The organism is Botryobacter ruber, from assembly GCF_003347595.2.
Classification (GTDB): domain Bacteria; phylum Bacteroidota; class Bacteroidia; order Cytophagales; family Hymenobacteraceae; genus Pontibacter; species Pontibacter ruber_A.
The window spans coordinates 1-98,821 of sequence record NZ_QCZK02000040.1; the positions used below are offsets into that span (position 1 = coordinate 1).

At 50.4% G+C, this 98,821-nt stretch carries 76 protein-coding genes; 36 read left to right on the plus strand and 40 right to left on the minus strand.

What is annotated here, in order from left to right; all coding sequences use genetic code 11:
• Positions 1–222: 222 nt before the first annotated feature.
• Complete coding sequence (locus tag DCW36_RS12490) at positions 223–828, minus strand: porin family protein (protein WP_114782686.1); 606 nt, start codon at positions 826–828, stop codon at positions 223–225.
• 173 nt (positions 829–1,001) lie between these two features.
• On the opposite strand from DCW36_RS12490, the gene DCW36_RS12495 reads away from it, so the two are divergent.
• On the plus strand, positions 1,002–1,985 hold the full coding sequence (locus DCW36_RS12495; protein ID WP_114782687.1) for a radical SAM protein: 984 nt from the start codon (positions 1,002–1,004) through the stop codon (positions 1,983–1,985).
• 76 nt (positions 1,986–2,061) lie between these two features.
• Here DCW36_RS12495 and DCW36_RS12500 read toward each other — a convergent pair whose 3' ends face one another.
• The 5 genes from DCW36_RS12500 to DCW36_RS12520 form a co-directional block, all read right to left on the minus strand.
• Positions 2,062–3,678, minus strand: a complete 1,617-nt coding sequence (locus DCW36_RS12500; protein WP_240676160.1) for a family 43 glycosylhydrolase — start codon at positions 3,676–3,678, stop codon at positions 2,062–2,064.
• A gap of 23 nt (positions 3,679–3,701) precedes the next feature.
• Positions 3,702–5,558 (minus strand): glycoside hydrolase family 2 protein, encoded by a 1,857-nt coding sequence (locus DCW36_RS12505; RefSeq protein ID WP_114782688.1) that lies wholly within the window; start codon positions 5,556–5,558, stop codon positions 3,702–3,704.
• 202 nt (positions 5,559–5,760) lie between these two features.
• Entirely contained in the window at positions 5,761–6,822 is a 1,062-nt protein-coding gene (locus DCW36_RS12510) for a glycoside hydrolase family 43 protein (RefSeq protein ID WP_114782689.1), read from the minus strand.
• 178 nt (positions 6,823–7,000) lie between these two features.
• On the minus strand, positions 7,001–8,530 hold the full coding sequence (locus DCW36_RS12515) for a RagB/SusD family nutrient uptake outer membrane protein (RefSeq protein WP_170312515.1): 1,530 nt from the start codon (positions 8,528–8,530) through the stop codon (positions 7,001–7,003).
• 24 nt (positions 8,531–8,554) lie between these two features.
• Positions 8,555–11,725: a SusC/RagA family TonB-linked outer membrane protein gene (locus DCW36_RS12520; RefSeq protein ID WP_114782691.1), complete on the minus strand. Its 3,171-nt coding sequence runs from the start codon at positions 11,723–11,725 to the stop codon at positions 8,555–8,557.
• A gap of 681 nt (positions 11,726–12,406) precedes the next feature.
• Here DCW36_RS12520 and DCW36_RS12525 point away from each other — a divergent pair.
• The 6 genes from DCW36_RS12525 to DCW36_RS12550 all read left to right on the plus strand — a co-directional run bounded on the left by DCW36_RS12525 (position 12,407) and on the right by DCW36_RS12550 (position 19,280).
• On the plus strand, positions 12,407–13,915 hold the full coding sequence (locus DCW36_RS12525; RefSeq protein ID WP_114782692.1) for an arabinan endo-1,5-alpha-L-arabinosidase: 1,509 nt from the start codon (positions 12,407–12,409) through the stop codon (positions 13,913–13,915).
• Positions 13,916–13,992: 77 nt separating this feature from the next.
• Positions 13,993–15,981, plus strand: coding sequence for an alpha-L-arabinofuranosidase C-terminal domain-containing protein (locus tag DCW36_RS12530; protein WP_114782693.1), 1,989 nt, complete (start codon positions 13,993–13,995; stop codon positions 15,979–15,981).
• A 109-nt stretch (positions 15,982–16,090) separates the two neighbouring features.
• The gene (locus DCW36_RS12535; RefSeq protein ID WP_125185417.1) at positions 16,091–16,603 is read left to right on the plus strand and encodes a hypothetical protein; all 513 of its coding nucleotides are present in this window, start codon (positions 16,091–16,093) and stop codon (positions 16,601–16,603) included.
• Between the two features lie 162 nt (positions 16,604–16,765).
• Positions 16,766–17,794 (plus strand): arabinan endo-1,5-alpha-L-arabinosidase, encoded by a 1,029-nt coding sequence (locus DCW36_RS12540; protein WP_240676161.1) that lies wholly within the window; start codon positions 16,766–16,768, stop codon positions 17,792–17,794.
• A 331-nt stretch (positions 17,795–18,125) separates the two neighbouring features.
• Entirely contained in the window at positions 18,126–18,674 is a 549-nt protein-coding gene (locus tag DCW36_RS12545) for a Uma2 family endonuclease (RefSeq protein WP_205702927.1), read from the plus strand.
• 90 nt (positions 18,675–18,764) lie between these two features.
• Positions 18,765–19,280: a gamma carbonic anhydrase family protein gene (locus tag DCW36_RS12550; protein WP_114782694.1), complete on the plus strand. Its 516-nt coding sequence runs from the start codon at positions 18,765–18,767 to the stop codon at positions 19,278–19,280.
• 25 nt (positions 19,281–19,305) lie between these two features.
• Here DCW36_RS12550 and DCW36_RS12555 read toward each other — a convergent pair whose 3' ends face one another.
• Entirely contained in the window at positions 19,306–20,619 is a 1,314-nt protein-coding gene (locus tag DCW36_RS12555) for a hemolysin family protein (protein ID WP_114782695.1), read from the minus strand.
• 362 nt (positions 20,620–20,981) lie between these two features.
• Here DCW36_RS12555 and DCW36_RS12560 point away from each other — a divergent pair, with 362 nt between their 5' ends.
• Complete coding sequence (locus tag DCW36_RS12560; RefSeq protein WP_114782697.1) at positions 20,982–23,198, plus strand: protein-disulfide reductase DsbD family protein; 2,217 nt, start codon at positions 20,982–20,984, stop codon at positions 23,196–23,198.
• A 419-nt stretch (positions 23,199–23,617) separates the two neighbouring features.
• Here the strand turns inward: DCW36_RS12560 and DCW36_RS12565 are convergent, their stop codons facing one another.
• The 7 genes from DCW36_RS12565 to DCW36_RS12595 all read right to left on the minus strand — a co-directional run bounded on the left by DCW36_RS12565 (position 23,618) and on the right by DCW36_RS12595 (position 31,738).
• Positions 23,618–24,901, minus strand: coding sequence for a DUF3999 family protein (locus DCW36_RS12565; protein WP_114782698.1), 1,284 nt, complete (start codon positions 24,899–24,901; stop codon positions 23,618–23,620).
• The gene (locus DCW36_RS12570) at positions 24,849–27,323 is read right to left on the minus strand and encodes a DUF2339 domain-containing protein (RefSeq protein WP_114782699.1); all 2,475 of its coding nucleotides are present in this window, start codon (positions 27,321–27,323) and stop codon (positions 24,849–24,851) included. The genes DCW36_RS12565 and DCW36_RS12570 overlap by 53 nt, the downstream gene beginning before the upstream one ends.
• A gap of 83 nt (positions 27,324–27,406) precedes the next feature.
• Positions 27,407–28,381, minus strand: a complete 975-nt coding sequence (locus DCW36_RS12575) for a hypothetical protein (protein ID WP_125185418.1) — start codon at positions 28,379–28,381, stop codon at positions 27,407–27,409.
• On the minus strand, positions 28,356–29,837 hold the full coding sequence (locus DCW36_RS12580) for an MBOAT family O-acyltransferase (RefSeq protein WP_114782701.1): 1,482 nt from the start codon (positions 29,835–29,837) through the stop codon (positions 28,356–28,358). The genes DCW36_RS12575 and DCW36_RS12580 overlap by 26 nt, the downstream gene beginning before the upstream one ends.
• Positions 29,838–29,952: 115 nt before the next feature.
• The gene (locus DCW36_RS12585; RefSeq protein ID WP_114782702.1) at positions 29,953–30,561 is read right to left on the minus strand and encodes a superoxide dismutase; all 609 of its coding nucleotides are present in this window, start codon (positions 30,559–30,561) and stop codon (positions 29,953–29,955) included.
• Positions 30,562–30,648: 87 nt separating this feature from the next.
• Positions 30,649–31,101 (minus strand): nucleoside deaminase, encoded by a 453-nt coding sequence (locus DCW36_RS12590; protein ID WP_164891119.1) that lies wholly within the window; start codon positions 31,099–31,101, stop codon positions 30,649–30,651.
• Between the two features lie 82 nt (positions 31,102–31,183).
• The gene (locus tag DCW36_RS12595) at positions 31,184–31,738 is read right to left on the minus strand and encodes a hypothetical protein (RefSeq protein ID WP_114782703.1); all 555 of its coding nucleotides are present in this window, start codon (positions 31,736–31,738) and stop codon (positions 31,184–31,186) included.
• A 196-nt stretch (positions 31,739–31,934) separates the two neighbouring features.
• Here DCW36_RS12595 and DCW36_RS12600 point away from each other — a divergent pair, with 196 nt between their 5' ends.
• The 3 genes from DCW36_RS12600 to aspS all read left to right on the plus strand — a co-directional run bounded on the left by DCW36_RS12600 (position 31,935) and on the right by aspS (position 35,000).
• Complete coding sequence (locus tag DCW36_RS12600; protein ID WP_114782704.1) at positions 31,935–32,378, plus strand: hypothetical protein; 444 nt, start codon at positions 31,935–31,937, stop codon at positions 32,376–32,378.
• 287 nt (positions 32,379–32,665) lie between these two features.
• Entirely contained in the window at positions 32,666–33,058 is a 393-nt protein-coding gene (locus tag DCW36_RS12605) for a GtrA family protein (protein WP_114782705.1), read from the plus strand.
• A 178-nt stretch (positions 33,059–33,236) separates the two neighbouring features.
• The gene (gene aspS, locus DCW36_RS12610) at positions 33,237–35,000 is read left to right on the plus strand and encodes an aspartate--tRNA ligase (protein ID WP_114782706.1); all 1,764 of its coding nucleotides are present in this window, start codon (positions 33,237–33,239) and stop codon (positions 34,998–35,000) included.
• 425 nt (positions 35,001–35,425) lie between these two features.
• On the opposite strand, the gene DCW36_RS12615 is transcribed toward aspS, so the two are convergent.
• The gene (locus DCW36_RS12615; protein WP_114782707.1) at positions 35,426–36,133 is read right to left on the minus strand and encodes an endonuclease III domain-containing protein; all 708 of its coding nucleotides are present in this window, start codon (positions 36,131–36,133) and stop codon (positions 35,426–35,428) included.
• Between the two features lie 211 nt (positions 36,134–36,344).
• On the opposite strand from DCW36_RS12615, the gene DCW36_RS12620 reads away from it, so the two are divergent.
• Positions 36,345–37,034 (plus strand): MBL fold metallo-hydrolase, encoded by a 690-nt coding sequence (locus tag DCW36_RS12620; RefSeq protein WP_114782708.1) that lies wholly within the window; start codon positions 36,345–36,347, stop codon positions 37,032–37,034.
• A 195-nt stretch (positions 37,035–37,229) separates the two neighbouring features.
• On the opposite strand, the gene DCW36_RS12625 is transcribed toward DCW36_RS12620, so the two are convergent.
• From DCW36_RS12625 to DCW36_RS12640, 4 genes are all read right to left on the minus strand, one after another.
• The gene (locus DCW36_RS12625) at positions 37,230–37,946 is read right to left on the minus strand and encodes an OmpA family protein (RefSeq protein WP_240676162.1); all 717 of its coding nucleotides are present in this window, start codon (positions 37,944–37,946) and stop codon (positions 37,230–37,232) included.
• 307 nt (positions 37,947–38,253) lie between these two features.
• On the minus strand, positions 38,254–39,012 hold the full coding sequence (locus DCW36_RS12630; RefSeq protein ID WP_240676163.1) for an OmpA family protein: 759 nt from the start codon (positions 39,010–39,012) through the stop codon (positions 38,254–38,256).
• Between the two features lie 216 nt (positions 39,013–39,228).
• On the minus strand, positions 39,229–40,134 hold the full coding sequence (gene accD, locus DCW36_RS12635) for an acetyl-CoA carboxylase, carboxyltransferase subunit beta (RefSeq protein WP_114782710.1): 906 nt from the start codon (positions 40,132–40,134) through the stop codon (positions 39,229–39,231).
• Positions 40,135–40,298: 164 nt separating this feature from the next.
• Entirely contained in the window at positions 40,299–41,354 is a 1,056-nt protein-coding gene (locus DCW36_RS12640; RefSeq protein ID WP_114782711.1) for a class I fructose-bisphosphate aldolase, read from the minus strand.
• Between the two features lie 265 nt (positions 41,355–41,619).
• Here DCW36_RS12640 and DCW36_RS12645 point away from each other — a divergent pair, with 265 nt between their 5' ends.
• Positions 41,620–42,270, plus strand: coding sequence for a DUF4136 domain-containing protein (locus DCW36_RS12645; protein ID WP_114782712.1), 651 nt, complete (start codon positions 41,620–41,622; stop codon positions 42,268–42,270).
• A gap of 140 nt (positions 42,271–42,410) precedes the next feature.
• Here DCW36_RS12645 and DCW36_RS12650 read toward each other — a convergent pair whose 3' ends face one another.
• From DCW36_RS12650 to DCW36_RS22955, 4 genes are all read right to left on the minus strand, one after another.
• Positions 42,411–43,421, minus strand: coding sequence for a M28 family peptidase (locus DCW36_RS12650; protein WP_164891120.1), 1,011 nt, complete (start codon positions 43,419–43,421; stop codon positions 42,411–42,413).
• Positions 43,411–44,901: a cysteine--tRNA ligase gene (gene cysS, locus DCW36_RS12655; RefSeq protein ID WP_114782714.1), complete on the minus strand. Its 1,491-nt coding sequence runs from the start codon at positions 44,899–44,901 to the stop codon at positions 43,411–43,413. Before cysS ends, DCW36_RS12650 begins: the two co-directional genes overlap by 11 nt.
• Positions 44,902–45,267: 366 nt before the next feature.
• A complete protein-coding gene (locus DCW36_RS12660; protein WP_240676164.1) occupies positions 45,268–46,347 on the minus strand; it encodes an endonuclease/exonuclease/phosphatase family protein in 1,080 nt (359 codons plus the stop codon).
• 53 nt (positions 46,348–46,400) lie between these two features.
• Positions 46,401–46,532, minus strand: a complete 132-nt coding sequence (locus DCW36_RS22955) for a hypothetical protein (protein ID WP_262708147.1) — start codon at positions 46,530–46,532, stop codon at positions 46,401–46,403.
• A 157-nt stretch (positions 46,533–46,689) separates the two neighbouring features.
• Here DCW36_RS22955 and DCW36_RS12670 point away from each other — a divergent pair, with 157 nt between their 5' ends.
• The 3 genes from DCW36_RS12670 to infB all read left to right on the plus strand — a co-directional run bounded on the left by DCW36_RS12670 (position 46,690) and on the right by infB (position 51,655).
• Positions 46,690–47,163: a ribosome maturation factor RimP gene (locus DCW36_RS12670; RefSeq protein WP_240676165.1), complete on the plus strand. Its 474-nt coding sequence runs from the start codon at positions 46,690–46,692 to the stop codon at positions 47,161–47,163.
• 7 nt (positions 47,164–47,170) lie between these two features.
• Positions 47,171–48,424: a transcription termination factor NusA gene (gene nusA / locus DCW36_RS12675; protein ID WP_114782717.1), complete on the plus strand. Its 1,254-nt coding sequence runs from the start codon at positions 47,171–47,173 to the stop codon at positions 48,422–48,424.
• Between the two features lie 120 nt (positions 48,425–48,544).
• Positions 48,545–51,655, plus strand: a complete 3,111-nt coding sequence (infB, locus tag DCW36_RS12680; protein WP_114782718.1) for a translation initiation factor IF-2 — start codon at positions 48,545–48,547, stop codon at positions 51,653–51,655.
• Positions 51,656–51,790: 135 nt separating this feature from the next.
• On the opposite strand, the gene DCW36_RS22595 is transcribed toward infB, so the two are convergent.
• The 4 genes from DCW36_RS22595 to mscL all read right to left on the minus strand — a co-directional run bounded on the left by DCW36_RS22595 (position 51,791) and on the right by mscL (position 53,959).
• On the minus strand, positions 51,791–51,940 hold the full coding sequence (locus tag DCW36_RS22595; protein WP_164891121.1) for a hypothetical protein: 150 nt from the start codon (positions 51,938–51,940) through the stop codon (positions 51,791–51,793).
• A 22-nt stretch (positions 51,941–51,962) separates the two neighbouring features.
• Positions 51,963–52,307, minus strand: coding sequence for a hypothetical protein (locus DCW36_RS12685; protein WP_125185419.1), 345 nt, complete (start codon positions 52,305–52,307; stop codon positions 51,963–51,965).
• A 230-nt stretch (positions 52,308–52,537) separates the two neighbouring features.
• Positions 52,538–53,491, minus strand: coding sequence for a DUF3078 domain-containing protein (locus DCW36_RS12690; RefSeq protein ID WP_114782720.1), 954 nt, complete (start codon positions 53,489–53,491; stop codon positions 52,538–52,540).
• Between the two features lie 15 nt (positions 53,492–53,506).
• Positions 53,507–53,959, minus strand: coding sequence for a large-conductance mechanosensitive channel protein MscL (mscL, locus tag DCW36_RS12695; protein ID WP_114782721.1), 453 nt, complete (start codon positions 53,957–53,959; stop codon positions 53,507–53,509).
• A gap of 188 nt (positions 53,960–54,147) precedes the next feature.
• Here mscL and DCW36_RS12700 point away from each other — a divergent pair, with 188 nt between their 5' ends.
• The 11 genes from DCW36_RS12700 to DCW36_RS12750 all read left to right on the plus strand — a co-directional run bounded on the left by DCW36_RS12700 (position 54,148) and on the right by DCW36_RS12750 (position 66,018).
• Positions 54,148–54,930, plus strand: coding sequence for an enoyl-CoA hydratase/isomerase family protein (locus tag DCW36_RS12700; RefSeq protein WP_114782722.1), 783 nt, complete (start codon positions 54,148–54,150; stop codon positions 54,928–54,930).
• Between the two features lie 30 nt (positions 54,931–54,960).
• Positions 54,961–56,454 carry a lipopolysaccharide biosynthesis protein gene (locus tag DCW36_RS12705; protein WP_114782723.1) on the plus strand — a complete coding sequence of 498 codons (1,494 nt, stop codon included), beginning with the start codon at positions 54,961–54,963 and terminating at the stop codon, positions 56,452–56,454.
• 19 nt (positions 56,455–56,473) lie between these two features.
• A complete protein-coding gene (dut, locus tag DCW36_RS12710; protein ID WP_114782724.1) occupies positions 56,474–56,923 on the plus strand; it encodes a dUTP diphosphatase in 450 nt (149 codons plus the stop codon).
• A 104-nt stretch (positions 56,924–57,027) separates the two neighbouring features.
• Positions 57,028–58,035, plus strand: coding sequence for a sugar phosphate nucleotidyltransferase (locus DCW36_RS12715; protein ID WP_114782725.1), 1,008 nt, complete (start codon positions 57,028–57,030; stop codon positions 58,033–58,035).
• A 6-nt stretch (positions 58,036–58,041) separates the two neighbouring features.
• Positions 58,042–59,805: a tetratricopeptide repeat protein gene (locus DCW36_RS12720; protein WP_240676166.1), complete on the plus strand. Its 1,764-nt coding sequence runs from the start codon at positions 58,042–58,044 to the stop codon at positions 59,803–59,805.
• Entirely contained in the window at positions 59,798–60,538 is a 741-nt protein-coding gene (locus DCW36_RS12725) for a DUF4292 domain-containing protein (RefSeq protein ID WP_114782726.1), read from the plus strand. The genes DCW36_RS12720 and DCW36_RS12725 overlap by 8 nt, the downstream gene beginning before the upstream one ends.
• 205 nt (positions 60,539–60,743) lie before the next feature.
• The gene (locus tag DCW36_RS12730; RefSeq protein WP_114782727.1) at positions 60,744–61,985 is read left to right on the plus strand and encodes a murein hydrolase activator EnvC family protein; all 1,242 of its coding nucleotides are present in this window, start codon (positions 60,744–60,746) and stop codon (positions 61,983–61,985) included.
• Between the two features lie 654 nt (positions 61,986–62,639).
• Entirely contained in the window at positions 62,640–62,852 is a 213-nt protein-coding gene (gene tatA / locus DCW36_RS12735; protein WP_114782728.1) for a twin-arginine translocase TatA/TatE family subunit, read from the plus strand.
• Positions 62,853–62,882: 30 nt separating this feature from the next.
• Positions 62,883–63,092, plus strand: coding sequence for a Sec-independent protein translocase subunit TatA/TatB (locus DCW36_RS12740; protein ID WP_114782729.1), 210 nt, complete (start codon positions 62,883–62,885; stop codon positions 63,090–63,092).
• Between the two features lie 4 nt (positions 63,093–63,096).
• A complete protein-coding gene (gene gatA, locus DCW36_RS12745) occupies positions 63,097–64,533 on the plus strand; it encodes an Asp-tRNA(Asn)/Glu-tRNA(Gln) amidotransferase subunit GatA (protein WP_114782730.1) in 1,437 nt (478 codons plus the stop codon).
• A 9-nt stretch (positions 64,534–64,542) separates the two neighbouring features.
• The gene (locus DCW36_RS12750) at positions 64,543–66,018 is read left to right on the plus strand and encodes a lytic transglycosylase domain-containing protein (RefSeq protein WP_114782731.1); all 1,476 of its coding nucleotides are present in this window, start codon (positions 64,543–64,545) and stop codon (positions 66,016–66,018) included.
• 404 nt (positions 66,019–66,422) lie between these two features.
• Here the strand turns inward: DCW36_RS12750 and DCW36_RS12755 are convergent, their stop codons facing one another.
• The 6 genes from DCW36_RS12755 to DCW36_RS12780 are packed head-to-tail and all read right to left on the minus strand — an operon-like array spanning position 66,423 to position 78,617.
• Entirely contained in the window at positions 66,423–67,700 is a 1,278-nt protein-coding gene (locus DCW36_RS12755; RefSeq protein WP_114782732.1) for a M28 family metallopeptidase, read from the minus strand.
• 15 nt (positions 67,701–67,715) lie between these two features.
• Positions 67,716–68,060 (minus strand): VanZ family protein, encoded by a 345-nt coding sequence (locus DCW36_RS12760; RefSeq protein ID WP_240676167.1) that lies wholly within the window; start codon positions 68,058–68,060, stop codon positions 67,716–67,718.
• A gap of 52 nt (positions 68,061–68,112) precedes the next feature.
• On the minus strand, positions 68,113–68,493 hold the full coding sequence (gene gcvH / locus DCW36_RS12765; RefSeq protein ID WP_114782733.1) for a glycine cleavage system protein GcvH: 381 nt from the start codon (positions 68,491–68,493) through the stop codon (positions 68,113–68,115).
• 59 nt (positions 68,494–68,552) lie between these two features.
• Positions 68,553–75,737, minus strand: a complete 7,185-nt coding sequence (sov, locus tag DCW36_RS12770) for a T9SS outer membrane translocon Sov/SprA (protein WP_240676168.1) — start codon at positions 75,735–75,737, stop codon at positions 68,553–68,555.
• 13 nt (positions 75,738–75,750) lie between these two features.
• Positions 75,751–76,341 (minus strand): Holliday junction branch migration protein RuvA, encoded by a 591-nt coding sequence (gene ruvA, locus DCW36_RS12775; RefSeq protein ID WP_114782735.1) that lies wholly within the window; start codon positions 76,339–76,341, stop codon positions 75,751–75,753.
• A gap of 5 nt (positions 76,342–76,346) precedes the next feature.
• Positions 76,347–78,617: an NADP-dependent malic enzyme gene (locus DCW36_RS12780; protein ID WP_170312516.1), complete on the minus strand. Its 2,271-nt coding sequence runs from the start codon at positions 78,615–78,617 to the stop codon at positions 76,347–76,349.
• A gap of 431 nt (positions 78,618–79,048) precedes the next feature.
• On the opposite strand from DCW36_RS12780, the gene DCW36_RS12785 reads away from it, so the two are divergent.
• Both DCW36_RS12785 and DCW36_RS22600 read left to right on the plus strand, forming a co-directional pair.
• Positions 79,049–79,360 carry a hypothetical protein gene (locus tag DCW36_RS12785; protein WP_128396973.1) on the plus strand — a complete coding sequence of 104 codons (312 nt, stop codon included), beginning with the start codon at positions 79,049–79,051 and terminating at the stop codon, positions 79,358–79,360.
• Positions 79,361–79,612: 252 nt separating this feature from the next.
• Positions 79,613–79,789, plus strand: coding sequence for a hypothetical protein (locus DCW36_RS22600; RefSeq protein ID WP_164891122.1), 177 nt, complete (start codon positions 79,613–79,615; stop codon positions 79,787–79,789).
• 207 nt (positions 79,790–79,996) lie between these two features.
• On the opposite strand, the gene DCW36_RS12790 is transcribed toward DCW36_RS22600, so the two are convergent.
• Complete coding sequence (locus DCW36_RS12790; protein WP_114782736.1) at positions 79,997–80,878, minus strand: YicC/YloC family endoribonuclease; 882 nt, start codon at positions 80,876–80,878, stop codon at positions 79,997–79,999.
• A 431-nt stretch (positions 80,879–81,309) separates the two neighbouring features.
• Between DCW36_RS12790 and DCW36_RS12795 the strand changes: the two genes are divergently transcribed.
• Complete coding sequence (locus DCW36_RS12795; RefSeq protein ID WP_114782737.1) at positions 81,310–82,851, plus strand: SulP family inorganic anion transporter; 1,542 nt, start codon at positions 81,310–81,312, stop codon at positions 82,849–82,851.
• 215 nt (positions 82,852–83,066) lie between these two features.
• Here DCW36_RS12795 and DCW36_RS12800 read toward each other — a convergent pair whose 3' ends face one another.
• The 6 genes from DCW36_RS12800 to DCW36_RS12825 all read right to left on the minus strand — a co-directional run bounded on the left by DCW36_RS12800 (position 83,067) and on the right by DCW36_RS12825 (position 90,446).
• Entirely contained in the window at positions 83,067–83,564 is a 498-nt protein-coding gene (locus DCW36_RS12800; protein WP_114782738.1) for a hypothetical protein, read from the minus strand.
• Positions 83,565–83,675: 111 nt separating this feature from the next.
• The gene (locus tag DCW36_RS12805; RefSeq protein ID WP_128396974.1) at positions 83,676–84,197 is read right to left on the minus strand and encodes a hypothetical protein; all 522 of its coding nucleotides are present in this window, start codon (positions 84,195–84,197) and stop codon (positions 83,676–83,678) included.
• Positions 84,198–84,335: 138 nt separating this feature from the next.
• On the minus strand, positions 84,336–84,521 hold the full coding sequence (locus DCW36_RS12810; protein ID WP_125185422.1) for a hypothetical protein: 186 nt from the start codon (positions 84,519–84,521) through the stop codon (positions 84,336–84,338).
• A gap of 485 nt (positions 84,522–85,006) precedes the next feature.
• The gene (locus tag DCW36_RS12815) at positions 85,007–86,158 is read right to left on the minus strand and encodes a serine hydrolase domain-containing protein (protein ID WP_114782739.1); all 1,152 of its coding nucleotides are present in this window, start codon (positions 86,156–86,158) and stop codon (positions 85,007–85,009) included.
• Between the two features lie 9 nt (positions 86,159–86,167).
• Positions 86,168–89,353, minus strand: a complete 3,186-nt coding sequence (locus tag DCW36_RS12820) for a hypothetical protein (RefSeq protein ID WP_114782740.1) — start codon at positions 89,351–89,353, stop codon at positions 86,168–86,170.
• A gap of 4 nt (positions 89,354–89,357) precedes the next feature.
• Positions 89,358–90,446, minus strand: a complete 1,089-nt coding sequence (locus tag DCW36_RS12825) for an NAD(P)/FAD-dependent oxidoreductase (protein ID WP_114782741.1) — start codon at positions 90,444–90,446, stop codon at positions 89,358–89,360.
• An 86-nt stretch (positions 90,447–90,532) separates the two neighbouring features.
• Here DCW36_RS12825 and DCW36_RS12830 point away from each other — a divergent pair, with 86 nt between their 5' ends.
• From DCW36_RS12830 to DCW36_RS12850, 6 genes are all read left to right on the plus strand, one after another.
• Positions 90,533–91,168: an MBL fold metallo-hydrolase gene (locus tag DCW36_RS12830; RefSeq protein ID WP_114782742.1), complete on the plus strand. Its 636-nt coding sequence runs from the start codon at positions 90,533–90,535 to the stop codon at positions 91,166–91,168.
• Between the two features lie 21 nt (positions 91,169–91,189).
• Entirely contained in the window at positions 91,190–91,894 is a 705-nt protein-coding gene (gene pssA / locus DCW36_RS12835) for a CDP-diacylglycerol--serine O-phosphatidyltransferase (RefSeq protein WP_114782743.1), read from the plus strand.
• Positions 91,891–92,004 (plus strand): phosphoribosylformylglycinamidine synthase subunit PurS, encoded by a 114-nt coding sequence (locus tag DCW36_RS22880; protein WP_164891123.1) that lies wholly within the window; start codon positions 91,891–91,893, stop codon positions 92,002–92,004. Before pssA ends, DCW36_RS22880 begins: the two co-directional genes overlap by 4 nt.
• 117 nt (positions 92,005–92,121) lie before the next feature.
• Positions 92,122–95,997: a type IX secretion system sortase PorU gene (gene porU / locus DCW36_RS12840; RefSeq protein ID WP_240676169.1), complete on the plus strand. Its 3,876-nt coding sequence runs from the start codon at positions 92,122–92,124 to the stop codon at positions 95,995–95,997.
• 49 nt (positions 95,998–96,046) lie between these two features.
• Complete coding sequence (porV, locus tag DCW36_RS12845; protein WP_114782745.1) at positions 96,047–97,165, plus strand: type IX secretion system outer membrane channel protein PorV; 1,119 nt, start codon at positions 96,047–96,049, stop codon at positions 97,163–97,165.
• Positions 97,166–97,184: 19 nt separating this feature from the next.
• A complete protein-coding gene (locus DCW36_RS12850; RefSeq protein ID WP_114782746.1) occupies positions 97,185–98,477 on the plus strand; it encodes a M16 family metallopeptidase in 1,293 nt (430 codons plus the stop codon).
• The last annotated feature ends 344 nt before the right edge of the window (positions 98,478–98,821 follow it).

Genomic DNA, 98,821 nt, shown 5'->3' on the forward strand with positions numbered 1-98,821 from the left:
ATCGCTTCTTAAAAGTTTGGTCGCTTCTAAGATACGCTACAACTCTACTTTTTAATCAAGCTATATCCCCTTCTTATATCCGTTGCAACAAAGTCGTTTCAGACTATGAAGCAGGAGCAAAGGGAGTGGTGGCAGCTGCAGCAAATAAAAAAAACCGGACAGAAACGGCATCACATGCGTGCCGACCTCTGCCCGGTCTTGTTCTGTTCAGCTGCCTGTCTGTTACTCAATCAGTTTATAGCCCAGGCTGAAAATTACCTGCTGGTTGTTCAGTTTCAGGCTGGTGTTGGCAGAACCGGAAGTGTGGTCGTAGTCGCGGATGATGCGCTCATAGCGGGCATCGAGGGTAAACCTGGCAATATCCAGCCCAATACCCGCCTGCAGCCCCCAATCCGATTTATTTAAGGCGTCTTTTACATCATCTCCTTCCTGGCGGGCATTTAGTACCATCGAAGCGACAGGCCCCGCATTCACCCGCACCACCTCCAGGAAATTATAGCCAAGCATAATAGGTACATCCAGTCGCGTGAGCCGGAATTTTTCTTCTAAGGTGCTGCCACCCGAATCGTATGTAAATTTGCCACCCGAAGAAACAAGCAATGCCTCCGGCTGCAACATGATGCCCATAAACTGGAGCCTGGTAAAAAGACCGGCATGATACCCGTTTATATTCTCCGGATCCCGGTACATCATCGGGTTACTTCTTGCCTCCTTTATATCTAATTTGGCAGAGCTCATCCCTCCCTTTACGCCCACGGTAAAAGATTGCGCCTGTGCCGCCACAGCAACAGCAAGCACTGCAAGAACTGATAAAATTGCTTTTTTCATTCGTATGATTAGAGTTAGATTTGATGTTTTGCCACAAGAGCAGAAACAAAGTTAAACATAGCCCCTGATAATTTTCAAAATTCAGGAACAGGTTTATGTCATAACGTTGATATATTGAAAAGTATCATACTTCAGCCTGGCTTTTTCTGCGTCCATACCCGTATCTTTGTTTTATGCGCCTTCGTTCGAAACCTGTACTCTGCAACTACTACGTTACCTACCGCTGTAATGCCAGGTGCTCGTTCTGCGATATCTGGGAGAAGCCTTCGCCTTATATCAAAGTAGAAGATGTGAAGCAGAACCTGCTGGACCTGAAACGGCTGGGGGTGGAGGTAATCGATTTTACCGGAGGCGAACCGCTGCTGCACCGCGAGATAGACGTGTTCCTGCGCATGGCGCACGAGATGGGCTTCATCACCACCCTCACCACCAACGGCCTGCTCTACCCCAAACTGGCCGGGCGCCTGAAAGGGCACGTGGATATGCTGCACTTCTCCCTCGACTCCTCCTCCAGAGAAGAACACGACACGGGACGCGGCGTGGCCTGCTTCGATTTTGTGATGGAGTCGATACAGGTGGCGAAGAAATTAGGCGAGCGGCCCGATATCCTGTTCACGGTGTTCAAGCACAACCTGCACCAGCTGGAGGAGGTGTACCGGCAGATTTGCCTGCCCAACAAGCTCATGCTCATCATTAATCCGGCGTTTGAGTACAACGATGTGGCTACCGGCGAGCAGCTGTCGGCGGAGGAACTGCAGTATTTGTCCGATTTTGCAAAGCAGAAGCTGGTGTACCTGAACGAGGGGTTCGTGCAGCTGCGCCTGGATGGCGGCAACCACACAGCAGCACCTGTGTGTAAAGCCGCCAGCACCACGCTGGTTATCTCTCCTGAAAACAAGCTGGTGCTCCCCTGCTACCACTTGGGCACCGACAGCTTCCTGATAGAAGGCAACCTGTACGAACTCTACACCTCCAAAGCAGTAGAGGCCCTGAAGCAACAGGAAGGCCGGCTGCCCGGCTGCGAGGGCTGCACCATCAACTGCTACATGCAGCCCAGTTTTGCCGTGGAGGTGAACAAATACTTCTGGAAGGCATTGCCCAGCACGCTCAAGTACAACCTGCACAAAGGCACCTGGAAACGGCTGGTGAAGCTGTAGCGGCTATGGTGACAGCAGCAGAAAACTATTTCTCCCCGGTTTAACTGGCAAAGGAGGGAAAAAACAGCACCTGCCGCTACTCATGCTTCAACCTGAACCAATCGAAAACAGCTGTTGCTGCGGCAGGGCCTTTTGCGGTAAGCCCTACGCGCACGCCCCGGTCCCACGGGGGCAGGTAAGCAGCATCTACGGCATTGCCTCCATTCAGCTCGTTCCATTGCGTGCCGTCGGTGCTCCAGGCAAAGCGCATTTTGTCGCCATCGTTTGCGGTCAGCCGTAGCTGAATGGTTCCTGCTTCAGGAGCAGGAGTTTGGTCGATTGTGCTCATGGTGCCGCCTTTTACCTGCCACACCACCACTTCCTTGTCGCGTATGGCTACTCCTACTGCATTATCGGGATCGCCAATGGCTGCCAGTCCGGCTGTGGTGCCTTTCGGCAGCGAAGCTACGTCGATGGCAGTGGTGGCAGCATAATCTCCAGTTTTGGTACGCCGGGCAATGGCTGTTCCTATTTTTTCAGGCGAAGCGGTAAGCGCCAGCTGCCCGTTTTGCCCGGTACGGATAGTGTATTCTGGTTTCTGCTCCACCGACCATTGCCACTCCTGCCCCAACGTGCCCGAGGTAAATTCCTCGTCTGTATCCAGGTTTGCTCCGGCACTTGTACCCGGTGCTCTACCGGTGGTGCCGGGCGACCTGTTCTCGAAGTATGGCCAGTTGGTACTGCTGTCCCATTTTACTTCATCGAGCAGGCCCTGCCGCCCTACGTACACAAAGTCGTCGTTGTGATAGGCATGGTAGAGGAAGTAGTCGCGGCCCTGCTCATCTGTTACCAGAGTGCCGTGGCCCGGGCATCGCCAGGTGTCGTTCTTCTGCATGATCGGGTTATCGGGGTGCTTTTCCCAGGGGCCTCTGAGGCTTTTGGCCCGTGCTACGCCCACGCCATACGTACAGCCGCGGCCGCAGCAGGCATCGCCGGCATAAAAGGTGTAGAAGTAGTTGCCGCGACGAACAAGGGCAGGTCCTTCTACCAGGCCACCCTCCCAGGTGTTGGGGTTGTTGCGGAAGAGTTCGAACTTCTCGCCTGTAAGTGCAGTCCGGGCCTCGTTCATGCGCTGCGCCCAGAGGGGGGTTGGCAGTTGCCGGCTGTTTCCGTCTTCCTTCCAGACCAGGTATAAGTCGCCTTTTTCATCCCGTATCTCGAACCCGTCAATAGAGCCTACCTCCTGGCACACCAGCGGACCGTGGTCGGTATAGGGGCCGGTAGCGCTTGTGGCACTAGCCACTCCCACACACAGGTTACCTCCTTTTTTCTTGGCCGTGTAGTAGATGTAGTATTTGCCTTTCTCATAGGCTATCTCCGGCGCCCAGAAATGCGCCTCGGCCCAGGCAGGCAGGTTCTCCGGGAACACATGGCCTACGGTTTCCCAGTTCACCAGGTCGGTGGAGTGCAGGATCGGGAACAGGGGCGCCCACTCCGACGAGGTGGCGGTGGCCCAGTAGTCGCTGCCAACGCGCACGACCGAAGGGTCGGCGTAATCGCCGGGCAGAACAGGATTACCGGTGTAGGCCTGTTCCTGTGTGGTTTCCTCATTTTCCAACTGCTGCGCCTGTTCCTTTTCCGATGAAGAGGTGCAGCCTGTCCAGAAGAGAACGGCAAGCATAAAAAGCGTGTGTAGATTTTTGTAGTACCTCATAGCGGTTTGATTTTAGAATACCATTACTTCATCTTTACCAGTTCCGGATTGTACAGCTTGTCATGTACCTGCCTAAGCTTCTGCGGTGGAATTTTGATTACTTTCCGGTCGTAGGTAATAAGGCCGTTGGTTTCTATTTCCACGTCGGTTGTTTGGGTGTAAACGGCTGCCGATAATCCGCGCCGGATAAGGTTTTCCAGCCTATCGATAAAGGATGTATACTTCTGAAACAGCTCATCTGCCGTTTTAAAGCTCTGGTAGCCCCAGTTGTCTTTCTGCTGCCAGGTATGGCCTTCTACCGGTAAGCCCAGGCCGCCAAACTCGCCCAGCACCAGTACCTGTTTCGCACCAAAAAGATCGGCCCGCGGCATGGCCGGGTCCGGGTAATTATGCAGGTCGATGATGTGGCCTACCAGATGAAAGTTGCCGCCGCTGGCGCTGTTCACCAGCCGCGAGGTGTCGCGCTGCATGGTCAGGTTGGTCATCTCAACGGTTTTAAACTGCCCCCAGGCTTCGTTGAACGGCACCCACACCACAATGCTCGGGAAGTTGTGCAGGGCATCCATGATGGCAGCCCATTCGGTTTTGTATATTTTTTCGGATGCGGGTGTGCGTTCCATATCGCCTCCCCGGCCCTCTATGCCCGGGTTGTTTTCCCAAAACTGGCCCCAGTCGCCGTTGGGCATGTCCTGCCAGACCAGCATGCCCATCTTATCGCAGTGGTAGTACCAGCGGGCAGGCTCCACTTTTACGTGTTTGCGAATCATGTTAAAGCCCATCTCCTTTGTTTTTTCGATATCGAACTTCAGCGCTTCTTCGGTTGGCGCAGTGTACAGGCCATCGGGCCACCAGCCCTGGTCCAGGGGGCCGTACTGGAAGAGGAATTTATTGTTGAGCAGCATACGCTGCACACCGGAGGCATCTGGTTCCATACTGATCTTGCGCATGGCAAAATAGCTTTTCACTTCGTCCACCACCTTCCCGTTCCGCACCACGGATACCCGCAGGTCATACAGATGCGGGTTGTCCGGCGACCATAGCTTTGGGTTGTTTACCGGCAGCACAGCTGCTGTTCCTCCTTTTACCTCCTGCTCGGCCAGCTTCTTCTTCCCTTCCCAGGCCGACACCCGCAGCAGGTCGCCTGGCCGCAGGTTCTCTACCTGGGCTGCTACAGTTACTGTCTGCGCATCTACAGAAGGTGTCTGGCGGGTGGTGGCAATGTAGGTATCGGGCACAGGCTCCAGCCACACCGTTTGCCAGATGCCGGTAACAGGCGTGTACCAGATGGCTTCCGGCTTTTTTACCTGCTTGCCCCTTGGCTGCGGGCCTTCGTCTGTCGGGTCCCATACCCGCACGGTTATTTCCTGCTTCGCACCGGAACGTAGCAGCGGCGTGATATCAAAAAAGAAGGGGTCGTAGCCACCCTCATGGGTGCCGGCGCTTTTGCCGTTTACAAATACCTCGCACTGCCAGTCTACTGCGCCAAAATGCAACAGCAGCTTTTGCTTCCGCAGCTTTGCCGGCACGTCTGCCTGGCGCTTATACCACAGCACCTTTTCTGCTCCCACCATTTTTCCTACACCCGACAACGCCGACTCCACCGGGTAAGGCACCAGGATTTTTCCCTGGAAAGAAGCTGGCTGGGTCTGCTGCTGTGCCTTTGGCTGTATGGCGTACTCCCACAAGCCGTTCAGGTTCTGCCAGTTTTCGCGCACCAGCTGCGGTCGGGGGTACTCCGGCAAAGGGTTGGCAGGATTTACTTTCGCAGCCCAGGGTGTTGTTATTTTACCTGTTACGATACCCCAGTCAGAGGACTGCGCACCGGCATGCTGAAACTGCACCAGCCACAGGAACAGGATGGGGAGTAGGGTTTTCTTCATCGTGTATTTGCTTTGATTCTATCATTTTTCCGGTTAAAATCGGCTATAAACTTTGCTGCAGCAGCCACCACAGTCTCTGCTGCTGTAACCTTGAAGCAGGGGCACCCGTGCAGGCATCTTTTTGCTTCCGGTTGGGGTTAGCCGGTTATGGAAGTTACGTACCTTGTTTCAGAATGCCTGGCTTCCTGAGATAAAACAAATGCTATTTCACCTCCCCGGAGGGGCGTGCCATAACTGTGGCTGTCGATACTGGCTCCCCGAAGTTGGGCGTGCCATCTGCATTCCAGGTAAATTTCTGAATCCGTGGACTTCTCATATCGCTGCACCCCCTTCCGGAAAGCGAATTTGCATGGTAAATAATCCAGTCTTCGGTGCCATCCGGCGATTTAAAGAAACTGTTATGGCCCGGGCCATACACCCTGTTGGCCTCACTTTTAGAGAAAACAGGTGTTTCGTGTTTCGTCCAGTCTGCCGGGTTTAACGGATTGCCTCCTTCTTTTAAAGTAAGCATGCCCAGGGCATAGTCATCGGTCCAGCAGCCGCTGGCGGAGTAGACAAGAAAAACCCGCCCATCGCTGTTTTTTAATAGCTGAGGTCCCTCATTCACCAACCCGTTTCGCTCCCAGCTATAAACCGGTTCCGACAGCATCACGCGTTCGCCCTCCAGTGTCCAGGGGTTGAGCATCTTAGCAATATAAATCTGCTGAATGCCCGGATCATTATTACCACGCCACCCGGACCAGACAAAATAATATTGCCCGTTATACTCCAGCACAGAACCATCTATTGCCCATTTATCGGTTGTATCGGCAATTTTGCCTTTAAATGTCCACTCACCGGTGGTAGGATCTGCCGCTGGGTTCTCGAGCACATACATGCGGTGGTTTACATCGTTTCCGTTATCGGCAGCAAAATAGATGTACCATTTCCCGTTAATAAAGTGAAGCTCCGGCGCCCACAGGTTCCGGGAGTAGGGTTGTGCGGGAGGGGGTGTCCAGACTGTGATAAGCGGATGATTTCTTAGCTGAGATACGGCTTTTGTTTTGGCAAGCCCGATGCGGTTGCCCAAGGTATGGGTGTAATAATAGAAGCTGTCTTTCTGCACCACCCAGGGATCAGGCCCACTGGGGAGCAGGGGATTGGTAAAGGTGTTTTCGTCTGCCTTCGGCGGTTGGCTTTGGTCCGTTTCATTATCTTTTTTACAGCCTGCACTGCTAAGCAGCAGCCAGATAAAAGCATAAACTACAGTTGAGTATATGTTCATAAGCCATCATTGCACTATATATTAGTTACTGCACCTGCCACCACAGCCTCTGCTCCACCTACTTTTACAATTTACCTTGCAGGAAGAGCACAAGCCGGAGAAAAAAATACTTCCATAAAATAGCAGGGTTCTGACATGCCTGTTGCAGACTTGTCAGAACCCTGTACAGCAGAAGCCGCTAATAGTTAGGGTTCTGGTCTAAATTCGGATTAATATCAACATCTACCTGCGGAAGTGGCAGCAACCTGTGGCGGCCCAGCACAAAGGTGCTGAATGCCGGATCGCGTTGTATCAGTTCGTTCAGCTTCGCCTGGCTTTCGAAGTAGCCCCAACGGTCCAGATCGTTCCAGCGATGCCCTTCGCCTGCCAGTTCGGTTACCCGCTCATGCTCGATCTGCGCCTGGAACTGCTCCTTGGTTAATGTTGGCAAAAGGGGCGCCAGCCCTGCACGCTGCCTTACCCGGTTTACGTACTGATATGCTTCGGCGGTCCTGTTCAGGTTATTCAGCACCTCTGCATACATCAGCAGCACATCAGAATAGCGAATGAAGCGGTAATTGTTGGGCGAACGGAAACCCTCGGCGTTACGACCGTCGGCATCGTTCGAGAACTTTCTGAACCAGGCTCTCTGGTTGTTCGCGCCATACCGGTCGGCAAAACTTCGGCCATAGATGATCGAAAATTCGGCGCCCCGTTCATCCATTTCGTTGAAGAAGATAGAAGCGGCAAGGCGTGGATCTCTTTGGCCTGTAACGGTCCTTTCTTCCAAAAACTCGTTAATAACCCACCGGTGTACTTCGGCATCAGAAAAGCCCACGTTGGCCGGTCCGATAAACTGCGGAAGCGGCGAACCATAATTCTGGTTTGGCGTCTGCACGTCGTTATCTGTAAACTCTGATGGGTTTTCGGCAAACTGCCATTCAAAAACAGACTCCCTGTTATTTTCAGTGGTGCTTAAAAAGTTATCCCGGTAATTAGGCATTAGGTCATAGATGTTTTTGCCCTCTCCCTCAACAAGCCATTGCAACGGGTCGAGCGCTGCCTGCCAGTTTCGCTGCTGCATATATACTTTTGCCAGGAGGGCATTGGCGGCGCCTTTTGTTGCACGGCCAATGTTATTACCTGTGTAGCTAGTTGGCAAAACTTCGGCAGCTTCGCTAAGATCCTTGGCTGCCTGAGCCCATATCTGCTCCCGGGTTGCATTCGAAGGCAAATCAGTTGTTTTTGAGGGCTCCAGGATAAGCGGCACATTGCCATAGAGGCTGGCCAGGTTATAATAGAAGAACCCTCTCAGAAACTTAGCTTCGCCAATCAGGCGGGCCTTTAAATTCTCATCCATCTCTATGCCAGGCACGTTTGCCAGCACCTGGTTAGCCCGGAAAATACCAATGTAATTATCGCCATATATCCAGTTTGTTTCACCAAAGTTGTAGTTGGTGATCAGGAACTTATCCATGTTGTTCTGGATATCCAGCCTGGGACTGGTGCTAAAGGCTTCGTCGGAGCGCACTACATAGTAAAACCACATCCAGAGCACGAGCGGCCCCCGGTGCAGGGTACTGTAAATAGCATTCACGCCTAGCTGGGCATCATTTGCATTCTGCCAGAAAAGGTCGGTGGTTGGTGCATTTGGATTAGGAACATCCAGGTCCTGGCAACTGCTGACAAAGAAGCTGGCTGCCATAAATAAACATATAATCTTTTTCATAATGGAGTTCTTCTTTTAACAAAATTAAAACCCGAAATTCAAACCTACAGAATACACCCGGCTGGCTGGCCAGTTACCGGCATCCATACCTCTTTCCAGTATACCAGCGCCGGTTACATCCGGATCAAGGCCACTGTATCCGCTAAAAGTCAGCAGGTTCTGACCGCTGACAAAAATGCGGGCGTTGTTTGTGTGCAGGCGGCTCAGGAAAGACTCGGGCAGGTTATACCCCAGCTCAATGTTACGAAACCGTACATACGAGGCGCTTTCCAGCCAGCGGTCGCTGGCGAACTGGTTGTTAAAAATAACGCCCAGCTCCGTGTTACGGGCTAACCGCGGATCATCGGTGTTGGTGTTATCCGGGGTCCAGGGGCTGATGTCGCTGCGGAAGTTGGTGTTTACATAAGAATCCAGAATTCTTCGCACATCATTAAAAACAGTCTGCCCGAATACGCCTACCAGCTGCAGGTTCAGGTTAAAGCCTCCATATGCAGCATTAAACTGCAGGCCGCTTTGTAGCTTAGGCCATGGCGAGCCTTTAAACACTCTGTCTTCGTCATTGATCTGTCCGTCATTATTGTGGTCCACGAAACGGATGTCGCCGGGCTTAGAGAAAGGCTGTATGACTACCCCGTCCGGATTGGTGTGGTTGAGCACTTCCTGCTCGCTCTGAAAGATTCCATCCGTTTCCAGCACAAACCACTCGCCTATGCCACGGCCAATCTGCGACCTGGTGGCTCCTACCTGCAGATAATCGATGCCTTCACCCAGGTTACCTAGTGCTTCAACTTTATTCTTGATGGTGGTGAAGTTACCTGATATGTCCCATTTGAAATCATTTTCCTGGCTTCGGTAAGTAGCCGAGAATTCTACCCCACGGTTACTGATAGAAGCAGCATTCACGAATGGGTTTCCTAATAAGTTACCCGAATAGAAAGGCAGTGGCAGTTGCACCAGTACATCTTCGGATAGAGAGTGGTAGTATTCTGCCGTAACCAGAACCTTGTTATTCAAGAATGATCCGTCCAGGCCGATATTTTTGGATGTTCTGGTTTCCCATTTGATATCAGGGTTTACCAGTCTTGCCTGGTAAGCTCCAACAAAAATATTCTGGTCGGCTCCGAAAACAACTCTCGGGTTGTTGTTGATCACGCCTAAATAATCCCAGGAGCCGACAGTAGCAATGCCTAACTGGCCATAAGAAGCCCGCAGCTTCAGGTCCGACACCCACTCAGCATTAAAAAAGCCTTCTTCACTAATTCTCCAGCCAAGTGCTATCGAAGGGAAAAAGCCATTACGGTTGTCAGCCCCAAACCTGGAATCCTGGTCGTAACGCCCGGTAAGCGTAATCAGATACTTGTCGTTATAGGTATAGTTCAAACGGCCAAGCGTACCGTTTAGCCGGTAGTTTTCTATCTCCCCTCCTTCAGAGGTCTGATCACCGATAGCAGAACCAATAGTGGTAAGGTACTGTCCGCCAAACTGCTGCAATTCGTTACGTCGCCCCTCTAAAATATCTCTGCTGGTGCGTTGCTGGGTATAACCAACCACACCATTGATGTTGTGGTTACCAAAGGTTTTATCAAAGTTTAATGTATGCTCAAACAGCAGACTTTTGAACATTTGCCTGTTCTGGTAAATATGGCTTGGCTCAAAGGCCTGTGCCAGCACCCAATTGCCTAGTGTGCGCACGTTCTGGTGCTGGTCAAAGCTTGCATCCAAACCCGCATTAAATCGGTACTTCAGCCAGTCAAACAGCTCTACATCAACAAAAGCATTTCCAACCACCCGGGAGTATTTGTGGGTTGTATTAAACAACTTGGTCATGGCCAGGTAGTTCCATGAGAAGTTTGGCGCTGTTATCGGGTCGCCAAGCCCCCAGCCCCCCGGGTTGTTAGCAGCAGGATCTACCAAACTCGGGTGCTGCACAGGAATAACAGGCAGCAACTGCGGCATATCGTAAAACGGATTAACCAGCAGCGGCCTTTCTTCCCATGAATGCGACAGCACCATGTTTTCGCCAAAGGTAACTCTGCCTTTCTTACCCTGCGTGTTTACACGCAAACTGGCTCTATCCCAGGTGTTTCCCACCACAACGCCATCGTTTGTAAAGTAAGAGCCTGAGATAAGGTAATTGCCACTCTCCGAACCTCCGGACAGCGACACGTTGTAATCAGACAATGTCCCGATCTGCGTCATCTCATCCTGCCAGTCGGTATCGGTAACGGTCCAGTGCCTTACGCTGTTTGGGCCTGTTGCAGGTGGAGGTGTAAGCGACACGCTGGCGGGTGGCGTAGCGCCGGAGTTTTCGTACTGGCGCCGCTGCGTAGCTGCGAATTCTTCAGAGTTCATCACATCCCAGAGCTTGGGAATCTGCTGGAAACCATATTTTACAGAGACATCTACTTTGGCAGGTCCTTCTTTTCCGCGCTTGGTGGTAATAATGATAACACCATTACCAGCCCTCGAACCGTAGATAGCCGCGGCAGAGGCATCCTTCAAAATCTGGATAGATTCGATGTTATCTGTCGGAATGGTGGTGTTTGCATCTGCAATCATCCCATCGATCACATACAGGGGATTGGTGCTCGAAAAACTGGCAACCCCCCGTATGTCTACAGCAGGGTTCGCTCCCGGACGGCCTGTATTCCGCACCGTTACACCCGGCGCCAACCCCTGGATAGATTCAGCAACCGAGTTGGCTGTTACCCTGTCTGCCTGTTCAGGACTAACAACAGAAGCTGCTCCGGTCAAGTCCTCTTTCCGGATGGTCTGGTAACCGATAACCACCACTTCGCCAAGCGCTTTTGCATCTGTTGCCATCTGCACATTAATAACAGACCTGTTATTAACCGGCACTTCCTGTGTCTGATAACCGACATAAGAAAAAACCAATGTTGGGTTTGTTGTACCATCAGGAATATTTAACGAAAAATTGCCGTCAATATCTGTAACTGTCCCGACACTGGTTCCTTTTACAGTTACAGTTACACCTGGTAATCCCGTCTGGTTCTCACCTGTCACCCTTCCCGAAACAGGAACAGGAGCTTTCACATCCTTCCGAAGCACCTCTTCTATCCGCGGAAGTTTATCCTCTGCAGCTGTTGCAGCCGAGAAGCATAGCAGGTGCACCATAAGCAAAGGAACAATCCTTCTTACTACACCTGACAAGAAGCTTGGTAAATTGTTTTTCATAGATTTTAATTTGTGTTGAAATGTGAAGGTTAAAAGCCTTGGTAAACCTTGGTAAACATTGTATCTGTCCTGACACCCACAATACCAGGAACACCAGTACAACCTGGCAGGATATTTTTTTCTACTCTTCCATAAGCTTATCCTATTTTAGATTTTGTATAAAAACAGCTACCCCATTTTTCAAAAAACAGCAATCAGCAGGAGCTTCCATTAACTTCTGATAAAAGCTACAGCCCCAACACAAGCAGATGTTAGCAATATTAAAAGCTCAAACTGCTTTTAAATAGACGTACCATTTACACTTAATAAATCATTCGCAACTATGTGCTTTCAAGAATCAAATTATTCCAATTCAGCATAGTCGATCAACACCAAGCTTCGTTTAACTTACACTATCCTGGCAGCACCAATTTTTAGTAAAAAGAAAAGAATATTTAAAATTTTAACTTCCCCGTTAAGCTAACCGAAAAGCTAGCTATCTTAACGTGTAATACAATAACAGGTTTATATTTAGCCACAAAACAGGAACCATCCGGGCACAATACGAGTTGAACAAATGTTAATTCAACATTTTTAATCAAAAAGCTTGCAAAACAGGGAAAAGACATTTAATTTCATTTTAAACGTAAAAGCAACACTTAAATAGCAAATCCGCAAGAAATAACCTTAAGCAGTAAATCAATGAGCTTTAAACAAAGTATTGTTCATACCAAACGCAGGTTTGCATCGCTGTTCTTTCTCGCAGTAGCAGCCATAGGAATAATGTCCTGTGAAAAAGAGAGCGAAACAGATACCGGCACCAATACCCCTCCTGCAACAGAGAAGCCTTATAACCTTGATCTGTTAACAGATACTTACCCAAGCCTTGCCCCCATCAGTAATATTTCCCGGTGGGGCCCTTATAATACACACGATCCGTCCATCATAAAGGCAGGCGACTATTTCTACAGCTACAGTACCGATGCGGCTTACGGCACAGCAGTACAACCAGGTATCCAGGTCAGAAGATCGAACGATCTGATCGAATGGAAATTTGTTGGCTTTGCTTTAAACGGATTACCTGCAATGGGTTCCAATTATATCAAAGGACAGGGGGCCACTCCCAACAATTCTCTGTGGGCACCTTATGTCCTGAAAGTCGGGAACGAATACAGGCTCTATTATTCACTCGCCTCCAGCGGTTTTCGGGTAAGCGCAATAGGGTTGTTAACCGCTGCCTCGCCAGAGGGCCCCTGGACAGAGCGGGGATTAGCCGTTACAAGCGTAACCAGTGGCCCGGGCACAAATGCCATAGACCCGTCGGTAGTCGTAACGCCTTCCGGAGAGCATTGGATGCATTATGGCTCTGCATGGGATGGTTTGTTTGTGGTTCAGCTTGACCCTGCCACCGGTCTGGCCAAAACACCTGGCGATAAAGGCAAACGGATTGTGAGAAGAGGCAGCACAGGTGGCATGTACAATGGCAACCTGGAAGGACCGGAAATCATCTACAATAGCGAAAGAGGCATGTATTACCTGTTTGTGTCCTATGATTGGCTGGAAACAAAATATAACGTCCGGGTATACCGCTCCACCAGCCCCGATGGTCCCTTCCTGGACTGGAACGGTGTGAATGCAGATAACGCCGCCGATAACGGCCCTATGATCTTATCGCCTTACAACTTTATCGGGCATGGTGGCTGGCAGGGCGTTTCGCACCCTTCTGTTTTTAAAGACAAAGACCAGTATTATATCGCACACCAGGGCCGACCCGGCGTTGACAAATACTTTATGGTAATGCATGTGCGCAAAATTTTCTGGACCCCGGACGGCTGGCCAATGGTTTCTCCGGAGCGCTATGCCGATGTAGAGCAGACTCCTGTTGCAACGGCAGACCTTGCAGGCGAATACGAACAGATTGTGCACGGTTATGTAACGGTACCAGGCTATGCGAATGAACAGACCAACCCTAATTTTAACAGCGCCTTTACGACCACGCTTAATGCCAACGGCACAATTAATAACGATCCCAACAACACCTGGACTTATAATGCCCCCTGGCTGGAATTACGGTGGGGAGGCGGCACATTCGTAGATAAACTCCATGTATCCAGAGGACGGGACTGGGAAAATAAAATTCAATCTACTATTGTGATGACAGGCTTCAATGGAGGAGGCACTGCTATCTGGCTTAAAAAGAAAACAAAATAACAGGACACACTTCCGGTTTACGTCAAGCTATCGAAACACCTGAGTTTTATACATAACTTAAAGAACGACAAAGCAATATGAAGCATAAAACGCTTTCGCTTACTGCGCTGGCAGTAAGCTTTCTTTTCGCAATAAGTGCTGATGCCCAATCCTCTAAAACCTTTACCGTAAACACCAACGAGGTAAAAGCAGAAGTACAGCCCACCATGTGGGGCATCTTTTTCGAAGACATTAACTTTGGCGCCGACGGCGGCCTGTATGCCGAGCTGGTAAAAAACCGCTCCTTCGAGTTCGACACGCCCATGATGGGCTGGAAAGTGCAGAAGGCAGCGGGCGCCGAAGGCACTGCGCTCGTGCACAACCGCAGCCAAGTGAACCCTGCCAACCCGCGTTACCTCCGCCTGCAGGCCAAAAACGAAGCCGGCCAGTTTGGCCTCACCAACGAAGGCTTCCGCGGCATGGGCATCAAAAAAGGAAACCAGTACGACTTCTCGGTACTCGCCCGCCAAAATGAAGGCAACACTTCGCTGGTAGTTGAACTGGTGAGCTCTACCGGAGAGAAGCTTGGCTCCGCCACCGTTACCCCCTCCGGCAAGGAGTGGAAAAAGTATACAGCCACTCTCACCGCTTCCGCTACAGAGCCTAAAGCACAGCTGAATATCTGGGCCAAAGGCAAAGGTTCGGTAGACATGGACATGATTTCCCTCTTCCCGAAAGACACCTGGAAAAACCGCCCAGGCGGCCTGCGTGCCGACATGGTGCAGCTGCTGGCCGACCTGGAGCCGGGCTTCCTCCGCTTCCCCGGTGGCTGTATTGTGGAAGGACGTACCCTGGACGAGCGCTTTCAGTGGAAAAAAACGGTCGGCAAGCCGGAAGAACGCGAGCTGATTGTTAACCGCTGGAATACCGAATTCAAGCACCGTCCTACCCCGGACTATTACCAGTCGTTTGGGCTGGGTTTTTACGAGTACTTTCAACTGGCCGAAGACATCGGTGCAGAACCGCTACCTATCCTCAACAGCGGCATGGCCTGCCAGTTCAACACCGGCGAACTGGTGCCCCTCGACCAGCTGGACCCGTACATACAGGATGCCCTGGACCTGATAGAATTTGCCAACGGCGCCCCCACTACCAAATGGGGCAAAGTGCGCGCCGACATGGGACACCCGGCTCCGTTTAACATGAAATACCTGGGAGTGGGCAACGAGCAGTGGGGCGAGCAGTACATCGAGCGCTACAAGCTTTTCGAAAAAGCTCTTACCGCCAAGCACCCCGAGATAAAGCTTATCACGACCACCGGTCCTTTCCCTGAGGGAGAAGAGTTCGACTACCTCAACAACACGCTGCGCGCCATGAAAGACAACCGCGTAGACATTATCGACGAGCACTACTACCGCGCGCCCGAATGGTTCCTGCAAAATGCCACCCGCTACGACAGCTACGACCGCAAAGGGCCTAAAATTTTTGCCGGTGAATATGCCGCTCAGACCAAAGCCATCGCCAGCCCCGACAACAAGAACACCTGGAAGGCAGCCCTCTCCGAAGCCGCTTTTATGACCGGCCTGGAACGTAACGCCGATGTGGTAGTCATGACTTCGTATGCCCCCCTGTTCGCACACGCCGAAGGCTGGCAGTGGACCCCTGACATGATTTGGGTAGACAACCTGCGGGCCTATGGCACGCCGAACTACTACGTGCAGAAGCTTTTCTCTACAAACAAAGGCACACACGTAGTGCCGGTGCAGCACGAGGGCAAACCGGTAACCGGGCAGGATGGCTACTACGCCTCCGCCACCATCGACAAAAAGACAAATGAGCTGATTCTGAAAGTGGTGAATGCATCGGACAAACCGCAGGAAGGTGAGTTTGTGGTGGAAGGTGTGAAAAAGCTGCAGTCCAAAGGCACGGTAACCGAACTTACCAGCCAGCAGCCAGATCAGGTCAACTCGTTCGAGAATCCCAAAGCTGTCAGCCCGGTGCAGCGCCAGTTGCAGGTGAAGGGTAAGAAAGTGAAACTGCAGATGAAGCCGCAGTCGGTGAACATCGTCCGAGTGAAAATGTCCTGATTCGCAGAACGCTAAAAACCGGAAGGTCGGGTAACAGAACAGTTACCCGGCCTTTCTCAAATTTTATACCTTTAAAGTGAGCCTGTACCTGTTGGTTAGCAACAATAGAATGAAAAACACAATCTATCTGCTCATAGTTCTGATAGTTACTTTCGGTTGTAGTCCAGATAAGATTGAGCCTGCGTATGATTCAATTGAGCTTGCGTATAGTAGTGGCGGGACAGGTGCTTTCAGCCTAACCATTGACTCAAGTAATGTTGTTAGGAAATGTGAATATAAAATAATCAGTGAAATAGAATCTACTGAATGTTATTATGGCACTTTAAGTCAAAACTCAATAGATTCATTAAATTATTTTGTAAATAAACTGAAGGAAGCCAAACCTGATACTTTGTATGATAGCATGTGTCAGGACTGTAGTTGGTATATTATAAAAGTGAGTGAAGGAGGAACAACTATGAAGTCCGAAGTAGTAGGAGACAATCACAAGAACTTAATAGATAGTTTAGCTAATTTTATCATCAAACGCTCAAGAAGTATGCAAAACAGAGTTGATTCGACTTATACATTTAAATTAACTTCAAGGCTTGTTCCTAAGCTTCCTCCGCGTATTGAGAAATAAAAACTACTATTGCAAACCCAGCACATAAACCAGGCTCAGCTATGTTTCGCTTGCTTTATGTACCAGTCCGAAATACATCAGCGGGAGTGGTGGCAGGTGCAGAAGACTAAAACTGACACATCTGGCTTTCAGCCGCGTTTTAAACTTAAAAATAATCTGAACATGCATTTAAAGTTAAGAAATCTGATGCTGCTCTGTTTGCTTTTCCTGGCAGGAATAGCGGTGCAGGCGCAGGAAACCAGGCAAAACATCATGGTACACGACCCGGTGATGACCAAACAGGGCGATACCTATTACCTCTTCAGCACCGGGCACGGCATCAGCGTTTGGTCGTCTAAAGACATGAAGAACTGGAAGCCGGAAAAACCGGTGTTCGAAACAGCGCCTGCCTGGGCCGTGGAGGCGGTACCCACTTTTAGAAACCACATCTGGGCGCCCGACATCAGCTACCACGACGGCAAGTACTACCTCTACTATTCCGTTTCGGCTTTCGGGAAAAACACCTCGGCCATTGGCGTTGCCACCAACCCTACGCTCGACCCGTCGGACCCGAACTTTAAATGGACCGACCATGGCAAAGTGGTGCAGTCGTACCCCGGCAAGACGAACTGGAACGCCATTGACCCCAATATCATCACCGACAAAAAGGGAAATGCTTACATGACTTTCGGTTCCTTCTGGGGAGGTTTGCAACTGGCGAAGCTTTCCAAAGACAGGTTAAGCCTTGCCCAGAGCCCGGAAGAATTCATCACCATTGCCAGCCAGAAAAAAGACCCGAACGCGCCCAATCCACCTTCCATCGACAACAACCCGGTAGATGCCGGCGGCAATGCCATCGAGGCGCCCTTCATCTTTAAGAAAGGAAACTACTACTACCTCTTCGCCTCCACCGACTACTGCTGCAAAGGCGTGAACAGTTCCTATAAAATGATTGTAGGCCGCGCCAAAGACCTGACAGGCCCCTACCTCGACAAAGAAGGCGCACGCCTGGACCGCGCAGGCGGCACACTGCTGCTGGAGGGCAATGAAGACTGGCATGGCGTCGGTCATAATGCCGTCTACACCTTCGATGGCAAAGACTACATCATCTTCCATGGCTACGACGCGAATGCCGACGGAAAACCAAAGCTGCGCATCGAGGAGCTGAAATGGACTGACAAAGGCTGGCCAGAGATAATGGTAAAAGAATAAAACCTCTCCTGCCGCCACCGCAACAGGAGAGGCTGTGGTGGCTAGTGCAGACAATCCAAAAACAAGGTCCAAGGCCGCTCTTGCTGATAAAAACGCAGCATGGGCGGCTTTTTTATATGTGAAGCTGTTTTGCTGCCCCCGCCTCCATTGCCTTTGCTCGTTAGGCATGTCAAAAAGTTCTGCTGCACCTGCCTCCACAGCCTCTGCTGCCAACCTAAAGCAGAAGCATGGTAGTCAGCTACCACCCTCCTGCACCTGATAAATTTCCGGCAGCACATCAAGCTGAATTTTTCGTTATATTTGGAATAGATAACAACGCTACTGTTCAACGATGGGACTGCCAAAACACGAACACCTGCCGCACTACACCTACGACGACTACAAAGTATGGGAAGGCCACTGGGAACTGATCAACGGTATCCCCTATGCCATGACGCCTGCACCCTCTGTTTATCACCAGGAGATTAATGGCAACCTGTATGCTGAACTCCGACAAGCGCTGCATCCCTGCAGGCATTGTAAAGTGTTGTTGCCCGTCGACTGGAGAATTACGGAAGATACGATTGTGCAGCCGGATCTCTCTGTACTATGCAACAGTACAGACACAGGCGCCTTTATCACACAAGTGCCCGCTGTTGTGTTTGAAATTCTTTCACCCGCTACTGCCAATAAAGACAGAACTATTAAATTTGAGCTGTACGAAAGCCAGGGCGTTGAGTATTATGTCATCATCAATCCGCAGCAGAAAACGGCAGAGGTTTTCCGGCTTTTCGAAGGCCGCTACAAAAAGGTGAAAGAAACCACAACCGACGCAGTAGCTTTCAGCCTGACAGAAGCAGCTGGTTGTAACTTTACGGTAGACTTTAGCCAAATCTGGTAAGGAAGAACTAAAATAAGCTGCCTGTATTTCCGTTACAACACATACACGTACTCCATCGTACCTTAAACTCTTAAACCAACACAAACACGTATGCCCGTAATTCGTCCTGTAAGAGGCAAAAAGCCCCAGATGGGCCACAACTGCTTTATCGCTGAAAATGCCACCTTAGTCGGAGACATCATCCTGGGAGATGAATGCTCTGTCTGGTTCAACGCCGTAATCCGTGGCGACGTGAACAGCATCCGGGTGGGGCACAAAACCAATATTCAGGATGCCGTTGTGATCCACTGTACCTACGAACGCGCTGCTACCACTATCGGCAACAACGTAACCATCGGGCATAAGGCAATTGTGCATGGCTGCACTTTGGAAGACAATGTGCTGATCGGGATGGGCGCCATTGTGATGGACAATGCTGTCGTTCAGAAAAACTGCATCGTAGCGGCAGGCGCCATCGTGCTGGAAAATACAGTATGCGAGTCGGGTTATATTTACGCCGGTATTCCGGCCCGGAAGGTAAAGCAGCTGAGCGAGGCACAGATCGCCAACATCGACAGGCTGGCCAATAACTATGTGATGTACAGCAGCTGGTTCCCGACCCTGTAAGGCTTTATGTGGCGCTTCGCAGGTGTTATGATATCGCTTCGCGTTCTTCCTCACGCACCTTAAACAGCACCGACTCTACCTTCCGTTCCGATTTTTCCAGCACCTTGACTTCATATTGGTTAAAGGTAGCCATATCGTTTATGTCTTCGGGAATCTGGCCATAGATCATGTTTATCAGGCCGCCCACGGTTTCGTAATCTTCCCCTTCGGGCAGCGGGTAAGGCAGGTAGTCGTTGGCATCCAGGATAGAGGCTGAAGCATTTACTTTGTATTCAAAGTCGTTGATGCGCTCCACGATAGGCACTTCCTCATCGTACTCGTCCTGTATCTCGCCCACCAGCTCTTCGATAATATCTTCCAGGGTCACAATACCCGACACGCCGCCAAACTCGTCGGTAGCAATGGCCATGTGCAGGTGGCGCTTCTGGAACTGCTTGAGCAGGCGGTTTATCTTTTTCGTTTCAGGTACAAAGTAAGCCGGGCGTATCAGCTTTTCCAGCACGATCGGTTCCCCCAGCCTTATCAGGCTCAGGATGTCTTTCACATTCAGCACGCCCACGATGTTGTCGATAGAACCTTTGTACACCGGCAACCGGGAGTAGCCTTCGTTAAAGATCACCTCCATCAGCTCGTCCTCCGGCACGTTGATATCTACAGCCACCATCTTGGTCCGGGGCACCAGGATCTGCTTCACCATGCGCTCGTTAAACTGAAACACATTCTCGATCAGCTCGTGCTGCGAATCCTGTATCACACCACCCTCGGCACTCTGCTCGAACAGCAGGCGCAGTTCCTCTGCCGTGTGCACCTCGGCCCCGTGCAGCGGCCTGATGCCAATCGAGCGCAGAATAAAATTGGAGAGGCCATTCAGCAGCCAGATAAACGGGCTGAAGATGATGTAGAAAAAGCGCAACGGAGCTGCCACGGCCAGGGTAGTAGACTCGGAACGCTGTATGGCCAGCGACTTAGGGGCCAGTTCGCCAAATACAATGTGGAGCACCGTAATCAGGGCAAAGGCAAAAGGCAAGGCAATTTTATGAGCCAATTCCTCGCTTCCCTGAAACCCGAAAGCTTCCATGATGTTAATGATAATCTGTGAAACCACGCTCTCTCCTATCCAACCCAAACCAAGCGAAGCCAAGGTAATACCCAGCTGCGTGGCAGAAAGATATGCATCCAGGTGCCCAATCATGTTATGCGCCAGTTTCGCCATAGTATGACCTGCCTGTGCCTTTAATTCTATCTGGGAAGAGCGAACCTTTACAAAGGCAAATTCAGCGGCAACAAAAAAACCGTTCAGGGCAACCAGGAAGATTGTTATGAATATATCGAGGATCATAGATGTGGTTCAACTGTACAGGGCACCGGTAAAGCTGTAAAATTAAATAAAATACGTGCTTTTGCTAAAAGTGAATGCATTGATACGGCCAAAATGTTATCAGAAGGCCCCTGGCGTGGCATACAAACAAGTTTTATTTTCTAAATGAAGATGTTTTTGAGGCTAAACGAAATAAAAAAGGCGCCCACATTTCAGAACTACCATCATCCGGTAACATCGCTTCAACAGGCGAAGCGTGTGTCTTTGCCTCAATTTTCGTACTTTTGCGTCAAGCCGGAAGACAGCATGAAAACCCGCTGTCTTCATCTGAAGTTGCAAACGCTGCTCCACACCAGCAGCACAATTGACTAAGATTCCCATTCATGAACAGATCCGACATATTGAGCCGATTGCTGGCTCCCCTCTTACTGCTGCTGGTAACCTTTGCGGCACAGGCCCAGATTCTGAAACCCGCCACCTGGAGCTACGACGTCTCCAAAAAACAAGTAGCAGTGGGCGAGGAAGTGGAGCTGATCTTTAACGCCCGCATTATCAAAGACTGGTACCTCTACTCCTCCGACTTCGACCCGGACCTGGGGCCAATCGTGACCGAGTTTAAATTCGCGAAGCACCCTTCCTACGAACTGGTGGGCAAGCTCAGGCCTGTAAACCCGAAGAAAAAGTACGACGACCTGTGGGGCGGCGAATACACCTACTTTACCGGCACGGGCCAGTTCCGGCAGAAGATAAAAGTGCTGCAACCCGACCTGCTAGTGAAAGGCACTTACGAGTACCAGGTCTGCAGCGACATCGACGGCAAGTGCATCAACTTCGACGATGAGTTTACCTTCACCAACAAGCAGATACAGGTTACGGCAGCGGCTCCGGCAAAAAAAAATGACACTGCACCTGCCACCACACCCACTGCTCCAGCTACAGGCCCTGCAAAAGCAGCCACCGGAACAGAGAAGGCCACAGAACCAGCTGCACCTGCCACCACTCCTGCTGAACCTAGAACAGCACCACAAGACACCACAGCCGCGGCCTCTCTGGATTCCGTTACGCAGACTGCCGTAGCACCTACCGTTGAAACACCGGCAACTCCTGTTCCAGCGGTTAACCAGCTGCAAGAGGAGCGTTCGGAAGGACTCTGGGCGTTTTTTTTTGTAGCCTTTATCTTCGGCCTGGGTGCGCTGCTGACGCCTTGCGTTTTCCCGATGATCCCTATGACGGTGAGCTTTTTTACAGGCAGCAGCAGTAACCGGGGACAGGCTATCTTTAAAGCACTGTTGTATGGAGTTTCTATTATTGCCATTTACACGCTTGTAGGTACCGTGGTTGCCAAATTGTTTGGAGCTGAGGGTGCTAATTTTATCAGTACCCACTGGCTGCCGAACCTGCTCTTCTTTGCCGTGTTCATCATTTTCGCCATTTCCTTTTTCGGGCTGTTCGAGATTACGCTGCCCAGTTCGTTCCTGACCAAAGTAGACGCACAGGCCGACAGAGGAGGCTTGATTGGGGTATTCTTCATGGCGTTTACGCTGGTACTGGTTTCGTTTTCCTGCACGGGTCCCATTGTTGGCAGCATCCTCGTAGCCTCGGCCGGAGGCGAAACCCTGCGCCCGATTGTGGGGATGTTTGGTTTTTCGCTGGCTTTTGCCCTGCCATTTACCATGTTTGCCATTTTCCCGTCGTGGCTGAGCAGCCTGCCCAGGTCCGGTGGCTGGCTGAATTCCGTGAAGGTGGTGCTGGGTTTTATTGAACTGGCCTTGGCGCTCAAGTTCCTGAGCATCGCCGACCAGGTATACCACTGGGGCATACTGGACCGCGAAATCTACCTGGCACTCTGGATCGTGATTTTTACGTTGATGGGTTTTTACCTGCTGGGCAAGCTCCGCTTCTCCCACGACTCCGATTTGCCGTACATCAGCGTGCCCCGGTTGTTCTTAGCCATTGCCACCTTTGCTTTTGTGGTGTATTTGATTCCTGGATTATTTGGAGCGCCGCTCAAAGCGCTGGCCGGCTACCTGCCCCCGCAGACTACCCACGATTTCGATTTAACCACCATCATCCGCCAGAACAGAGGCAGCAGTACACCAACGGCAGCAGCCAACGAGCTGTGCGAGCAGCCGAAGTATGACGATTTCCTGTCGTTGCCCCACGGGCTGCAGGGTTATTTCGACCTGGAGCAAGCCAAGAAATGTGCCGCAGCACAAGGTAAACCTATCTTCATCGACTTTACAGGCCACGGCTGCGTGAACTGCCGCGAAATGGAAGCCCGCGTATGGTCAGACCCGGAGGTACTGCGCCGCCTGCAGGAAAACTATGTGATTGCAGCCCTGTACGTAGACGATAAAACCGAACTGCCGCAGGAGGAATGGTACACCAGCAGCTACGACAACAAAGAGAAGAAAACGCTCGGAAAAAAATACGCAGACTACCAAATCTCCAAATTCAACGTAAACGCGCAGCCCTACTACGTACTGATGGACGAGAACGAGAACGTGCTGGTAAAGCCTATCGCCTACGACCTGGACCCACAGCACTTCGTTGACTTCCTGGATGCAGGAGTAGCGGCGTATAAGGCACGACAGCAGTAATTTATCTGAATTTGGATTCATCAGATTCAGGGATTAACAGGATTATTTTGTCTGAATCAGGATTAAGCAGATTTATGGATTAACAGGATTTTGTATTAGTAATGTACTGCCGCAAGTTTAGCATCAGCGTAACTTGTGGTAGTGTGTATATGGCAAGCTTTCAGCTTGCGAAAGTCAACAGGAGAAGGTACACAAGCTGAAAGCTTGTCTGATGAAAAAAGCCACAAGGTACGCTGACGCTAAACTTGCGGCAGTATCATAATCCTAAAACCCCTGAATCTGACGAATCCAGATTCAGACAAATTTAAAATCACAAAAATCATTCAATCCTACCATCAACGGTTCAGATAGTTTACTGCACCTGTCACCATTCCCGCTCCACAACCATGAGCACATTAGCACATTAAAAAATCAGCACATTAACCCCGTTTCATTTCATTCAGCAGCCGCACCGTCATAAACGCCAGCCCGGCGACAACTAGGGCAATGGCAGCCCAGATGATAATTTTTGACGTTGGTGTTTTCCGGTCTGTGGTGGCGGAAACATTTTCGATGTTACCGGTTTGGAGTACAGGCAGGTTTTCCGGTATCTCCTCTTTGAAATAACTTAGCTCATAATCCGGTGTCTTGGCTTTTGCATTGCCGAAACGCAGCACATAGCTTTCTCCAGCTTCCAGGTCAGCGACCAGGTAACGGTTGAGCTGGTAAACTTTTACGGCGGCAATGGTTAACGGCGGATTATCAGCATTTTCAATTTCTATCGTCAGTTCCTCTACCTGCCTGCGCGGGAGCGTAACAGTAGCCGGTTCGTTCGAGTGCAGCACAAACGAAACAGCCGGCGCGACAGCTTCTCTGCGGCGGCGCTTCCGGAAGAGGCCGCGCCTTCGGGGTTGTTCAGCTTTGGTTAGAACTCTTGCCTGCCGGTAGTACAAGGCAGGTGCCGTGATGTCGAACTCCAGCCGCTCGGGGTACACCGGCAGTGGAAATAGCAGGTGCAGGTAAGTTTTTTTGGTAGCGGCGCTGTCGGTGCGGGAAATCTTTTGATGCGGCACCAGTGTGTACTTGCCACTTTCGGTAAAGGTGTCGTAGTAGCCGGCTTTCAGGATGTTGAGCGGTGCGCTGGTGGAATCGTTGAGCTGCAGGCGGAAGAATTTGTAATCGCTCAGCGGGAAATCGAGCAGCTTTACTTCGGCGGTGCCTTCGGTATTTTCAATCGCATACAGCACATCCTGCGCCTTCAGTACATACCAGTCCTGTTGATTATCGCTGCCGCTGAGCGCTACCTTTTTCTGTACGTCGGCATTGCGGATAAGCAGGCTGATGTTGTTGATCTTGCGTTGTTCCGGGTTGGCGATGATGAGTTCGGAACAGCAGCCGGTTTGGTGGGTGTAGGAGAGAATATTATAGGGTCGGAAAAGCCTCCGGTACTGCACCGGTTCCTCCGTCCGCAACAGGTACGGCACCTCCTCCCCTGCCGTATTGTACAGGCGAAGGTCTGCAAAACCTGCCTCAGCATACCCGGTTACCTCCGGCGACAACAGGATACGGTGATAGCCACTTTCCGCAACCGGGGCAACAGGCGCCTGCCAGTTGAACTTCTGGGCAGCAGCACCAAAGCAGCTCACCAGGAACAACAGTAGCAGCAGTAGCTTAAAGCGGCTGTTCATGGGCATGAGTATCATCGGAAGAAGCAGCTTTATCATCCTCTAAAATTAACACTTTCAGCTTCTGGTACATAAACGACACCACCAGTAAAATCAGGCCCAGGCAAATAAACGCTGCAATCTTACCGCCTTCGGATATGCCCCGGATGTCGAACAGGAACAGCTTGAGCAGCGTGAGGGCAAAGAGCGATAGGGCAATGATGCGGAGCGTCTTGAGTTTGCGCGTCATGCCCAGGTACATGAGCACAAACGAACTGAGGCCCCAGACAAGGGCAAAACCAATCTTCCGCACCTGCGACAACAGCTCATATATCGACGTTCCGGGCTCATAAGCCACCAGCAGAACGAGGTGTTCCATCTCGGCACTCGCCAGGAAAACCGCTACAAAACTCACAAACCACAACGTCACTTTTCCCCACCTCGACTCATAGCCGGACTGTGCCCGCACCGTCCGCAGCACAAACCACATAAAGAACAGCACCAGCCCCAACGACAGGTAATGCAGCACAAAAGAACTTCCGCCGATGTCCCCTCTCAGATAGGTATCGCGGGCACTTATAGCGGCAGGCTGCAGCAGCACCAAATAACTAACGATTGCCGCCACCGCCAGCCAGGCTGCTCCTTTCCGGTATTCCGGTTCAGCCAGGCGCAGGCTGTACAGCAGCAGTCCCGCAACGAAGAGATAGTTGTAGAAGCCTATAACAAAGGTCTTTGAACTGTAACTGATCCCGAAGCGGTCGAGCTGGTAGTACAGCTCGAGCTCCAGCACCAGGTACAGGAACAGGCAAAACGCTGTCCCGACAACCAACCGGTAAAGTTCAGCTGACAAAACTTTTCCAAGCATATAGTCCCCCTCCCGCCGCAACAGGAAAAAGGTTGCTGCCAGTGCCACCACAGCCACTGCACCTGTAATAAAGGCTTTGTTCAGGATAATGGCCAGCGGCTCCGGTTGCGGCACAAAATACAGTTCCCAGTCCATCAGCAAACTGACCGCCATCAGCGCCAGCACCACCACCGAGGCCGCCCGGATCAGGCTGATACCCGACCGCTGCGACAGCCACAGCAGCAGCACCGCCTCCAGCGCCCAGAACAGCGTGATGTAGTTCCCCTCCAGTTGCACCGGCGCCACCAAGCTCAGGAAGGTCAGCACCAGCCCGATGAGCAGGTACACCAGGTTACGGTCGGCTTTCCGGTTGCGGTACAGCAGGTACGCGAACAGGAAATTGAACCCGGCAATGGCTGCTGTGAATAATCCTTTGTAGGCGGCGCCTCCCGCCATATACTGCAGCACATACATCCCCGCCGCATAGTACAGGAAGGTGTTGCTGAGCAGCATCATGATTTCCGGGGCCGTAAACTGCCGCCGCTCTTTAATGTTGTTGATGATGTTCATCAGGAAGAACACCAGGTAAAAGATAGTGGCAAAAAACAAGGCCCCTGCATAAGGCGGGTCCGGTGTATCGATAACGCGGGTGGTGAGCCAGCCGCTGTACAGGATGATGGTAAAAACGTAAGCGATGATGTGCAGCAGGTTCCACTTCTTGAAGTAAGCCAGCACCAGGATGCCCAGGTTCAGGATGAGTACAAACGTAAACAGCACCACATAATTACCTTCGCCGGTGCTCACCATAAACGGGCTCCCGAAACCGCCCACCAGCGCCAGCACCGCCAGCTCTATCCGGTCGTAGGCTACCGAGAGGAAAATCGTAAAGCCCGTGATGCCCACCATCAGCAGGAATGCCGCCGTTTGCCCGAAGAGCTGGTACTCATGAAACGCAATGGCAATCGTAAAATACAGCACCGCCATACCGCCGCCCACCAACACCGAACTGAAAGCTTTAAAGTCGCGGCGCAGCCGGTGCGCCACCCCCAGCAGCGCGCCGCCCGCCAGTATCCCGATCGCCACACGCCCCACTTCGTTTATCCAGTCCTGGTCGATGGCATATTTCACAAAAAAGCCGATGCCCAGTACCAGGATCGCAATCCCGATTTTATTGATCAGGTTCTCGCCGACAAACTTCTCCCAATCCGGATTCCGCTCAAAGAAAGATGGCTTGGGAGGTGCGGGAGGCGGCACGACACGTGGTGGGGGCACAGGAGCAGCTGCCGGTGGCGTAGCCGAAAAAGCAGCCGCAGGTTCAGCCATAGCAGGTACGGCAGGTTCTTTCAGCGGCAGCTCTTTTCCCAGAGCGACTGGAGCCGGTCGCGGTGCCGCAGGGGGCGGTGTTGGCACAACCGGTGGTGTTGCCGGCCTGGCAGGTGCAGCCTGTTCCCGGGCAGCCGGAATGGTCGCAGCGGCAGTACCGGTTGTTGCGGATGCTTCCCCCAGCTGCTCCCGCAGGCTTCGTACTTCGTTCCGCAGCTGCGTTACTTCTTCATTCCGGTCATCAAGCCTTTGCAGAATCCGGTTTCCGAACCACCACAACAAAATCAGAAGTATAAGCAGCAGAAAAATTTCCATGATACGGGCCTGTGTTCAGTAGCCTATATTACAGATTTTCTTTGTGATATTAAAATGAAGCGTAACCTCCGTTGCGGCTGAACCTATAGCACCACAGCGTTCAACTGTCGGGCAAATTCTTCCGAGAACAAAGCTGCGCCTTTGTAATTAAGATGCGTGTTGTTGTAGAACAGTTCCGGATTCTGGCAGATGGTGCTCCTGGTGAAATCAAAAAAATAGTTCTCCTCTCCTGCCAGCTGCCGGTATATTACCCGTAGTTTTGGGAGAAAAGCCATTCTATGCTGTCCTTCCACAAAGATGGGGGTTAACACCAGTACGGCCTTTTTTCCTTTTGCATTTATCTCCCTTATTTTTTGGGCATAAAGTGCAATGCTGGCCGTATCAATTTCTTCTGGTATCCTTCCTTGTTGCAAGCGTGCCTGCGCTTTCCAGGTTCTATGTTCCGGAGAGAAACCCTTCTGTTCTTCTACAGTTTGTGCTTTACCCAGCAATCCCTGCAGGGCAGCCTGGTAATACGCTTTGTTGTAGATACTGAAGCTATAGAAAGGAGCATATTTCAGTCGCCAGGTTAAAGCAGGATCAAGCGCATACAAGCTGTTATAGATCAACTCATTGTCTAAATGATGTCGGAATTTATAAACTTCATACAGCTGGTTCCTTGCAGCCAACTCGCTTGCAGTACCTGCCAGTACGATAATATCAGCTTTCGCATAGCTCAGGTACTCGCTCAGCACCCCGTGATATTGCGGTAAGGTTGTTCCGTTTAAACCAAAATTATAGCACTCCAGGCCGGTAATGTTACTGATTATAGCAGGATCGAAATGTACCAGGGCTACAGAAGAACCAAAAACGGCAACGTCAGCATCCAGCTCATGACTGATGATACCATTAACCTTCCCGACTTCTCCTTTCCTGTTTTGTTTTATGCCATGCTGCATTGTTACCTCCAGCAACAGCAGGAAACAAAAGAGCAGCACGAAGAAGAGCAACATGCTGCCCAATTTCCGGTACTCAGCGGTGCGGCTAGCAACCTTAGAACTGGAAGTAGATGAACTCATTTGTCTCAAAGGCTCCTAAAAATAAAATCACCAGAATAAGCAGGTAGCTCAGCGACCACCGGACAACAAGCGGCTTCTCCCGCAGATAAGCCCTGATGCTGATAACAGACTGTATCTTTTCCACCGTCAGCAGCAAACCGATCATCAACAGCATGTAGAAAAACTTCAGGTAACTGTCGAACAGGATAACTTTTTGAATAGCGATGGACTGGCGCATCAGTCCTGCCAGTTCCTGCGGTGCATTTACCACCATTTTATTCAGGATATACCAGGCATCGGTTACAGTATTCGCTCTGAAAAACAGGAAAGCCAGGCTTACCAGGGCAAACGTAGTTCCTATTTGTAGAATGGTGTACAACTTCGGCTGCTTGTCCACTTTTAGTAAGTATACCAGCTTGTTTCGCTGCGGTTCTGTCTGGATGGCGAACAGCAGGTAAAAACCATGCAAGGCGCCCCAGATCAGGAAGGTCCAGTTCGCACCGTGCCAGAGCCCGCTGATCACAAACGTGAGAAAGAGGTTGTAATACCAGCGCCACTTAACTACCCGGTTGCCACCCAAGGGGATGTAGACATAGTCCCGGAACCAGGTAGAGAGGGAAATGTGCCAGCGGCTCCAGAACTCGCGGACAGACCTGGCGAAAAAAGGCCTCCTGAAATTTTGCATCAGGTTAATTCCCATTACCTGCGCCGCGCCAATAGCGATGTCGGAATAGCCGGAAAAGTCGCAGTAAATCTGGAAGGAGAAGAAAATAGTTGCCACGGCCAGCCCCAGGCCACTGTACTCAGCCGGTTCGTTATATGCCTGGTTCACCACCACCGCCAGCCGGTCGGCAATGACCAGTTTTTTAAAGAAACCCCAGGCCATCAGCTTCAGCCCGTCCGATAGCTGCTGATAGTTAAACTCGTGGCGCTCCCGGAGCTGGGACAGCAGGTTGCCGGCACGTTCTATAGGGCCAGCCACCAGTTGTGGGAAAAACGTAACAAAGAGCGCAAACCGGCCCAGGTGCTTTTCGGGTTGTATCCGGCCATAGTACACATCGATGGAGTAGCTCATGGTCTGGAAGGTGTAAAAGGAGATGCCCATGGGCAGCAGCAGTTCAAGGGCAGGTACGGCGTAATCTATACCAAACAGCACAGCCAGATCGTTTGCCGCCATACCAAAAAAGCCGAAGTACTTAAAGGAAAACAGGATACCCAGGTTAGACACCAGACTCAGCCAGAGCCACGGCTTCCGTTTATGCTGATCGTTGTTGCTATAGCGCCCCATCATGCGGCTGCACCCGTAATCCACCAGCGTGGAAATGATGAGCAGCAGGATGTATTCGGCACGCCAGAACATGTAGAAAACATAGCTGGCCACCAGCAACAGCAGCCACCGGAAACGGTGCGGCAACAGGAAGTAGAGAAAAACTACTGTCGGGAAAAAGACAAGAAACTCGAAGGAGTTAAAAAGCACTTGAATACACGGTTAAGTAAGCGCTAAGTTGTACAAACTTTTTCAGGAATAAAACCTGCCTGCACAAAAAAGCCCTGCCATCGCTGGCAGGGCTTTTCCTGAAAATGAGATCGGATTACTTTGCAGCTTTGTAGCGACGTGCTACTTCGTCCCAGTTTACTACATTCCAGAACGCGCTGATGTAGTCCGGGCGACGGTTCTGGTAGTGCAGGTAGTACGCGTGTTCCCACACATCCAGGCCCAGGATTGGCTGACCGCCGCATCCTTCTGCAAACGGCATCAGGGTGTTGTCCTGGTTCGGTGTAGAGCAAACTTCCAGCTTGCCGCCTTTTACGCAAAGCCATGCCCAGCCGGAACCGAAACGGGTAGCAGCAGCAGCATTGAATTTCTCTTTAAACTGGTCGAAAGAACCAAAAGCGGAGTTGATAGCTTCTGCCAGTTCGCCGGATGGCTGGCCGCCACCGTTTGGAGAAAGAATTTCCCAGAACAGGTTGTGGTTGTAGTAGCCACCGCCGTTGTTGCGTACCACTTTGTTGTCGGCAGGAATGCTGGTTAAAATTTCTTCGATAGACTTACCTTCCAGGTCAGTGCCTTGAATTGCGTTGTTCAGGTTGGTCGTATACGCCTGGTGGTGCTTGGTATGGTGAATCTCCATGGTGCGGGCATCGATGTGCGGCTCCAGGGCGTCGTAAGCATAAGGTAATTTTGGAAGTTCAAAAGCCATAGTTTTATATATTTTTATAAGTGGAAAATCGTATCCGTGCAGATTTACAGTGTACGTATACATTCAAAAACTTAGTTTCAAATATAGCTAATTTCTTTTACTTGAAAAGAATGTCGTCATAAGATCGGCACATTCCTGGGCCATCACACCGCTTACCATTTCGGTGCGGGGGTGCAGCAGGTTGGCTCCCACACGCCGGTAGCCCCGCTTGGGTTCGGAGGCTCCAAACACCACCCGCTTCAGCTGCGCCCAGTAACTGGCTCCGGCACACATCACACAGGGCTCCACGGTTACATAAAGGGTGCAGTCGTGCAGGTATTTGTTGCCCAGGTATTCGGCAGCGGCTGTAAAGGCAATCATCTCGGCGTGGGCCGTTACATCGTTCAGCTTTTCGGTCTGGTTGTAGGCTTTGGCAATGATGCGGTTATTGGCTACGATCACGGCCCCGATCGGAATCTCACCTTCTTCCAGGGCATACTGCGCCTGCCGGTACGCCTCCTGCATAAAGTATTCGTCACTGTAGAGCGATAAAAATTCCATAGTTTTTGAAAATGCGACACCCGAAGGTATAAAAAAAGGCCCTCCTGCAAAAGGAGCGCCCCTTAAATTAAACAAACAGCTATTACTTTATTTTAATCGAATTCATGATGTCGCGTGCCGTTGGCTGCCACTCTTTTTTCAGTATAAAGGGCGTGTGCAGTGTAAAAATAAGCAACTGGTTGCCCTGGATGGTGTACTGGATGGTGCTGTACTTCTGCACAGGCGCCAGCGTGCTTCCCGCCCGCTGATCGGCCAAAGTCGACACAAATTCAAACACAATAAAATCCTGGCCCTTTATCTTCACTACTTCGTCGCGGATAAAATCGACTTTGGTAAAGGTCTCGAGCAGCGACGCTTTGTAAAACTCGCGCAGCATGTTCAGGTCGCTGGGTTTAAACTGCGAGCGCTTTTGGGTTACGCTGAAGTCAATCTGCCCGTTAGGACTGGTGTAAACGGCTAAGGGTTTGGTGGGGGCAGGGTACTTCCGGGCAATGCCGTCGTCGGGCAGGGGCGTAAAATCCTGCGGCAGCATCACGCTGATTTCTTTGGTGATCTGTACCTTTTTCAGCTTGGTGTCGGCAAGGGCTGCGCCTGTCAGCAGAATAATGGCTAATAAGGCAATAAATCGAATATTCATAGGGTTGGTATGCGGTGCTGTCAAATCAGTTTGTTTCAGAGCTACAGTGCTCTATTAAGCAATTACTTTGCCAAAGCAGTAACGGCAGGAACATATATAGTATTGTGCCTATAACCTTTTTTACGGCAACTGTCGTTTATAAAGGCTGGCAGCCGGAAAAGCTGCTGTATGTAACACAGGAACAAACATTTTTATTATGCTGGAAGACATCATTAACCAGGTAAAAGGGCAGCTAACCGGAGAGCTGCAAAACAAGTATCAACTGGCCCCTGACAAAGCTAACCGGTCGGTGGAGCTGGCCAAAGACAACCTGACAAACGGGCTGAAGCAGGAAGCTACCAAAGGCGACTTCAGCGGTATTATGAACCTGCTCAAAGGCAAAACCGCCCCCACAGAACATCCGGCCGTTAACGGGATCATCCAAAACTACATCAACGACCTGACCACAAAACTCGGCATACCGGAGCAGGTGGCCAGGCAGGTGGGGCCGTATGTGGTGACTTTCCTTATGCAGAAGTTTGCCGGTAAAGTTACCAGCGAAGGCATGGGCCAGTCGGACATTATGGGCATGCTGGGCGGTGGCTTAACCGATAAAATAACCAAAGGCCTGGGCGACAAACTGGGCGGCTTGTTTAAGTAATCTAACCTGAGCTCCTTGCCCTGGAAAGGCAAAGGCTGAAACATAAATTCAGAAAGCTGAAGTTATTCCGGTAAACAGGAGTGGCTTCAGCTTTTTTTATTCGCCATTTGCGCTCTCCTTCTTCTCCTGAAGAGCAGCAGAGGCTGTGGTGGCTGGTGCAGCAGAACGAAAACAGCCGTAATTTGCATGACGCGCCAGAAGTATTTACTTTTGCGGCGCTATACATCTGCAAGCACTGTCTTTACCTTCTGCTTCGGATACCAAGCCTGTTTATACATTACCATCCTATGTCTGAAAGTATAGAAGCGCTCCTTCTGAAGTTCCTGAAATTTGGCCTGGTGGGCGTGTCAGGAACCGTAATAGACTTCGGGATAACCTATCTTGCCAAAGAGAAGCTGCGGTGGAACAAATACATAGCCAACAGCTGTGGCTTTGTAGTGGCAGTCACCAACAACTACATCCTCAACCGCATCTGGACCTTCCATAACACCGACCCGGAAATTGGCTGGCAGTTCAGTAAGTTTGCGGTGGTGGCTCTAGGCGGCCTGTTTCTCAACAACCTGATCCTGTATTTACTTACCGAACGGGCACGGCTCAACTTTTATGTTGCCAAACTGGGCGCTACGCTGCTCGTGGTGCTCTGGAACTTCGGATTAAATTACCTGTACACGTTCCGGTAGCACCTGAAATCTGGGGTACTTTGCAGCTTTTTATCAACTAACTGCGCCACAGCATCCCTTTTCTGGCAGTATTACTACAGGTTTCGCTACATATTCCCTTCTGTAAGACAGCTTTAAACTTACAAATTATTACATTTGTGCAAAATTATACCTGGCACTAACAAACTTTAAAGAATATATGCTCCGAACACATACTTGCGGTGAATTGCGAATAGCCAATGCTGGTGACGAAGTTACACTGGCCGGCTGGGTACAGCGCCTTCGTGATAAGGGCGGTATGCTCTGGATTGACCTCCGCGACCGCTACGGCATTACGCAACTTAGCTTTGAGGAAGGCGTTACCGACCCTCAGTTATTTGAGCAGGCACGTGCCCTGGGCCGCGAATTTGTGATACAGGCAACCGGCAAGGTGGTGGAACGTTTCTCGAAGAACGATAAAATTCCTACTGGCGAAATCGAGGTGAAGGTAACAAAGCTGGAGGTGCTGAACCCGGCCAAGCTGCCGCCTTTCCTGATCGAAGACGAAACCGACGGCGGCGACGACCTGCGCATGAAGTACCGCTACCTGGACCTGCGCCGCGCACCTGTGCGCCGCAACCTGGAGCTGCGCCACCGCATGATGCGCGAAACCCGCAACTACCTCGACAGCCTCAACTTTATCGAGGTGGAAACGCCGGTGCTGATCAAGTCCACGCCGGAAGGCGCCCGCGACTTTGTGGTGCCGAGCCGCATGAACCCGGGCGAATTTTATGCACTGCCGCAGTCACCACAGACGTTCAAGCAGCTCCTCATGGTGTCTGGCTTCGACAAGTATTTCCAGATTGTAAAATGCTTCCGCGACGAAGACCTGCGCGCCGACCGCCAGCCGGAGTTTACCCAAATAGACTGCGAGCTGTCGTTTGTGACACAGGAGGACATCCTGAATACCTTCGAAGGCCTGGCAGTACACCTGTTTGACAAGGTGCGTGGCGTTAAGATAGAAAAACTGCCCCGCATGACCTATGCCGACGCCATGAAGTACTACGGCTCCGACAAGCCCGACACCCGCTTCGGGATGCGCTTTGTGGAGCTGAACGAGGTGGTAAAAAACAAAGGCTTTAAGGTGTTTGACGATGCAGAACTGGTAGTAGGTATCAACGCCAAAGGAGCAGCAACGTATACCCGCAAGCAACTCGACGAGCTGACCAACTTCGTGAAGCGTCCGCAGATAGGCGCTACCGGCCTGGTGTATGCCCGTGTAGGTGAAGACGGCAGCGTGAAATCGTCAGTAGATAAATTTTACTCCCCTGAAGACCTGCAAGCCTGGGCTGCTGCTTTCGAGGCAGAACCAGGTGATTTGCTGCTGGTATTAGCAGGACCGGAAGCAAAAACCCGCAAGGCTCTGAACGAGCTTCGCCTGGAGGTAGGTGAGCAGCTTGGCCTCCGCGACAAAAATGTATTCTCGCCGCTGTGGGTAGTAGACTTCCCGCTGCTGGAGTGGGACGAGGAGACGCAGCGTTACCACGCCATGCACCACCCGTTCACGTCGCCAAAGCCAGAGGACATGCACCTGATCGAAACCGATCCGGGCGCCATACGGGCAAATGCCTACGACATGGTAATAAATGGTGTGGAAGTAGGCGGCGGATCTATCCGTATCCACGACCGTGGGGTGCAGGCGCAGATGTTCAAGTTGCTGGGCTTTACAAAAGAAGAAGCCGAAGCCCAGTTCGGCTTCCTGCTGAGCGCTTTTGAATACGGCGCACCGCCACACGGTGGACTGGCTTTTGGTTTCGACAGGCTTTGCTCCCTGTTCGGCGGCTCCGACTCCATCCGCGACTACATCGCCTTCCCGAAAAACAACTCCGGCCGCGATGTAATGATAGACGCACCTTCGCCTGTTTCCGAAGCGCAGCTCGACGAACTGAACATCCGCCTGAAGGAGCTGGAAACGAAGAAGTAAGAAAAGTAAAATTCAGCTGATAAGAGGCCTGTTGTACCCAGTGTGCAGCAGGCCTTTTTTTGACCGTTGATGGTAGGATGAAATGATTTTTGTGATTTTATTTTAGTCTGAACCTTTGATTTACGGTGATTAAAATGATTTTTGTGATTTTTTGTTTGTCTGAATCAGGATTTACGGATTTTAAGAATTTTCAGGATTAGGTTTGTCTGAACAAGATTAAGAAGATTTAAGGAGTAACAGGATTGAAATTGTTTGTGGCCCGTGCAGGAGTAGACGCGGGCACCGCGTCTCTACAGATCATAATACCCAGCCTCTCTACCTTTCTGTTACAGGGTTGAAAATCTTCAACCCCTACAAAATTTCTACCTCTCTACTTCTCTACCTCCTAAACTCTCTAACTCCTAAACTCCTAAACTCCCAAACTCCTAAGCTGCCTGGTCTATTCCTTTTTCCCGCACGTCCTGGTAATAGTTGCAGATGCCGTTAAGCACGCAGGCTTCGCATTTGGGTTTGTGCCAGGTGCAGATGCGCTGCCCGTGCCAGAGCAGGTGGATGTGGAAGTTGTACAGCACCACCGGGTCCGGGGGAAGCATGTGTAGCAGGAGCGTGTGTGCTTTGTTGGCTGTTACTTTGGCCCCGATCAGCCCGACGCGCTGGCTTACCCGGAACACGTGCGTGTCTACGGGCAGCACCGGTTTTTTGTAGTTAAAGAGCAACAGCAAGCTTGCCGTTTTCAGGCCCACGCCGGGCAGTTTCGTGAGCCAGGCCAGCGCCTCTTCTGCCGGCATATCCTGCAGGAAATCAATGTTTATCTCACCACGTTCTTCTTTTATGAGGCGCAGCGTTTCCTGTATGCGCGGGGCTTTCTGCTCCGGGTAACGCGAGGTGGCAATGGCTTTGGCCAGTTCATCTGCAGGTGCATTCATCACCCCTTCCCAGTCGCCGAACTGCTCCAGCATGCGGTAGTAAGCTTTTTCTTCGTCGGCGTGGGTGGTGCGGTGCGAGAGCATCGTCGAGATGAGTTCGTGCATGGGCGTACGGCGGCTTTCGAGCTTCAGCACCTTGTAGGCATCGTTCAGGAGCTCGTGTGTTTGCAGCGTCTTTTCTTTTGGGAGTAGTTCGTGCGCGTCCATCAGCAGGCAAGTTTAGTCCTGTTTTGTACGTGCACCTGCTTCTATCTGTTGAAGCATCCTTTCTGCAGTTCCTGCCACTATACCCATACCTGCTCCTTAAAATTTAGATTTATTTCTAAAGTCCCTTATAAAAACTGTATTTTTTACACAACTATTTGCAATGTAAAACGCTATAACATTCGGAATAAAGGGCGAACATTTTACTTTTTTTATGCAGATTAAATTTTTAGGGACCGGCGGAGCCTTTGATGTAGATTATCTTAACTCCGCTGCCTTATTAGAATTCAAAGACAAAACCATCTTACTCGACTGTGGTTTTACGGTTTATCCTACGCTTGTACAGAAAAACCTTGTCAGCAAAATAGATTACATCCTGCTCACGCACCTGCACAACGACCACACCGGCTCGCTGGCAAGCCTGCTGCTTCACAGGCATATTATCGAAAAGCGGGATCGGCTCTCCCTGCTCTATTCTTCGGAACAGTTCAGGATGCAGATTCAGGAGTTGCTGGAGATTCAGCTAAAAGATTCGGAGAAGTATGTAGAATTTGTACCGCTGGATCAGTTTGAAGGGATAAGGGTAATAGATACCTATGGGCAACATTCCGAAGGTATGCAATCGTATGCCTATATTTTCGACGACAACACCCGTATTGCCTATTCCGGCGACCTGGCCAGGCCCGACGTGCTTTTTGAGCGGCTGGAGAAACTGCCCCAGTTGCCAACCTGTGTTTTTCATGACATCACCTTCGATGCCGAAAACACGGGCCACGCCTACTATAAAAAGCTATTACCTTACCTCAATGGCTACAAAACCTATGGTTACCATTGCGACCCTACCAAGAACCCTCCGGACAACCCCATCCGGCTGGTCTTTTATGAAAAAAGCCTGATGGCCTGATAGCACTGCAGCTGCCACCACAACCACTGCTTCACTTCAATTATTAGCATGGGCGTTGAAGATGAAGTTGCCTGCTCAGGTTGTTTATAACCTTCCTGCAAGGAACAGCAGTGGTTGTGGTGGCAGCTGCAGCAGCACAAAAAAAACCGGCCATGCCCGAAGGCATGGCCGGTTAAGAATCTCAAACGCTTTATATTACTTCAGCTCGCCTCTTTCAGCAGCTTTCTTCATTTCTTCGCTTGCAAAAATCGCGATTTCAACGCGCCTGTTCTGCTGACGACCGGAAGCTGTGCTGTTGTCAGCTACTGGCTGGTCGAAGGCATAGCCTTTGGTCTGGATGCGGCTGCGCTCTACTCCCAACGAGGTAGCATAGTTGGCAACCGCCTGGGCACGACGCTCCGAAAGGCCCTGGTTATATTCCCGGGTACCGGTATTGTCGGTATGGCCTTCTACCAGGATATTTGTTCCCGGATACTTCTTCAGGGTTTCGGCCAGCTTGGCAATTTCGGTACGCGCGCTAGGCTGTAACTCCGTAGAGTTGGTTGCAAACAGGATACCGGAATCAAACGTTACCTGGATACCCTCGCCTACACGCTCTACTTTGGCATTTTCCAGCTCACGCTCCAGTTCCTCAGCCTGCTTATCCATCCGGCGTCCGATTACAGCACCCGTGGCACCACCCACCGCAGCACCAATAATGGCACCCGCAGCAGTATTACCGGCTCTGTTACCGATTACACCACCAATAACTGCGCCTGTGCCAGCTCCGATTATACCTCCTTTGGTTGTTTTACTCATACCCTTGTCTTCTCCACCGGTGCTGGCAGTGGTACCAGACTGACTGGAACTGCAGGAAGTGGATAACATGCCCAGGATGGCGAAAACTGACAAATAGATTTTTAATTTTTTCATACTTTTCATTTTTGATCTTATTAGTTCGAACTATATCGGTTCAATGCGTAATACTTAAGTTTTAGCAAAATGTTCGGTCCGGGGCAGCTGCCCTTCGATTATTTTTCTGGCTGTTCACCGCTGTAATTCCAGTTACTTACTGGCTTTCAAACGCTTATAACCATTATTAAAAGCTTTAACGGCTGAAACAAAGTTTAGGTTTATGCGTGGTGATGCAGACGATTGTGCCTGGCTACACCATTCAGCTAAAAAAAGCGCCTGCTACCGAACGATAGCAGGCGCCCCCTGTATTGTTAATATAGGATGCTTATTTTAGTTCGCCTCTCTCAGCAGCCTGCTTCAGCTCCTCGTTGGCAACGATAATGATTTCGACGCGGCGGTTTTGCTGGCGGCCTTCTGCCGTGGTGTTCTCTGCGATAGGCTGATCAAAGGCATATCCTTTGGCTTGCATACGCGACGCATCTACACCGCGCATTTTGGCATAGTTTGCTACTGCCTGGGCACGACGCTCCGAAAGGCCCTGGTTCAGTTCGCGGGTACCGGTGTTGTCGGTGTGGCCCTCTATAATAATGTTGGTGCCGTCATATTTCTGAAGCGTTTCGGCCAGTCGGTCTATATCGCGTTTGGCGCCTGCACTTAGCTCGGCTGAGTTTACGGCAAAGAGGATACCCGAATCGAAGTTAACACGAATTGCCTCGCCCACACGCTCTACCTTTGCACCTTCCATGCTTTTCTCCAGTTCTTCGGCCTGCTTATCCATCCGACGACCGATTACGGCGCCGGTGGCACCACCCACGGCAGCTCCAATAATGGCTCCTGCGGCAGTATTGCCCATCCTGTTACCGATCACGCCTCCCAGCACAGCACCGGTACCGGCGCCAATCACGCCACCTTTTGTTGTTTTAGACATGCCCGGCTTGTTGCTGCCGGTAGTGGCTGTTTCGGTTGTTGAACCGGTGGTAGTCGATCTGTTTTCGGAAGAAGCGACAGGTCGCGACGACTGGCAGGATGTGAACAGCATGGTAGCTGCCAGAAAAGAGGTCAAGGATAATTTTACAATTTTCATGTGTTTGGTTTTTATTATTGTTTGTTTTGGTTTTGTTGTTTGAGCAGCGATAAACCGGTGCCTGAATAGCTCTTTGCAATACTGGTGCCAAACTTACGCCTGCAACGGCTAAACCCGCCTTAGTAATTAAATACCGGAATAATACATTTTTTGATCAAATAAAAAGCCCGACAGTATAACTGCCAGGCTTGCAAAATATTGTGTACAATCTATATATCAGGATGCTTTTGCTACAGTTTTTTGTGGTTTAGGAGCAGCCGGCTGGTCTGCCTGGGCAGGTAAAACCATCTTTAACAGGTCGCTGAGCTTTTGTTTCAGTTCTTTGCGGTCTACAATAAAATCCAGGAAGCCATGTTCGAGCACAAACTCCGAACTCTGGAAATCTTTTGGCAGGTCTTTGCCTATGGTTTCTTTTATAACGCGAGGGCCTGCAAAACCAATAAGTGCGCCCGGCTCGGCAATATTAAAGTCGCCCAGCATGGCATACGAAGCTGTTACACCACCAGTCGTAGGGTCTGTCAGCAACGAGATGTACGGCAGTTTTTCTTCGGCCAGTAAAGCCAGTTTGGCAGAGGTTTTGGCCATCTGCATCAGCGAATAGCCGGCTTCCATCATACGGGCACCACCCGATTTGGAAATCATCAGGAAAGGCAGACGGTTCTTACGGGCATAGTCTATGGCACGGGCAATTTTCTCACCTACTACCGATCCCATGGAACCGCCTATGTAAGCGAAGTCCATACAGGCTATTACCAGTTCCTGACCGTTTATTTTGCCATGCGCGGTACGAACGGCATCTTTCAGACCGGTTTTCTGCTGCGTGGTTTTGGTGCGGTTGGGGTAAGGTTTTGTATCCACAAAATGAAGCGGATCTGCCGACGACATGCCGGCATCCAGTTCTGCAAACTGGTTCCCGTCGAACAGGATGGCGAAATATTCTTCAGACCCAATGCGGTCGTGGTAGTTGCATTTAACGCAAGTATTCAGATTCTTGCGGTGCTCTGCCATGCTGGTTACTGTTTTGCAATCGGGGCACTTATACCACAAGCCGTCCGGAGTTTCCTTCTTCTCTTCGGTTGGGGTGATAATTCCTTTTTCTACTCGTTTAAACCAAGGTATCATATAGTGATAGCGTGCTTACAACACATTTAGGATTTCTGATATAAACTCTGCCAATTTGCTGGAATACAGAAAGTATAACAAGCAACACACCTGCTCCCGAAACTTATTGAGCCTCTGAAAAGCGGGTCGTAAATTTAGTTAATATTCCGGAGTTCTGCTACAGGTTATGCAATTGTAATTTCTTTTGCCAGATAAACGTCCTGAACAGCGTTTAACAGCGCTACGCCATCCGAAAAATCTTTCTGAAATGCTTTCCGGCCCAGTATCAGTCCCATACCCCCGGCCCGCTTGTTGATGACAGCTGTACGAACCGAGTCCTGCAGATCTGATCCTCCGGACTCGCCTCCGGAATTTATCAGGCCGGCGCGCCCCATGTAGCAGTTGGCCACCTGGTAGCGGGTAAGGTCGATGGGGTTGTTGCTGGACAACTCGCTGTACATGCGTTTGTCGGACTTGGAGAAGCCGATGGCGGTAAAGCCGCCGTTATTGGTCGGCAGTTTCTGCTTGATGATATCGGCCTGGATGGTAACGCCCAGGTGGTTGGCCTGCCCAGTAATGTCGGCAGCAGTATGGTAGTCGATGTCTCCTTTTTTAAAGGCGCTGTTGCGGGTGTAGCACCACAAAATGGTGGCCATGCCCAATGCGTGTGCCTGCTCAAACGCCTCCGACACCTCCATGATCTGCCGCGACGATTCTTCCGACCCAAAATAAATGGTAGCACCTACGGCAGCGGCACCCAGGTTCCAGGCATCTTCCACCGAACCAAACATGATCTGGTTGTACTTGGTAGGATAAGTAAGCAACTCGTTGTGGTTGATCTTTACCACAAACGGAATTTTGTGGGCATACTTCCGCGACAGCATAGCCAGGTTGCCAAAGGTAGTGGCTACGGCATTACAACCGCCTTCCATGGCCAGCTTTAAGATATTTTCCGGGTCGAAATAAATCGGGTTAGGAGCAAACGAGGCTCCCGCTGTATGTTCTATGCCCTGGTCTATCGGCAGGATAGAGAGATAGCCCGTGCCGGCCAGGCGACCATGATCGAACAACTGCTGCAGGTTGCGCAACACCTGCGGGCTCCGGTTAGACTGGGCAAAGATGCGGTCTACAAAGTCGGGGCCGGGCAGGTGCAACTGCTCTTTTGCGAAGGTTTTGCTTTCATGCTCCAGCAGCGTACCGGCATCAGCGCCCAGCAAAGAAACTATGTTATCGTATGCCATAGGTTTACTCCTTTTAATGAGAATGAGAAAGATAAATAACAGGTTAACAGCCAGTGCTTCCGCAACTACATTTGTTACAATTTCCTGACTACCTTTTATATACCTTAACCTCACCAAAATGTTAAGTTAAATTACGGCACTACACCCCTTACTGCTATTTCCGCCGCGAAACAAGCATCCGAAACAGCCAGTGCAGGCGCAACAGGTATCTAAAATGGGGCGAACAGCGTTGATGCAAATAGAACCTAAAACGCAACTGATAACTATGAAAAAATTAGCAAGAACGATCGCGGCCTATTGTATACTGGCATTAGTGTTTGTTGCTTCCTGCTCGCCAACTACGCAGATTACAGGCACCTGGAAAAACCCGAAAGCAACCGGACAACAATACAACCGGGTTCTGGTAGCAGCCCTTACCGACAACGTAAAGGCAAGGCAAGTTGTAGAAGGCGACCTGCAGGCACAACTGCAGCAACGGGGCGTGCATGTTACCAAAAGCATCGACCTTTTTCCGCCTACGGTTATGCGGGAGAGCAATGCAGCCGATGTAATACTGGATAAGGTAAAAGGAGCTGACTTTGATGCCATACTGACTGCAGCCGTTGTAGAAGAAGAAACGGAAACCCGTTATGTGCCGGGCTCTATGTATGGCCCTTATGCGCCCGTTTCACGTTTTGGCTGGTACGGTACCTTCAGAGGCTATTACTCCTACTGGTATCCTACCTTTTACGACCCGGGCTATTACCGCGAAGACAAAATTTATTTCCTGGAAACCAACCTCTACGATGCCGATACCGAAAACCTGCTTTGGTCGGCCCAGTCCAGGAGCTACAACCCCTCGGTCAACAGGGAGTTTTCCGAAGACTTTGCCCGGCTTACCGTAACCAGAATGCGGCAGGATGGCCTGATCCCGTAGGCTGTAAATAGCAGCAGAGGCTGTGGTGGCTGGTGCAGCAGAACTTTCTGCAGCAAAAAACATATTCTCCACCAAAAACTCCTCTCAAAGGAGGAGCTAAGGCTGTGGTGGCTGCTGCAGCAAACCCAAAAATGCAGCCGCTACTCGTTATACAACACATGCAGCACCGTTTGCCCCACGGCTTTCAGCGTTTTTTTGCTGATGATGTCCATGGTGTCGGTGTGGCGGTGGTGGTAGGGGCCGAAGTAATCGCCGTCGGTGGCGCCCATGTTGTACTCGATGATGTCGATGGTCGGGATTTTGGCCCAGGCATTGATGTAGGTGTGGTCGTCGGTGATGCCGGGGGCATCTACATACTTAAAGTAGTCGGAGTAGCCTAAGCGGTTTCCGGCACGCCACACTTTAGCCACTACGTTTTTGGCATAGCGCATGGAGGTTCCTTCGCGGGCGAACTTGGCATTTTCAGCGCCCACCATGTCCAGCAGGATACCGTACTTGGCTCTGTAGTTGGCTGTGTGCATGTTGCGGCTCCAGTACTGGGCGCCCAGGCACCAGGTATCGTCTTTATACGGGAGGCCGCTATCCTCAGGCTGACCATAGTCCTCGCCGTCGAACAGGATAATATCCACCCCCACATCCGGCTTTTGCGCTGCAGAACCTAACACGCGGGCAATTTCCAGCAAAATACCTACGCCACTGGCGCCGTCGTTGGCCCCCTCTATAGGTTCCTGCGGATTGGTTTCGTCTTTATCGGCAAACGGGCGAGAATCCCAGTGCGCGGCCAGCAGCACCCGGTTGGCTGCCTTTGGTTTAAACGAAGCGATGATGTTGCGGAGGTTGAGCATTTTGCCATCGTAAGCCTCCATCTGGAAATTCTGTACCTGCACTTCCGCCCCCAGCTCCTTGAGCTTGCCGATCAGGTACTCGCCTGTCTGGTAATGCGGCGCTGTGTTTGGAATACGCGGCCCGAACGCCACCTGCTTGGCCACATAGTTATAAGCCGAGTCGGCATTGAACTCGGGTGCTTCCACAACAGCCTTCTCCGCCACAGCCGTAGCGTTGTCGTCGGCTTTTTGTTCACTGGAATCGCAGCCGGCAATGGCCAGGACCACACCTAGCAGTAGCGCCGGTATATTCATTTTATTCTTCATAAGCCCAATCAATTCCGGACTTCAGGTCTTTTATTACAATCCCCTGCTTTTTCAGCTCTGCCCGGATACTATCTACTTTATCGTATGCTTTGGTTTCTTTGGCTTCCTTATAAAAATCGAGCACCAGGTCCAGCATTTCCTCTGTATCGAGGCTCGATTCTTCTTTCAGCCCCAGCACTTCCTGCACAATGTCTTTATAAGTATTCTGAAGCGTGTCGAAGGTGCCTCGGGTAAGCGCCTGCAACGGCAACTGCCCCAGGTACAGACTGTTTATCTTCTTTAACAGGTTGAACAGCGAGGCAATGGTACGGGCCGTGTTCATGTCATCATTTAGGCCACGGAAGCAATCCTGCGCCAGTTTCTGCAGGTCCTCGTTCAGCTTCTCGTCAGGAGTGTGTCCCTCTTCGGAATACTCCAGCTTATCGAGCACGCGCAGCCCGTTCATGAGTTTGAGGTAGCCTTTGCGGGCCGCCTGCAGCGCTTCGTTGCTGAAGTCCAGCGGGCTGCGGTAGTGCGCCTGCAGGATAAAGAAGCGCACCGTCATGGGAGAATACTGATCGGTGAGCATTTTATGGCTGCCACTGAACAGCTCGCGCAGGTTGATAAAATTCCCCAGCGATTTACCCATTTTCTGCCCGTTAATGGTGATCATGTTGCTATGCACCCAATAGCGGGCGGCATCGGAATGGCTGTGGCTGGCCTGGCTTTGCGCAATCTCGCATTCGTGGTGCGGGAACATCAGGTCCAAGCCACCTCCGTGTATATCAAAGGTAGTGCCAAGGTATTTGCGGCTCATGGCCGAGCACTCCAGGTGCCAGCCCGGGAAGCCATCGCTCCACGGCGATGGCCAGCGCATGATATGTGCGGGAGAAGCTTTTTTCCAGAGGGCAAAGTCGAGCGGCGAGCGCTTGTCCTGCTGCCCTTCCAGTTCCCGGGTGTTGTTCAGGAGGTCATCGATCACACGGCCCGACAGCTTGCCGTAGTTGTGCCCTTTGTTGTAAGCCTGCACATCAAAATACACCGATCCGTTTACCTCGTACGCCAGCCCGTTCTCCAGTATCTCGCTTATCATCTGGATCTGCTCGATAATGTGCCCCGATGCCCGCGGTTCAATATCGGGCGGCAATACGTTGAGCTTCTCCATGTCCTGGTGGAAGACGTTGGTGTAGTGCTGCACCACCTCCATGGGCTCGAGGTGCTCCAACTTGGCTCTTTTTTCGATTTTGTCTTCGCCTTCGTCGGCATCATTTTCAAGGTGGCCCACATCGGTAATGTTGCGCACATAGCGTACTTTGTAGCCGTTGTACCGGAGGTAGCGGTACAGCACATCGAAGGTAACGAAGCTGCGGGCATGGCCCAGGTGCGGTTCTCCGTACACGGTTGGTCCGCAGACGTACATGCCCACATGCGGGGCGTGCAGCGGCTCAAATACTTCCTTTTTGCGGGTAAGCGTATTGTAAAGACTTAGTTTCTGTTGCATGGTTTTCTAACCAAAGGGCGCCTTCCGGAGCTCCTGCTGTTTATATGTTGAAAGGCAAATACAGGATTTGCGGCAATTGAAATTCAAAATTAGGAAAATTGTCTGAACCGTTGATGGTCGTGATGAAATGATACGTGTGATTTTATGTTTGTCTTTTTGTCTGAATCAGGATTTACGGGATTTTAGGATTTTCAGGATTGGGTTTGTCTGTGGTTTGTGCAGGAGATGCGGGCACCGCGTCTCTACAGTCATACCTATACCTCTCTACCTCTCTGTTACAGGGTTGAAGATTTTCAACCCCTACAAATTACACCTCTCTACCTCCCAAACTTTCTAACTCTCTAACTCTCTAACTCTCTAACTTTCTCACTCCTTTTCCAGCACATACTTCGCCGAAATAGGGTAATGATCCGACTGCCCCACCTCCTGGTGCGTCTGGAATTGGTAGGCACGCAGGCCGCTGCTGTAGAACTGGTTATCGATCCGCAGAAACGGGACCGGGCCGTTGTAGGTAGCTCCTACGCCGTTACCTGCCTCCACAAAAGCATTATCCATGTCGTTTGCCAGCAGGTTATAAGTGTAGCTAAAGGGCGAATCGTTCAGGTCGCCGCACACAATGTAAGGGTATGGCGACTGCCTGTAATGCTCCTGCAGCACTTCTACCTGCCGGGCACGGGCAATAAAACCTTTGCGCAGGCGCCTGGCCAGGTTACGTCCCTCCCGCTTCATCTCCTCGCGGTTACCAATGGCTGAGTACGTGTTTTCGATGTCCTGCGATTTAATGCTCATCGACTGCAAATGGGCCGTGTACACCCGAACCGTATCGCCGCCCAGGTTCAGGTCCGCGAAAATGGCCCGGTTGTGGTTGGACTCCCCAAAGCGGATGACGCCTTTATTTATAATAGGATACCGCGAAAAAATCACGATGCCGATGTCGGCCTTATTCCTGTCTACATGCGATACCGAGAAGTAGCGGAATTTATCGTACCGGGTACCGATGCGGCTGACGGTGTTGTACACGCTGGACCCCCTGTTGCTGTAAAACTCCTGGAGGCAGTACACATCCGCCGGGTGCGTTGCCACCCACTCCACCATTTCAGCCGAAGCTTCGCGTTCGCTTCCGTCTACATCGGCGTAGGCATTAAACACATGCACATTATAGCTTAGCACCTGCAGGGTTTTTCCTTCCTCGGGCGTGTCCTCTTTCGGGTTAACAGCAAACAGACGCGCGTAATACGACCAGCCAAACAAAAACAAAGCCAGCGGCAGCACCGCGTTCCAGGAACGCTTGAACAGCCAGTAGAGCAGCAATACAAAGTTCAGAAAAAGAGGACCCGGCAACGAGAACGCAATAAAACCGGCAGGCCAGAAGTCATACGGAGGCACCCGCAGGCAGTACAGTCCTGCCAGCAGCCACAGGGCCACCCCAATGGTAAGGGTGAGCATAACCTGCCTCTTGATCCTTCTAAATGCACCTGACATAATAGCAAACTTACAAATTATGCTTTTATATAAGACAGCTCATCCATAATATTATTCTTTAACGACAAACCCACGCCCCATCCGAACTTTCCATCGCCCGCTGCTGTTACACTTGCAACAGCACCGCCTCCCGCTGCATGTGTTGCCACTCCCCCAGGTCTTTCCGGAACATTTATTAAATGTTGAACATATAGTTGCATTCGCTACTATGTTGTTTATATCATGTAATTGTTGTAAATTTGTGGCATAATATCTAAAGGAGATGAGGGGACACGAAGTCCCCTTCTTTATTTGGTAAGGTTAACTATGGCACTAACGGCACAAATTATCAGGACGATGGCCCAGGAAAGTCTTCCGGACGAGGATCTTTTTCTGGTGGATGTGGCAGTATCGGATTCACCGGCACGTCCTAAAATCACGGTGCTGGCCGATGGCGAACAAGGCATTACCATAGACCAGTGCGCTGTCATCAGCCGCCGCGTGAACGCTAAAATTGCAGAAGCTTTCGGCGAGGAGCTGGCGTATGTGCTGGAGGTAAGTTCGCCTGGCGTGGATTACCCGCTCACGCAGCCAAAACAGTACAAGCGCCATGTAGGCCGTACCCTGAAGGTGAAACTGCAGGATGGTTCCGAAAAAACCGGCAAGCTGGAAGAAGTAACGGAGAGCGGCCTTAACTTAACAGAAGAAATTAAACAGAAAGGCAAGAAGGCAACTTATGCCCCTGTGCAGATACCTTTCGAAGAGGTTGTGAAAGCGAATGTTGTAATATCTTTTAAATGAGAAAATAATGAACAGTTCAGTCCTGATCGAGTCGTTCGCTGAATTTGCGAAATTCAAGAACATTGACCGCCCGACGATGATGCGTATCCTGGAGGATGTTTTCCGTACCATGATCCGCAAAAAATGGGGCACCGACGAGAACTTTGATATCATCCTGAACGTGGAGAAGGGTGACCTGGAAATCTGGCGCAACCGTGAGATTGTAGACGATAACTCCGAAGACATCTGGGATACAGATAAAATCAGCCTTTCGGAGGCACGCAAAATAGAGCCTGATTTTGAAGTTGGCGAAGAGGTGTCGGAAGAGATCCAACTGGAAGACTTTGGCCGCCGTGCCGTGCTTACCGCCCGCCAGACGCTCATCCAGCGCATCAAGGACATGGAAAAGGAAATCCTGTTCCAGAAGTACAAAGACCTGGTTGGCGAGATTATTTCAGGCGAGGTGTACCAGGTGTGGAACCGCGAGGTGCTGTTGCTGGACCAGGAGGAAAACGAACTGTTAATACCGAAAGTCGAGCAGATACCGAAAGACCGCTACCGCAAAGGCGATGTGGTGCGTGCCGTGGTACAACGCGTAGAAATTATTAATGGCAACCCGAAGATTATTCTTTCCCGAACGTCTCCTGCTTTCCTGGAGCGTTTGTTCGAGAACGAAGTACCGGAAATTGCCGACGGCCTGATCGCCATCAAAAAAATTGTGCGTGAGCCGGGAGAACGTGCCAAAGTAGCCGTAGAGTCTTTTGACGACCGCATCGATCCGGTTGGCGCCTGTGTGGGCATGAAAGGTTCGCGCATCCACAGCATTGTGCGGGAACTCGAAAACGAGAACATCGACGTAATTAACTACACCGATAACCTGGATCTCTACATCCAGCGTGCGCTGAGCCCGGCCAAGATCAGCAGCATTAAGATTGATGAAGAAAACGGACGCGTATCGGTATTCCTGAAACCGGACCAGGTATCGCTGGCCATCGGTAAAGGCGGCCAGAACATCAAGCTTGCCAGCAAACTGGTAGATATGGAGATTGATGTGTTCAGAGAGTCGGAAAGCTACGAAGAAGACATCAGCCTGGAAGAATTCTCTGACGAGATTGAAGGCTGGGTAATCGAAGAATTAAGAAGAATTGGTCTGGATACAGCCAAAAGTGTGCTGGCCGTAACCAAAGAAGAGTTGCTTCGCAGAACAGAACTGGAAGAAGAAACCATCGAGGACGTATTCTCTATCCTGCGCGAAGAGTTTGAGGCAGAAGATAATCAATAGTTGTGAGTTGTGCGCCGTTGTTTTAATTTTGAAGCAATTAAGCAACAGAATATTACACCCTCATAGCTGTAAGCGTAATACCCATTAACATTAGAATAAAAAAGACAGCATATTTAGAACATGGCAGAAGAAAAAACAAGGAGGCTTAAACAGGTTGCAACTACTTTAAATATAGGTACGTCTACCATCGTAGATTACCTCTCTGCTAAAGGTTTTGCCGTGGAAAATAAACCCACTACCAAAATCACGGCAGAGCAGTTCGGTATGCTGACGAAAGAATTTGCTTCCTCTATGCAGGATAAAGCAGTGGCAGAAGAGCTCAACATCGGCAAAAAGCCTCAAAGCAACCAGGTTGTCGAGACGGAGCATCATGAGCCCAAAAGGACAAGCGAGCCCGAACACGAAATATTTATCAGAACGGCACATCAGCCAAAACAGGAACCGGCACCGGCAAAACCGGAACCAGCTGCCCCTAAAGAAGAGGAAAGAGCAGAAACCACTAAGCTTCCGGGCTTTAAGGTGGTAGGTAAAATTGAACTGGATGCCAAAGGACGCCCGGTGCAAAAGCCACAGCCGCCTCAGCCGGCAGCGCCTGCCGCTCCCGAACCAGCGGCTCCTGCTGCACCTGAAAAGCAGCCTGCCGCAGAAAAACCGGCAGCCCAGGCCCCTGCTGCACCAGCTGAAGCTCCAGCGCAGCCTGAAACGCCAAAAGCAACCGAAGCGAAACCGGCAGAAGAGGTAAAAGCTACGCCGGCAGCGGCCGCACCAGAAACGCAGGCATCGGCACCCAAAGCGCCGGAAGCACCACAGCAACCTGCTGCGCCAGCCACCCCACCCGCTGCCGAAAAACCGGCAGCGCCTAAACCTGCGCCAGCACCGGAAGCAGAAAAAGCTCCTGCTGCTCCTAAAGCGCCTGAACAGCCTGCAGCAACTCCAGAAGAAAACGAGACACAGAAAATAGAAACGATCACAGCTAAAGCAGACCAGCTAAAAGGTCTGACAGTGTTAGGTAAAATAGAATTGCCCGATACTTCCCGCAGAAAGGGATCGAAACCCGTTGCTTCGTCCGACGACAAGAAGGGCAAGAAGAAAAAACGGAAGCGTATTATTGTACCCGGCGCAGAGTCTGGCCAGCCCGGACAAGGTGGCGGACAGGCAAGACCTGCCCAGCAACAAGGCCAGGGGCAAGGACAAGGCGGACAGGGTCGTCCTGCCGGCGGCGGCTACCAGGGCAACAGGCCTGGCAAGCCTGCAGGAGGCGGCTACCAGGGTAACAGACCACCACGGCATGCAGCACCTGCAAGAGCCGAGAAGGCCGAAGTTACCGACAAGGAAATCCAGGAGCAGATTAAAGCCACACTTGCCAAGCTTAGCGGCAGCAAGAGCAGTGGCGGCAACAGAGCCAAGTACCGTCGTGAAAAACGGTCTGCCATTGCCGATGCTACCGAAGAACGCAGAATGCAGGAGCAGGCAGAGTCGAAGACACTGCGTGTAACCGAGTTCGTATCTGCAAACGACCTGGCAGCGCTGATGAACGTGAGCGTGAACGACGTTATCAAAGTCTGCATGCAGCTGGGCATGTTCGTTTCGATCAACCAACGACTCGATGCCGAGGCGATTACCATTATTGCAGATGAGTTTGGCTATAGCATAGAGTTTATCACATCAGAAGATGAGCAGGCGCTTGAAACAGTAGAAGAAGAAGACGAGGCAAACCTGACAGAACGCGCTCCGATCGTAACGATCATGGGTCACGTTGACCATGGTAAAACATCCTTGCTCGATTACATCCGGAATGCAAACGTAACAGCCGGCGAGGCAGGGGGTATTACCCAGCACATTGGCGCTTATAAAGTAACAACTGAAAGCGGCCGTAATATTACGTTCCTTGATACGCCTGGTCACGAGGCCTTTACAGCGATGCGTGCCCGTGGTGCCAAAGTAACCGACGTTGTAATTATTGTGGTAGCCGCCGACGACTCCGTGATGCCTCAGACAAAAGAAGCGATCAATCACGCGCAGGCAGCGGGTTCTCCTATCATCATTGCATTAAACAAAATAGATAAACCAGCCGCTAACCCGGATAAAGTTCGTAAAGAGCTTGCTCAAATGAACATCCTGGTGGAAGAATGGGGCGGTAAATACCAGTCGCAGGAGGTTTCGGCCAAAACAGGCCAGGGTGTGCCGGACCTGCTGGAGAAAGTACTCCTTGAAGCTGAACTCCTGGAGCTGCAAGCCAATTCAAAGCGAATGGCTGTGGGTACCGTTATCGAAGCCTCGCTCGACAAAGGCCGCGGCTATGTAGCTACCGTGCTGGTACAAACCGGTACCCTCAAAATCGGGGATGTGGTGCTGGCAGGCTCGCACTATGGCCGCGTAAAAGCCATGACCGACCACCGGGGCAAGAAAATGAAAGAAGCCGGCCCATCTACACCGGTGCAGCTGCTCGGCCTGGATGGCGCGCCACAGGCGGGTGATAAATTTGTGGTAATGGACTCTGAGCGTGAGGCCCGTGAAATTGCCTCGAACAGAGCACAGGTAATGCGGGAACAAAGCCTGCGTACCCGTAAGCACATTACGCTTGATGAGATTGGCCGACGACTTGCTATCGGTTCGTTTAAAGAACTGAACGTGATTGTGAAAGGTGACGTGGACGGTTCCGTAGAAGCCCTCTCCGACTCCTTATTACGACTGTCGACCAGCGAGGTGCAGGTAAACATCATCAGCAAAGGCGTGGGTGCCATCTCCGAATCCGATGTGTTGCTGGCCTCTGCCTCCGACGCGATCATCATTGGTTTCCAGGTTCGTCCGTCGCAGAACGCACGCAAGCTGGCAGAGCAGGAGCAGATCGATGTACGCCTGTACTCTATCATCTACGACGCCATCAACCAGGTGAAGGATGCCATGGAAGGTATGCTTGCGCCAACCATGAAAGAGGAAGTTGTTGGTAACGCTGAAGTTAGAGAGGTGTTCAAGATTACGAAAGTGGGTACCATTGCAGGCTGTATGATTACAGACGGCAGCATCCACCGTAATTCCAAGGTACGTCTGGTTCGTGAAGGAATTGTAGTACACGACGGCGAGATACTGGCACTAAAACGCTTTAAAGACGATGTTGCCGAAGTAAGGCAAGGTTACGAGTGCGGTATCAGCCTGAAAGGATACAACGAAATCCAGATGGGTGATATCATCGAAGCCTACGAAGAGAAAGAAGTGAAGCGGACGCTCTAATCGGGAATCCGTAGCACATCAAATACTGAAAAGCCCTGTAGCAATACGGGGCTTTTTGCTTTTACAGCAGGTAACAGCAGCAGTGGTTATGGTGACAGTGGCAGCAGAATATTACCGGCTCTACATCATCTTGCTTTACCCGGTTTGTGGAGCAGCGGCTATGGTGGCAGGAGCAGCAGACTTCAAAGCCATCAAAAGCTTTGCTGCAGCAGCCACCACAGCCACTGCTCCGCTAAAATCAAAAGAGGCTGTACCGGTTTTCCGGACAGCCTCTTTCGGTTTCAAATCAGCAGAACTGGTTGAGCTGCTAATCGTTTCTGCGCATTTCCCTTTCGCGTCTTTTCTTCTCCCGCTTATGTTTCTTCAGTATCTTTTCCTCACGCTTCTGCATTTCAGTCAGCTTTATATTTTTGTTTTTAAAGTTCATCAACCTGAAGCTCCCACGCTTACCAGTTTCATAGGCATTATAGCGCGTATCAAGGGCTTCGCCTCTGGTACCAACGGCATCGGCTGATGCACCACGATGTGTCTTTTTAGGAGTTCCCCAAAACTCATCTTTGGATTTAGAATTGTCCATGGCCGTTTGTGCTTTCACATCAGTAACAGCCAGTAGCAGGAAAAAGCTGAACAAAGAAACAATAAGTGTTTTCATAAATTGAGTGTTTTCTTTCTGTTTAAGAGCTCTGATAAACAAAGCTGTAAGATCTTCTATAATACTATTCTAACACAAAAACCATTCCTTTTATTGCTCTCCTTTAAGAGATTCTCTTTTGTAAAAATAACCGGGAGACGCAGGTGCTACCAATCAAGGAGAAGCAAAAGGTGTACTAATAAACTGTTTTCAGCTGAAAGAAGTTTAAGATTGAAGAAAAAAGTAGCAGCTTATTTAAATTTATAAGCAAACCCTATTCCCAGCGTTTCTTTTACCTGTAAGCGGGGCGCTTTACTGTCTTTTACGCCATCGCCCGTGGTATCTACCTTGATCAAAATATCGTCATCATAGATCATATGCAGAAACAGGTTGGCTGAAATAAACTTGTTTACTTTAAAGTCAACGATGTTTTCCCAGTTAACATCCACGTTTTCGGGATCGGTAAGGTAGTTGCTGAACAGGTCCAGTTTTGAGCGCAGCGTTACATTCTTGATCACTTCATCCGTATAGCGCACATTTATATAGCCCCCCATTTCCTTCCGGAAACGCTGTCCGGTGCCGGGCATCAGTTTGCCCACTTCGCTTTTCCAGGCAGGTCGTACACCAAAGGCCCCGATATCTGCTAATTGCTGGCTCAGCACGACAGTAAATTTACCTGTAAGGGCCGACATAAAGATAGATAACCTCGGACTGGGTTTATAATCCATCCCTGCCGATACCAGAATAAAACCCGGCGACAGGAAGTTGGAAACGATGGTATCCTTCGCATCGTTATAAGTAGGCGTCAGCTGGCTTTTGAGGTTGATCTGGCCGGTGTAAAACCACCGTTTAGAAGACGTTTCTCTGCCGTACTTAATGTTCACCTCCAGGCGGTCGTCGCTTTTCCGGACCCGTTGGTTTTCCAGTTTAACGGTCCCCAGCGTCAGGCCCAGCGAGTTATTCCAGGTGTTTTTGCCGCGCTTGTAATTAGCCACCAGGTTGGTCATTCCCAGCACCGACATGGAGTTTTGTCCGCCGGCGGCCCAGTTGTTTACATTTACCTGGCTGAAGTTCAGGTTGGCAGAACCCCCAAAAGCCCAGGCGCTGGCAACAGAATCCGGTTTTATTTCCTGGGCACAGGCGCCTGCATGGAATAGTATGAAAATGGAAAACGAAAAAATAAAATACTGGTAAAATTTATTCATAATAGAAAAACAATATCAAACTTCAGAGGGGGCAGCAGAAGGGCCCGGCACAGTACCGTTCTGTTCTTTCAGGATGTCGCGGATTTCGGCCAGCAGCACTTCCTGCTTGTTTATGGGAGGCGCAGGCTTGGCAGCTTCTTTGCGCCTGTAGCGGTTAATGGTGCGCACCATCAGGAAGATAGCAAAGGAAATAATCAGGAAGTTGACCACCGTTTGTAAAAAAGTGCCGTAGTTTAACGTTACAGCCTCTGTAACAACGGCTCCGTTTACCACCTCGGCCTCTTTGAGCACAAGCTTCAGCTTTGTGAAATCTACGTTACTAATGATTACGCCCAGCGGCGGCATGATCAGGTCTTTTACCAGCGAAGTTGTAATAGCCCCAAAGGCAGTACCAATAACTACCCCGACAGCCAGGTCAATTACGTTTCCTTTTACAGCAAACTCTCTGAATTCAGTAAAAAAACCCATGGCTTAAAATTAATACTTAAACTTCAATTTCATGTCGTAACACTAAACTATTTCTCTCCGACACCGCATGCAGCTGCACGCAAACTACCGCTGCTACCCCCCTGGGCCGGGGCTGCAATTTACAACCAAAGGTTTTAATGAATTCACTATATTTGTAATAACATCACAACTTTACGTTTGAAGAAATTATGGGCACTTATGAAAACCTGCTGCTTCAACTGGACAATGGCATTCTGACTGTCACCATTAACCGCGAGGATAAATTAAACGCACTCAGTGTGGATACGCTCCGGGAAATAAGGAATGTCGTACAGCAAATTTATGACGATGCTGCCATTAAAGGAGTCATTTTTACGGGTGCCGGCACCAAAGCATTTGTAGCGGGCGCCGACATTACAGAGATAGCAGAGCTTAGCGAAGTAAATGCCCGGGGCTTTGCCGAACGTGGCCAGGAGCTGTTCAACCTGCTGGAGCACTGCCATAAGCCCATAATTGCAGCCGTAAACGGCTTCGCGCTGGGCGGAGGCTGCGAGCTGGCCATGGCCTGCCACCTGCGCATCGCCAGCACCAATGCCCGCTTCGGTCAGCCGGAAGTAAACCTGGGCCTGGTACCGGGGTATGGCGGCACCCAACGCCTGACCCAGCTGGTGGGCAAGGGCAAAGCCATGGAACTGATTATGACAGCCGACATGATATCAGCTGAAACAGCCAAGGCACTCGGGTTGGTAAACGAGGTAACCTCTCCGGAAGAACTGCTGCCCACCTGCCTGGCGCTCCTGAACAAAATCCTGTCGAAGGCTCCGCTGGCTATTGGCCTGGTAATAGAGTGTGTGAATGCGGTTTTCAACAAAGACGAAGATGGCTACCAGACCGAAGCCAATGCCTTTGCCCGCTGCTGCAGTTCCGAAGATTTCCTGGAAGGCACCAACGCCTTTATCGAAAAACGCCGCCCTGTTTTTAAAGGTAAATAATTTAATTCCCCCACCCTACCTCACCCCCACATGAGTATAGCCAAGAAACTGGTAGGGCAGACTGCTGCCTATGGATTAAGTAGCATCGTTGGCAGAGCAATCACTTACTTACTGGTACCAATTTACACAGCCGCTTTTGCACCGGCTGAACTTGGTGTGCAGGTGGTACTTTATGCTTATGTTGCTTTCTTTAACGTGCTGTTCACCTATGGCATGGAAACAGCCTATTTCCGATTTGCCAACAAGTCCGGCACAGACCAACAACGCCTCTACAACCACGTACTGAGCCTGCTGCTAACGAGCAGCGTTGTTTTTTCGGGGCTTTTACTACTGTTCTCCAACCAGATCGCTGCCTGGGTTGGCTACCCGGAATATCCTCATTTTGTGCGCTGGCTGGCGCTTATCCTGGGCATCGATGCCATTGCTGCCATTGCTTTTGCACGTCTGCGGCTTGAGAATAAGGCGATCCGGTTCGCTACTATCAGGCTATCCAATATCCTGATAACGGTCGGGGCCAATATCTTTTTCCTTATCCTGTGCCGCAACATTTACCAGGGCAAATACCTGCAGGAGCTAAAACCCCTGGTGGAGTACATATACAACCCGGAATTAGGCGTCGGCTACATTTTCCTGATAAACCTGGCTGCCAACTGCCTGCTGCTTCCCTTCTTCTGGCGGCAGTTTAAAACATTCCGTTTCGGGATAGATAAAGAGTTGCTCAAACCGATGCTGGTGTATGCCTACCCACTCATGTTTATGGGCCTGGCGGGTATGGTGAACGAAGTGATCGACCGGATCCTGCTCCGCTCCTACCTGCCCGAAAGCTTTTACCCCAACATGAGCAACGACGCGGTGGTGGGCATCTATGGCAACTGCTATAAGCTGGCCATTTTCATGTCGCTGGCGATACAGGCATTCCGGTATGCAGCTGAACCGTTTTTCTTTTCACAGGCCTCCGATAAAAATTCGCCGCAGACCTTTGCCCTCATCATGAAGTGGTTTGTGATTGTGTGTGCCTTTATTTTCCTGTTCGTAAGCGCCAACCTGGAAGACTTTGCCCTGCTGCTGCGCCGCCCCGAGTACCGGACCGGCCTGGCGATTGTGCCCATCCTGCTGATGGCGAACCTGTTCCTGGGTGTTTACTACAACCTTTCCATCTGGTTTAAGCTGACAGACAAGACCCGCTTTGGCACCTATATCAGCTTTGGCGGCGCCGGCATCACCATCCTACTCAACCTGCTGCTCATTCCCGTTTTGGGCTACATGGGCTCCGCCTGGACCACCCTGGTTTGCTACTTCAGCATGGCGCTTGCCAGTTACCTGCTGGGGCAGCGCCATTACCCCATTCCGTATCCCGTAAAAACCATAGCAGCTTATATTCTGTTTGCGGTGGTACTGGTAGTAGCGGCCCTGTATGTGCCTATCGATAACTTCTGGTTGCGGCACGCTTACAAGTTAGGGCTCTGCGCCATCTTTGCGGCAGTAGTGCTGCTGCGGGAGCGACTGTACTTTTTTAATAGATAATTTTATATATTTTTGACAGATGAACAACAAGAACCTCCAGGTTAACGTCATTAATGGATCAAAGCACGCGTTGCCTTCTTACCAGACCGAGCACTCGGCCGGCATGGATCTTCGCGCTAATTTAGATGCCCCCGTTGTACTGAAGCCGCTGCAGCGTGCGCTTATTCCTACCGGCCTGTTTATACAACTGCCCGAAGGACACGAAGCGCAGATAAGACCCAGAAGCGGCCTGGCGTACAAACATGGGATTTCTATCGTAAACAGCCCGGGCACCATTGATGCCGATTACCGCGGCGAGATAAAAGTGCTGCTGGTAAACCTGTCGGAGCAGGAGTTTGTGGTGGAAGACGGGGAGCGCGTGGCGCAGATGGTAGTGACCCGCTACGAGCGGGTGGCCTGGATGGAAACCGGGGAGCTGACAGAAACAGCGCGTGGCGCCGGCGGCTATGGCAGTACCGGCACCCGCTAACAGCGTGTTTACTTAAATTTTATAATTAGGCAGAAGATAAGCAGGCAGAACAGCTGCTCCTATGCCAGGAAATTAATCAGTTTAACTAACTAACACTTTAAGCTATGAGGATTATCATACCGATGGCAGGAATGGGCAAACGCATGCGCCCACACACACTTTCAGTTCCTAAACCACTTATTCCGATTGCAGGCAAGCCCATTGTGCAGCGCCTTGTAGAGGATATTGCAAAAGTATGCCACGAACCCATCGAGGAGGTGGCTTTTATTATCGGCCACTTTGGGGAGCAGGTAGAGAAAGACCTGGTAAAAATTGCGGAATCTGTAGGCGCTAAAGGCACCATCCATTACCAGGAAGAAGCCCTTGGAACAGCCCATGCCATTCTCTGCGCCAAAGAAGCTTTGGTAGGAAAAGTAGTGGTGGCATTTGCCGATACCCTGTTCAAAGCCGATTTCCAGCTCGACACGAATGCGGAAGGTACTATCTGGGTGCAGCGTGTGGAAGACCCGCGGGCCTACGGCGTGATCAAACTGAACGATAAAAACCAGATAACAGACTTCGTAGAAAAACCGGAAGAGTTTGTTTCGGACCTGGCAATCATCGGTATTTATTTCTTTAAAGACGGCGAATACCTGCGCAACGAGCTCCAGTACCTGCTCGACAACGACATCAAGGACAAAGGCGAGTACCAGCTCACCAACGCCCTCGAAAACATGAAGAACAAGGGAACAGTCTTTATTCCTGCCCTGATCTCTGAATGGCTCGACTGCGGAAATAAAAACGCAACTGTTTATACTAATCAGCGCTATTTAGAGTATATAAAGGATGAGAAAGACCTGGTAGCCTCATCGGCACAATTACAGAACTCGGTAATTATACCGCCAGTGTACATCGGAGAGAATGCGGTGATAAAAAATTCGGTAATCGGGCCACATGTTTCTATCGGAAATAACACCAATGTGTCCGATTCTATCGTAAGTAACTCTATAGTGCAGCAAAATACTACCCTTAAAAACGGGAACATAGTAAACTCAATGTTAGGCAATTATGTTGTTTATGAGGGGAGCCGGTCTGATCTCAGCCTGGGAGACTATAATACGCTTAAAGAATAATTTACCATGATCCTATTCAGAAACATTGTACTCGCGGCCTGCTGCTTCACGCTGCTTACGGCCGGCGAACTACAGGCACAGTCTTCGCGCAAGAAGAAAGCGAAGGCTGCACCTGAGAATGCAACACTTGTATTACCTGCGCCTCAGCCGTCGGAGCAGGAAAAGCAGTTCAGCGAGTCATTGTTTCTGGATGGAATGAAATATTTTATGCTGGAGGATTACCCGGAAGCGCTTAAGTTTTTTCAGAAAGCTTATGCGCTTACGCCCTCCAATGCAGCCCTTAGCTACAAGCTTGCCGAAACGCACATGCTCCTGAAAAAGCCGAAAGAGGCCATCACTTATGCACAGGCTGCCGTAGCTCAGAACCCAAAAAATACCTACTATTACCTGCTGCTTGCCCAGGCCTATACCGAGCAGCAGCAATTTTCGGAAGCGGCCCAGGTATTCAACGACCTGATGCGCAACATTCCCGATTCTGACCAGTACCTGTTTAACCTGGCCGACCTGTACTTATCCCAGTCAAATTATGCGGAGGCCCTAAAAACCTATGACCGCATCGAGAAAAAGATGGGGCCCATGGAGCAGGTGTCTATTAACCGCCAGCAGATTTACCTCCGCCAGAAAAACGTAGACAAGGCTATTCAGGAAGGGCAACGGCTTTTAAGTGCTAACCCAACCGAAGTCAGGTACTATCTGGCACAGGCCGAGCTGTTTAATGCCGCCAAGAAAACCGACGAAGCTATCAATATCCTGGGCAAGGCACTGACCATGGAGCCCGATAACCCCTACGCGCACCTGATGCTCTCGGACCTGAACCGGCAGAAGGGCAACCTCGAAGAATCTGAAAAGCAGGTAAAACTTGCCTTTGCCAGCTCCGAACTCGATATCGACACCAAAGTGCGTATCCTGGTAGATTTTATCCGGCAGTTACCAAATCCGAAATTGGAATCTGTTTCGCTGGAACTGGTAGATCTTACAATCCTGACCCACCCGAAAGAGGCAAAGGCTTATGCTGTAGCCGGTGACCTGCAAACCATTGTGGGCAAAAAAGAAATGGCCCGCAACAATTACATTCAGGCGGTAAAATTCGATGACTCCCATTTTAAAATCTGGCAGCAGATTGTGCTGCTCGATGCCGAACTGTCGCAGGCCGATTCGCTGATTGTGCATTCGGAGCAGGCGCTGGAGCTGTTCCCGAACCAGGCGATCTTCTGGTTCTACAACGGCACCGGGCACTTAATTGCCAAAAATTACAACAAAGCAGTAAAATCGCTGGAAAGTGGCAAGCGCCTTACCACTAGCGAGCCAGATATGGCCAAACAGTTTAACATGCAGCTTGGCGATGGGTATAACTCCATTAAGGAGTACAAAAAATCGGATGCAGCGTACGATGCTGTACTGGCCGTTGACCCGAACAACGAGCATGTGCTCAACAACTACAGCTATTTCCTATCGCTCCGCAACGAGAAGCTGGAAAAAGCAAAAGAAATGTCGGGCCGCCTGGTAAAAAAACATCCGGATAACCCAACCTACCTCGATACCTATGCCTGGGTACTGTATAAGCTGGAAGACTATGCCGGCGCCCTGAATTACCTGGAAAAAGCCATTGCTGTTTCTGACGATGCCACCATCCTGGAACATTACGGCGATGTGCTCTTTAAGCTGGGCAAAAAAGACGAGGCCGTAAAGCAATGGGAAATTGCCAAACACAAAGGCGAAGCCTCTGCTTACATCGAAAGAAAAATTAAAGAAAAGAAACTCTATGAATAAGCCGCTCCTGCTGTTCCTGCTGGGCTTACTAATTTTATCATCCTGCAAAAAAGAAGCTGCGCCTGTAGCATCGGCTACCACCGAAACCGTAGGCTCCGTAACAGTTCAGAACCTCGATTTCGACTACCTCAGCGCCAGAAGCCAGCTTAAAGTAGAAGACAACAACGGCAGCCAGAGCTCCGGCATGTCGTTGCGTATCCGGAAAGACAGTATTATCTGGGCCTCCATTTTGCCAGGTCTTGGCATCGAAGCTGCCCGCATCAAAATAACCCAGGACTCGGTGTTTGTGGTAAACCGGATGCGCAAAGAATACATTGCCACCGACTACGATTACCTGCGCAACAAATTCAAGGTTGATTTAAATTACGATATCCTGCAGGCCATCCTGCTGGGCAACTACCTGCCTAATCCAACGGAGAAGGTAATGCAGGAGGCAGAACTGCAACACGTGCAACAGCTCCGGAACAACCTGCTTTTTGAATACATCATCGGCCTGCAGAACCAGAAACTGGTGCAGCTCAATGTAAACGATAAGCAAACCGGCAACACCATCAACGTGTCGTATAACAACTTTCAGCCGGTAGGCCCGGTGCCGGTGGCGTATGGCATGGAAGCGCAGGTCGTACAGGCAAAGCAAACCTCAACCTTCACGCTTAACCACTCCCGCATTACGGTTGCCAGCGAAATCCTGGATTTCCCTTTCACAGTGCCCGCCGATTATAAACGACTTTAGGCTCTGTTTAACTTTATGATGGTGCAGCGGCTGTGGTGGCAGGTGCAGAACTGCTGTGCAGTCACTTTTTTGTTTTCTGCACCTGCCACCACAGCCGCTGCTGCTCAAAAATAGCCGGTCACCATCTAAAATTTCCGGCTGCTATTGGTTCTTCGCGTTTAGATTTGCCATCTTTGTAAACGAAGAGTAGTAGAACAGAACATCCATGAAGGCCATTTACCGATTTACTTTTTTCCTGGCCTTAGTGCTCCTGCCGCTTACGCACTATGCCCAGAAGAGCAAGCCTAAGACCAAGGCGCAGCTGGAACGGGAGAAAAAGGAAAACCTGAATCGCATTAAAGAAGCAAACCGCATCCTGAAGCAAACCAAAGTGCAGAAGGAGGCGTCGCTGGGCCAGCTAAATGCCATTAAGGAAAAAATTACGGTACAGAAAGGCGTTATCAATAACATTTCGCGTGAAGTCACGCTCCTGAATTCTGATGTTAAAGTAACCGAAGGCATTGTAGGCGCACTGCAGGCCGACCTGGAAAAGCTGAAGGACGAATATGCCAAAATGGTGTATGCTGCCTCCAAAACGGCCAACAGTTATAACAAACTGATGTTCCTGTTTGCTTCAGAGTCGTTCAACCAGATGCTTCGGCGTATGCAGTACCTGCAGCAGTATACCGAGGCCCGCAAGAAACAGGTAGAACAAATAGAGAAGGTGCAGGCAGCGCTGTCCGGGCAGTTGGCCATCCTGGAATCAAAAAAGCAGCAAAAGCAGCACCTGCTCCAGCAACAGCTAAAGGAAAACAAAAACCTGCTGTCGCTGAAGGTGCAGCAGGACAGTGTGATTACAAAGCTGAGTAAGCAGGAAGAAAACCTTAAAAAAGAAGTGGCGCAGCGCCAGCAGGCGGTTAAAAAACTTGACAACCTGATTGCCGACATTGTGCGGGAAGAGATGGCCCGGGCCGCCCGTGCTGCCCGTGAAGAAGGCCGCAAAACCAGCGGCAGCTCCAACAGGATAACCTTAACCCCGGAGGCTGCGCTTATTTCCTCGAACTTTGCCGGTAACAAAGGCCGCTTTGCCTGGCCCGTAGAACGTGGCTTCATCTCGCAGGGCTTCGGACGCCACAATCACCCTGTCTTAAAAGGCGTAGTGGTAGAAAACCGCGGTATCGACATCCAGACGGAAAAAGGGGAAGCAGCGCGTGCTATTTTCGAGGGGAAGGTTGTAACCGTAGCGAGTGTACCGGGCATGAACAACATTGTAATGGTGCAGCATGGCGAATTCTTTACAGTATACGCCAAACTCAGAAGCGTAAATGTAAGCGACGGGCAAACCCTGAAGCCAAACGACGTAATCGGTACCGTTTATACCGACCCGGAAGGCACCACAGAACTCCAGTTCCAAATCTGGAAAAACAACGAAACCCTTAATCCACAGGGCTGGCTCCGGAAGAAATAACAATAATCAGCGCTACCAGGTCGTTAAGCAAAAAAAAACACCCTACAATGCAGGGTGCCTTTCCAAGCTATGAAAACAAACTTAATAAATTCTTATATTAAAACAGGAATATTGCAATTAAGCGCCTGTGTTAAATTCTTCTGCTATTTATGCTGAAATAATGATTTATCCAAATATTATTTCATGTACAAATCTACAATTTTATTGTTTATCAGTCAAACTCATTTATTGCAGAGGCTATAAAACTTATATCAATAAGCAGGCCAAAAAAAGTTTACCCCCTCAAAACGCTATAAAAAGGCTTTTTTAACGTGTTTTGACAATATCACTTTCCCAAAAATGGAAAAATTGACTTTTAAATGGAAGTATCACCAGCAGCCATTTGCGGGAAAGAGTAATTTTGTATTCCTCGTAAAGCATAACGCTGTGTTATACAGATGCATAAGTTTTTGCATCTAAATTTTCTTATAAAAAGACTCCGTCATAACACCGAGCTTGCCCCCACTGCTACTTAAGAACTACTGCCTTACACACCTTTAAGATACGAATTTTACACAAAAGAGAAAGCAGCAATTAAACTAAAGTCGTCTTTTATGGGTTTAATTAAAATATAAACTTTAATTTTGTAGCAATTTCATCTTAACGATTAACACTATGGTGATTACCAACATTTTCGCATTCATTGGCGGCTTAGGCGGCACAGAAGTAGTTCTTATCCTTTTCGCTATTCTGCTGCTTTTTGGTGCTAAGCGTATTCCTGAACTGGCCAAAGGCTTAGGTCGTGGTATACGTGAGTTTAAAGATGCCACGAAAGAGATTAAGAGCGACATCGAGAACTCGGTAAAAGACGACAACCGCGCTAAATAGTAAAGCCTTTTCTTAAACGGTTTTAGTTATATGTACCCCGGTACAGTTTTCCTCTTCCTGGGCGACCTGGGGGGAGGTGAGATGCTTGTTATTATTACGGCAGTGCTCTTATTGTTTGGAGCAGATCGTATTCCCGGCATTGCCCGCAGCCTTGGCCGTGGCATCCGTGAGTTTAAAGACGCGACAAACGAAATCAAAAACGAATTAGATAGACACATCGACGACGTCAACAAACAATAGCAGTTTGAGAAAGTATAGTTCGCTACACGAGATCCGCAAGGATATGGCCAATGGCCAGGTTACATGCCGCCAGCTGGTTGGCTATTACCTGAAGAACATAAAAGAAAAAGCTGAGTTAAATGCTTTTCTGGAAGTTTTTGAGGAATCGGCTTATGCACAGGCTGATGCCGTTGATAAAAAAATTGCCCACGGCACCGCCGGCAAACTGGCCGGTATGGTGGTGGGCATAAAAGATGTGCTGGCTTACGAGGGCCACACGCTGCAGGCTTCCAGCAAGATACTTGATGGCTTTAAGTCGTTGTATACGGCTACGGCTGTTAAGCGCCTCCTTGCCGAAGATGCCATTATCATCGGGCGCCAGAACTGCGATGAATTTGCCATGGGCGGCTCTAACGAGAACTCTGCTTTCGGCCCCGCGCTTAATGCCGACGACACAGCACGTGTACCGGGCGGCTCTTCGGGCGGCTCGGCCGTAGCAGTACAGGCCGACCTGTGCTACGCCTCCCTCGGCAGCGATACCGGCGGCTCGGTACGTCAGCCTGCTTCTTTCTGCGGCATTGTCGGCTTAAAGCCTACCTACTCCCGCATTTCCCGCTACGGCCTTATTGCCTACGCCTCTTCCTTCGACCAGATTGGCCTGATTACCCGAAATGTAGAAGACGCGGCGCTGTTGCTGGAGGTAATTGCCGGCCCGGATGATTTTGACAGCACCGTCAGCCACCGCGAAGTGCCTGCTTACAGCAAACAGCTTAAATCAGACAAAAAGTATAAGATTGGCTACATCCGCGACTGCTTTGAGCGCGAAGGCCTGGATGAAGAGGTAAAAGACTGTATCCTGGGCGTGAAAAATATGCTCAAGGACGATGGCCATACCGTAGAAGCCGTGGAGTTCCCTTACCTGGACTACATTGTGCCAACCTACTACATCCTCACCACAGCAGAAGCGAGCTCGAACCTGGGCCGTTATGACGGTGTGAAGTATGGTTTCCGCAGCCCGAACGTGACCGACCTGTCGTCGCTTTACAAAAAAACGAGGTCAGAAGGCTTTGGCGAAGAGGTGCAGCGGCGCATCATGCTGGGTACGTTCGTGCTCAGCGCCGACTACTACGATGCGTATTATACCAAAGCGCAGCAGGTAAGAAGGCTGATAAAGGAAAAAACCGACGAACTGCTTCAGGCTTACGACTTCCTGATCCTGCCGACAGCTCCTACCACCGCTTTTAAAATAGGCGAAAACACAGAGAACCTGTTAGCCATGTACCTGGCTGATATCTTTACGGTGCAGGCCTCGCTTGCAGGTGTTCCGGCTATCTCCATACCGGTTGGCCGCGACGAAAAAGGTCTTTCCATCGGGCTGCAACTTATGGCCCGCTCATTTGACGAGTCACAATTACTGGCTTTCTCAAATACTATCATGGAAAAGATTACCGTTGAAGTATAAAACAGTAAAATGACCTGTACCAAACTCTTTACAATACTTTTAATCGTAGTTAGCAGCGTAAGTACGGCAAGTGCCGGCGCCGCTAACTACGATTTCAGCTTTGAAAGACCGCTGGCGGAAGACACGCTGAAGCCTCAGCAGGACACAACGCTGCTCGTGGAATACATTCCCGTAGAACCCAACGATGTGATCGCGGACAGGCTGAGCTGCATCGAATCGGAAATACCGCTTACCTTCAACCCGTTTGTCAGGAGTTTTATCGATTACTTTACAATCCGTAACAGGAAGTATACACGCAAAATGATTTCGCGTCAGACGCTTTACTTCCCGTTGTTTGAAGAATACCTCAAAAAGCACAACATGCCGCAGGAGCTCAAGTACCTCTCTATTGTAGAGTCAGGACTTTATCCGAAGGCAGCTTCGCACGCCGGTGCAGTAGGGCTGTGGCAGTTTATTAAAGTTACCGGCAAAGAATACGGCCTGGAGCAGAACGAGTACATCGACGAACGCATGGACCCGGAAAAGGCAACCGAAGCTGCCTGCCGTTTCCTGAAACGACTCTATAACAGGTACGACGACTGGGAACTGGCCATGGCGGCTTACAACTGCGGCCCGGGCAACGTGAATAAAGCCATCCGACGTGCCGGCGGCGGCAAAAAGACTTTCTGGGAGATTTTCAAGTACCTGCCCACCGAAACCCGCAGCTACGTTCCGTCCATGACGGCTGTGATCTATGCTATGAACTATGCGCCCGAGCATAATCTTTTCTCCGACTCTATCCTGTATGCCCCTGCTGTAGACTACCTGCAGCTGGACCAGCCCATCGACCTGGAAAAGCTTGCTGCAGAGCTGCACACCGATACGGAAACCCTGATGGGGCTGAACACAGAGCTAAAGCAAACAGTTCTTCCGGAAAGCCTCAAAAACTACAGGCTGCGTGTTCCTGCACAAAGTACTGCACTGCTGGCCACAGATCGTGCCTGCATATTACTGGCAGCGGCCCCAACACCCAAAGTACCCGTTCCTGCTCCCGATGCTCCGGACAATACTCCTGCCCTGCTGGCTTCCGCAAAACAAGACAGCATTGTGCCCACCACCTACATCGTGCAACGCGGCGACAACCTGATCCAGATTGCCCAGAAGCACCAGGTAACGGTGGCGCAACTGAAAGAGTGGAACCAACTGGAAAGCACCAGGCTTCAGATTAACCAGCAACTCACCGTGCTGCAGCCTGTAGCCACGGAAGAACCGGCATTACTGGCTTCAGCAGCGCCTGTGGAGGCAACTGCAGCAAAGCCTGTTTCCGCAAGAACTACTACCACAGCAAAGCTTCAGAAAGTACGGCAGGTACACCATGTACAGGAAGGCGACACCCTCTGGAGCATCTCGCAACGCTACGACGGCATCACCGTGGAGCAAATCAAGAAACGCAACAACCTGAAATCCAGTGCTATCAAACCCGGCCAGAAGCTTATCATCATTTAGGTTGGTTATTCGTTGTTGGTTATTGGGGAGGAGATTTTGAGTTTGGGAGTTTGGGAGTTTAGGAGGTAGAGAGGTAGAAAGGTAGAAAGGTAGAAAGGTAGAAAGGTAGAAAGGTAGAAAGGTAGAGAGGTAGAGAGGTAGAAATTTTGGAATTTTGTAGGGGTTGAAGATTTTCAACCCTGTGACAGAAAGGTAGAAAGGTTGGGGGGTGTAGAGACGCGGTGCCCGCGTCTCCTGCACGAACCACAGGCAAATCCAATCAAATCCTGCTATTCCTTAAATCTTCTAAATCCTGTTCAGACAAAAATCCTGCTAATCCAAAAATCTGCTTAATCCCGGTTCAGACAAAAAAATTCTGCTGCACCAGCCTCCACAGCCACTGCTCCTGCTAATACGGTAAAAGGCTACTCCTGCAGCGCTGCTGCAAAGCGGGTTATCAGCTTAAATACTTCGGGGAAGCGGGTAAGGGGAAGTTGTTCCGGCCTGTCGTGGGTGTTGTGGTAGGCAGTGGTGCCGCCCAGCGTGTAAAAGAAAAAAGCTGGCACGCCGCGCTCCGAAAAAGGATAATGGTCGGAATTGGCCGCTTTGCCCCTGCTCCTGATGCGGGGCAGGTAAGCGGCATCTTTATTTAACCCGCTTAACAAGTTAAACTCGTTGGTGTGTACGCTGCCATTTACCACCATCATGCCCTCGTCGCCGGTGCCCAGCAGGTCCAGGTTTACCAGGAACCGAATCTGGCGAAGCGGAAACAACGGGTGCTGTACGTAATAGGTGGAACCCACCAGGCCTGCTTCTTCGGCAGCAAAGGCAATAAAAGCGATGCTATAGGCGGGCCTGTTCTCCTGCTTGCTGTAATGGGCCGCCAGTTCGAGCAGCATGGCCGTGCCGCTGGCGTTATCGTTCGCTCCCGGAAAATAAACATCTCTTCCCTGCCCGCCCAGGTGGTCGTAATGGGCCGTAAAAACGAGAAAGGAGTCCGGCTGCAGGCTTCCTTTCACAAAGGCTACTACATTCTGCGTTTCGTAGGCCGGCACCAGTTCGGCTTCTATTTCATATTTTACCCGCTTTACCTTTTCAGGCCATGCAGCTGCCAACACATCAAACACAGGCAACCCGATCTGCTGGCGCGCTACGGAAGCGACCAATGTTTTAGGATGCAGCACGACATGTAGCGCTGCCTGCCGGAGTTGTTGCTGGTAAGGAGCGGGAAGTGCGGCTAAGGACGGCCAGTCTTTGGCGCGGTACACGAGCGCCCGCTTCCGGAGGTCTTTCGAAAAGAATTGTTGCGCTGCGGCGGCGTCTGTAAAAATGAGCGTATCGAGCGCTACTACCTTCGCTTTGCCCTCTCCCGAACCCGAGGCGGGTTGTGCGATAAAATCTGTTCCGGGCGTTAACTGGTGCTTGCCTGCGCACAGCTCAGGGGTTTCCGTAATGCGGTTTACCTGCAACGTAAAAGGCTGAAAATAGCTGTTGCCAAACGATTTTAATCCCACAGCTTCGAACCTGGACCGGATATAACGGGCTGCTTTGGTATCGCCTTCGTACAGGTAGCCTCGCCCGTGCATAGCGGGAGCCGTGAGGGTATCAATAGTTTGCTGCACCCGGTTCATATCCTGTGCCTTGCCGCTTATAAAAGCCAAACAAAGCAGGAGCAAAAGTATCGGGGCAACAGAATGCTTCATCTTCTAGGCAGGCAGCTACATGGCATATATCCACTTAAACATCACTATCCCGCAAAGGCAGCCAATGGTGTTGCTGAGCACATCCATAACATCGCCCTGCCGCCCGCTTATCAGGTAGTGCTGCATAAGTTCGATGGTAACTCCGAATACGAAACTGATCAGGAAGGAATAGCGGATGGCCGAGTGCTTCAGCTTCAGGCTGGTAAACTGCTTCTTAAGCCCTACAATCATCAGGAAGACGAGCACCGTAAACATTGCGGCGTGGGCAAAAGAATCGAAAGAGATGAGCTCCCAGATGGAAGTAGCCGGCATGGAGTGTGATGGCAGCAGTGTCGTTGTCAGGATCACTGCTGCCCACATAATCGTAAATAGGTTGTATCGTAAAATCAAAACCTATTGAAATAACTGAATACTACTGACCGATAAGTTCGCGGTAGGCGTCTGCCGTCAACAGTCCGTCCAGTTGACCTGCATCCTCAACAGATATTTTAACTATCCAGCCTTCGCCATAAGGGTCGTTGTTGATAAGCTCGGGGCTGCCATCCAGTTTTGGATTTACTTCCAGCACCGTGCCGCTCACAGGGCTGAACAGGTCGGAAACTGTTTTCACGGCTTCTACCGTGCCAAACACATCTTCCTGGCTCACCTGCTTGTCTACAGTGTCGATGTCAACATACACAATATCACCCAGTTCGCTTTGTGCAAAGTCAGTTATTCCAACGTAGGCTATATCTCCCTCTACACGTACCCACTCGTGGTCTTTTGAATACTTTAAGTTTTCAGGTAGATTCATGGTTTTCTTCTTTAGTTATGATGCTTCAAAAGTACAGACTTTTTTGCAATGCCAAAATTTTATTGCAGACTCACCCTTACTTGTACCCCACCTTCCGATACAGCATTACGGAACGAGGTTGATATTTTAGGGTCAGATACTGTGCGCAGCAAATAAAACTGCAGGTTGATGCGCTGGCTCAGCACATAGTCGATGGTAGGCCGCAGCTGCAGTTGCTTGGTACCGTTCGTAATCTGGTTCTGGCTTGTTTCCACGCCCTGGTCGTCGCGGGCAATAGCCCGTTGTACCGTCTGGTTGTCGCGTACCGAGAAGTCCAGCCGGGCGGTAAGCTCATTTTCCAGCGTTCTGCGCTCTCCGCCAATCCTGAACGGAATACGGAAGTTGGAGGTTGTGTAGCCGAAGCCAATTACATAGTCCTTTACATTCGACTCCGTTACCTGGGCATTGGTCAGGTTCAGCGACAGGTTACGCTCCATCTTATACTCGATATTACCGGTGAAGTTGGTCTTGGTCCTGAAGTTAACTCCAATCAGCGGCGCCATTCGCTCTATAACCGTTACCTGGCTTACAATGTAATACGGCACCAGCTGCCCCAGCTCATTCCGGCTGGTCGGGAACCCGTCTGGCTCCTGGTTATAATTAAGCGAGGTGGTAAAGCTGGTGATGTTGTAGGTAGAGCTGTAAGCATGTTTCAGCGCAACCTGGCTAAACCAACGCTGGAAAAATGGCAGCTGCGACAGCCCATTGTAGTTCACGTTCCAGTTCGGAATAGGCAAACGGTCGAATGGTTTGGTCGGCTCTGCCTCGTACCCGTTTACATCGCGGCCCTGGTAGGCGTAGTTAAAGGCATCCATCAGTACGGTCTGCGAGTTCGGGGTATAGCCACTAGCACCTGCCGCCGGATATGCCTCGGTCAGCTTTTGCTGTATGGCATGCCTGTGCCGGATAAAGGCTTCGAATGCCTCCGATCTGCCGCTGCCATTCCCTTCGAAGAAGGTACCCAACGCTAAATAAGATGTACTGAAGGAGCCGTTGTTGATGGGGTTCTGACGCTGGTTAATGTCGCCGATGTCGCCAAAATCATCAAACTCTTTCCGGTAAAACACTTCTTCAATTTTAGAGAGATTCCGCCGTACATCTACCTGTATGTTAAAAGTCTTGAACGGTTCCAGGTTGGCCCGGGCTGTAAATGTTTCGGTGCGCATCGCGCTGAACGGCGTATTCAGGTACTGGCTGCTGTCGGTGTACCAGCCGTTGCTGTACACCCTGTTGTAAAGCTCATCCAGGTCGTACTGCTGGCCCAGCACAAACGGCACACCCGGCGCCTCAAAGCCCTGGTCCAGGCCAAAGAACCTGGTGGAAGGCAGGTAGCCCGGTATCAGCGTACCCTCGTTCTGCTGGTAGCTGAAATTCAGGGAACGGGTCATCATCAGGAAACTGGCCAGCGATTTGGCAAACTTCAGTTCCCGCTTCGGCTTCTGGTCGGTGGTATCTCCGGGAACAGGTTTTGGCGGTGGCGTCGGACGGCCTTGCGGTGCAGGTGTGTTGGCCTCTTTCAGGAATTTCACCTTATTATAAAGCTTCACCATGTCTACCCGGCCCTGTACGCTGATCTCGGTACTGTTCTCTGCGGTGTTTCCTAACCTGAAATTGGCCGCCTGGTTCAGGGCCGTAGAGCCCGCCGTCCAGGTGTAGGTGGTGGCATAGCGGGTTTCGGCTCCCAGCCAGTCGGTAAGCGGGAACTTGTCCAGTGGCAGCTTGTAGTTCAGGGCGATGGTCTGGTTGAAGTTCGTGTTACGGCCACCGCTCTTCAGGTTGTCCCAGATCACTTCATTTTTGTACTGCAGCGAATCTATGTTTTTGTTGATGCGGTAATCGGGCTCATCTACCACCGAACGGTTTGTTGCCGTATAGTCCAGCGCCAGGTTTTTGCTGATATCCCACCGCATGTCATAAACCCGGTTAAAGAAGAAATACTTCTGGAAAGTTGGCTCTATGCCACGGGTCGTGATAAGGCCGCTACCCGGATCGCGGCGCTGCAGGAATGTTTCGTTATAGCGCCTGTCCAGGTCGGCCCGGAAAGCAAACCGGCTTGGCAGCGGCGTAAAGTTCAGGTCCTTGATCAGGCGCAGGTACGGCGACTTCAGCGACTCGGTTTTTGCAAAAGGTTCAAAGGCTTTTGGTGTGGTCGTGTAATTATAGGCCACGGCACCGTTGTAGGTCTTGGTATAATCACGGTCTGTCTCGATGTTGGTAAACAGCCGCTCGGCATAGGAATACGAAAGCGCAAAGTTCTCTATGTCGTAGGGTTTAACTTTATCATCTGGGTCTGTCCTTTCTTTCCGGACGTTTAACAGGCTGATGCTCTTGCGGGTCTCCTGCGTCGTCACCTCTTTCCGGTATTCCCGTCGTTCATCAGCATTATCGAACCTGTCCAGCGATTGTTCCAGCGGCACGTCTTTATCGAGCGGGTCGAACTGCGGCTCACTGTTCAGGGTGCCGTACTGCACCGACAGCGGCACCTTAATACCGAGCTTCTCGGGCAGGAATTTGTCGGCAACTATGTTGGCGCTTACGTCAAAAACAGCCGTATTCTCGCGGGCACGCTGGGCAATCTTCTGCTGCAGCGCACCAAAACCAACCGTCGTGTAGCTACCCGTGGCGGTGAGGTTGGCAAAGTCGGCCAGTTTGGTATTGAGGCGTGCGTTGGCGGCCCAGCCTGTCTGGTTCCGGAAGTCGGTTACGCGCAGCTCATCAAACCACACGCACACAGAATGCGACCTGCCGTCGTCGTTTGTTTTTTTAGGGTTGCGAATACCAATCATCACACTCTGCACCTCGCTGAAATCGGGGTTACCCACTACCCGTATGATTTTGCCATTGGGAAGTACCACCTCGTAAGGCTGCCTTAGATTAAAGCCGCTAATCTTGTTGCGGGCTACTTTGGCATTGATCAAATCTTCGATGGCGATATCGATCTGGTTTTGTGCCGGCCAGATGGCATCGGGTGAGGTACTGCCCTGGCTGGTAATCTTTAACGGCACCCTGTACTCATAGAAGTTCTGCGTATAGTCCGTTCCTATCCGGATAAAGGCTTCCACATCGTCGTCACCTGTGCCCGGATTGCTCGTCTGGGCATGAATAAACATTTTCAGGCGCTTATAAATAAGCATGTCCAGGGTCAGGTTTTTGTAAACGGCTTTCGCAAAGGAATCTTTCAGGTCTTCCACGCACAACTGCAGCGACTGCTCGTTCTGGCGGCGATCGTTTGTAGAGGCATAATCGCGCAGGCGCTCAATGCCCGGCGGCACCACGTACGGGATCACACCATCCACGGGCTGGCTGTTTTCTTCCACGTTCACGGTAGACACGGTAAACGTACGGGCATCGTCGGTACAGGTCAGGCAGGGGCTGCCATCGTTGATAGGCTGCAGGAAGGTGCGCCACTGGTTGGCTACGAACTGGAACTGCAGGAATCGCAGCACTACCGGCTCTGCAAACTGGGTCAGGTACATGCGCATGAACCGGATGGACTTAAAGCCGCTGATGTTTCCCACGTTTCCTGTAGGCTGGCGCACCGGTATCCGGAACTGGTACCAGTTTACTTCATCTCCAAACTTATCAGGATGTGTAATTTTATCTACGATATAGTTCTGCCCTACTTCCAGTTGCCCCGGCTTCAGGTTAATCTTATATTCATAATACTGCTCCAGGTCGCTTACGATGTTATCGCGGTTCAGGTCTTCTTTATCCGGGAAGGCGTAGTTGGAGAAGCGGCTGTTGGTGGGCGAGTTATTCTCCATGCCGTTAAAGTTTTTGTAGCGCATCAGGATACCTGCATTCTGCTGGTCGTATACTCCGGCAAGGTGGTGCAGGAAGTTATCGGCAGAAGGGTCGTCGGCTACGGTTTGCGGCACGGCACCGGGAATCAGGTTCAGGAAACTGCCGCTGAAGAAGCTTCGCTCATCGGCATCATTCAACCCGTCCAGGCCAATGTCCTGCAGCTGACGGCCACCTTCCACTCCTGTAAAGGCATCGGTCAGGAACTGCTGCGTGGTTACCCTGCCCCAGATGGTTTCCTGCAGGTTCTGTACATCGGTAGGTGAGGCAGGCAAACCATTTTCGAACGCATAGCGGTTATCTTTCAGGATATCTTCCGATACGTTGCCCAGGTTCAGCACCAGCTCTCCCCCCTCGTTGTTCATAATCTGGTTTCCGAACTCATCTTTCCGGCCATTCGGCCCGGTGATGAACGGATCCATCATCCAGAACTCGATGTACTCGATGTTGGCATTGTCGAAATCGGTATCGAAGGTGATGTCGCGGCTGATACCGCCCCAGTTGTTGCGCGGGTCTCCGGCTAACCTGCCCTGGGTGTCCAGGTTCGGGTTGTAGTTGTACTGGCCACGGTCGCGTGGGTAGTACGCCAGGTCAAACGGATATTCAAAGGTATTGGCAATCTGCGGATCGCGGCCCGGGAATACTTCGTCACGCGGGATACCCCGCACGTAATGGTTTTTTATCTCTTCGGCGGTTATGTTGGCCGGACGCAGGTTGTCGCCCTTGCGGTAGAAAATCTGGTCGACGGTGTACCAGGCCAGTTTTGCCCTGTTGTAGGAATATGCCAGGCCTTCGCCCGATACCAGGGGCGTCGGTGTGGCGGCCAGGCGCCAGCTGGCATTGTTAAAACCGCCCAGGCTGTAAGGCGTTTCGGCTCCTTCAAAATCATCCACATACGAAGTACCGTCTTCGTTTACCGGCGACTTGGTTGCAGAAGGCACCAGTTGAGCAAATTCACCGCTGAACGTAACGCTGGAGGGCGCTTTTGTCTGGATGAGCGGAATACGGTCGGTGAGCTTGGTCAGGAAACGAGACTCTTTGGTCAGGTTTACATCAAGGCCATAGATGGTGTTGTTACTCGGCTCGTCGCCAATGCTCACGCGGTTGATGTACGGCTGCTCCTGCAAGTGCAGGACGGTTGCGCCCAGGTTAAGATCTTCGGAAACACGGTAATCGAAGCGGGCACCCAGTAATGAGCGTGGCTGAATGTTTAACAGCTCTGCTTTCTCGAAGTTTACTTTCAGGTCGCTGGCGGAGCTGATGTAGCTTGGGTTCAGGATTTTGATGCGCCCCAGGTCGTAGAACACCTGGTAATCAGTTCCTTCCACCAGCCGTGTTCCGCCAGAGTATACCGACACGGAACCTTCCGCTATCCGGAAACCGGGAAGCATGATTTCGTCGGTAGACGAAGCTTTGAAACGTCCTTTCAGGAAGAACTTGGCTTTGGTCGTAATCTGCTGGGCGTCTGTCTGCGTCAGGTCATAGAGTTCCTGGTACACATACCGGTCCACCAGTTCAGGGTTGGCGCCCAGCTTTTCAGCCAGGTAATCTCCAAACGGCTCTACCTCCGGGAAAAAGATGTTCCCGGTTTCGGGGTCGATGGTGATACCTGGCAAAAAGTCGAAGTTACCGTCGCGGGGTTTGTCGTTGTTGGTGTTTACGTTGTCCAGGTTGAGCACCTCTATCAGCGGAACATTCTGAATCGGGCTTGGCTCTTTTAAGCTGGTAATGTCTACACCGGTTTCATCGTCTTTGTAAATGATCTGCAGCTGGAAATTCTCGCGGCTCAGCTGGCTGGCGTCCAGGCGGTATACGTTCTTCATCATCAGGTCCCAGGTCGGGTACTCTAACGACGGGTTCGTTGCCCGCAGCAATTTCATATGGATGACCTGCTCATCCTGCAGGTTCTGGTAATCTTCCATCAGCTCCCCTACTTTATAGGTTTTGCCGTTGTAGGTATACTCGAAGGCCACACCCAGCACCTGGTCGGGCAGGAGCGGTGTGGTAAGGGAGATGTAGCCCAGCTGCGGGTTGAACTTGTATTCGCGCGGGTCCATTTTACGGGCTCGCACATGCTCAAAATCGATCGCTTTCTGTAAGCCAAGGCTGCGGAGGTAATCGGCTATGGTGTTGTTGTTGCGCTGGGAAGAAACCTGGCTGTAGAGCGAGTTCACATCGTTGGCTGCAGGCGCATTCGGGCGCTGCTGAAACTGGTCGCGGTACGGGTCCGGTTCGCCTAAGTCCATATAGGCTACCATGTTGCGCAGATTTTCGGTAGAGCGGTTGTTGTTGGTTACATACAGCTCCAGTCGCCGGATCACGATGCCTGAGTTTACGAGCGGCAGGTTTTTAAGGGTGTTGTTGTAGCGGCCCCGGAAAAACTGCGACAGGAAGAAGTGTCGGTTGTTGTCGTACTGGTCTACCCGGATTTCGAAAGGTTTGTTCTGCGCCCCGTTCTGCACAATGATCTCGTCGTTCCGGCCCCGTACGTTGGAGGCGATGGCTGTTACGCCCAGTCGCCCGAACTGCATCTGGGTTTTAATACCAAACAAATTCTGCGCACCGGTTATCAAAGAGTTGTTCAGCGGCAGGCTCACGTTACCGGCTTCTATTTTCCGGATAATCTCTTCTTCGTAACCAGTGTAGTCCAGCTTCATGTTGTTTTCGAAGTCGAAGTTGGCGTTGTTGTCCCAGTTAAAGTTGAGCCGCATTTTTTCGCCGATCTTGCCTACCAGGTTAAGCGAAATGTTCTGGTCGAAATCGAAATCGCCGGTGCGTTGCTGCCGGAGCGGTATGGCCGGGTTGGAGTTACGGTTGAAGCGGGCGCCAAACTTCAGGTTTACATTACCGTTTGGCTGGATGTCCACGAAATTACCACCGAAGATCCTGTCGAAGATCGGGCTGATGTAGATCTTAGGCACCAGGCGGCGGCCGCTTACCACGCTCTCGCCATCCAGGCCGGCAGATTTGGAGCGCCAGTAATCGCGGATGGCCTGCCGTTGCTGCCACTCCGAATACTCCTGCAACGACATGGAAGAAGGCACACGGTAATCAATATCCCCTATCGTCTCATTAATATTATACTGCTGCAGGCTGTCGTCGAGCTCCATTTGCATTTCCAGGTTGCTCGGCTGCCCGAGCAGCAGGGGCGACGACTGCGGACGCGTACTGAAAGGGTTGCCGCGCCTGTCGCGGGGAACGAAGGTAGGGCGGCGGCTTGGCAGGTACTTCTCGAGTTTGGCAGAATCTGTTCTGGCTGTATCCTGTGGCAGAAAGTACTGAAAAGCAGAAAACTTGGTTCGGGTACGCGCATGTAATTCCTCCGCCAGCGTCCACCACGCCAGCAAAGATATAGTAGCAACCGTTGCAAAAAGCAGGTTGTTCTTTTTACTGTTCCGGATCAAATCAGGTAAATATCTAAGACGATTTTAATGCAAACTTAATCAGCTCTTCAACGCTTAAGGTGCTACCCTCACGCTTGATGATGGCATCGAGGGTTTTCTCCGCCACATTCTTCGCAAACCCAAGTGTAACTAAAGCAGATAACGCTTCGGCCCGGTTTGTATTGTGTGCCGCAGCAGGCGCAGCAGCATCTGCCAGCAGGGCTTCTTTCTTTATTTTATCTTTCAGTTCCAGGATGATACGCTGGGCTGTTTTGGCGCCAATTCCCTTTACATGCTGTATGGTGCGCACATCTTCGCGCACAATCGCCTGCTGGATTTCCTCTACCGAAAGCGACGACAAAATCATCAGGCCGGTATTGGGGCCAACCCCTGAAATAGAGATAAGATGTAAAAATGTCTCTTTTTCGGCTGATGTGGAAAAGCCATACAAGGTATGGGCATCTTCCTTGATGTGCAGGTAGGTTTGCAGCCTGCAGCGCTCGCCAGCCGGCAAAGCGGAATAAGTACTTAAGGGGATCCTGATCTGGTAGCCTACGCCATTAACATCAATAATCACGTAGGATGGATCTTTGTAGGCAAGTTTACCGTCTATGTAAGCTATCATTTATTTTATATTCGCCTGTAATGATTCTGTGCATCTACAACAGCTATCGATACCATGTTAATGATTTCGCGGATAGAGCTGCCTAGCTGCAGGATGTGTACCGGTTTGCGCATTCCCATCAGGATGGGCCCGATTACCTCTGCGCCTCCAATTTCCGCCAGCACTTTGTAGGCGATGTTGCCCGAGGTAAGGGTTGGGAAGACGAGGGTGTTGGCACCTTTTTCGGCCAGTTCGCTGAACGGATACAACTCCCGCAGCAGATCGCGGTTAAGAGCGGTGTTGGCCTGCATCTCGCCATCGAGTAACAGGTCCGGGTAGCGCTGTTTGGCTTTGCGCACCGCCTCCGCTGCTTTTTGCGGAATTTCGCCCCGCACCGAGCCGAAGTTGGAATAGGACAGCATGGCAATGCGTGGCTCCGTATCGAAAAAGCGGACGGCACGGGCGGTCAGGCCGATAATATCTACCAGCTCGTCTGCTGTCGGGTTTACGTTTACTGTGGTATCGGCAAAGAAGTAAGGCTCTTTCTTGTTCAGAACGATGTACATACCGGCCACTTTGTTGATACCGTCTTCCACACCAATTACCTGCAGGGCAGGCAGTATGGTTTTGGAGTAATCCCTGGTGAGACCGGAAATGAGGGCATCGGCTTCGCCGGTTTCCAGCATCAGGCTGCCAAAGTAGTTGCGGTCGCGCAACAGGCGGCGGGAATCGGAAAGCGTAAGGCCTTTGCGCTGCCGCATCTTGTAGAGCAACTGGGCAAACTCTTCGGTTCGGGCAGTCTCTTCAGCCGGATCGATGATGGTGCACTCGCTCAGGTCGAGGTTGTGTTCTTCTACAATGGCATTGATCTGCTTGCGGTCGCCGAGTAAGATTGGTTTGGCAATGCGCTGTTCCTGCAGGGTCTGCGCCGCCTTCAAAATCTTGTAATGGTCTGCCTCGGTAAATACTACCCGCTGCGGATCTTTCTTCGCCTGGTTGGTAATGCGCGTCATCAGTTTCTGGTCGATGCCGATGCGCTCGTGCAGTTCCTGCTCGTACTCTTCCCAGTTCACGATCGGTCGGCTGGCTACACCACTCTCCATAGCTGCTTTGGCCACTGCCGGCGATATGGTGGTAATCAGGCGCGGGTCCAGCGGCTTCGGGATCAGGTAGAACCGTCCGAAGGAGATGGTGTGGTCGCTATAGGCTTTGTGCACGATCTCGGGTACGGGTTCTTTGGCAAGCGAAGCCAGCGCACGCACGGCAGCCAGTTTCATGGCTTCGTTTATTTCGGTGGCCCGCACATCCAGCGCTCCCCTGAAGATGTAAGGGAAACCCAGCACGTTGTTCACCTGGTTCGGATGGTCGGAACGGCCGGTGGCCATAATAAGATCTTCGCGCGTAGCCATAGCTACATCGTAAGGAATTTCGGGATCGGGATTTGCCAGTGCAAAAATGATCGGGTTGGGCGCCATCCGTTTTACCAGCTCCGGGTCCAGCACGTTGCCTGCCGACAAGCCGACAAACACATCGGCGCCCTCCATGGCTTCTGCCAGGGTGCTGATGTTACGGGTGGTCACAAACTGCGACTGGAAAACATCCAGGTCGTCGCGCTCCGGGCTGATGATGCCGTTTTTATCAAACATCACCAGGTTGTCGAGGCGCAGGCCCAGTTCTACATACAGTTTGGTACAGGCGATGGCGGCGGCTCCGGCACCGTTCATCACGAGCTTTATGTCTTCAATCTTCTTTTCTGCCAGTTCCAGTGCATTCAGCAACGCGGCAGCTGAGATGATGGCGGTGCCGTGCTGGTCGTCGTGCATCACCGGGATGTTCATCTGGTCCTTGAGGGCATTTTCGATCTTGAAGCTTTCGGGCGCTTTTATGTCTTCCAGGTTTATTCCTCCGAAGGTTGGCTCCAGCGACTTCACAATCCGGATAAACTCATCGGGGTCGGTACAGTCTATTTCGATATCAAACACATCAATGCCGGCAAACTTTTTAAAGAGGACCCCTTTTCCTTCCATGACCGGTTTAGAAGCATCCGGACCAATATTGCCTAAGCCCAGCACAGCCGTACCATTTGAGATAACCCCTACCAGGTTTCCTTTAGCGGTGTACTTGTAGGCATTGTCTTTATCTGCTGCTATCTCTTTACAGGGTTCAGCCACACCCGGCGAATAGGCCAGCGCCAGGTCATGCTGGGTGCTTAACATTTTGGTTGGAACAACTTCTATTTTACCAGGCTGCTGCAGCATGTGGTAGTTGAGGGCGTCTTGTTTGTTAACTTTAATCATAGTAAGCAATTAGTGTGTCAGGCGCTTTAAGGGTACTTGTTACAAAGGACAGACGCAGTGCTGCCATGTCTTATGCCCAATTTCCTAAGAATTCAGCATTTACCAAACAATAGCAGGCAAAGATACGGCGTCTTCATCCTTTAATTCTTATAAAATTTCCTTTTTTTGGCATTTAGCTCCTTATTTCTGCAGCTAACACCGGTTAGCACCGGTAGTACCCTGTTAGCGGCAACAAATCCTTCCGCTGCTGCGGGTGCATTTTTTCCCGAAACAGCAGAAACTGTTAGCATGAACGGCAACAGGTGCAGCAATGTTGGTCGAAAATACTTATTTCTGAACCAGCCGGAAATTATTTAACCGAAGCGCAACAGCCGCAGCCTGGCCCAAAACCTGAAATAAAGGAGCAGTGGGTGTGGAGACGGGTGCTGCAGATGAAAAAAAGAGGCATTCTGAAGCCTGAAGCGTGCCGGGATGCAGTGTGCTGGCAACATTACCTGCGCTCCTCCCGCTGCTTAACACAAGATAACCCGGGACGCTCCTTTTGGGCATGCGCAGGATTTGCTGCCCCTGCCACCACAGCCTTTGCTGCTGAAAACCTTACGCCCGGATGCGCTAAAATAAGATCAACGCTGAATAAGAGCGACTGGAACGGTAACCGGTACCAGAAAGCCATAGCCCCGATAGCAACGTTCACCCTTGATTTTGTGCCGTTCAGCGGCAAAACAGATATATTCACCAACTAAGCAGAAACAACACAAAAAAATACCATTTAAGCACCAACAGGCAGCGCCGGTCCGCGTAAACATAACTAAACCATTACCGGGTACAGAAACAAGCACGCAACCAATTTACAATCAGTCACTTTACCCGAAACCTTCGACCTCCCAACCAGCGACACACACGCCTGATAACCGGATAAGTTATCGCGTCGCCGGCATAGTAGAACTATTGCAGTTGTCTCAGAATTTTTAAATACACCAATAAAGATATCCCTTATGAAAGTCGTTATGCTCTTACTCGCCATGCTGCTGATGTTTGCAGGAATATTAAAGAAAACAGCCGACGATGTGCAGGAAATTGCTGCCAGAACGGAAATGAAACAGTACATGCAACAATACCCCAACCTGTTACCAGAGTTTGAGGTAGTTGCCAAACGCTTGCCGAATACCTGATTACTCCGGGCGTTTCGCCCGCGTGCCATTAGTCGGAATAAAACTATGAGAACACGCTGGCAAGCGGAGGCAGCTGTATGTTTCAGCACCTGACTGGCAGACAAGTCCCAGTCTATGGTACGCTATAGACTGGGCAAACATACCTTTACACCAGACCTGCTGATGTTACAACACCGGCAGGCAAAAACTGCATTGCACCAACAGCAGCTACAGGATGTTGTTTATCTGCTCTTTTATCTTCTCCAGTTCTTCCTTCATCTCCACCACATAATGCTGAATAGTCGCATCGTTGGCCTTGGAGCCGATCGTGTTTATTTCGCGCCCGATTTCCTGCGCTATAAAACCTAGTTTTTTCCCGGTTGGCTCGGGCAGGTACACCGTTTCGGTGAAGTAGTGCAGGTGGTTGATGAGCCGTACTTTTTCTTCGGCAATATCGAGTTTCTCCATAAAATAGACCATCTCCTGCTCAAACCGGTTCTGGTCGAAACTTTCGGAGCTTTCTATTTCGGTCAGGTGTGTTTTGATGCGGTTGCGGATATGCTCCATGCGCTCCGGGTCGCGCTTCTCTATTTCGGCCAGTAAAATCCGGATGCGGTCGATGTACGACACCACTTCGGCGGTCAGCGCTTTGCCTTCGTCGGTCCTGAACGTGTTGATGCTCTCGATGGCTTCCTGCACCAGCGGCTGTATCGCCTGCCAGGCGGCAGCGCTACCTTCGTCCTCGCCCTGGCTTTGCTGCAGCACATCGGGCATGTGCAGGGCCAGGCGAAAGAGCTCGTCTTTGGAGCTTCCCAGCGCATTTGCTACTTCTTCGAACTCGCGGTAATAAGCCTGCAGCAACTCTTTGTTGATGCTGCTTTTTGCCTGCTGCGCCTGGTTTCGGGTATAATCGATGCAAATACTCACTTTGCCGCGCACCAGTGCCTTTGTCAGCATATTCCGGATTTCGTATTCATGCTCGTTTATAAAGCGGGGCAATCGTACGCTCAAATCCATTCCTTTGGAATTGAGCGATCTGATTTCCACGGCAATGGTTACCTGGTCTGTATCTAGGCGGGCACTGCCAAAGCCTGTCATGGACTGCAACATAAGCTATTTTCAAAATGATGTTCTGGCAAATTAAGTATAATTATTTTCATTTTTCAGCCTCCTACCCTATTAATACTGTTTTCGCTGGAAATTAGGTATAACGTCCTGTTCTTTTTTAAGAAAAACCTTTGTTAAACAAGGAGCAGTGGCTGTGGTGGCAGGGGCAGCAGAACTTATTCAGCAATAAAAGCGCTGACAAATTCTTCTGCATCAAAAAAATACCTACTTTTGCACCCACAATGATATACTCTGTTCCATTTATAGCCGTCACGCCACCGTGACCATTTCGTAACCTGGCCTCCTCTGGCCCAGGCACCTGCTGTATCCTGATCCTATTTTAATTATACACGCTGCTGCCAGTGTGTACAGATCCGTTATGTTTCTGTGGCACCTGTGTAGCATCCACCTCACGTCAGTTATTTTATTTAAGCATGAAGCCATTATTACGTCTTTTTGATTTTAGCCGGAAGGTTGAATACAGAATTGAAATTTTAGCCGGGCTCACGGTTGCCATGACCATGATCCCGGAATCGCTGTCCTTTGCCATATTAGCAGGGTTTCCGCCACTGGTTGGCTTGTACGCTGCTTTTATCATGGGCTTGGTTACGGCAGTGCTGGGCGGCAGGCCGGGCATGATCTCGGGTGGCGCAGGCGCTACGGCCGTTGTACTGATCGCCTTGATGCAGTCGCACGGGCTGGAATATGTGTTTGCGGCAGTGGCCCTGGCTGGTGTTTTACAGATCTTGGTCGGCGTATTTAAGCTGGGCAAGTTCATACGCCTGGTGCCGCAGCCCGTGATGTATGGGTTTGTAAACGGGTTAGCGGTAATCATATTTATGGCGCAGTTTGAGCAGTTCAAAACTGTTGTAAACGGCGAAGTTACCTGGCTCAGCGGCACCCCTTTACTTATTATGGCCGGACTGGTAGCCTTAACCATTGCTATTATTGTGGTTATGCCCAAAATAACCAAAGCCATCCCGCCTTCGCTGGCAGCCATTATTGTGGTGTTCGGTCTTGTGCTGGGCTTCGGGATTGATACGAAAATTGTTCGCGATATTGCTGCTGTGAGCGGCGGTTTACCTCCTTTCCATATCCCGGAAGTACCACTCACGCTGGAGATGCTGCAGGTTATTTTTCCGTATGCCCTGATTATGGCTGGCGTGGGCTTAACCGAAAGTTTATTAACCCTGAACCTGGTAGACGAAATTACGAGCACCAGGGGCAATGGCAACCGGGAAAGTGTTGCCCAGGGAAGCGCTAACTTACTCAATGGTTTCTTCTTTGGCATGGGCGGTTGCGCCATGATTGCGCAGACCCTGGTAAACCTTTCTGCTGGCGCCAGGGCACGTGTTGCCGGTATAGTTGCGGCTTTAACCATCCTGGCTATTATCCTGGTTGGGGCTCCGGTAATTGAGCGGGTACCGATGGCCGCGTTAACAGGCGTTATGATTATGGTAGCGATCGGTACGTTCGAGTGGATCAGCATCCGGATCGTCAATAAAATGCCGAAGCAGGATGTGTTCGTCGGTATTCTGGTTGCCGTCATCACCGTCTGGCTGCACAACCTGGCTCTCGCTGTGCTGATTGGCGTGATCATTTCGGCGTTGGTTTTTGCCTGGGAGAGCGCCAAGCGCATCCGGGCCAGAAAGTATACCGATGCGCATGGTGTTAAACATTACGAACTTTATGGCCCGCTGTTCTTTGGCTCTGTTACCGCTTTTACCGAAAAGTTTGATGTTCAAAACGACCCGAAGGAGGTAATCATAGACTTTAAAGATAGCCGGGTGGCCGACATGTCGGGCATTGATGCGCTGAACAAGCTGACGGAGCGTTACCAGAAAGCAGGCAAAAAACTGCACCTGAAGCACCTGAGCCCTGACTGCCTGCTGCTGCTTAAAAATGCCGAAGAGGTGATCGATGTAAATATCCTGGAAGACCCGCAGTACGCGGTTGTATCGGACAGGCTGGCGTAGGTCGTGCAGTTGAGATAAAACAGCAGCGGCTCCTGAAGATGATTCGGGAGCCGCTGCTGGTTTTAGGTGAAATGAAGTTTTTTAAGCGGTTAGAAATAGTACTACCTGACTCGCTGGGTTAAACCTCATTATATTTTGATATTTAAAAGAAATAAATTGACCAAAAAGCTTCAAAATCAAATTACATACTATGTAAATGATTCTATAATTATAAATTATAATAAATCACCCTCTCCTTCAACTTCAATAAGTAGTTCCGGATTGTTAAAATGAAAAGAAATTTTCGTTATTTGTTCAGATTCAAAATACCATGCTACCATGTATGGTTCACCTGAATATAAGAAATTGTCATAATCAGTTATTCCAATTATCTCCCTTGCCCAGACCATTCCTTGAGAGTCTCCTTTCTGTTCTCTAACTGTTCTCACATGAGCCCATCTGTCTGCCATGGTAAATGAAGAGTCTAATTTAAACCGTTGCGCCACATAGTCGCTTAACCTGCCAACAATTCCTAGTTGAACATCATATTTGTCCTTATCAATTAAGAAATCAATACTGTTTAATCCATCATAAAGCATTGCTGTGGTATCATCCTCAAAGACAGGACCGCCATCTATTTGTTTTCCACCCTCCCAAACTATAAATGAACTAGGCTTAAATGTTACAGCAATTTTATTTAAGCGCATAAGTGGTTGGAACTTATCGTAACTCATAAATACATTTTTTCTTTATAATTTTTTATATGGCACAAACGGATGGTGCTACCGATGGGCGAGGCGGAGCCGAGCATAAAGGCTGCACTACCCGTTTGTGCAGTGTTTTCTTTATTTTACTTTCAAATCCTTCAGTCCTGTGTAGCTACCTCTATACTTATAGGCATTTCCTATCTTTTCATTCATTGATTTTGTTTGCGGAACAAGTAATCTTACTTCAGCTTTATTTACCATATCTAATAATGTTATAACAGCATTTTTGTCAATAGCATAATTATAGGCACACTCATTACTGCAAAATATTTTATTCTTCAACCCTGGTATAGTCTTGTATAAGTAGTGATTTCCTTGAGGTTTATCTTTCGTAATATCAGAGAGGACCAAAGTGTAATCTGTAAAGTTTTTTGGCTTTACTCCAAATTGTCCCTTCTCTATCGTTGTTTTTACAATTTGTGAAGATTTATACTTATACTCATTTGAGCATTTAAAACTTGTATTACAGTATTCGCATACTTTTGAATTGAAGAATCTATCGTCCACTACTATAGGGAAAAATAGCTTATCAATTGGAATTTCAAATGCTGGATAGTTTAGAACTGATTCTGATAATAAACCATGATTTTCTCTCATCAACGTATCCACACATCTTTCAGAACAAATCAAATGTTGATTAATTCTTTTTACAGCAACAGCATACCTGCCCTTGAAGTAAGGTAAATTGTCAATGATAAAACTGTAATCTATATTTCCGCCATTCGATACATATACTACTTAATTATTATAATCTATATCTGCAATATCTGGATGCTGTAAATTAATAAAAACATTGACTACTCCAACAAACTTCATTTTGTCTAATGTTGTGGCTGTGCCACATATCTCACAATTTTTGTTTGTAGCTTTTTCTGGAGTTGATGACTTTGTACTATTGCCAAAGAGGTTTGATAAAAAAGACATAGATTAAAATATTATTTTTTATAAATTTAAATATTGCCCAACGATAGGATAAACGGAGTTATTCGGCTTATCTGCATTATGTACGGACGATCCAATCAACTCCTCAAGCATCAGAAACACCATTTACCCACAGCAAGATAAGGGAATATTCCAATAACACACGTTAGCTCTGAAAATATTTTTTTCGAACAACAGCTTGCCAGGGTGCAAGCAGAACAGATTTCCATCCAAACAGTAGTACTGCAGCTGCCACCACAGCCTTTGCTGCTCTAAAAGGCAATTCCACTGCTCAAAAAACCTCGCAGTGTGCGGAGCTCCTGCGAGTGTTTGGAGGTACTGGTTCAGACACTCGCAGGACCTGCGGACACTGCGAGGTCTTTCGGAGCAAGCTATCTGTCATTACAAGATTAAATAGGAGCAGAGGCTGTGGTGGCAGCTGCAGTAAATATTCTGAGAGGGGAAATGGGGAAAAAAAGCTTTTGAGGCTACTGCACCACCTTGTTTACCGCATCGATCATGGTAAACAGATCGCTGTAGTGGTGGTCGATGCGCTCGCCGCGTTTCCGGCCCAGGCGCACGATCACGAGCTCCTTTTCCGGCATCACCACAATGTACTGGCCCAGGATGCCGCGGGCGTAAAAGATGTCCTGGCCTTTGTAGTCGGGCAGGAGCCACCAGTGGTAGCCGTAAAAATCTGTTGTTTTGCCTTCGTCGGTGGGGAGGCCGCTGGGGCTGAGGGAAGCTTTCACATAGGCTGGGTCTACAATCGTGTCGCCGTGCCAGACGCCGTTGTGCAGGTACAGCTGCCCGATGCGGGCAAAGTCGCGGGCATTGGAAAAAAAGCAGCAGTAAGCCTTCTCGTTCCCGTCCGGGCGGTCTGTGCTCCAGGCGGCATCGTGTGCGGCGCCAATCCGGCGCCAGAGCTTTTCTTCGGCGTATTCGCTCAGGCTTTTACCGGTGGCGGCTTCCAGCACAAAGCTCAGCACCTGTGTGTCGCCGCTCTTGTAGCTGAACGATTGCCCGGGCGGCTCAACCGCCTGAAGCCGCCCGATGAGCTTTTTCAGGTTGGTGCCGTAGTAGGCCTCGGTGGTCATGGAGATGGGGCTGGTGTAGGTTTCGTCCCAGTTAAGCCCGGAACTCATGTAGAGCAGGTGCTTCAGTTTGATGGCAGCCTTGTCTCCTTCGGCAAACTCCGGCAGAAAATCGGACACCGGCTGCTCCAGGCTTTTGATTTTGCCTTCTTTCAGAGCTATTCCTACCAGTACGCTCACAATGCTCTTCGCCACCGAAAAAGAGTTGCTCAGCGAGGTCGCATCGTAGCTCTCCCAGTACTGCTCATGCAGCAACGAATCCTGCTTTACCACCAGGAAAGCAACCGACTCCAGTTGCCGGTGCTGCACTTCCAGTTCTTCCGGAAAGGTCAGGGTGTTGTAGTTTTTGGAAACAGGCCAGGGCGTTGCCGCTGCAGGCGCTTCTATTTTGCGCTGGTCAAAGATGCGGTAATCATCTATATCCGGGAAATTATAGCGCAGGGCCGTGTACACATAATTTTTGTCGGCAAAGTGCAGCCAGACGGCGGCAAGGCCCGCAACCAGAAGAAAAGCCAATCCGGTATTTCGTACTGCTTTACGGGCCATTCTTCCGGGTTAAAAGTCGTACCCTAAGGTTACATAAAACTTAGGTCCTACGCGCCTGAAGTCATCTTCGCCCCAGGCAACATCCAGTTTACCGTAAATCCCGAAGAGCGTGGAGCGGGCGCCAAAGCCGTAGCCCACCAGGAACGGGTTGCGGTAGTTGATAACGGTAACTTCAAACGGGTTACTACCGGTTGTATTTTCGCCCCCCACAATACGCGTGTTGATGGAGTTATTTCCCGTGAAGGGGTTGTTGCCGTTATAGGCGGTACCGGCATCCACAAAAGAAGTGAGCTGCAGGTTGCGCAAAAAGCCGGAACCAATCTGCCCATCGTACAGGTACTGCACAATTGGCACCCGCAGTTCCAGGTTACCCATCATGTACTTGCTTCCGGTGCGGGTATTGAAATTGAACCCGCGCAAAGGCAACACATACTGCAGGTAGAAGATGTCGGCAGGGCCGCGCACAATCACGTCGTTGGCCTCCGAGGCTTCGTCCTCATCCGGGAAAAGCCAGTTATCCATCCCGCCAATCAGGAAGCTTTTGAGGGCATTGCCGTAGAAGGCGCCATAGCTCAGGCGGCCCGCCAGAATAATTTCGCGGTGGATCTTCTGGTAACGCCGCAAATCGAAGTAGAATTTACTGAAGTTTGCTGCAGAATTTTCAAAGCCATTCAAGGTAAGGAAACCGATTTTCATACGGGTTCCTTCCAGCATGTTTACGCCTGTTGCAATGGAGTTATCGTACACGAACTCCAGTGTACCGCCTCCAAAATTGTTCACACTGTCGGGCACCGAAAATTCTGTTACGGTAGTAAAGCGGGCGTTCACAAAGGTAGGCTTTAACCGGAAGCTGGTGCTGTGGCTAAGCGGATACACCACCACCGGCGACACCTCGTGCTTGGCCAGGCGGAGCCGCAGGTTCTGCTCTTCGGTAACAATAACATCGCGCTTAAATTGCACCCCTACATCGTAGCGTCGTTTCAGGTTCATGTATTCTGAACTGAAGCGGCTTGTTTCCAGGTCGGTTTTCACGAAGGCGCTTCCGCTGATGTGGTGGTCTTCGAACAGATCGCTCATGTTTACGCCGGCCACAATACCAAAACCTAACAGCGGATCAGCATACACCGAGGTGATAATCTCGTGCACACTAAAGCGGAGATCATAATCCACCGGACCGGCTATTTGGGCGCCCGGTGCAGAAGTTGGCCGCCGCACCACTGTTTTCTCGGGTTGGGCAGCGGTGGTTTTATCGGAATCAAACTGGTAGTTGTCGATGTTTACTTCACCTTCCCGCTTAGGCTTGGCCGGTGTGGTGGTGGTTTTGTCTTCGAGCAGCTTTTGAGTAGCAGCGCCTGCGGCAGGAGCGGCCGCATTGCGGGCACGGGTTTCCAGGATAACCTGCCGCGCCGTTTTCGGAAGCTCATTTAAGGTGGTGGCACTAAAATCGGGCAGCAGGTACACAAACCGTTGCGCCTGGTCTTTGGCAACGAGCGCCAGCGTATTGGTACTGCTCTTAAAATCGTAGTTTTCGATGTTCTGAACAAAGTTGGTGAGCGGTTTCTTTTCGCCGGTAGCCAGGTTGTAGAAGTACAGGCTCCTGACACCACTTTCCTCGCTCAGGTATACCAGGTTGCCGTCGGCGGTGGCCCTCGGAAGCACTTCGCTGGCAATCGAGCTTGTCAGCTGCCTTACCTCCACATCACGGCCTGCTCTTTGCAACAGGAAGATATCGTAGTTATTTACCACATCCGTAAAACCGGGTTGGGCAACGGCAACCGCCGTATCAGCCCAGCGGTTAGAACTGAAAGCAATTTGTTCCGTTCCCTTCAGGAATACCGGGTTTACGTCGTCAAAAATATCGTTTGTAAGCTGCTGCTCCAGCCTGCCGGCGCCACTCAGCAGGTAAATATCCGATTGCCCGTCCCGGATGGCGCTCACCACCAGGTTCCGGCCATCCTCGGAATAGCTCATGTCCTGCACCTGCGAAAACTGCGGCAACGTAGCAGAAGGCGTGGTTAAATCATCATAAAAAGGGATAACAGAAACGCCGCTGCCGGCTTTTACCTGCCGCAGCACCATCTGCCCCCTGCGTGCCTCTATAAACCCTAACTGGTTGTTGTTACGCCAGGCCAGCACCGGCAGCTTATAATCTACCTCCTGGTCCAGCATTTTGTAGCCGCCTTTCCACACCACGCGGTCGCGCTTGCTGCGCACGTCCTGTACAATTATCTTATAGTTGCCTTTATCATTTTCCACGTAGGCCAGCAAGTTGCCGGCCGGGTTCAGGACAGGCTCGGAATAGTAAATACCTTTCCTGTTTTTCTGGAAAAGTTTCTTGTTATCCGGCAGCTCCACCAGCGGGTTTTCAGCACGCGTGTTTATCTGGGAGTAGTACCTGTACCACTCCTGCAGGAAGCGCTTGTAGGGGATGTTCAGGCTGCTGGTAATGCCAATCTCCACATCGCGGGTAATGCGGGTCAGGTTCAGTATATTCTGGATGGCTGTATAGCCATAGCGTTCGGCAATGTAATTCCAGATGGAGTGGCCGGCGAGTTCCTGGTTGTTTTTCAGAAACAGTTCGGGGCGCTGCTTCGGGTTGCTGAGCAGCACATCGCGCACATAGTTATCCATTGGTATGCTCCACCCTTCGGCGGTATAGGCGGCCACACCGCTTACAAACCAATCGGGCAGGCGCAGCAGGTAGCTGCTCTGGAGCGCTTCTTTTAAACTGCCGCCATACATCATGTCGCTCAGCAGCAGTTCGGTAAGGCGGTAGCTCAGGTCACGCTTAAACTCAGTCTGTGTTCCTTCAAAGGCCAGCTCAATTTTATTTTTGAGGAAGAGGGTTTCTCCGCCGGTTTCGAACTGGTCGTTACTCAGGCCAATGTTGCTTTGCTTCAGGTCGGTTGGCGAGTTGTAGAGCAGGAAGGTAATTTTGGAGTACGGGTAATAGCCAATCAGGCTAGTGATCCGCTTCAGTTCCTTCTCGGCATACTCGGCGGCATGTCGCGCTGTTTTATCCCCTCCTTTATAGAAGTAAACATTGAAATTCGGAGTGCTGTACAACCGCCAGTCAAAGTTCTTGTACTGGATACGGTTCCTCCCAAAAGTATCGCGGCCGGGCTGTGCCTGCAACGTGCCGCTGCCCAGTAAGCAAAGCACAAACAGCGGCAATAACCATGTATATAAACGCATGCGCTTAGGTTTGTTGATTTGAGTTTTTTACGTAACTGTAATATAACGAAAAATATCTTGTAATATTTACTTCGGGCAGCAGTTCTGCGTTACCTGCCAGTGCATCTGCAAACAGGCTGGCTAAATAAGGTACCATCAGCACGCCTTTCGAGCCCATGCCGTTAAAAACACTTAGCTGCGGGTGCTCCGGGTGCTGCCCGATAAGCGGACGCCGGTCACGCACAGCAGGCCGGATGCCGGCCCAGTGGTTCTTTACGGTAAATGGATGTGCGGTAATCTGGGAAAAGCGTTCTGACAGTTCCTCCCGGCCGGCTGGTGTAGGCTGCTCATCCGGCTCGCGCCAGTTATAGGTAGCCCCTATTTTAAATACGCCTCCTCCCATAGGAAGAACGTAAACAGCTTTGTTATAGATGCATTCGGTTTCAAATTTCTCCGTCTCCACTTCCAGCACCTCGCCCTTGGTAGGCTGCAGGGGCAGCCATTTGAAAAAGGGGTTGTGTATGACCTGATAGCCCTCGCAGAAGATGATGTGCTTTGCCCGGAAGCCTTTATACGTCACGCCGGTTTCGGTCAGCGCCAGTTGGTCGAACTGAAATTTTTCGGACAGCAGCGCCCCTTCCTGCTCCAGTTCCTGCCGTAGCAGGGCCAGCGTGCGCGCCACCTCCAGGTGCCCTCCCTGCTCAATCAGGATGCCGCCATAGGGGTCCTGCAGCAGCGGGTCGCCGGTACTGCTTACGCGGGTCTCTTTTATATAACTGCTCCAGCCACCATTGCCACTGCGCCCCATCCAGTTGTTCTGCTCTTCTACAGAAGAGAATATTTTATAGATGGGCTGATGAAAGTAGAGCGGCTGTCGGAAATGGTCTTCCAGTTCCTTATAAAAAGCATCGGCAAAGGGAATAAAGGTATCGGCCAGCCACGATTTTGCAAACCGCTTGCCCGCCACCGGGTTCACCAGGCCTGCTGCCACGTTAGACGCTGAGTTCGGTTTCAGTTCATCAATTACCAGTACCCGCTGCCCCTGTTTGCGCAGCGTGTAAGCTAAAATGGCTCCTGCTAGCCCGTGGCCAACAACTATAAAATCGTAATTCATTTGGGCAATTTACAACAAGTACAGCTGAATTTTGTAACTTAGAAGCCAATATTGCAGGCATTATTGCGAAACAAACCAAAAAATATATGGAGGTTACCTGCCTTACATTTAACCCTTTCCAGGAAAACACTTACCTGCTCCACGACAGCACCGGCGAGTGCGTTGTAGTAGACCCGGGCTGTTACGAAAAACACGAACAGGCAGAACTTAAAGCCTATATCGAACAGCACAACCTGAAAGTAGTAAAGCTGCTCAACACCCATTGCCACATCGACCATGTACTCGGCAATACCTTTGTAGCCGACACCTATGGCGTGGGTTTGGAGATACACGAACAGGACCTGCCCACGCTCCGGTCTGTACCGGCTTATGCTCCTGCCTATGGCTTTCCGATGTATTCCGAAACGCTTCCTTCATCCTATCTGAAAGAAGGCGATCCTGTTACGTTTGGCAACACAACACTGCAGGTGCTCTTTACACCGGGTCACGCACCCGGACATGTGGTTTTTTATAATGAGCAGGAAAAAGTTTGCATCGGGGGCGATGTACTGTTCCGGCAAAGCATAGGCCGCACCGACCTTCCCGGCGGCGACTTCGACACGCTTCTCAACAGCATCCGAACCAAGATGTTCACGCTTCCGGAGGAGGTAACGGTATATCCCGGGCACGGACCGGAAACGACCATCGGGTACGAGAAAAAACACAATCCTTTTCTACGTTAAGCGCGCCGGCACCTGATATTAATGAAGAAGCATATCCCCAATACCATCACCTGCCTGAACCTGTTTGCCGGTTGCCTGGCCCTGTACTTTGCTTTTAACGATAAGCTGGTATACGCTGCTTACATGGTTATTATAGCCGCTGTTTTTGATTTCCTGGATGGCATGCTGGCACGCCTGCTGAAAGCGTATTCAGAGATCGGCAAGCAGCTCGACTCGTTAGCCGACATGGTTTCGTTTGGTGTTGTGCCCGGCACTATTATGTTCAGCCTGTTTACCAGAGCCGGTACCGGTGCACTGGGCGTTCCGGAGCAGGTGCTGCCTTTTGCCGGTTTCCTGATAACTGTTTTCTCGGCGCTGCGCCTGGCCAAGTTCAATATAGATACCCGCCAGACTACTTCCTTTATCGGAGTGCCTACCCCTGCCTGTTCTATGTTTGTAGCCTCGCTTCCGCTTATCCTGGCGCAAACGCCCCTGCTGTACGACAGAGTTATCCTGAACCCCCTGGTGCTGCTGCTTATTACGGTCGTTTTTTCTTACTTACTCGTAGCCGAACTGCCGCTGTTTGCCTTAAAATTTAAAAACCTGAGCTGGAAAGAAAACGCCGTCCGGTTTATATTCCTGGGATTATCCGTCATTTTGCTGGCTCTTTTTAAATTCGCAGCAATACCGCTTATTATCGTACTGTATGTGGTGTTGTCTTTCATAAAAAAGCCATCCCATTTATGAGATTAAGTGCCGGAACAGAAGAAACCGCTAAAGAGAAAGAGAGGATCTGTAATACGCTTCCGGCGAACCCGATCATGGAATCGTACACCTATGAACTACAGCTGCAATAAAATTGTTGATTCTACTGCAATAATGCAGCTATTTTTTTGTTAATAATTTAATAATGATACTTTGGCTGATCCTATTCCGGGAGCCAGGGCTTTGTTATTTAATCCTGACCCAATTTTATGATGTGGCTTTCCCCTTCCCGACTGTTTTTTGTGTGCGTGCTCTTTTTGGTAGGCCTACTTACAGATGGGGCAACAGCACAAACAGCAACGCCTGCTACCGTAGACCTGAACTGGCAGGGTTATGAACAGTTACCTCCTGCTCCGGGCCTCTCTGAAAAAATACCGGCTTTTGAGGGAGCCAGTTTTGATTATACCGAAGGACTCCCTTACTACCAACTCCGGTTCGAGGGCAACCAACTGAACAGCTTTCAGCTGCAGCATGCCAAATACCAGCCTTTCTCTGCCGAAGACCAGAAGCTTTTCAAGGCAAAAAACATTCCGGCAGAACCTGCTGTTCGTATTAGCCACGGCACAGAAAACAAACACCCGGTTAGCACGGTGGCGATTATGCCTGTTCGCAGGAACCCGCAGTCGGGCCAACCGGAGAAGCTGGTAAGTTTCAGTTATACCCACACCTCCGGCAACAGTGCCACCGGTTCCGGTAACATGCGGGTAAGCTCGGCTGCAGGCGCATCCAACTCAAACAAAACATCCTCTGTCCTGAACTCAGGCACCTGGTACAAACTAGGGATCACCACCACAGGTATTTATAAAATAGACAAAGCCACCCTGCAGGCCCTTGGCATCAACACACAGGGGTTGGACCCCAAAACAATCCAGGTGTATGGCAACGGAGGCGGCATGCTGCCACAAGCCAACAGTACCCCCCGCCCCGACGACCTGCTCGAAAATGCCATCTGGGTATCCGGTGAGGCTGACGGCCGCTTCGACGACAACGATTTTGCGCTTTTCTACGGGCAGGGGCCGCATACCTGGAACTATAATGCCAATCTGAACCTGTTTAAGCACGAATACAACCTTTATACAGATACTGCTTACTACTTCCTGCGGGTAGGCAGCACGCAAGGCGCCCGCATTTCCTCCAGAGGACAGGCGGCAGGGGCTGCTCAAACCATTTCCAGTTACAATGAGCGGCTTTTCCATGAGCGGGATATAAAGAACATGGTATCATCGGGCAGAGAATGGTATGGCGAAGAATTCAGCTCCTTTACAACAACCCGCGATTTCGCCTTCAATGTTTCTGATATTATACCGGGGTCCGATATAAAACTGACCTCTTTCCTGATGGCAAACTCCCCCATTACCTGCTCTTTTGCGGTGAGGCTTAATGGCACAGTATTGGGCACCCAGTATATCCCCGGCAGAGGCAATTACCAGTATCATCCACTGGGAGTTAACAGTACCCAAACCCACACCATCAATCAGCAGGCGCTTGGCCAGGCATCGGAGCTAAAAGTAGGTTTAACCTTTGGCACTGGCGGCAGCACGACCTCTACCGGTTATCTTAATTACCTGGAGCTAAACCTGGAGCGGCAACTGAAACTGTACGGCGACCAGACCAGTTTCCGGTCTGTACAAAGCCTGACAACACCCGCCAGTACATTCCGGATAGCAGGCACACCGGCAGGTGCAACCGTTTGGGATGTAACCAACCCACAGCAGCCTGTTTTACAGGAAACCACTACAGCAGGTTCTGACCTGACGTTCAGTGCTCCAACCAGCTTGTTACGGGAGTTTGTCGTGTTTAAGGGTAATACGGGATTTAAACCGGCAACACTGGGCCTTGTGAACAACCAGAACCTGCATGCCCTTAACCTGAATGGCAACATCGACTTTGTCATCCTGACGCACCCCGCTTTTCTGCAGGAGGCGAACCGCCTTGCGGAATACCGCAGCAGGAAAAGCAATATGGAAGTAACCGTAGTTACCACCACACAGGTGTATAATGAATTTGCATCGGGGGCCCAGGATGTAACCGCTATCCGCGATTTTATGCGCATGCTGTATGGCCGCAGCCATAAAAGCGGCAGCAATGTAATGTACCTGCTCCTGTTTGGCGACGCCTCCTACGACTATAAAAACCGCATCAGCGGTAACACGAATTTTGTACCAATCTACGAATCACGTGAGTCGCTTAATCCGCTGAGAACATACTCTTCCGAAGATTACTACGGCTTCCTGGACGATGACGAGGGCGAGTGGCAGGAGAGCTCCTTCGGCAATCATTTACTTGACATTGGCATAGGACGGTTGCCTGCCAGAACACCGGCACATGCAGCCACCCTGGCAGATAAAATTATGGCCTACGAAAGCCCCAGCCATTTTGGAAAGTGGCGTAACCAGATCACGTTTATAGCCGACGACGGTGATACCAACGAACACCAGAACGATGCCGAGTTTCTGGCCGGCTACGTAGAACAGGATCACAAAAAATTCAACAACAACAAAATATATGTGGACCTGTACCCGCAAATAGCTGTAGCCAATGGGCAGCGCTCTCCGGAGGCGATAACAGCCATAAACAAAGCCGTAGAGAAGGGTTCGCTCATTCTTAATTACACCGGGCACGGAAACGAAGTGAGCCTGGCAAGCGAGCAACTGATTACGATTCCGCAGATAAACAACTGGCGCAACAGCAACAACCTTACCTTTATGCTTACGGCAACCTGCGATTTTGGCCGCTACGACGACCCGGGCAGAACCTCCGGGGCAGAGCTAAGCCTGCTAAACGATCAGGGAGGCACTGTTGGCCTGCTTACAACTACACGCCCTGTTTACGCCTACAGCAACCGGGTGCTTAACCGTAACTTTTTCTGGAGCGCCTTAACTCCGCTCAACGGCAAAATGCCGCTGTTAGGCGACATCATGCGTCTTACCAAAAATAACAGCTTAAACGATGTTAACAACCGCAATTTTACGCTGCTGGGCGACCCTTCGCTAAAACTGGCTTACCCCGAACTGGAGGCCCGGATTACAAAAATAAACGGGCAGGCCGCGGCCACAGACACTTTGAGTGCCTTAGGCAGAGTAACCATAACCGGACAGGTGCAGCAGGCCAATGGTTCGCTGGCCAGTGATTTCGGCGGAAAAATGCACCTGACGGTGTACGATAAACAAACCACGCTCACTACGTTTGGCGACGACACCTCTTATCCTGTACCGATTAAACTGCGCGAAAGCATTGTGTACGACGGGCAGGCTACCGTTAAAAACGGAATGTTCGAAGTGTCTTTTGTAGTGCCGAAAGACATTGCTTATAACTATGGAACCGGCAAAATCAGCCTGTACGCCAGCAATGCCGGCACGGATGCCCATGGCGCCAGCAATACTATTATAGTTGGAGGCTCTGCTAAAAACGTAGCTGCTGACGAGGTGCCTCCTACAATAAGGCTTTTCATGGACGATGAGTCGTTTGTGTTTGGAGGAACTACCGGGAAAACGGCTACACTGCTCGCCAAAATAGCCGATGAAAACGGTATAAACACAGCAGGCTTAGGCATTGGCCATGAAATTACAGCCGTATTGGATGAAGCAAAAGACAACCTTATTGTTCTAAACGACTACTACACCGCCGATGTAGACAGTTACCAGTCCGGCACTGTAAAGTATTCGCTACAGGACCTTGCCCCTGGTCCGCATTCTTTACGGTTAAAGGCCTGGGACACCCATAATAACTCCAATGAAGAATACCTGGAATTCTACGTATCTAATGATGCAGGTCTTGCGTTAAACCACTTGCTGAATCATCCTAACCCGTTTTCAACCAGAACGACATTTCATTTTGACCATAACCGTGCCGGCGAAAACCTTGAAGTACAGGTACAGATATTTACGATTTCCGGCAAACTCGTGAAAACATTAGAAACCACGAGCTATGCCAGCAAAGCGCATCTTGCAGAAATTACCTGGGATGGCCGGGATGAATACAATGATATACTGGCCCGGGGCGTTTATGTGTATAAAGTGAGTGTACGGTCGCAGCAGGATGGTTCGAAAACATCGAAATTTGAAAAACTGGTTATTTTAAATTAGAACAATACATTAGAATTCCTATATTTGATTGAGTTATCAACTATTCCATATGCACAAAAAAAGTACATTACTCAAGGCTGCACTGCTTGGACTTGCCTTTGTAACATCGACTTCTGCCTTTGCTCAGAACACAATTACAGGTAGCGAGACACTTACAACAGCTATCCCTATACTAACTGTTGCGCCTGATGCACGCTCTGCAGCGCTCGGCGATGCCGGTGTGGCCCTTACCCCTGATGCCAATGCTTCTTTCTGGAACCCGGCCAAACTGGGCTTTGTAGACCAGGACGTGGCCGTTAGTCTTTCGCATTCGCCCTGGCTGCGCAATATCGTGGACGATATGTCGCTCAGCTACCTGTCCGGCTACAAAAGATTAACTGAAACTTCTGCCTTGTCGGTTTCGATGATGTATTTTGACTTAGGCGAAATTCAGTTTATCGACGAAAACAGGCAAATAGGTCCGAATTTCAATCCAAAAGAATATACCTTTTCAGTTGCCTATGGCCAGGCACTGAGCGAGTACCTCAGCCTGGGTATTGGCGCCCGTTTTATCCACTCCAACCTTGCCGGTAATGTACAGGTAAGCGGTGGCCCGAGTAATGTCGAATCTAAGCCGGGCAACACAGCAGCAGTAGATGTTGGCATTTACTATAACCGGGATATTTCTCAGAACACCAATCTGGCCGTAGCGGGCAGCATCTCCAATATTGGCGGAAAGCTGTCTTACACGAATGCAGAGCAAAAAGATTTCCTGCCTACTAACCTGAAAGTTGGTACTGCTGTAAAATACGAAATGGATGCCTTTAACTCGCTGACCTTTACAGTAGATGCCAATAAACTCCTGGTGCCGTCTCCGGGTGCCGACAGCACGCAAAGCGTTATCAGCGCCATCTTCTCCTCGTTTGGAGATGCGCAGGGTGGTGCCAGCGAAGAATTTAAAGAAGTAAATTTCTCGGGCGGTATCGAGTACTGGTACAACGACTTATTTGCGGCACGGGCCGGCTATTTTTACGAGAACCCGACAAAAGGAAACAGGAAATTCTTATCTGTTGGCCTTGGCCTCCGGTATCAGAAATTTGGAATAGATGCGGCTTACCTTATACCAAACGAGCAAAACAACCCGCTGGCGCAGACATTGCGCTTCAGTTTAATGTTCAACCTGGAATAACAAACCTTAACTACTCGTAATGCTGGATAGAAAACAAGCTCCTGAAACATATGAAATAGATGCCGTCACGCTCCAGATTGCGCAGGTACAGCACCTCCGGAACGGCGCAAGGCTGCATATCATCCACAACGAAACCCAGCCTGTCATCAGGCTGGATTTTGTTTTTAAGGCGGGGAAATGGTTCGAGCCCAAGCCGGGCGTATCGGACCTGGCGGTAAAAATGCTGCTGGAAGGAAGCAAAAATTACACGGCCAAACAAATTGCAGATAAAGTAGCTTTTTATGGTGCATCTTTTGAAAACAACCATGGCTACGACCGCACCGAACTAACCCTCTATTGCTTATCCAAGTACCTGAAAGAGTTGCTGCCGCTGGTGTGCGATGTCGTTCAGAACCCGACTTTTCCGGAAGCAGAGTTTAACCTGCTCAAGCAACGCACCTCGCAGAACGTAAAAGTACAGCGGCAAAAAAACAATTATTTAGCCACACATGCTTTTACAAAACAGATTTACGGCGACAACCACCCCTACGTGTTCGGCTATGAAGAAAATGCTTTTGAGGGTATGTCGCTTGATACCTTAAAGCAGTTTTACCAGGAGCACTTCAATACCGCCAACCTGGATGTTTTTGTTTGTGGCGATGTAGGCGAATTGTTGGAAACAGAACTTGTAGCCGCATTGGAGCAGCTTGATCTGAAAAACCCTTCTGAAGAGCAAAAGCCGCTAGCAGTCATCAGCACCAAACCGCAACACGAGGAACTGGTAGAAATACCGGAAAGCCTGCAGTCATCCATACGTATGGGCAAACGCTTTCCGCTGCACCAGGACGAGGACTACCTCCGGCTGAAAGTGCTAAACGAGATACTGGGCGGGTACTTCGGTTCTAGGTTAATGCGCAACATCCGCGAAGACAAAGGATATACATACGGTATTCATTCTGTTATATCGCCCAAAGAGCATGATAGCCTTTTTTATATAGGCACCGATGTTAACTACGCTGTAACCGAGAATACAATAGAAGAAATTAAAAAAGAGATTGTAAAGTTACAGCAGGAAGAAGTGCCGGAAGAAGAACTGCACACTGTGAAAAACTACATGCTGGGAAAATTTGTAAACGACTTCATCACCATCTTCGACCAGTCTGATAAATACAAAAATATAGTCCTGCACAAACTGCACCAGGATTACTATAATACCTACCTTACTACCATCAGAACGGTTACAGCCCCGGAACTTCAGGCCCTGGCACAACAGTACCTGCAGCTAGATTCACTGCATACCGCCATTGCCGGAAGAAAGAAAGAAAAGGAGTAAGAACAGATCACAGCAGGTTAAAGCAGCCCTTTGCAGCACATGTAAAGGGCTATTTTTTTATCTGAGAGTTTCTATTTTACCACTTCACCAATATCAAACAATTTATTCGAATGCTATTAGGCAATTCCACAGAGAATTCTCTCTCCTGGCATCCCGAAAGGTACTTGTGGGCAAGCTGCACAAAAGTCAGCTACAAGAGGTTATGGAATGAAAGTTACTTTTTACTATCTGGTATCACATCTTCCATGAAACAGCAGCAGAGGCAATGGAGGCAGGAGCAGCAGACTTTTTGAGCAGCTAAGAAGCAGGTTGAAGGAATCGCACAGAGTAACTTCAATAGCAGA

Coding starts and splice junctions, on each gene's coding strand:
- DCW36_RS22600 (WP_164891122.1), top strand. CDS start 79,613: ATGAAAGTCGTTATGCTCTTACTCGCCATGCTGCTGATGTTTGCAGGA.
- DCW36_RS12550 (WP_114782694.1), top strand. CDS start 18,765: ATGCCCGTAATTCGTCCTGTAAGAGGCAAAAAGCCCCAGATGGGCCAC.
- DCW36_RS12850 (WP_114782746.1), top strand. CDS start 97,185: ATGCTGGATAGAAAACAAGCTCCTGAAACATATGAAATAGATGCCGTC.
- accD (WP_114782710.1), bottom strand. CDS start 40,134: ATGATACCTTGGTTTAAACGAGTAGAAAAAGGAATTATCACCCCAACC.
- DCW36_RS12830 (WP_114782742.1), top strand. CDS start 90,533: ATGGAGGTTACCTGCCTTACATTTAACCCTTTCCAGGAAAACACTTAC.
- DCW36_RS12725 (WP_114782726.1), top strand. CDS start 59,798: ATGAATAAGCCGCTCCTGCTGTTCCTGCTGGGCTTACTAATTTTATCA.
- DCW36_RS12505 (WP_114782688.1), bottom strand. CDS start 5,558: ATGAAGAAAACCCTACTCCCCATCCTGTTCCTGTGGCTGGTGCAGTTT.
- DCW36_RS12525 (WP_114782692.1), top strand. CDS start 12,407: ATGAGCTTTAAACAAAGTATTGTTCATACCAAACGCAGGTTTGCATCG.
- DCW36_RS12825 (WP_114782741.1), bottom strand. CDS start 90,446: ATGAATTACGATTTTATAGTTGTTGGCCACGGGCTAGCAGGAGCCATT.
- DCW36_RS12600 (WP_114782704.1), top strand. CDS start 31,935: ATGCTGGAAGACATCATTAACCAGGTAAAAGGGCAGCTAACCGGAGAG.
- aspS (WP_114782706.1), top strand. CDS start 33,237: ATGCTCCGAACACATACTTGCGGTGAATTGCGAATAGCCAATGCTGGT.
- nusA (WP_114782717.1), top strand. CDS start 47,171: ATGAACAGTTCAGTCCTGATCGAGTCGTTCGCTGAATTTGCGAAATTC.
- DCW36_RS12705 (WP_114782723.1), top strand. CDS start 54,961: ATGAGTATAGCCAAGAAACTGGTAGGGCAGACTGCTGCCTATGGATTA.
- DCW36_RS12495 (WP_114782687.1), top strand. CDS start 1,002: ATGCGCCTTCGTTCGAAACCTGTACTCTGCAACTACTACGTTACCTAC.
- DCW36_RS12555 (WP_114782695.1), bottom strand. CDS start 20,619: ATGATCCTCGATATATTCATAACAATCTTCCTGGTTGCCCTGAACGGT.
- DCW36_RS12730 (WP_114782727.1), top strand. CDS start 60,744: ATGAAGGCCATTTACCGATTTACTTTTTTCCTGGCCTTAGTGCTCCTG.
- DCW36_RS12595 (WP_114782703.1), bottom strand. CDS start 31,738: ATGAATATTCGATTTATTGCCTTATTAGCCATTATTCTGCTGACAGGC.
- DCW36_RS12720 (WP_240676166.1), top strand. CDS start 58,042: ATGATCCTATTCAGAAACATTGTACTCGCGGCCTGCTGCTTCACGCTG.
- tatA (WP_114782728.1), top strand. CDS start 62,640: ATGGTGATTACCAACATTTTCGCATTCATTGGCGGCTTAGGCGGCACA.
- DCW36_RS12565 (WP_114782698.1), bottom strand. CDS start 24,901: ATGATAAAGCTGCTTCTTCCGATGATACTCATGCCCATGAACAGCCGC.
- DCW36_RS12715 (WP_114782725.1), top strand. CDS start 57,028: ATGAGGATTATCATACCGATGGCAGGAATGGGCAAACGCATGCGCCCA.
- DCW36_RS12500 (WP_240676160.1), bottom strand. CDS start 3,678: ATGAGGTACTACAAAAATCTACACACGCTTTTTATGCTTGCCGTTCTC.
- DCW36_RS12640 (WP_114782711.1), bottom strand. CDS start 41,354: ATGGCATACGATAACATAGTTTCTTTGCTGGGCGCTGATGCCGGTACG.
- DCW36_RS12780 (WP_170312516.1), bottom strand. CDS start 78,617: ATGATTAAAGTTAACAAACAAGACGCCCTCAACTACCACATGCTGCAG.
- DCW36_RS12740 (WP_114782729.1), top strand. CDS start 62,883: ATGTACCCCGGTACAGTTTTCCTCTTCCTGGGCGACCTGGGGGGAGGT.
- DCW36_RS12630 (WP_240676163.1), bottom strand. CDS start 39,012: ATGAAAATTGTAAAATTATCCTTGACCTCTTTTCTGGCAGCTACCATG.
- DCW36_RS12645 (WP_114782712.1), top strand. CDS start 41,620: ATGAAAAAATTAGCAAGAACGATCGCGGCCTATTGTATACTGGCATTA.
- DCW36_RS12755 (WP_114782732.1), bottom strand. CDS start 67,700: ATGAAGCATTCTGTTGCCCCGATACTTTTGCTCCTGCTTTGTTTGGCT.
- DCW36_RS12590 (WP_164891119.1), bottom strand. CDS start 31,101: ATGGAATTTTTATCGCTCTACAGTGACGAATACTTTATGCAGGAGGCG.
- DCW36_RS12650 (WP_164891120.1), bottom strand. CDS start 43,421: ATGAAGAATAAAATGAATATACCGGCGCTACTGCTAGGTGTGGTCCTG.
- DCW36_RS22880 (WP_164891123.1), top strand. CDS start 91,891: ATGAGATTAAGTGCCGGAACAGAAGAAACCGCTAAAGAGAAAGAGAGG.
- DCW36_RS12660 (WP_240676164.1), bottom strand. CDS start 46,347: ATGCTCACCCTTACCATTGGGGTGGCCCTGTGGCTGCTGGCAGGACTG.
- DCW36_RS12750 (WP_114782731.1), top strand. CDS start 64,543: ATGACCTGTACCAAACTCTTTACAATACTTTTAATCGTAGTTAGCAGC.
- DCW36_RS12790 (WP_114782736.1), bottom strand. CDS start 80,878: ATGTTGCAGTCCATGACAGGCTTTGGCAGTGCCCGCCTAGATACAGAC.
- DCW36_RS12560 (WP_114782697.1), top strand. CDS start 20,982: ATGAACAGATCCGACATATTGAGCCGATTGCTGGCTCCCCTCTTACTG.
- DCW36_RS12760 (WP_240676167.1), bottom strand. CDS start 68,060: ATGTGGGCAGCAGTGATCCTGACAACGACACTGCTGCCATCACACTCC.
- DCW36_RS12615 (WP_114782707.1), bottom strand. CDS start 36,133: ATGGACGCGCACGAACTACTCCCAAAAGAAAAGACGCTGCAAACACAC.
- DCW36_RS12585 (WP_114782702.1), bottom strand. CDS start 30,561: ATGGCTTTTGAACTTCCAAAATTACCTTATGCTTACGACGCCCTGGAG.
- DCW36_RS12520 (WP_114782691.1), bottom strand. CDS start 11,725: ATGAAAAACAATTTACCAAGCTTCTTGTCAGGTGTAGTAAGAAGGATT.
- DCW36_RS12670 (WP_240676165.1), top strand. CDS start 46,690: ATGGCACTAACGGCACAAATTATCAGGACGATGGCCCAGGAAAGTCTT.
- DCW36_RS12605 (WP_114782705.1), top strand. CDS start 32,666: ATGTCTGAAAGTATAGAAGCGCTCCTTCTGAAGTTCCTGAAATTTGGC.
- DCW36_RS12785 (WP_128396973.1), top strand. CDS start 79,049: ATGAAAAAAAGAGGCATTCTGAAGCCTGAAGCGTGCCGGGATGCAGTG.
- porU (WP_240676169.1), top strand. CDS start 92,122: ATGATGTGGCTTTCCCCTTCCCGACTGTTTTTTGTGTGCGTGCTCTTT.
- mscL (WP_114782721.1), bottom strand. CDS start 53,959: ATGGGTTTTTTTACTGAATTCAGAGAGTTTGCTGTAAAAGGAAACGTA.
- DCW36_RS12625 (WP_240676162.1), bottom strand. CDS start 37,946: ATGAAAAAATTAAAAATCTATTTGTCAGTTTTCGCCATCCTGGGCATG.
- ruvA (WP_114782735.1), bottom strand. CDS start 76,341: ATGATAGCTTACATAGACGGTAAACTTGCCTACAAAGATCCATCCTAC.
- DCW36_RS12810 (WP_125185422.1), bottom strand. CDS start 84,521: ATGTCTTTTTTATCAAACCTCTTTGGCAATAGTACAAAGTCATCAACT.
- cysS (WP_114782714.1), bottom strand. CDS start 44,901: ATGCAACAGAAACTAAGTCTTTACAATACGCTTACCCGCAAAAAGGAA.
- DCW36_RS12545 (WP_205702927.1), top strand. CDS start 18,126: ATGGGACTGCCAAAACACGAACACCTGCCGCACTACACCTACGACGAC.
- dut (WP_114782724.1), top strand. CDS start 56,474: ATGAACAACAAGAACCTCCAGGTTAACGTCATTAATGGATCAAAGCAC.
- DCW36_RS12800 (WP_114782738.1), bottom strand. CDS start 83,564: ATGAGTTACGATAAGTTCCAACCACTTATGCGCTTAAATAAAATTGCT.
- porV (WP_114782745.1), top strand. CDS start 96,047: ATGCACAAAAAAAGTACATTACTCAAGGCTGCACTGCTTGGACTTGCC.
- pssA (WP_114782743.1), top strand. CDS start 91,190: ATGAAGAAGCATATCCCCAATACCATCACCTGCCTGAACCTGTTTGCC.
- DCW36_RS12685 (WP_125185419.1), bottom strand. CDS start 52,307: ATGAAAACACTTATTGTTTCTTTGTTCAGCTTTTTCCTGCTACTGGCT.
- DCW36_RS12575 (WP_125185418.1), bottom strand. CDS start 28,381: ATGAGTTCATCTACTTCCAGTTCTAAGGTTGCTAGCCGCACCGCTGAG.
- DCW36_RS12510 (WP_114782689.1), bottom strand. CDS start 6,822: ATGAACATATACTCAACTGTAGTTTATGCTTTTATCTGGCTGCTGCTT.
- infB (WP_114782718.1), top strand. CDS start 48,545: ATGGCAGAAGAAAAAACAAGGAGGCTTAAACAGGTTGCAACTACTTTA.
- DCW36_RS12490 (WP_114782686.1), bottom strand. CDS start 828: ATGAAAAAAGCAATTTTATCAGTTCTTGCAGTGCTTGCTGTTGCTGTG.
- DCW36_RS12535 (WP_125185417.1), top strand. CDS start 16,091: ATGAAAAACACAATCTATCTGCTCATAGTTCTGATAGTTACTTTCGGT.
- DCW36_RS12620 (WP_114782708.1), top strand. CDS start 36,345: ATGCAGATTAAATTTTTAGGGACCGGCGGAGCCTTTGATGTAGATTAT.
- DCW36_RS12700 (WP_114782722.1), top strand. CDS start 54,148: ATGGGCACTTATGAAAACCTGCTGCTTCAACTGGACAATGGCATTCTG.
- DCW36_RS12795 (WP_114782737.1), top strand. CDS start 81,310: ATGAAGCCATTATTACGTCTTTTTGATTTTAGCCGGAAGGTTGAATAC.
- DCW36_RS12815 (WP_114782739.1), bottom strand. CDS start 86,158: ATGGCCCGTAAAGCAGTACGAAATACCGGATTGGCTTTTCTTCTGGTT.
- DCW36_RS12570 (WP_114782699.1), bottom strand. CDS start 27,323: ATGGAAATTTTTCTGCTGCTTATACTTCTGATTTTGTTGTGGTGGTTC.
- DCW36_RS12690 (WP_114782720.1), bottom strand. CDS start 53,491: ATGAATAAATTTTACCAGTATTTTATTTTTTCGTTTTCCATTTTCATA.
- DCW36_RS12540 (WP_240676161.1), top strand. CDS start 16,766: ATGCATTTAAAGTTAAGAAATCTGATGCTGCTCTGTTTGCTTTTCCTG.
- DCW36_RS12530 (WP_114782693.1), top strand. CDS start 13,993: ATGAAGCATAAAACGCTTTCGCTTACTGCGCTGGCAGTAAGCTTTCTT.
- gcvH (WP_114782733.1), bottom strand. CDS start 68,493: ATGAATCTACCTGAAAACTTAAAGTATTCAAAAGACCACGAGTGGGTA.
- DCW36_RS12820 (WP_114782740.1), bottom strand. CDS start 89,353: ATGCGTTTATATACATGGTTATTGCCGCTGTTTGTGCTTTGCTTACTG.
- DCW36_RS12515 (WP_170312515.1), bottom strand. CDS start 8,530: ATGAAAAAGATTATATGTTTATTTATGGCAGCCAGCTTCTTTGTCAGC.